The sequence below is a fragment of the Nonomuraea sp. NPDC026600 genome (assembly GCF_040638335.1).
In the GTDB taxonomy this organism is placed as follows: Bacteria; Actinomycetota; Actinomycetes; order Streptosporangiales; family Streptosporangiaceae; genus Nonomuraea.
The window spans coordinates 228,340-343,682 of the sequence record NZ_JBEZYD010000008.1 but is presented as its reverse complement, the minus strand read 5'-3'; the positions used below and the strand labels follow the sequence as shown (position 1 = coordinate 343,682).

General features: G+C 72.0%; 80 protein-coding genes and 1 pseudogene (2 of these 81 only partly in view). 33 read left to right on the top strand and 48 right to left on the bottom strand.

Features of this window, described 5'->3' with window-relative positions; all coding sequences use genetic code 11:
* The 4 genes in view from AB0F17_RS21630 to AB0F17_RS21615 are tightly spaced (at most 31 nt apart) and all read left to right on the top strand, a layout consistent with a single transcriptional unit that may run on beyond the window.
* Positions 1-329: the end of an alpha/beta hydrolase gene (locus AB0F17_RS21630; protein WP_358025504.1), read on the top strand. The gene continues 775 nt to the left of window position 1, outside the view; only the last 329 of its 1,104 coding nucleotides appear in the window; its start codon lies beyond the left edge, outside the window; it ends in the stop codon at positions 327-329.
* Between the two features lie 26 nt (positions 330-355).
* Positions 356-799 carry a MarR family transcriptional regulator gene (locus tag AB0F17_RS21625; RefSeq protein ID WP_358025502.1) on the top strand — a complete coding sequence of 148 codons (444 nt, stop codon included), beginning with the start codon at positions 356-358 and terminating at the stop codon, positions 797-799.
* Positions 800-812: 13 nt separating this feature from the next.
* Positions 813-1,610, top strand: coding sequence for an aminotransferase class IV (locus AB0F17_RS21620; RefSeq protein WP_358025500.1), 798 nt, complete (start codon positions 813-815; stop codon positions 1,608-1,610).
* A 31-nt stretch (positions 1,611-1,641) separates the two neighbouring features.
* Positions 1,642-2,451, top strand: a complete 810-nt coding sequence (locus tag AB0F17_RS21615; protein ID WP_358025498.1) for an alpha/beta hydrolase — start codon at positions 1,642-1,644, stop codon at positions 2,449-2,451.
* Positions 2,452-2,491: 40 nt separating this feature from the next.
* On the opposite strand, the gene AB0F17_RS21610 is transcribed toward AB0F17_RS21615, so the two are convergent.
* A complete protein-coding gene (locus tag AB0F17_RS21610) occupies positions 2,492-3,643 on the bottom strand; it encodes a hypothetical protein (RefSeq protein ID WP_358025496.1) in 1,152 nt (383 codons plus the stop codon).
* On the bottom strand, positions 3,644-3,925 hold the full coding sequence (locus tag AB0F17_RS21605) for a hypothetical protein (protein WP_358025494.1): 282 nt from the start codon (positions 3,923-3,925) through the stop codon (positions 3,644-3,646). It lies immediately after the preceding gene.
* Positions 3,926-4,059: 134 nt separating this feature from the next.
* Between AB0F17_RS21605 and AB0F17_RS21600 the strand changes: the two genes are divergently transcribed.
* The 4 genes from AB0F17_RS21600 (at position 4,060) to AB0F17_RS21585 (ending at position 10,098) form a co-directional block, all read left to right on the top strand.
* On the top strand, positions 4,060-4,482 hold the full coding sequence (locus AB0F17_RS21600) for a YbaB/EbfC family nucleoid-associated protein (RefSeq protein WP_358025492.1): 423 nt from the start codon (positions 4,060-4,062) through the stop codon (positions 4,480-4,482).
* Positions 4,483-4,619: 137 nt separating this feature from the next.
* Positions 4,620-6,761 carry a hypothetical protein gene (locus AB0F17_RS21595; protein WP_358025490.1) on the top strand — a complete coding sequence of 714 codons (2,142 nt, stop codon included), beginning with the start codon at positions 4,620-4,622 and terminating at the stop codon, positions 6,759-6,761.
* A complete protein-coding gene (locus AB0F17_RS21590; RefSeq protein WP_358025488.1) occupies positions 6,758-7,879 on the top strand; it encodes a DUF58 domain-containing protein in 1,122 nt (373 codons plus the stop codon). The genes AB0F17_RS21595 and AB0F17_RS21590 overlap by 4 nt, the downstream gene beginning before the upstream one ends.
* Positions 7,867-10,098, top strand: coding sequence for a transglutaminaseTgpA domain-containing protein (locus AB0F17_RS21585; protein ID WP_358025486.1), 2,232 nt, complete (start codon positions 7,867-7,869; stop codon positions 10,096-10,098). The genes AB0F17_RS21590 and AB0F17_RS21585 overlap by 13 nt, the downstream gene beginning before the upstream one ends.
* A gap of 151 nt (positions 10,099-10,249) precedes the next feature.
* On the opposite strand, the gene AB0F17_RS21580 is transcribed toward AB0F17_RS21585, so the two are convergent.
* The 4 genes and pseudogenes from AB0F17_RS21580 to AB0F17_RS21565 all read right to left on the bottom strand — a co-directional run bounded on the left by AB0F17_RS21580 (position 10,250) and on the right by AB0F17_RS21565 (position 13,268).
* Entirely contained in the window at positions 10,250-10,774 is a 525-nt protein-coding gene (locus AB0F17_RS21580; RefSeq protein ID WP_358025632.1) for an N-acetyltransferase, read from the bottom strand.
* 204 nt (positions 10,775-10,978) lie between these two features.
* Positions 10,979-11,638, bottom strand: a pseudogene (locus AB0F17_RS21575) (class I SAM-dependent methyltransferase); the annotation flags it as partial.
* Between the two features lie 8 nt (positions 11,639-11,646).
* Positions 11,647-12,606, bottom strand: coding sequence for a ribosome small subunit-dependent GTPase A (gene rsgA / locus AB0F17_RS21570; protein ID WP_358025484.1), 960 nt, complete (start codon positions 12,604-12,606; stop codon positions 11,647-11,649).
* Positions 12,607-12,977: 371 nt separating this feature from the next.
* Complete coding sequence (locus AB0F17_RS21565; protein WP_358025482.1) at positions 12,978-13,268, bottom strand: hypothetical protein; 291 nt, start codon at positions 13,266-13,268, stop codon at positions 12,978-12,980.
* Between the two features lie 33 nt (positions 13,269-13,301).
* Between AB0F17_RS21565 and AB0F17_RS21560 the strand changes: the two genes are divergently transcribed.
* On the top strand, positions 13,302-14,039 hold the full coding sequence (locus AB0F17_RS21560) for a hypothetical protein (protein WP_358025481.1): 738 nt from the start codon (positions 13,302-13,304) through the stop codon (positions 14,037-14,039).
* Positions 14,040-14,370: 331 nt separating this feature from the next.
* Complete coding sequence (ilvA, locus tag AB0F17_RS21555) at positions 14,371-15,621, top strand: threonine ammonia-lyase IlvA (protein WP_358025479.1); 1,251 nt, start codon at positions 14,371-14,373, stop codon at positions 15,619-15,621.
* Positions 15,622-15,782: 161 nt separating this feature from the next.
* Here the strand turns inward: ilvA and AB0F17_RS21550 are convergent, their stop codons facing one another.
* Positions 15,783-16,187 carry a hypothetical protein gene (locus tag AB0F17_RS21550; RefSeq protein WP_358025477.1) on the bottom strand — a complete coding sequence of 135 codons (405 nt, stop codon included), beginning with the start codon at positions 16,185-16,187 and terminating at the stop codon, positions 15,783-15,785.
* 294 nt (positions 16,188-16,481) lie between these two features.
* Between AB0F17_RS21550 and AB0F17_RS21545 the strand changes: the two genes are divergently transcribed.
* Positions 16,482-17,423 (top strand): DUF5996 family protein, encoded by a 942-nt coding sequence (locus AB0F17_RS21545; RefSeq protein ID WP_358025475.1) that lies wholly within the window; start codon positions 16,482-16,484, stop codon positions 17,421-17,423.
* 48 nt (positions 17,424-17,471) lie between these two features.
* Here AB0F17_RS21545 and AB0F17_RS21540 read toward each other — a convergent pair whose 3' ends face one another.
* Together AB0F17_RS21540 and AB0F17_RS21535 are read right to left on the bottom strand one after the other, a co-directional pair.
* The gene (locus AB0F17_RS21540) at positions 17,472-18,056 is read right to left on the bottom strand and encodes a hypothetical protein (RefSeq protein ID WP_358025473.1); all 585 of its coding nucleotides are present in this window, start codon (positions 18,054-18,056) and stop codon (positions 17,472-17,474) included.
* Entirely contained in the window at positions 18,053-18,604 is a 552-nt protein-coding gene (locus AB0F17_RS21535; RefSeq protein WP_358025471.1) for a sigma-70 family RNA polymerase sigma factor, read from the bottom strand. Before AB0F17_RS21535 ends, AB0F17_RS21540 begins: the two co-directional genes overlap by 4 nt.
* 544 nt (positions 18,605-19,148) lie before the next feature.
* Between AB0F17_RS21535 and AB0F17_RS21530 the strand changes: the two genes are divergently transcribed.
* On the top strand, positions 19,149-20,468 hold the full coding sequence (locus AB0F17_RS21530) for a hypothetical protein (RefSeq protein ID WP_358025469.1): 1,320 nt from the start codon (positions 19,149-19,151) through the stop codon (positions 20,466-20,468).
* 79 nt (positions 20,469-20,547) lie between these two features.
* On the opposite strand, the gene AB0F17_RS21525 is transcribed toward AB0F17_RS21530, so the two are convergent.
* The 3 genes from AB0F17_RS21525 to AB0F17_RS21515 are packed head-to-tail and all read right to left on the bottom strand — an operon-like array spanning position 20,548 to position 24,433.
* Positions 20,548-22,569: a protein kinase gene (locus tag AB0F17_RS21525; protein WP_358025467.1), complete on the bottom strand. Its 2,022-nt coding sequence runs from the start codon at positions 22,567-22,569 to the stop codon at positions 20,548-20,550.
* A complete protein-coding gene (locus AB0F17_RS21520; protein ID WP_358025465.1) occupies positions 22,566-23,813 on the bottom strand; it encodes a hypothetical protein in 1,248 nt (415 codons plus the stop codon). Before AB0F17_RS21520 ends, AB0F17_RS21525 begins: the two co-directional genes overlap by 4 nt.
* Positions 23,810-24,433 carry a hypothetical protein gene (locus AB0F17_RS21515; protein ID WP_358025463.1) on the bottom strand — a complete coding sequence of 208 codons (624 nt, stop codon included), beginning with the start codon at positions 24,431-24,433 and terminating at the stop codon, positions 23,810-23,812. Before AB0F17_RS21515 ends, AB0F17_RS21520 begins: the two co-directional genes overlap by 4 nt.
* A gap of 128 nt (positions 24,434-24,561) precedes the next feature.
* Between AB0F17_RS21515 and mycP the strand changes: the two genes are divergently transcribed.
* The 8 genes from mycP (at position 24,562) to AB0F17_RS21475 (ending at position 29,685) form a co-directional block, all read left to right on the top strand.
* Positions 24,562-25,698: a type VII secretion-associated serine protease mycosin gene (mycP, locus tag AB0F17_RS21510; protein ID WP_358025461.1), complete on the top strand. Its 1,137-nt coding sequence runs from the start codon at positions 24,562-24,564 to the stop codon at positions 25,696-25,698.
* A 97-nt stretch (positions 25,699-25,795) separates the two neighbouring features.
* Positions 25,796-26,119, top strand: coding sequence for a WXG100 family type VII secretion target (locus AB0F17_RS21505; protein WP_358025459.1), 324 nt, complete (start codon positions 25,796-25,798; stop codon positions 26,117-26,119).
* A 16-nt stretch (positions 26,120-26,135) separates the two neighbouring features.
* The gene (locus AB0F17_RS21500; protein ID WP_219527046.1) at positions 26,136-26,435 is read left to right on the top strand and encodes a WXG100 family type VII secretion target; all 300 of its coding nucleotides are present in this window, start codon (positions 26,136-26,138) and stop codon (positions 26,433-26,435) included.
* 8 nt (positions 26,436-26,443) lie between these two features.
* Positions 26,444-26,809 carry a hypothetical protein gene (locus tag AB0F17_RS21495; RefSeq protein WP_358025457.1) on the top strand — a complete coding sequence of 122 codons (366 nt, stop codon included), beginning with the start codon at positions 26,444-26,446 and terminating at the stop codon, positions 26,807-26,809.
* Between the two features lie 7 nt (positions 26,810-26,816).
* Positions 26,817-28,133: a hypothetical protein gene (locus AB0F17_RS21490; protein ID WP_358025455.1), complete on the top strand. Its 1,317-nt coding sequence runs from the start codon at positions 26,817-26,819 to the stop codon at positions 28,131-28,133.
* A 2-nt stretch (positions 28,134-28,135) separates the two neighbouring features.
* The gene (locus tag AB0F17_RS21485; protein WP_358025453.1) at positions 28,136-28,474 is read left to right on the top strand and encodes a hypothetical protein; all 339 of its coding nucleotides are present in this window, start codon (positions 28,136-28,138) and stop codon (positions 28,472-28,474) included.
* A 45-nt stretch (positions 28,475-28,519) separates the two neighbouring features.
* Positions 28,520-29,254: a hypothetical protein gene (locus tag AB0F17_RS21480; protein ID WP_358025451.1), complete on the top strand. Its 735-nt coding sequence runs from the start codon at positions 28,520-28,522 to the stop codon at positions 29,252-29,254.
* Positions 29,254-29,685, top strand: coding sequence for a hypothetical protein (locus AB0F17_RS21475; protein ID WP_358025449.1), 432 nt, complete (start codon positions 29,254-29,256; stop codon positions 29,683-29,685). The genes AB0F17_RS21480 and AB0F17_RS21475 overlap by 1 nt, the downstream gene beginning before the upstream one ends.
* Here the strand turns inward: AB0F17_RS21475 and eccCa are convergent.
* Positions 29,682-33,806 carry a type VII secretion protein EccCa gene (eccCa, locus tag AB0F17_RS21470; RefSeq protein ID WP_358025447.1) on the bottom strand — a complete coding sequence of 1,375 codons (4,125 nt, stop codon included), beginning with the start codon at positions 33,804-33,806 and terminating at the stop codon, positions 29,682-29,684. The two genes, AB0F17_RS21475 and eccCa, sit on opposite strands and share 4 nt — an antisense overlap.
* 130 nt (positions 33,807-33,936) lie before the next feature.
* Between eccCa and eccD the strand changes: the two genes are divergently transcribed.
* Positions 33,937-35,328 carry a type VII secretion integral membrane protein EccD gene (eccD, locus tag AB0F17_RS21465; RefSeq protein ID WP_358025445.1) on the top strand — a complete coding sequence of 464 codons (1,392 nt, stop codon included), beginning with the start codon at positions 33,937-33,939 and terminating at the stop codon, positions 35,326-35,328.
* Here the strand turns inward: eccD and AB0F17_RS21460 are convergent.
* Entirely contained in the window at positions 35,325-36,167 is an 843-nt protein-coding gene (locus AB0F17_RS21460; protein WP_358025443.1) for a hypothetical protein, read from the bottom strand. The two genes, eccD and AB0F17_RS21460, sit on opposite strands and share 4 nt — an antisense overlap.
* Positions 36,164-36,478 carry a hypothetical protein gene (locus AB0F17_RS21455; RefSeq protein ID WP_358025441.1) on the bottom strand — a complete coding sequence of 105 codons (315 nt, stop codon included), beginning with the start codon at positions 36,476-36,478 and terminating at the stop codon, positions 36,164-36,166. The genes AB0F17_RS21460 and AB0F17_RS21455 overlap by 4 nt, the downstream gene beginning before the upstream one ends.
* Positions 36,479-36,748: 270 nt before the next feature.
* Here AB0F17_RS21455 and AB0F17_RS21450 point away from each other — a divergent pair, with 270 nt between their 5' ends.
* Positions 36,749-37,165 (top strand): hypothetical protein, encoded by a 417-nt coding sequence (locus AB0F17_RS21450; RefSeq protein ID WP_358025439.1) that lies wholly within the window; start codon positions 36,749-36,751, stop codon positions 37,163-37,165.
* Positions 37,162-37,539 carry a helix-turn-helix domain-containing protein gene (locus tag AB0F17_RS21445; RefSeq protein WP_358025438.1) on the top strand — a complete coding sequence of 126 codons (378 nt, stop codon included), beginning with the start codon at positions 37,162-37,164 and terminating at the stop codon, positions 37,537-37,539. The genes AB0F17_RS21450 and AB0F17_RS21445 overlap by 4 nt, the downstream gene beginning before the upstream one ends.
* A 218-nt stretch (positions 37,540-37,757) precedes the next feature.
* Here AB0F17_RS21445 and AB0F17_RS21440 read toward each other — a convergent pair whose 3' ends face one another.
* The gene (locus AB0F17_RS21440; RefSeq protein ID WP_358025437.1) at positions 37,758-38,153 is read right to left on the bottom strand and encodes a hypothetical protein; all 396 of its coding nucleotides are present in this window, start codon (positions 38,151-38,153) and stop codon (positions 37,758-37,760) included.
* 79 nt (positions 38,154-38,232) lie between these two features.
* Between AB0F17_RS21440 and eccB the strand changes: the two genes are divergently transcribed.
* Complete coding sequence (gene eccB, locus AB0F17_RS21435; RefSeq protein ID WP_358025435.1) at positions 38,233-39,630, top strand: type VII secretion protein EccB; 1,398 nt, start codon at positions 38,233-38,235, stop codon at positions 39,628-39,630.
* On the opposite strand, the gene AB0F17_RS21430 is transcribed toward eccB, so the two are convergent.
* The 6 genes from AB0F17_RS21430 to AB0F17_RS21405 all read right to left on the bottom strand — a co-directional run bounded on the left by AB0F17_RS21430 (position 39,624) and on the right by AB0F17_RS21405 (position 45,034).
* A complete protein-coding gene (locus AB0F17_RS21430) occupies positions 39,624-40,691 on the bottom strand; it encodes a transglycosylase SLT domain-containing protein (RefSeq protein WP_358025433.1) in 1,068 nt (355 codons plus the stop codon). The two genes, eccB and AB0F17_RS21430, sit on opposite strands and share 7 nt — an antisense overlap.
* Positions 40,688-40,972 carry a hypothetical protein gene (locus AB0F17_RS21425; protein WP_358025431.1) on the bottom strand — a complete coding sequence of 95 codons (285 nt, stop codon included), beginning with the start codon at positions 40,970-40,972 and terminating at the stop codon, positions 40,688-40,690. Before AB0F17_RS21425 ends, AB0F17_RS21430 begins: the two co-directional genes overlap by 4 nt.
* A 13-nt stretch (positions 40,973-40,985) precedes the next feature.
* Positions 40,986-41,984: a winged helix-turn-helix domain-containing protein gene (locus AB0F17_RS21420; protein ID WP_214639229.1), complete on the bottom strand. Its 999-nt coding sequence runs from the start codon at positions 41,982-41,984 to the stop codon at positions 40,986-40,988.
* Between the two features lie 311 nt (positions 41,985-42,295).
* The gene (locus AB0F17_RS21415; RefSeq protein ID WP_358025429.1) at positions 42,296-43,738 is read right to left on the bottom strand and encodes a lanthionine synthetase LanC family protein; all 1,443 of its coding nucleotides are present in this window, start codon (positions 43,736-43,738) and stop codon (positions 42,296-42,298) included.
* Positions 43,739-43,796: 58 nt separating this feature from the next.
* A complete protein-coding gene (locus AB0F17_RS21410) occupies positions 43,797-44,273 on the bottom strand; it encodes a DUF1707 domain-containing protein (RefSeq protein ID WP_358025427.1) in 477 nt (158 codons plus the stop codon).
* A gap of 74 nt (positions 44,274-44,347) precedes the next feature.
* Complete coding sequence (locus AB0F17_RS21405; RefSeq protein WP_358025425.1) at positions 44,348-45,034, bottom strand: phosphotransferase; 687 nt, start codon at positions 45,032-45,034, stop codon at positions 44,348-44,350.
* 198 nt (positions 45,035-45,232) lie between these two features.
* On the opposite strand from AB0F17_RS21405, the gene AB0F17_RS21400 reads away from it, so the two are divergent.
* The 5 genes from AB0F17_RS21400 to AB0F17_RS21380 all read left to right on the top strand — a co-directional run bounded on the left by AB0F17_RS21400 (position 45,233) and on the right by AB0F17_RS21380 (position 56,751).
* On the top strand, positions 45,233-46,069 hold the full coding sequence (locus AB0F17_RS21400; RefSeq protein WP_358025423.1) for an ABC transporter ATP-binding protein: 837 nt from the start codon (positions 45,233-45,235) through the stop codon (positions 46,067-46,069).
* A complete protein-coding gene (locus AB0F17_RS21395) occupies positions 46,059-46,880 on the top strand; it encodes an ABC transporter permease (RefSeq protein WP_358025421.1) in 822 nt (273 codons plus the stop codon). Before AB0F17_RS21400 ends, AB0F17_RS21395 begins: the two co-directional genes overlap by 11 nt.
* Positions 46,881-46,964: 84 nt before the next feature.
* Positions 46,965-51,674, top strand: a complete 4,710-nt coding sequence (locus AB0F17_RS21390; protein ID WP_358025419.1) for an SDR family NAD(P)-dependent oxidoreductase — start codon at positions 46,965-46,967, stop codon at positions 51,672-51,674.
* The gene (locus AB0F17_RS21385; RefSeq protein WP_358025417.1) at positions 51,671-55,594 is read left to right on the top strand and encodes an SDR family NAD(P)-dependent oxidoreductase; all 3,924 of its coding nucleotides are present in this window, start codon (positions 51,671-51,673) and stop codon (positions 55,592-55,594) included. Before AB0F17_RS21390 ends, AB0F17_RS21385 begins: the two co-directional genes overlap by 4 nt.
* A complete protein-coding gene (locus AB0F17_RS21380) occupies positions 55,591-56,751 on the top strand; it encodes an acyl-CoA dehydrogenase family protein (protein WP_358025415.1) in 1,161 nt (386 codons plus the stop codon). The genes AB0F17_RS21385 and AB0F17_RS21380 overlap by 4 nt, the downstream gene beginning before the upstream one ends.
* Here AB0F17_RS21380 and AB0F17_RS21375 read toward each other — a convergent pair.
* From AB0F17_RS21375 to AB0F17_RS21325, 11 genes are all read right to left on the bottom strand, one after another.
* Positions 56,746-57,402 (bottom strand): 4'-phosphopantetheinyl transferase superfamily protein, encoded by a 657-nt coding sequence (locus AB0F17_RS21375; protein ID WP_358025413.1) that lies wholly within the window; start codon positions 57,400-57,402, stop codon positions 56,746-56,748. The genes AB0F17_RS21380 and AB0F17_RS21375 overlap by 6 nt on opposite strands.
* On the bottom strand, positions 57,399-58,184 hold the full coding sequence (locus AB0F17_RS21370; RefSeq protein ID WP_358025411.1) for a thioesterase domain-containing protein: 786 nt from the start codon (positions 58,182-58,184) through the stop codon (positions 57,399-57,401). The genes AB0F17_RS21375 and AB0F17_RS21370 overlap by 4 nt, the downstream gene beginning before the upstream one ends.
* Positions 58,185-58,190: 6 nt before the next feature.
* On the bottom strand, positions 58,191-59,249 hold the full coding sequence (locus AB0F17_RS21365) for an HAD-IIIC family phosphatase (RefSeq protein WP_358025409.1): 1,059 nt from the start codon (positions 59,247-59,249) through the stop codon (positions 58,191-58,193).
* A complete protein-coding gene (locus AB0F17_RS21360) occupies positions 59,246-60,415 on the bottom strand; it encodes an acyl-CoA dehydrogenase family protein (protein WP_358025407.1) in 1,170 nt (389 codons plus the stop codon). The genes AB0F17_RS21365 and AB0F17_RS21360 overlap by 4 nt, the downstream gene beginning before the upstream one ends.
* Positions 60,412-60,663 (bottom strand): acyl carrier protein, encoded by a 252-nt coding sequence (locus tag AB0F17_RS21355; RefSeq protein WP_357942095.1) that lies wholly within the window; start codon positions 60,661-60,663, stop codon positions 60,412-60,414. Before AB0F17_RS21355 ends, AB0F17_RS21360 begins: the two co-directional genes overlap by 4 nt.
* A gap of 22 nt (positions 60,664-60,685) precedes the next feature.
* Positions 60,686-61,531, bottom strand: a complete 846-nt coding sequence (locus AB0F17_RS21350) for a 3-hydroxyacyl-CoA dehydrogenase NAD-binding domain-containing protein (RefSeq protein ID WP_358025405.1) — start codon at positions 61,529-61,531, stop codon at positions 60,686-60,688.
* A 37-nt stretch (positions 61,532-61,568) separates the two neighbouring features.
* A complete protein-coding gene (locus tag AB0F17_RS21345; RefSeq protein ID WP_358025403.1) occupies positions 61,569-71,234 on the bottom strand; it encodes an SDR family NAD(P)-dependent oxidoreductase in 9,666 nt (3,221 codons plus the stop codon).
* A 118-nt stretch (positions 71,235-71,352) separates the two neighbouring features.
* Positions 71,353-76,119, bottom strand: coding sequence for an SDR family NAD(P)-dependent oxidoreductase (locus tag AB0F17_RS21340; protein ID WP_358025401.1), 4,767 nt, complete (start codon positions 76,117-76,119; stop codon positions 71,353-71,355).
* A 32-nt stretch (positions 76,120-76,151) separates the two neighbouring features.
* On the bottom strand, positions 76,152-81,602 hold the full coding sequence (locus AB0F17_RS21335; RefSeq protein WP_358025399.1) for an SDR family NAD(P)-dependent oxidoreductase: 5,451 nt from the start codon (positions 81,600-81,602) through the stop codon (positions 76,152-76,154).
* A 27-nt stretch (positions 81,603-81,629) separates the two neighbouring features.
* Positions 81,630-87,146: a type I polyketide synthase gene (locus tag AB0F17_RS21330; protein WP_358025397.1), complete on the bottom strand. Its 5,517-nt coding sequence runs from the start codon at positions 87,144-87,146 to the stop codon at positions 81,630-81,632.
* Positions 87,136-95,751, bottom strand: coding sequence for an SDR family NAD(P)-dependent oxidoreductase (locus tag AB0F17_RS21325; RefSeq protein WP_358025395.1), 8,616 nt, complete (start codon positions 95,749-95,751; stop codon positions 87,136-87,138). Before AB0F17_RS21325 ends, AB0F17_RS21330 begins: the two co-directional genes overlap by 11 nt.
* 438 nt (positions 95,752-96,189) lie before the next feature.
* Between AB0F17_RS21325 and AB0F17_RS21320 the strand changes: the two genes are divergently transcribed.
* Positions 96,190-97,563 carry a condensation domain-containing protein gene (locus tag AB0F17_RS21320; RefSeq protein WP_358025393.1) on the top strand — a complete coding sequence of 458 codons (1,374 nt, stop codon included), beginning with the start codon at positions 96,190-96,192 and terminating at the stop codon, positions 97,561-97,563.
* Positions 97,564-97,624: 61 nt separating this feature from the next.
* On the opposite strand, the gene AB0F17_RS21315 is transcribed toward AB0F17_RS21320, so the two are convergent.
* Genes AB0F17_RS21315 through AB0F17_RS21305 form a run of 3 tightly spaced genes read right to left on the bottom strand, consistent with a single transcriptional unit; the run spans position 97,625 to position 100,689 of the window.
* Positions 97,625-98,848, bottom strand: coding sequence for a pyridoxal-dependent decarboxylase, exosortase A system-associated (locus AB0F17_RS21315; RefSeq protein ID WP_358025391.1), 1,224 nt, complete (start codon positions 98,846-98,848; stop codon positions 97,625-97,627).
* On the bottom strand, positions 98,845-100,395 hold the full coding sequence (locus tag AB0F17_RS21310) for an acyl-CoA ligase (AMP-forming), exosortase A system-associated (RefSeq protein WP_358025389.1): 1,551 nt from the start codon (positions 100,393-100,395) through the stop codon (positions 98,845-98,847). The genes AB0F17_RS21315 and AB0F17_RS21310 overlap by 4 nt, the downstream gene beginning before the upstream one ends.
* 9 nt (positions 100,396-100,404) lie before the next feature.
* Entirely contained in the window at positions 100,405-100,689 is a 285-nt protein-coding gene (locus AB0F17_RS21305; protein ID WP_358025387.1) for a phosphopantetheine-binding protein, read from the bottom strand.
* A 240-nt stretch (positions 100,690-100,929) separates the two neighbouring features.
* On the opposite strand from AB0F17_RS21305, the gene AB0F17_RS21300 reads away from it, so the two are divergent.
* From AB0F17_RS21300 to AB0F17_RS21290, 3 genes are read left to right on the top strand one after another with little or no spacing between them, the layout of a single operon-like run.
* A complete protein-coding gene (locus tag AB0F17_RS21300) occupies positions 100,930-102,639 on the top strand; it encodes a condensation domain-containing protein (RefSeq protein ID WP_358025385.1) in 1,710 nt (569 codons plus the stop codon).
* A gap of 23 nt (positions 102,640-102,662) precedes the next feature.
* Positions 102,663-103,547 (top strand): hypothetical protein, encoded by an 885-nt coding sequence (locus AB0F17_RS21295; RefSeq protein WP_358025383.1) that lies wholly within the window; start codon positions 102,663-102,665, stop codon positions 103,545-103,547.
* 40 nt (positions 103,548-103,587) lie between these two features.
* The gene (locus tag AB0F17_RS21290) at positions 103,588-104,742 is read left to right on the top strand and encodes a cysteine desulfurase family protein (RefSeq protein ID WP_358025381.1); all 1,155 of its coding nucleotides are present in this window, start codon (positions 103,588-103,590) and stop codon (positions 104,740-104,742) included.
* Between the two features lie 44 nt (positions 104,743-104,786).
* On the opposite strand, the gene AB0F17_RS21285 is transcribed toward AB0F17_RS21290, so the two are convergent.
* The 12 genes in view from AB0F17_RS21285 to AB0F17_RS21230 are tightly spaced (at most 31 nt apart) and all read right to left on the bottom strand, a layout consistent with a single transcriptional unit that may run on beyond the window.
* Positions 104,787-105,788 (bottom strand): hypothetical protein, encoded by a 1,002-nt coding sequence (locus AB0F17_RS21285; RefSeq protein ID WP_358025379.1) that lies wholly within the window; start codon positions 105,786-105,788, stop codon positions 104,787-104,789.
* A 31-nt stretch (positions 105,789-105,819) separates the two neighbouring features.
* Positions 105,820-106,968 (bottom strand): ABC transporter permease, encoded by a 1,149-nt coding sequence (locus AB0F17_RS21280; RefSeq protein ID WP_358025377.1) that lies wholly within the window; start codon positions 106,966-106,968, stop codon positions 105,820-105,822.
* The gene (locus AB0F17_RS21275; RefSeq protein WP_358025375.1) at positions 106,965-108,143 is read right to left on the bottom strand and encodes an ABC transporter permease; all 1,179 of its coding nucleotides are present in this window, start codon (positions 108,141-108,143) and stop codon (positions 106,965-106,967) included. The genes AB0F17_RS21280 and AB0F17_RS21275 overlap by 4 nt, the downstream gene beginning before the upstream one ends.
* Positions 108,144-108,145: 2 nt before the next feature.
* Positions 108,146-109,084, bottom strand: a complete 939-nt coding sequence (locus AB0F17_RS21270) for an ABC transporter ATP-binding protein (protein WP_358025373.1) — start codon at positions 109,082-109,084, stop codon at positions 108,146-108,148.
* A complete protein-coding gene (locus AB0F17_RS21265; protein WP_358025371.1) occupies positions 109,081-110,076 on the bottom strand; it encodes a right-handed parallel beta-helix repeat-containing protein in 996 nt (331 codons plus the stop codon). The genes AB0F17_RS21270 and AB0F17_RS21265 overlap by 4 nt, the downstream gene beginning before the upstream one ends.
* On the bottom strand, positions 110,064-110,561 hold the full coding sequence (locus AB0F17_RS21260; protein ID WP_358025369.1) for a hypothetical protein: 498 nt from the start codon (positions 110,559-110,561) through the stop codon (positions 110,064-110,066). The genes AB0F17_RS21265 and AB0F17_RS21260 overlap by 13 nt, the downstream gene beginning before the upstream one ends.
* On the bottom strand, positions 110,558-111,340 hold the full coding sequence (locus AB0F17_RS21255; protein ID WP_358025367.1) for an alpha/beta hydrolase: 783 nt from the start codon (positions 111,338-111,340) through the stop codon (positions 110,558-110,560). The genes AB0F17_RS21260 and AB0F17_RS21255 overlap by 4 nt, the downstream gene beginning before the upstream one ends.
* An 11-nt stretch (positions 111,341-111,351) precedes the next feature.
* Complete coding sequence (locus AB0F17_RS21250) at positions 111,352-112,206, bottom strand: nuclear transport factor 2 family protein (RefSeq protein WP_358025365.1); 855 nt, start codon at positions 112,204-112,206, stop codon at positions 111,352-111,354.
* The gene (locus AB0F17_RS21245; protein WP_358025363.1) at positions 112,203-112,628 is read right to left on the bottom strand and encodes a phosphopantetheinyl transferase; all 426 of its coding nucleotides are present in this window, start codon (positions 112,626-112,628) and stop codon (positions 112,203-112,205) included. The genes AB0F17_RS21250 and AB0F17_RS21245 overlap by 4 nt, the downstream gene beginning before the upstream one ends.
* Complete coding sequence (locus AB0F17_RS21240) at positions 112,625-113,530, bottom strand: ACP S-malonyltransferase (RefSeq protein ID WP_358025361.1); 906 nt, start codon at positions 113,528-113,530, stop codon at positions 112,625-112,627. The genes AB0F17_RS21245 and AB0F17_RS21240 overlap by 4 nt, the downstream gene beginning before the upstream one ends.
* Before the next feature lie 29 nt (positions 113,531-113,559).
* Positions 113,560-114,426, bottom strand: coding sequence for an alpha/beta fold hydrolase (locus AB0F17_RS21235; RefSeq protein WP_358025359.1), 867 nt, complete (start codon positions 114,424-114,426; stop codon positions 113,560-113,562).
* Positions 114,423-115,343, bottom strand: partial view of an FAD-dependent oxidoreductase gene (locus AB0F17_RS21230; protein WP_358025357.1) — the 3' portion only. Its footprint extends 321 nt past the window's final position; the window shows 921 of its 1,242 coding nt (coding positions 322-1,242); its start codon lies off the right edge, out of view — the gene reads right to left on this strand; its stop codon occupies positions 114,423-114,425. Before AB0F17_RS21230 ends, AB0F17_RS21235 begins: the two co-directional genes overlap by 4 nt.

The window sequence follows — 115,343 nt, the reverse complement described above, 5'->3', positions numbered from 1 at the left end:
CACAGGCGATACGCGGACCGCTCCTCATGATGGGCACCGAGCAGACCCACACACCGGCCGGTGACCAGTCGTGGACCGGCTGGTGGCCGAAGGTTCGGGGCTGGAAGCGCTGGCTGTCGGTCGCGGGCACGGACCACGGCTCGTTCACCGACTACGCGGTGCTCAGGCCGCAGGTGGGCCTGCCCGCACCGGCGCTCGACGGCGAGCGCTCGGTGTCGATCACCCGGGCGTACGTCGGCGCCTTCCTCGACCGGCACCTGCGCCAGGAGCGGGAACCGCTGCTGGACAAGCCGTCGAAGGACTTGCCCGAAGTGAAGTTCTGGCCCTAGATCGGTTCGGCGGTATCGTGCCTGAGGTGAACGGGGTCGAGTTGTTCCTGCTCGGGCGGACGCTGATGAAGATCGGCGAGGAGGCCATGCCCACCGAGGGCATCGGCGAGCATTCCACCAGCATCCGGACCGTCCTCATCGTGGTGAGCGACATCCGGGAGCATCCCGACACCTCGGTGGGCGAGGTCGCGGCCCGTACCGGCCTGCCGCAGAGCGCCGTCTCCGCCGCCGTCGCCCGGCTGAAGACCGCAGGAGCCCTGGAGACCATGACCGACCCCCGAGACCGGCGGCGCTCCCTGATCAGGGAGTCGCCGCAGGTTTCGGAACGGGTCTCGGAGGTACGTGCCGCGCCGGTGGACGACGCCGTGGCCGCGGCCCTCGACACCGACGACCGGCAGGACATCGCCGAGACCGTCGCCCTGCTCGAGGAGCTCGCCCGGCGCCTCATCCCCAGGACGCTCAGCCGCTAGCCGCAACAGGGAGTTGATCGACATCGAACGCACCGTGATCGACGGCAGGCTCGCCGAGGCGCCGGAGGTGACGCTGGCCGTCTCGGCGAGATACGGGCACTTCACCGCGATGCAGGTCAGGCAGGGCCGGGTACGCGGCCTCGACCGCCACCTCGACCGGCTCGACCGGGCCACCGAGGAGCTGTTCGGCCGCCCGCTCGACCGCGGGCTCGTCGTCGACTCCATCAGGTCCGTTCTGGGCCTGGACAGCGGGCCGGGGGCCGGGCCTGACGCGTCCGTGCGGGTGTACGTGTGCGAGGTGGCCCGGCTGCACGTGCTGGTGACCGCCACGGCGCCCGTCGAGGTGGCCACCGACCCGCAGAACGTCAGATCGGTCCGCTACCAGCGATTCCTGCCGCACATCAAGCACACGGGCGGCTTCCCGCAGGGCTACCTCGGGCGGCGGGTGGCGGCCGAGGGCTTCGACGAGGCCCTGCTCACCACGGACGACGGGGTGATCTCCGAGGGTTCGATCACCAATCTGGGGTGTTTCGACGGCAGCCGGGTGATCTGGCCGGACGCGCCCATGCTGCACGGCATCACGATGCAACTCCTGGAGGCGGGGCTGACGCGGGCGGGTGTGCAGTACGAGAGCCAGGTGTTGCGGGTGGAGGACCTGCGGGACTTCCCGGCGGTGTTCCTGACGAACTCACGCGGCGTCGTGCCCGTGGGACGGGTCGACGACGTGACGCTGAAGGTGGACGAGCGGGCGGTGGGCCGCCTGATCGGCTACTTCGAGGGGATGCCCTGGAGTGAGATACATCATTCTTGATACATCAAAATTGATGCATTAGGCTGATGTCATGAAAACAGGCATGTTGCGGGTGGACGGCGCGAACCTCTACTTCGAGGTGCGGGGCACCGGTCCCGTCCTGCTGATCTCCCAGAGCGGCGAGGGCGACGCCGGACGCAGCGTCGACCTCGTGGACCAGCTCGTCGCCGACCACACGGTGATCACGTACGACCGGCGCGGGCTCTCGCGCAGCATCCCGGACGACCCGTCCGGGGGCGCGACCGTCGAGGAGCACGTCGACGACGTCCGCCGCCTGCTCGACCACCTGACCGGCGAGCCGGTGACGATGCTGGGCCTGAGCTTCGGCGCCACCATCGGGCTCCACCTGGTCGCGAGCGGCCGGTTGAGCAGGCTGATCGCGCACGAGCCCGTCGCGCCGTGGCTGCTGCCTCCCGACGAGTGCCTCGGCCACCGGCGGGAGCTGGCCGACGGCCAGGAGATCTACCGGCGCGACGGCCTGCCCGCCCTGCTCAAGGAGATCGGCAGGGCGCTCGGCATCGACCTCGCCGGCCGGGACGTCGAGCCGGACCTGACCCCGCAGCCGATGACCGAGCGGCGGACCGCCAACTTCCACTATTTCGTGGAGCACGACTGGACGGCGGCCATCGCCGACCGGCTGGACCCGGCCACGCTGAAGGGCGCCCCGATCGTGCCCGTCGCCGGTCGCACCACCCCGCACACGGTCTTCGACTACCGGTGCGCGGAGGAGCTGGCGCGGCTGCTCGGCACCGGCCTCGCGCACTTTCCGGGCGGGCACAACGGCAACACCTCGCACCCCAGGGCGTACGCGGCCCGGCTACGCGAGGTCCTCGCGCAGTGAGGTCCCCGCGCAGTGAGATCGCCGCGCAGTGAGGTCGCCGTTACTTCCCGCCGGGCAGGTCCGGTGGGTCAGGGGTGCGGAGTGGCGGGGCCGAGGGGGCGAAGGGGACCGCGAGCCTGAGGCCCACGCTGGGCGCGAAGCCCAGCAGCGAGCTCTGCGCCATCGGCGGCAGATTCCCGAACCACTGGGGTGACGGCACGCCCCGCTGCCCCGCCGCCGGGTTGAACGCCCGCCCCACGGCCCCGTTGAAGCCGCCCGCGATGCCGGAGAACAGCGCCACGTCGCCGAACGTCTGTCCCCAGGACTTGCCCTCGATCCTGGCGTTCCAGAAGGCGGGCACGCCGCCCGCGATCGCGCCCATCGTCACGTTGTTGAGCAGCGGCCGCCTGGCGGCGAGGCCGGTGAAGTAGCTCGTCGCGCCGAGGGGTCCGGTGAGGCCGGCGACCGTCGAGGCGTTGGCGGTCTGGGCGAGGGAGAGGATGGAGATGTCCAGCGGGTTCTGGCCGAAGACGCCCCTGGCCACGCCGCCGGCCAGCAGGTTGCCGCCGAGGGACCAGCCGTAGATCTGCCCGTACTTCCCGAGTGTCTTCAGCGCGACCGCCTTGGCGCCGCCGCCGCCGTACATGCTGAGACCGCGTACCAGCCCCGACCTCCCGACGGCCTCGAGCGTGCGCATGATCGCGGTGGCGGCGTTGCGCAGCGAGAAGAACCTGCTCAGGATGCCCGTCGCCACGGTGGCGCCGCGGGCCGCGATCCCCGCGGAGGCCGCCCACGCGGCGTAGCCGCTGAGGGCCGCGGCGGCGACCGAGACGGCGGCGCCCGCGGCCATCGAGATCACCAGGGACTCGATGAGGTCGGTGAGCGCCTTCCGGGTCTTGCGGGTCGCCTCGACCGACTGTTTCAGCACCTCGGCCGCAGTGCCGAGATGGTCGATGGCCGCCGTCCTGAACCGCTGGTCCAGGTGATGGTCCCATTTGTCGTGGAAAGTGGCGGCGTCGTCGCCCATCCAGCCGTCGACCGACTTGGGGATGGGGGCGAGTTTCGGGTCGATCTCCTTGAGCGCCGTCTGGAATCCCAGGCAGGCGTCGGCCATGAGCAGCAGGCGTTGTTCCTGCTCGTCACCGCCCAGGGAGGCGATCGCGTTACGCAGGGTCCGGACGAGGTCGATGATCGGGTCGAACGGTCCTGCCATTCAGCCACTTCCCAGTCGTGTCGCGCTCTCGCGCAGGCCGACGGCGGTCTCCCCCAGCTTGGCGGTGAGGTCGTCGGCGAAGCCGAGCAGTTCGTCGTAGAACGCCTGGTAGGACTTGGCCAGCTCTTCCGAGCCCCGCTCGATCAGGCCGAAGCAGTCGGGGGTCGGCGCCGCCGAGGTGCGGAACGTGTCGACGGCCGGTCGCAGCAGGGCCGCGGCCTCGTCGCACGCCTGGCCGCCCGCGATCAGCACGGCGGGCTCGATCCTGATCTCGTGGCCCATCGGGAAGCGCCCCTTCCTTTTAACCTGACGGCAACCTTGCCGTAAGAAACCGCCCGAATCAACGAATCCATTTACACTTCGACTTTTCCCGAAATATCGCCGCATTGGGTGGGCTGTCGGCGATTATCCCTGGCATGGATGCTGCGGAATTCCGCCCCGAAGACCTGGAACGGATCACCGCTCAGGCGGAGGAGCTGCTGCTCCGCGTGGAAGAGAGCCGTAAGGAGATCGACGCGGTCGTCGGCCGGGGCACCGGCGCGGACGGGCAGGTTCAGGTGGCGGCCGGCGCCACCGGACGGCTCACCGAGCTGGTCATCGCCCCCCGCGCGATGCGCCTGGACAGCGGGCGGCTCGCCGAGGAGCTGCTGCGGGCCGTCCAGCAGGCTCAGGACGAGGCCGACCGGATGGTCAGGGAGGTCATGGCCGGCACGCTCGGCGAGTCGATGCCGTCGCAGGATGCGCTCGACGACCGGTTCAGCCAGGTCCTGGAGTCCTTCGAGTCGTCGATGGACGAACAGTTCCAGGCCATCGACGAGCTGCGCCGGGGCACGACCTGAACGACACTTCGAGGTTGTTTGAAGAATGCCCCCGGCGGACCCGGCCGTTCTAAGGTGTCCGCGGGTATGCATGTGCACGAATGTCGCGGGATGTGAATTTGGTGGCCATTCGGTGGCAAAAGGCAGCACGACGGCGGATGGCGGGCCTCGTCGCGCTCGCGCTCGTCGCCGTGCTCACGGGCATCGGATTCTTCCTGGGCACGGGGGTGTCCAGCGCCCGGCCCAAGCTCGCCGACATCGGCGCCTGGCTCGCGAGCGCGCTCAACGGTGAGGTCGTCCACGCCAACGGCATGTCCGGCCAGGTCGACGGCCGGGTGGACCTGGCCGCCGCGAAGGGCGACGAGCTCAAGGTGGTTCAGGACGGCAACAGCGTGCTCGTCGTCGACGAGTCGACCGGCCAGGTCAGCCGCATCGACCCGACCCAGCTCGAGGTCGCCCAGAGCAAGAGCCTGGGCGCCGGGGGCATGCAGCTCGTGATGGGCGCGGGCAAGGCGTACGCGATCGACCCGCGGGCGGGCACCGTCCAGCAGGTGAACCCGCTGACCGTGGACACGATCGGCGCCGCGATCACGCTCAAGGCCCCGCTCGGCCAGGCGGGCATCGACAAGAACGGGACCCTCTGGGTGCCCGTTCCGGAAGAAGGCACGCTCGCCCAGATCAACGGCGCGCAGCAGGGCAAGGCCGTGACCGTGGGCGAGCCCGGCGACCCGCTCACGCTGACCATCGCCGACGGCGTGCCGCTGGTCACCAACTCCGCCGCCGCCTCGGCGATGGTCATCGGCTCGACGGGCACCCGGCTCACGGTGAGTCTGCCCAGCACGGTGACCGAGGCCGGGCGCGGCGGCATGCTGATGCCCGCCGTCGCGGAGGCCACGATCGTCCCGATGCTCGCGCCCAAGCAGGGCGCGCTGGTGCTCGTGGACACCGCGAGCGGCGCGCTCAGCACCGTCTCGGTGAAGGGCGGCAAGCTCGGGCCGCCGCAGGCGCTCGGCCGCCGCGTGTACATCGCCGACGAGAGCACCGGACGGCTGATCGTGTACGACACGGTGGCCAAGAGGTTCGACCCCGAGAAGGTGGTCACCGGTAAGGCGGGGCCGCTGGAGGTGTTCGTCAAGGACGGGCTGCTCTGGGTGAACGACCAGTTCAGCGAGACGGCGCTGGTCATCGAGCAGGACGGCAGAGCGCACCGGGTCGGCAAGTACGACGAGGCGCTCGGGCAGAAGGACACCCCGACCCCCCTGCCCGTACCCACCGGCACGCCTGCCGTGGTGCCCCCGACGTCCGTCCCGACCCGGCAGAGCAACCAGCCCACGTCGAGGCCCACGGTGACGGTCACCCGTACACCGAAGCCCACCGCGACGAAGCGCTCGGAGACCCCCAGCCCGCCTCCCACCGCCACCCCAACGCCGACCCCAACTCCCACGCCAACTCCCACGCCGACCCCAACCCCGACGCAGACCCCCGGCCCGCCGGGCACGGTCACGGCCAACTCGGGGCCCGGCTGGATGGAGATCGTCTTCACCCCGTCGAGCCAGGGCAAGGCCACGGGCTACACGCTCAAGGGCGCCCCGTCCGGTGCGAACGTCACCCCGGACCGGGTCAGGTCCGACGGTCCCTTCCAGTTCCGGGTGACCGGGGGCCGGTGCGACCAGGAGTACACCTTCCGGGTCGCGGCCCAGTACGACGGCGGCGAGTCCGCCTCCGAACCCACCATCCCGGTACGGCCCTGCGTCGCACCCGGCAGACCGGCGAGCTTCGAGGCCAAGGGCAAGAACCACGGCGCCGACCTCACCTGGTCGGCCCCCGACAACGCCAAGGACGGCGGCGTCAGCTATGTCCTCGAAGGCCCCGGCCAGCACCCCGGCACGCTCGACGGCACCGGCGCCGAGGTGACCGGGCTGAAGAACGGCCAGGACTACACCTGGACGCTGCGCGCCAAGAACGGCGCCGGCGAGGGCCAGGAGCGCGCCGAGGCCAAGGCCGGGCTGCAGCCGCCGTCGGCGCAGTTCCGCAACGCGCACAACGACAACCGGGACACCCTGATCCGGTCCGGACCCTCCGCGGGGGCGGAGTCCGGCCGGATCCCTCAGGGCGAGTACATCAGCATGACCGTGATCTGCCAGACCAAGGGCGCCGGCTACACCGATACCGACACGGGCATGAGCAGCGACGTCTGGAACAAGGTGGAGTCCAGCCGAGGCAGCGGCTGGCTCAATGACGTGCTGATGGACACCCCGAAGGGGGGATTCCCCGCCGCCCCCCTCTGGGAGTGCGAATGATCACCAGAGCGGGGTGGGGCACCCTGGCCGCCTCCGTGCTGCTGTACGCCGTGGCGGCGCCGCTCGGCTACCAGCAGGCGGGCGCGCTGTCGGCCGGCGGGATCGCCGCCGTCGGCGCCGGCCTGCTGTGGACGCTGCGACGGCCACGGCTGGAGGTACGCCGTGAGGTCACACCCGTCAAGGTCGCCAGGGGCGAGGCCGCCATCGCCATGCTGCGCGTCACGAACAGGGGCCGCTGGCGGCGCAACGGCCTGGAGGCCCACGACACCTGCCGGGGCACCGCGATCGTGGTCGACGTACCGCCGCTGGCCAGGAACGCGACCGGAACGGTGTCGTACCGGCTGCCCACCCGCAGGCGCGGCGAGACGCCCGTGGGCCCGCTGCGGCTCGACCGGGCCGACCCGTTCGGCCTGGCCCGGCGCACGACCTCGTACGGCCAGGCCGACCTGCTGCTGGTCCGGCCGCGCACGGTGCCGCTGGAGCCGCTGAACTCCGGCCGGCAACGCCACCTCGACGGCTCCGCCTCCCGCTCGCCGAGCGGCACGATCACCTTCAACGGGGTCCGCGACTACGTGATCGGCGACGACCTGCGGCACATCCACTGGCGGTCCACGGCGCGCACCGGGACCCTCATGGTCAAGGAACTCGAGGACGTCAGCCTGCCGTACACGACCACGATCCTCGACACGCGCGCCGGGTCGTACGGGGGTGACGACGAGTTCGAGCTGGCGGTGGACGCGGCCGCGTCGGTCGCCTGGTCGGCGACCCGCCGCCGCTTCCCCGTACGCCTGCTGACCGGCGCCGGCGAGCTCCTGTCCGCCAAGGGCGGCGCCGAGGAGGCCGAGACGGTGCTCGACCGGCTGGCCCTGGTCGAGCGCGCCGCCGACGCGGAGGCGCCGGTGGACGCGGTGCGCCGCGCGGGCTCCGGCGGGGCGCTGGTCCTGGTCACGGGGGCGCGGACGGCGCTGACGGGGGTCGCGTCGGTGCGCCGCCGCTTCGACCAGGTGGTCTGCGTGTGGGTCGGCGGCTCCTCCGACGACGGCCCGCCCGTGGTGCCCGGCGTGACGGTCATCGAGATCGGCGACCTGGCCGAACTGGCGGCGGCATGGCCGCACTGACCACCCCACCGGGCATGCGGACTACGGCGGCCGAGGCCGCGCCGCTGCCGCGGGTGCCTGAGTGGCGGCGGGTGGTGTCGGTCGTCATCGTGGTCCTGCTGGCGGGTACGGCCGGGTTGGCGTTCGACGGCGTGTTCACCCTGGGCGCGTTGATCCCCGTGGTGGCCGTGGCGGCGGCGGTGCCGGGCGTGGTGGCGTACGCGCTGGTCAGGGTCCTGCCGTTGTGGGCGTCCCTGGCCGTGAACCTGCTGGCCTGGCTGACGGCGGTGTCGGCGACCCTGTTCAGAGCGCAGGCCCTGGCCGGGTTCCTGCCGAGCCCGGCCAGCGCGCGGGCCGCGCTGCTCGGCGTGCGCGACTCGTGGAAGGCGCTGCTCACGACCATTCTGCCGGCCGAGGGGGACGGCAGGACGATCGTGCTGGCGCACTTCCTGGTGTGGGCGGCGGCGGTGGCCGGGGCCGAGTTGGCCCTGCGGACCAGGGCGGTGGTGCTGCCGGTCGCACCGGCCGTACCTGTGCTGGCCGCCGCCGTCGTCCTGGGCGTGGCCGGTCCCGGCTCGCGGCTGCCGTCGGCGGCGATCCTCGTCGGGCTGGCGCTCGTGCTGGCACTGGTCCGGGCGGCCCGGTCGGTCAGGACGATCGTGGCGGGGGTGCCGTTGCTGGCCGCCCTCGTGCTGGTCGCCGTCGCGGCCGGGTCGGTGCTGCCGTTCGCCGCCAAGCCGTACGACGTGCGGCAGTTGGTGGCCCAGCCACCGCCGCGCCCGCTCGCCGGGGTGAGCCCGCTCGACCAGGTGTCGGCCTGGCTCCAGAACCCCTACCGCCAGCTCTTCACCGTCCGATCCGCAGCCGAGGCGAACTGGCGGCTGGCCGTACTTGACCAATTCGACGGCGTCACGTGGACCTCCAGCGCCGGATACCTGCCGACCAGCGGCCGGGTCCCCGCCGACGGCGACGACGTCACGGGCGCCCGCGACGTCGTCGAGCAGCAGTTCACGCTGCAGAAGCTGGCCGGGCCCTGGCTGCCGGCGGCGGACCGCCCACAGCAGGTGAGTTTCACCGCGCCGATCACGACTGGCCTGATGGCCGACCCCGCGACCGGGATGCTGGCGAGCACGGCCACCGCTCGCGAGGGCGCCACGTATCGGGTGACATCGGGCATCCGCCGCTACTCCGCCGCGGAGTTGCGCGAGGCGGTCCCCGCCCCTGACCAGGCCGCCCTGGCGCTGCCGAACGGCCCCGACGGCCGTACGGCACCGCAGCGGGCCCGGCTCGCCACCATCGCGCGCAAGGCCACGGCCGGTGCCACCAGCCCCATGCAGCAGGCCGTACGACTGGCCGCCTACCTACGCAAGCATGCCGACTACGACGTCAACTCCCCGCCGGGGCACAGCTATCGCAGCATCCAGTTCTTCCTCACCGAGGCGAAGAAGGGCACGACCGAACAGTTCGCGGCGTCGTACGCGCTGCTCGCCCGCTCGCTCGGCCTGCCCAGCCGGGTGGTCGTCGGTTTCGGGCCGGGCAAGTCGCAGGGCGGCGGCGTACGGCAGGTGCTGGCGGGCGACGTGCTCGCCTGGGCTGAGGTGGAGTTCAAGGAGATCGGCTGGGTGCCCTTCTACCCGACCCCGGCGCGCAGCCACGCGGGCGAGAGCGGTGACGTCGCCGAGGGCGTGTCCAAGCAGCGGCAGGAGGTCGAGCAGGAGATCAGCAGCGAGAACGCGGAACCCGCTCCCACACCGACGCCCCACCGACCGACGCTGAAGCCGTCGCCCCGCAAGGAGGCGGCGAGGATCGCCTGGCTGCCGGTCGCGGGCGCGGTGCTGGGGGGCCTGCTGGGCGGCTACCTGCTGGCGGTGACCGTGCTGCCACCCCTGCGCCGCCGCCGACGCCGCCGGGCGGGCGATCCGCGGGCGCGGGTGGCGGGCGCGTGGCGGCAGACGGTGGTACGGCTGCGCGCCGCCGGGGTTCCGGCTTCGTCGGGCGTCCTGACGGCTCGGGAGGTGGCAACGCTGGGGGTGACGGCATTGGGCGCCCCTGCGTACGAGCCGCTGACGGGCCTGGCGGACCTGGCGAACCTCACCCGATTCGGCGACCTCCCCGCGGATCCCGCGGCGGCGGAGGCTGCGTGGCGGCACTACGCGGACGTCGACGTGCTGGTCAGACAGAAGGTCGCGATACCGCGCCGACTGGCCCACCGCCTGGCCCCCGGCTCGCTGCTCCGCTGACCGGGTCAGCCAGTGGCGCGTCACTGCCCCACTGCCCGTCGGAGAAGGCCGTCGCCAGGTATGCGGATGTCACCGCGGGCCAGATCGTCCCTACTGGCTCGGATAACGGTCCGTGCGGGGCTGTGTTCTTCCCGCACGGACCGTTTCGGTGCTAGACGCCGAATGCCGTCGCGTAGCGGATGGTGCCTGCGGGGACCGGGCGCGCGGGATCGAAGGCGAGCGCCATCATGTACTCATCGGCAACGTCGAACGGTGGCCGGATGGCATAGCCCGAGGCCGGGGTGAAGCCGAAGCGGGGATAGTACTCGGCGTGGCCGAGGACGAGCACGAGGTTCTCGCCCTGTTCGCGCGCGGCTCGCAGGGCGGCGTGGATGGCGGCCGAACCGGCGCCCTGCCTTTGGTATTCGGGCCGGACGGCGCACGGGCCCAGGGCGAGGGCAGGGACGTCGCCGACATGGCAGCGGGTGAGTAGCGCGAATCCGGCGATGGCCCCGTCGGGGGCCTGGGAGACCCAGGACAGGCCGGGAAGCCATGCCGCCGGGTCGGCACGCAGAGCCTCGACCAGGTCGGCCTCTTCGGAGGTGGGAAAGGCGGCGAGGTTGACCGCGCGGATCGCGGTGAGGTCGGCGTCGGTCTCGGCGCGGGTGATCCAGCCGGTGCTCGTGACGGTGGTCATAGCGGTGTGCGGGTCCGTTTCCGTGCTGGTCGAGGCGTGGCTCTGCGGTCGCAGGACGTAGCCGGTGTATTGGTAGTCCGTGCCGTGCTCACGGCGCATGGCGATCTCTTGCCGGGTGGCCGCGATCGCTTCGCGCATACCAGCCACGGCCGTGTCGGCCGAGTCGACGCGTTCGGACAGCGGCGTGTAGTACTCGTCGAACCAGTCGCTGTCTGGGAGCGAGTGGATCGCGGCGACGGCGTACCCGGCGTCCCGCGCCGCGGTGACGTTGCCGTCCCCGGTGCGCAGCTGGTAATGCCGGTCCCAGAACGCCCGCGCCTGGTCGGACGGGGAGTCCGTGGCCCATTCGCACTCGGTGAGGACCAGAGTGCCGCCGGGGGCCAGCAGCCGCCGCCAAGAGCGCAGCGCGGTGTCGAAGCCGATGTTGTAGGCGGATCCTTCGGCCCAGATCAGGTCGAAGTTTTCATCGGCGAAGGGCAGGTCGGCCATCGACTGCCGGATGGTGCGGATGGCGTGGCCGAGGCCGCGTTCGGCGGCGGCCTGGGTCAGTTCGTCGAGGAACGGCTGGTGCAGGTCGATCGCAGTGACCTCGGCGGCGGCCTCCTGGGCCAGCAGCAATGAGGCGCGGCCGGGCCCGCAGCCGATGTCCAGTACGCGGGGGCGCGCTGGCAGCGGGCCGGCCAGTGCCAGTAGACGGCGCGTGGTCGCGTCCGAACCGGGGCCTTGGCGGGGCAGGCCGTGGTGCAAGGCGAAGAACGCCTCAGTGATCGCGTTGCGCGGAGTGTCGGTCACGATGGTGGCTGGTTCCTCGATGGAGTCGCGGGGATGGGAGGTCGGCACGGTGTCGCCGGTGATCGACGGCATGCGGTCGTTCACGATTGCCGGTCCCGGAACTTGTAGGTCGCGCGCAGATGCCCGGTGATGGCCTTCTGCCGGTTGGTGCGCTCACCGCGTAGTCGAGCATCGTTGCGCGAGGCCGCCCAGGTGTTCTCGCGTTGCAGTTTGCGATAGCTGCTCAGGCGGCGCTCGGTCAACTCCCCCGTCTGGATGGCGTCCTGGACCGCGCAGCCGGGCTCGGTCTCGTGGCCGCAGTCGCCGAAGCGGCAGTCCTGGGCGAGGCGTTCGATCTCGGAGAAGACCTGTTGCAGGCCGTCGGCGGCGTCGTAGAGGCCGATCCCGCGCAGGCCAGGGGTGTCGATGAGCACACCACCGCCGGGAAGGGGGATCAGCTCGCGATGGACGGTGGTGTGGCGGCCCTTACCGTCTTGTGCCCGTACTGCGCCGGTGGCGAGAACATCGTCGCCGAGCAGGACGTTGCCCAAGGTGGACTTGCCGGCCCCGGAGGGCCCGAGCAGGACCGTGGTCCCGCTCAGCAGCGCGGTCAGGACATCCATGTCCTGACCGGTGGCCGCGCTGGTGGTCACGATGTCCACGCCCGGGGCCAGCGCGCGGACATCGGTGTGAACGGCGACGGCATCGGCTGCCAGGTCCGCCTTGGTCAGGGCGATCACCGGACGGGCGCCGCTGTCCCATGCCAGGGCCAGGAGCCGTTCCACCCGAGCGGCGTCCAGTGGGGCGGCCAGAGAGACGGCGACGACGACGGTGTCGATGTTGGCGGCGAGCACCTGCCCATGGGAGGAGCGCGAGGCGGAGGACCGCACGATCGCGCTGCGACGCGGCAGCAGGGCCACCAGTTCCGGATGCGGCGCCGGGCGCAGAGCGGCCCAGTCGCCGGTGCAGGGCGCGAGGAGCGGGTCGGTGGAGTACAGCGCCGACAGGCCGGCCCGCGCCGGGCCGTGCTGGGTGACCGCGTCGCACAGACCGCGATCCACACGCACGATCCGAGCCGGCGTCAAGCCGACCCTACGGTGTTCGGCGAAGGCGCTGTCGAGCGCCTCGGTCCATCCGTACCGGGACAGGTCGATATCGGTTGAGAAGGAAGAATCCGTAAGAGGAGATGGCAACGTGAGACACCTTGCGGGAAGGGGCCCCGACGAGACGCAGATACCACCCCGCCTCGCGAGCTCGGCGGCTCACGGCGGAGGGAAGAAGTGGGTCAGACCGGGGCCCGGGACGTGAGGATTGTCCGGGCGCTGCTGCATACAGCAGCGGTCTTCACCGCGGTCATTAACCTCACCTCCCTCTCATCCGGTAATCCAACGCCAACGATCGAGAGCGTAGCACCCCCAAAGGATTACCGATCTCATCGCCAACCACCGGTGCCCCGAGCGGCTGTCCAAGCCGCCATCACCGACACTGGAAAATGAGCACGGGAACCGGCCAGGTGCCCGCCGCCCTGCACGAGAGCTTCGCCGAGATCGACACCGTCGAACCTCGCCTCCTGTGCCGCGATCGCGCGCTCGGCATGGTCTCGGGCCCGCTCATAGTCGCCGAGCCAGATGTAGGACGAGGCGGTGTAGGTCGTCATCGCATAGGTGGCCGGCGGGCCGGTGTCGATCACCGAACGTGACGCGAACGCCTGCTGCCAGCTCACAGGCTGGTGGTCTCGGTGGGGGACCATGGGATCATGACCGATGCACGATTCGCGGCCCTGCGTGCGGCGGCCGCCACAGGTGACCTGGACGCCGCTCGCGAACACGCGCGACTGGCCGCCCTGCTCCGCGAGGAGGAGGAGGTCGCCGAGGAGCGCCTCCGCGCCCTGGTGGAGCGGCTACCGCACGATCCCGCGGCCACGCATTTGCTGATCGCTGATCTGCTCCGTACCGTCGTGGCGATCCTGGAGGATTTCTCCTACCGGCCAACCCAGCCGCAGCCGGAGCTCGACCGGGTGAGCGAGGAAATCGCGGGGCTGTGCCAGGCGCTGCGGCGCCGCGACCCGGCCGACGGTGTCGCCCAGGCGTGCCTGGCGGCACTGCAGGAGTTGCTGGATGAGGATGGCCGCCCGCACGTCGCGCCGGCGTACGAGCACTCCTGGTACGTGGTGGAACGGAAAACGGCGGGAGGATCCGTCGAGTTCCTGCAACGGCTCGTGGTGACGGACGCCGACGAACTGCGCTGGGCCTGTGACCTGTGGGCGGCGCACGAGGAGGGGTATTGGGACCAGGGGTATCTGACCCTAACGGTCTACCGGTCGGGCGTCGCGGCCGAGCGGATCGACTTGGGCGACCACTTGGGCGAGTACGACACGGACTGGGACGCGGTGGAGATCCCACCCCTTTCCGGCACTCCGCTGCCTCCGGGGCAACCGGTACGGATCGAAGACGGTGAGCTGGCCCACCACGGCTTCATCGAACACGTCTCCTAGTACGGCAGCGCTTTTCATTAGCTGAGCTGGGTGTATGCGGTAGGCAGGCGGGCACGGCGGTGGAACCAGCGGGCGCGTGCTTGGTGTCGGCGGTTTGGCGCGATCAGGCGCGACACGCATGCCTGCAAGATCTTGGAGTCTCTGGTCGATCGCCGTCTGGCTGGGGGAGACGGGCGCTGCGGGAATCGCCCGGCCTGTTGGGATCGTTGTGACCTATGTGCTCGCCTGGCGACGGGCACCGTTCCCAGGGATCCACTGTCCGGCTGCCGTCGTCACTACAATGCGACGCCTTGCTAACATCCCTTGATCAACCGCTGTGCCTGGAGTGTGCATGACCGACCGTCTCACCACCGCGATGATCAGCCAGGCGGCCGAACGGTTGCGGCCGGTGGTACGTCGCACCGCGCTGGAGCCGAACCAGCGGCTGTCCGACCTGCTCGGCGGTCAGGTGCTGCTCAAGCGCGAGGACGCGCAGGTCTGCCGCTCCTACAAGGTGCGCGGGGCGTTCAACCTGATCGCCTCGCTCACGGAGGAGCAGCGGCGGCGTGGTGTGGTCTGCGCGAGCGCGGGCAACCACGGGCAGGGCGTCGCGTTCGCCTGCGCGCGTCTCGGGATCAGCGGGCGGGTGTACGTCCCGTCCACCACGCCACGGCAGAAGCGCGAGCGCATCGCGGCGCTCGGCGGCGACCGGGTGGAGGTCGTGGTCGGCGGCGGCACCTACGACGAGGCGAGCACCGCCGCGCACGCCGACAGCGAGCACACCGGCGCGATCTACGTGCATCCGTTCGACGACGTCAGGACGATGGCCGGGCAGGGCACGGTCGGCCTGGAGATCCTGGCGCAGTCCGGGGAGGCGCCGCACACCGTGATCGTCCCGGTCGGTGGAGGCGGTCTGATCAGCGGAATCGCCGTCTGGTTCCGCGAGCACTCCCCCGGCACCCGCATCATCGGCGCCGAACCCGCCGGAGCGGCCAGCATGCGCGCCGCCCTCGACCACGGCGGGCCCCTCGCCCTGCCCGAGCTGGACACCTTCGTGGACGGCGCCGCCGTCGGAAGGGTGGGAAACGCAACGTTCCCCCTGGTCAAGGACTTGGTCGATGAGGTCGTCGCGGTCGATGAGGGTGCAGTGTGCACCGAGATGCTGGATCTCTACCAGACCGATGGCATCATCGCCGAGCCCGCCGGAGCTCTCGCGGGAGCGGCAGCCCGTGAGCTGGTGCCGTACTCCTCCGAAGGGCCGCTGGTGTGCGTGGTGTCGGGCGGCAACAACGACGTCAGCCGGTACGGCGAGGTGCTGGAGCGCTCTCTTGTGCACATCGGGCTGCGGCACTACTTCCTGGTGACCTTCCCGCAGCGCCCCGGCGCCCTGCGGCACTTCCTGGACGAGGTGTTGGGTGAGGGCGAGGACATCATCGCCTTCGAGTACGTCAAGAAGAACAACCGCGAAACCGGCCCGGCGCTCGTCGGCATCGAGCTCGAGCGGGCCAGTGATCTCGACAGCCTCCTGTTCCGCATGAAGGCCAGCCCGCTCACGGTGGAGCGCGTCCCACCTGGCTCGCCGCTGTTCACCTTCCTTCTCTGACCTCCCGCCACGGCGTGTCGGCGGCCACCCCGAGGGCGGCCGCCAGCGCCGCGACCCCCACTCGCCACAAGACCTGGCCAAGGGTGACCGAGCGCCGGGGATGGGCCGGGGTCCGGACAGGACCCCGGCGAGCGGCTGTAGCTGCGCAGGTCGGCATGCTATCAAGCGGCGTCGAGGGCTTCGGTGATCTTGCGGGCCATCTCCGTCAGGGTGGGGCTGGGCTCGCCCTGGTGGCTGCGGGCGGCTGCATCGATGGCGACGGTGACGGTGCTGTGGAAGTTGTCGGCCTCCGCCGGATCCTGCTGCTTGAGCAGGATCATGGCCGCCGTCAGGGCCGGCAGCACCTGGTCGGCGAGTTCGGCCACGGACTTGCCGTACTTCACGCCCTTGGGCGCCTTGGTGAGCACGTGCCCGACCAGACCGGTCGCGGAGGTCAAGGCGATGGAGCCGTGAGTGGCGACCTTGTGGGCCGAGCCGGCGGCACCAGCGGCGGACATCAGCGAGACGGCGCCCCACGCGGCGATCCGCAGGGTGAGCTTGTCCTGGTCGATAAGGGTGATGGACATGGTGGTGTACTCCTTTAGATTGGTGCGAAATTCAAGGGAACGGGTCGGTGCGGGTGGCTCTCACTCAGCCTTGGGGCCGCGGCCGCTGAACCGTTCATGGCTTAACCATCACCGACCGCTCTGATACCGGGCCGTCGCCGTCCTGACACGGCCGCTGACACCACACCGCCCAGCGAGCGCGAGCGGCAGGCTATGTCACCGCCTGCGACGCGCAGTCCGACCACGCCTCTGCCTCCAAGCCGAACTCGTGCCATCACGTGGGTAGCGCCGCGAACGTGTGGGAACGATGGCGTCATGGAGTTGTTCACTGCCGTACCGTCCGCCGAGTGGCGGGACACCAAGGCGACGCTGCACCGGTTCTGCCAGGTCGTGGGCAAGATCCGGCTCGCCTCGGCGTTCCGGCGCAACCACTGGTGGAACGCGCCGTTCCATGTCACCGGGCGGGGGATCACCACCCGTCCGATGGGGCAGGCCGACGGCAACCAGATCTTCACGATCGACTTCGACTTCGTCGGCCACCAGTTGCTGCTCACCACGGTTGACGGCCGGGCGGTGTCGTTCGCGCTCCCGGGCCAGTCGGTGGCGTCCTTCTACCAGCACACGATGCGGGCGCTGGCGGCCCTGGACGTGCGGGTGGACATCCCCGTACCGCGGCCGTTCGACCTGCCCGACGCCGACCGGCCGTTCGCCGACGACACCGAGCACGCGCACTACGACCCGGCCGAGGTCACCCGCTACTGGCAGGTCCTCAGCCAGGTGAACCTCCTGCTGGAGGAGTTCGCCGCGGGCTTCTCGGGCAAGATCAGCCCGGTGCACCACTTCTGGCACACCTTCGACATCGCCTGCAGCCGCTTCTCCGACCGCGTGATCGACCAGCCCCCCGGGGCCGACCCGGTGACGCGGGAAGCGTACTCGCGGGAGGTGATCAGCTCCGGCTTCTGGTTCGGCGACGACGCCTTCCCGGACCCGGCCTTCTACTCCTACACCGCTCCCGAGCCCGAAGGGCTGGACAGCGAACCTCTGAAGCCCGCGGCCGCGCGGTGGATCGAGCAGCGCGGCGGCCATCTGGCCGTGTTGCGCCACGCCGATGCCCGGTCCGAGGCTGATCCGCGCGCCGCCGTCCTCGCCTTCTACGACAGCGCTTACCAGGCCGGAGCCCGGCGTGCCGGGTGGGACGTCGCCCGGCTCGCCTGTCCCGGCGGGGTCACCGATCCAGAGCTGATCGCTGGAACGTGACGGACCGCGCACTGGGCGGGCAGCGCCGGCGTCGCCGTATCGGAGGTGCTAGCTTCCCGCTGGAGGCTGGCCCTGCGGGCCGCCGGCGTCGTCCCGGTCCTGCCTGTCGACGACAACGCACGGGCCGACCTTGCCGGGGATCATCAGCGTCGCGAGTATCCCCAGCATCTTCGGCGGCTCCGCTCCGGGGACCTCCTCCTCGTTCTTGGAGAACTCCAGGACCAGCGTCTTGTCCTTATCGATGAGCCGGGGATCAATGTCCAGCCCGCCCTCCCGCATGTGGACGGTCCCTTCCGCCGGAAGACTGCTCATTCCTCTGTTCTTCTCGCACTCCTTGCCGGACTCGAGGTAGGTGACGTCCGCTTTGACGCCCGCCGCCTTCAGGTCTCGCTCCAACTGATCGGCGTCTTTGAACTCACGGATCTCGACCCCGACCGTGCCGTCCGCCTTCTTGCTCACGGCGTACGCGGGCGACTCCGTCCCCGTCAGCAGCGGCACCGCGAACGCCGCCGCAGCGGCCAAGGCGGCCACCGCGCCCCCGGCGTACACCCTGCGGGTGACCCGGCGGCGGCGTTCGCCGCGGTGCGTGATCTCAGCCTGGAGTTCCATCAGCAACTGCTCCTCGTATGTCATCGTGGTGCTCCATCCGTGACGAAGGGCAGATTCCGCAGTGTCTGGCGGGCGCGGTGCAGGCGTACCTTGGCGGTCCCCTGCCGGATACCGAGGGCGAGCGCCGCTTCCGCGACCGTGAGCTGGTCGATGACGACCAGCTCCAGCACGGCGCGCTCTCCCTCCGGCAGCTCCGTCAGGGCCTCGAAGGCCAGCCTGGCGTGCCGCTCGGCGTCGATGCGCTCCTCAAGCCTGGCGACATCGTCGGTGTCCAGCGTGCGTCGCCCGCTCACCCGGTCTGTCAGCTGGAGCTGCTTGTACGCTCGCCGTCGCTCGGCCGAAACCGTCTTACGCGCCACGCCGTAGAGCCATGCGATCTCAGTGCCCAGCTCGGCCCGGTAGGTGTGGGCCGAGTCGAGCACCGCCACGAACACCTCAGCCACCAGGTCGGCGACGGTATGCGGATCATCGACGCGACGGGCGAGAAAACGGGTGACCGCATCGACATGCTCCCGGTAGAAGGCCGCGAAGGCCACAGGATCTGTGGCGATCCCCGCCTGCTTTCGACGCACCGGCCGTGCTCCCTTCGTCGATTGACGTCCCTACTTGGCGAGAACCGGCCGAAAAGGTTACAACCGCAGCTCACACGCGCCTGCCTCCCGCCGAGCAACCCCTACTCGATGCCGCTCGGCTGCCTCTGATGTGCCTGCGCTACAGCGGCTCGGCGGACTACTGCTGGGGCCTGCGGCCTCTACGTGACCCCCTCACGCCAACCCCGAGAGACACTTCCAGGCGAGACCACTTAGTTGAGGGCTGTGGTGGCCTCGACCTGCCGTCGTCGAGTGGAATCCATTCGGCGCGCGAATACGGCTCTTATGAGCAGGCTCCGGGGACGTTTTTGTGTCACCCTATTTGGACTTTCTGGCCCGTACGGCGCCGGTTGGATCTCACTACTATTCGGCCATGATCTTCGACCCTTCGATACTCCTGAGAATCGGCCTGGCCATGGCCATTCCCGCGGTGTTCGCATGCACATCTGTGACGGTCGCGGCGCTGTCTGCCCCACGGAACCGCCACGTGCGCATACGCCGGCGTAATGTGGTCGGGGGATTGTTCGTGTCGTTCATCGGTGTCGGGATGATGGCATTCGGTGCGTGGTCGGCGCGTGAAGATTCGCGCTACGACGCCGTCGTCTTGATCGGGCTCACACTGATGGCCCTCATCGGCGGAGGCCTGCTCCTTCTCGGTTTCGGCCCGTTCGCCTCGTGGCTGCTGGAAATCCTCGGCCGGTGCGCGGAACGACTGCCGCTGCCCGTTCGCCTGGCGGTCCGCGACCTGGCCGGTCGTCGCGCGACTACGGCTCCCGCGATCACGATGACCGCGATGGCGACGAGCTTCGGCATCGCGCTGACGATCATCGCGGTCGGCATGACGACGCAGGACAGTGCCGCCTATTCCCCCAGCGCCCGGCCCGGCACCCTCTCGGTGCGGTCTTTCTCGGCGGAGCAGGCCGGTGCCGTACGTGCGGCGATCCAGCGGGAGTTACCCGGAGTGCCCATCGCCCAGCGTGAGATTCCAAGTCACCCTCCGCGTGAATTCCGATTCTTCGGCGCGGATGCCGAGAACGTCGACCTGCCGGAAGAGCGGGTCTACGCGAACGAAGTCATCGGCGACGAGGCACTGCTGCGGTATCTCACGGGCGACCAGTCGACGCCGTACGACGAGGGCAAGGCCGTGGTGGTCACGACCGCCGACGTGCAGGTCGACTCGGTCCAGATCAACTACGACGTCACCGGGAAAGACGACCCGCTGACGAGTAAGACCATTCCGGCGATCGTCGCCAAAACCGTCGACCCCCACATGCAGACGGTCTTCGTCCCGGCGAAGGTCGTCCGGGACCTCGGCTATCAGCTGGAGCCGGACGAACTGATCGTCGATCCCTCCCTCCATCGAATCTCGGCGGGCGAACAGGAACGGCTCGACAGCCGACTGGGCGACATCGCGGACACCTACGTCGAGCGGGGATTCCAGGCTTCGACCACCTGGCTGGTCGTCGCCGCGGCGACGCTCCTCATCGCCCTGTTCGGTGCATTGACCGCCGGAGACGGCAAAGCCACCAGTTCGCGACCGGGCCGGGTGCTGAGGCGGGCCGGTGACGGATCGGCCGCGACTTTCCGGTGGTTCGGCGCCTCCCGAGCGGGGCTGAGCACGCTGTGCGGAACGGTGTTGGGCGCGGTCGCCGGGTGCCCCATCGGGATGTTGCTGATATGGCCCTTGACCGCTTCAAGCTCGTGGGATTCGCCGCCACGGGTGTCCTTCGAAACCCCGTGGCCGACGATCGCGGCCGTGGTCGTGGGACTGCCCGTCCTCGCCGCCGCCCTCGGCGGACTCCTCGCGCGTGAGCGAGCCGGCGGCGAGCCGACCGCTACTTCGTGATCAGCTACAGGTCCCGGCCCGTCGAGTTCGAGTTCGCGGCGGACCTGACCAGCCCTACGACATAGCTGAAGCCGATCGTTCAGGTGGGTGGGGTGGCGAGCGGGAGGACGATGGGTGGTTGGACCTGCTCGTCCTGGCTGCCTGGGTCGGTTTCGACCGCGCCGCGGATGCACAGGGACGGTGACCAGGCGACAGATGACGGCTGGCCGAGTCTGACCACCGTGCCGACCTTGAAGCAGTAGCCCGTGGCCGCGTCCAGGCCGGCGACCGTGAACGTGCTGCTGCCGCTCCGCATCGACATCATGCGCTCGCCGGGAGACTGCTGGATCACCATGGGGAAGTCGCTCTTGCGCTGCTGCTTCCACGACAGCGTCACGGTCGAGCCGTTGTCGGTCACCAGCTTGAGGTCCTTGGGCCGCTGCGCGCTCAGCGCCGCCGCGTCCAGGGTCTTGGCGGGGCGGGCGATGGAGGGTCCGGTAGAAGGCAGGGCGGACGGCAGGGCGCTGGGTGGCGGTGTCGCGGCGGTCGAGTCGGGTGGCTTGGCGGTCGTCGTGGAGTCGGTGCCTCCAGTCGTGGGGTCGGTGCCTCCGGTCCCGGAGTCGGTGCCTCCGGTCGTGGCGGACTGGGGCTCCAGGGTGATGCGTGGCGAGCTCGCCGGGCGGCCGTTCATGGCGGCGGCGATGCTGGCTGCGCCGATCAGTACGGCCAGGCCGGAGGTGCCGGCGATGAACAGGGGGACCTTCTTGCTCCTGCGCCGTGGCTCCGCCGGTGCCTGCGGCTCCGCCGTACCCGGCTGGGGCTGGTAGGAGGACGGGTAGAGCGGGCGGGGCGGAGCGGGGAGCGACGCGGAACGGTCGGGGTCGACGGTCCACACGAGAGCACGCGGCACCGACGCCTCAGCGGCCACCGGCATCGACGGCATCGGCATCGACGTCGACGGCGGCAGCGGCGGCGGCGGCGGCGGCCCAGCCTGCGAGGCGCCCGGTAGGGGTTCCGGTCCGGCTGACAGAGCACCCGCCCCGCTTTGAGCGGCGCCCGGCAAGGGGCCGGGCCCGGTCTGCGACAGGCCCGGTGCGAGCGGCGGTCCGCCATACGAAGGGCCCGGTCCGGTCAGTGAAGGCGACAGGCCAGGCACGGCCTGCACGGGTGGCAAGCCCGATCCGGCCTGCGATGGGAGCATGCCCAGTCCGGGTCGCACGGGTGGCAGACCCGGCTCGGGCTGGGAGGGTGGCAGACCCGGTCCGGGTTGGGAGGGTGGCAGGAGGGACGGCGGCGCGACCAGTTTGAGGGCGGGTAGAGCTGTCTGGGCGAAGCGGGCGGCGAGGTCGGCGGCTGTGGGGCGGGCGTCGGGGGGTTTGGACATTGCCTGGTGGACGGCCGTCACGAGGTCGAGTGGCAGGCTGCGGTGTGCCAAAGGCGGCGGTTCCTCGCTCAGGACGCCGAAGACGAACCGGGCCGAGGTGTCCGGCCCGTCCATGGCGAACGCGGCCCGCCCGGCCAGCAGTTCGTACAGCATCGACCCGAACGAGTACACGTCCGACGCGGGGCTGGCCGAGCGGCCTTCGAGCAGTTCGGGCGGGGTGTGGACAGACACGGACGTACCGTCGGGCAGTTCGGCCAGCGACATCAGGCCGCTCATGCCGTACCCGGTCAGGGCGGGTTCGCGGTGCTCGGGCAGGACCACGTTCTCCGGCCGTATGTCGCCGTGCACGCCGCCCGCAGCATGGGTGGCGGCGAGCGCGCTCGCCACTGCGCGGGCGATGCGCAGTGCCTCGGCGGGGGGCGCGGGCAGGCTCCGGCCGGGCCGTTCGGCCAGTGTGCAGCCTCCGGGCAGGTGGGTCACCAGGTACGGGCGGCCGTCGGCGGTGGTGCCCAGGTCGAGTACGGGGATCACGTTCGGGTGGGCGGCGAGCGCATCGGGGAAGCGGAAGCCGCGCAGCAGTGGCTTGAGCCTGCGCTTGTCCACCCGGCGGCAGGCCAGCGTCCGCAGCAGCACCGAGGCGCCGTCGCGGTCGGCCGTCGCGAGGTACGCGCTCCACGGCCCGTCCTGCCCGGCCCGCTCCTGGAGCCGGTAGCCGCGGACCTTCTCCGTCATCGTCATGCGATCACTGCGGGACCGCCCAGGTCATCGGTCTCGAACGCCTCGTCCTCGATCATCGGGAACCGGGTCCGCTCGCGATCCTGCTCCTGGCCGTTGGCGCCGCCCATGCCCGGCGGGTACATGCCCATCCCCATGCCGCCGGCCCCGGCCCGCACGCCCGCGCCGCCGCCCGTCAGCACGCCCGCGCCCTGTGCCGCCGTCGTGGCGGTGCCGATCCCTGACGGGGTCAGCGGGCCGGTCGAGGGTGTGCCGGTGTTCACCCGGTTGGCCAGGTCGGGGGTCATGGTGTCCGGGAAGCCGGCCAGGTTCGCCTTGGTGTCGGGCAGGGCCGGGGTCTTGAGGTCGCCGGGATTCTTCAGGTCCGGAGTCTGGGGTGTCTGGAGGTCGGGGGTCTTGGTGCTGGGCTGGTCCAGGCCGGGGACGGTCGGGACGTTCGGGTTCTGGGCGCCGCTGGGGTCGGGAAGGCTCGGGTTCTGGGCGCCGCTGGGGTCGGGAAGGCTCGGGTTCTGGGCGCCGTTCGGGTCGGTCGGCCCTGGCTGGTCGCCGACGCCGGACAGGCTGGGATCGTTCATGCCGGGCAGGCTGGAGTACGGGCTGCCGAGGCCCGAGTACGGGTCGGAGACGCCGCCGAGCCGGCCGTTGCCGCCCAGGCCGTCGAGGCCGGGCAGGTGCCCGGGAGTGACACCGGCACCGGGTGGCGGTGCCGCGCGCTGCTCCAGCTCGGGGGCGATCCGGTCGTAGACCACGCCCATGAACCTGTTGAGCTGCCGCAGATGGTGGCGGGCAAGGGCGTGCGCGTTGCCGTCGGTGCCGAACACGCTGTCACGGAGATCGTCGTCCCAGCCCACGCCCCCGACCTGGGGGACGTTGTCGCGGAAGAAGGGCAGCACATCACGGCCGTACCAGATGAGGGGCTTGGCGACGGTCTGGGCGCTGTAGTTCACCGCGGCCAGGTCCTTCTGGAGCTCGCCGATCTTCTTGAAGACGCCCTCCAGAGGTTCCCCGCCCAGGGAGTCGGCGATGCGCCCCGCCTCCGTCTGCAAGGTCTTCATCGCTTCCTCGCAGCTCGCGGCCAGGGTGTCGTAGTTGTGGCCGGCGTCCTCGATCTTGCGCGGGTTGGTGTGGTTGCGGATGAGGTCGACGATGCCCTGGCTGTTCTCGCTGTCGCCCTTGGTCGTGGCGGTGTCGTCAGGCAAGGGACGGGTGCCGTCCCTGAGCTGGTAGAGGGTGTAGCTGCCGGTCATGTCGCCGCCCCCCGCAGGCCGTCGGCCACGGCCTGGTCGGCGTCCATGGCCGCCTTCACGGTCTGGTCGAGCGTTTCCAGGATGGCCTCGTAAATCGAGCAGAGCTGGGTGACGGCGCTGTTGAGGCTGTTCTGCGCCTTGTCGGTGGTCAGCTTCAGGTCGGTGGCGGCCTGCCAGGTGCCCAGGTCGCGCTCGCTCAGTGTGGAGCGGGTGACGAGCACCTCCAGGCTCGGTGTGCCGCCCATTCCCCTGAGCCGGTCCAGGTCGGCGCGGAGCTTCTCGACGGGCGAGTCAGGACGCGCTTTGCCGGTCGCCGGGTCCACGAAGTCGGCGATCTTGATGAACATCTCCTTCTTCGCCGTGCCCGGGTCGACGCGGTATCGGGTCAGCAACTCATCGCGCGTCGTCTCGGAGACCCGTGGCCGGGCGGTCGGCGGGTATGTTCCGGTCCCGTAATCCTGTAGGAAGTCGGTGTACTCTTCCTCGGTGTTGATGGGGTCCAGCTGTTTCTCGTAGACCCTCCCGTCCTCGCCCGACTCGACGCCAATGCGCTGGTCTCTCGGGAGGCCGAGGCCATCCCTGGTGTCATCCCGCTCGCTGCCGTCGTCAGGTGTCGGCATGAATCTCTCCCCGGCTATCGGTCCGCGCCCCTCCCTTCTGTATCCCGCGCCGGCCGTGCCGGGGCTTCACTTCAAAGAATTTGGAACGGAATCCGGCTTGCCGCCCAAGACAGGCAAAATCCCATTACATGGCCATTTCCTGGGCCGGTACCACCGCCCTCGCCCTGATGCTCGCCGTCACGCCCGTCAGCGCTGCGACGGCCGGCGCCGCCGTCCCGCCGTGTAATCCCGAGGCCGGGGTCCAGGACGTCAGCGGCAAGCCCTGGCCACAGGATCGGCTGCGCTTCCAGCGGGTGTGGCGGCTGACCCGGGGCGAGGGCGTCACCGTCGCGGTCGTCGACAGCGGCGTGGACACGCGGCACCCGCAGCTCGCCGGGGTGGTCACCGTCTCCGAGGACCTGACCGGCACGGACCAGCGGGACTGCGTGGGCCACGGTACGGCCGTGGCGGGCATCATCGCCGGCCGCGACCTCACCTCGCGTGGCGTGCCGTTCCTCGGCGTCGCACCGGGTGCGCGGATCCTGTCGATCAAGCAGACCGCGACGAACGACGGCGCGGTTTCGCTGCTGGCCCGGGGCATCAGAAGGGCCGCCGAACTGGGCGCGAAGGTCATCAACGTATCCGTGGAGGCGCACGACCAGCCGGAGCTCAAGTCGGCTGTCGGCTACGCGCAGAGCAGGGACGCGGTGATCGTCGCGGCGGCGGGCAACGTGAAGCGGGAGGACGGCGAGGTGACGCCCTCCTACCCGGCGAACTACCCCGGCGTGATCGCGGTCGGCGCGGCCTCCCCCGACGGTACGAAATCGGCGTTCTCCAACGGCACCACCAGGGTCTCCGTCACCGCACCCGGATCGGCGATCACCAGCACGTGGACGGGCGGCGGCTACCGGACCGATCTCGACGGCACCAGCTTCGCCGCCCCGTACGTCTCGGGGGTGGTGGCCCTGGTCAGAGCCAGGCATCCGGAGCTCGATCTCTGGCAGGTCAAGCGGCGCGTGGAGGTGACGGCCGAGGGCGGCGGCGCCACCGGGACCGGCGCGGGCATGGTCAACCCGCTGCTCGCGGTGACCGCCGTACTACCGGGCACCGAGGAGAAGGCGGGCGGCGCCGCGCCGGTCGTCGTGGCCAAGGCCGCCGTCCCCGACCCGCGTACGCGCGGGCTGGCCGTCGGCATCGCGGCAGGCACGGTGGCGGTGACCGGGCTGCTGGTCTTCGTGGCGATCATGCTGCCCCGGGGGAGGCGCCGGGGGTGGCGTGCCGGGTGATCCAACATTTCGAGGAATGTTGAAGTCACGGCCGTTCATCCGGTGCGACCGCTTATGGTGCTCGCGTTGTCCCATGTTCGATTCCGGGAGGTGAACCGTGGCGCAGCCGACCACTTACCAGCAGGGCAGTCAGCACGACGCGGCCGCGCGCGCGCTCATCGCGCACGAGCACATCACGCAGATCCACAACAGGCTGCTCCAGATCCCCGACCAGCTCGGCGGTGCGTGGAAGGGCGAGTCGGCGTCCGTCTACGCGCAGGTTCTCAACGAGTGGAACCCGCAGTTCAAGAAGGTCATCGACGCCCTCCACCTGATCGCCGAGAACCTCAAGGGCTCGGGGATCGAGTACGAGGAGGCCGGCACCTCCGCGCAGGCCGTCACCCAGAACCTCATGGCCGCGCTCAACGGCGGCAAGCTCTGACCTAAGGAGGGTCTCCATGACAGGTGGCGGCGACATCATCCTCGCCAATTTCGACGAGATGGAGGAGATCGCGGCCGAGCTCGGCCGCGCGTACGCCAACCTCGTCGGCGAGCTGACCGACCTGGAGAACGACCTGAAGATCCTGGAGACCTGGGACGGCTCCGCGAAGGGCGTCTACCTGGAGGCCAAGCGCGAGTGGAACGACGCCGTCGTGTCCATGGGTGACACCATGCAGCGCTTCGGGCCCGCTCTGCACGACGCGACCGAGATCATGCGCGACGCCGAGCAGGCCAATGTCCGGCGCTGGGGCACCTGAGCGGAACGATGGCTGAAAACGGAGTACCCCCCGAGCTGGTCATCGACCCGGCGGCGGCCGGTGACCAGGCGATGTGCCGGCCGGACGCGCTGCTCGACATCGCGGGGGCCATGTCGAGGGACCTGCTGCCCCGGCTCGAATCGGCCGGGCACACGGTGCCCGACCTGTCGTTCACGGCCGTGGGCGACTGGGATGTGGCACGGGGGTACGCCGAGACCATGCAACGGGCGCGCATGGCCACGGTGGACACGATGGAGCTCGTGACCGAACTGGTCAGAAGGGTCGTCGACGATCTGGTCGCCACCGCGAACACCGCCAGGGACGGCGACCAGCGGGCGGGCGAGGCTGCTCGCCGTACCAGATCTTCCGGATAGAGGGCGCGTGGGAGAACCGAGGCCGATCAAGGAGGGCGCGCTGCCGGCGGGCGCGCCCGAGAGCTACGGCGGGCGCGACTCGATCCGGCGGCTGATCATGAGCACCAGGCCGGAGGAGTTCGGCGGCGTCGCCGACGCCTACCGGTCCGCGGGCACGCTGCTGGACCAGACGATCAAGGAATTGACCACCTATGCCTCACGTCTCGTCGCCGATGGAAACTGGGGCGGCGAGTCGGCGCGGGCCATGCTCGGACGGATGGCGCGGGTGCAGTCGTATCTCGGCACGCTGCGGAGCCAGATCGGCGACATCCCGCCATCCGTTCAGCGGGCCGCTCGCGAGCTGGCCACGGCGAAGGAGACGTTCGAGCAGGCCACCCAGGAGCAGTACTACACGGTGGACACCGGGTCGTACATCTCCAGGGAGCTGGGGAACGATCCAGACGCCGACGCCCAGCGCTTCCTCGCGGAACTGAACGACCGCTTGGCGGACGCGCACGGGACGCTTCCCGCGCGGCTACCGTGGGACGCCGACCTGGCCTCCAGCGCGCCGTATCTGCCGGTACCGGTCGTGCGTGACAGCACGCCGGGCGGAGTCGAGTTCCCCGATCAGGAGTCCACGCGCCCGGTCGCCCGGCTGGCCAGTGTGGACCGGGCGGCGTCACCGATCTCGGTGACGCCGCCCGCTACCGCGTCCACCCCGGCGATCGCACCGACGTCCACTTCGGCGGCACTGCTCGCCGCGTCGGTCCCCGGCACCGCCACTCCCCCGACCCTGGGGACGACGCCGGGCCAGGTCCCCGGGCTGATCACGTCCACCGGCGGGACGCCGTCCGTGGCCACGCCCACCGGCTACCCGCCGGCAACCGGCCCCACGCCGACCGGACTCACGGCCCAGCCGAGACGATCCCCGACCGGCACCGGCATCCGCCAGTCCGACGGCACGCCGTCCGACCAGACACCGTCCGATCACACACGGCCCGACCGCACATCGTCCGACCCCACACGCTCCGTCCTGGATGAGGGTCCACCGGGCACCGACCAGGCCCGCACCCCGCTCGGCGGGGTGCCCCACGAGACGGGCCCGTCCGTACGGCCCGGTGTCGTGCCGGTCGTCGACGGGACCTGGCCTGTCACCAGGACGGCATCGTCCGGCGGCCCCACAGGGGCGGCCGCCGGCACCGGTGGCATGCCGTTCATGCCGATGGGCGGCGGCCCGACCGGATACGAGGGTGCGCCGGCCGCGCACCGGACGGTCGCGCCGCCCCCGGACGACTCGGGCCTGTTCCGTCCCGCGTACGACCCCGGCCAGCCGGTGGTGGACTGACCATGGCCTCCGAGAACGACCTCAAGCGCATGCAGCTCGACGCCGACTCCGTCCGCGAGGTGGGCCGCAACCTCGGCAAGAAGCCCATGGAGCACCTCAACGACATGACCCGCGTGGTCGCGGGACTCAACGTGCACGCCCGCCACTACGGCCTGTTCGGCTTCTTCGGCTCGTCGCTGGAGGACGCGCTCGACCAGGTCAAGCTGGCCGCCTACCAGTACGTGTCGGCGACCAGGCATGAGCTGGCCCAGATGGAGTCGAAGGCGTTCGACACGGCCAACACCGCCGTTCAGGGCGACGGCGCGGCCGCCAGAGCGGCCTCCGGCGTCACGGCCGGCTGAGCGAGGACACATGCCGGCCTCACGACCGGCTGAGAGCGAGGACACATGCCGACACAACCGGAATCCGTGATCGCGGGCGCGGGCATGGCCCAGCTGGGTGCGGCGCTCCTGGGCGGCGGCCGCGCGAAGTACGCCGGACTGATCATCGCTCTCACCGTCGCCGACACCCCGGAGCTGCGGCGGGCCGCGCAGCAGTGGGAGGAACTGTCGGCGGGACTACGCGAGCATCCCCAGCAGGTTCAGGAGTCCGTCAAGGACGTGCGCTGGACGGAGACGAGCGCCGAGCTGTTCCACCAGACGGTCGACACGCACGCCAACGAGGTGGCCGACAAGGCCGCTCTGCCGCAGTCCACGGCGGACTCCATGCGGACGTCCGCCGATGTTCTCGACTTCGCCGGCGACCTGATGTTCGACGTGGGCGCCGCCATCCTCCTGGCGGGGACGATCTACCAGCTCGGGCGGGTCAATGCCTATCTCCGGCCGGCGGCGGAGGTGGCGGCGACGATGTTCGGCCGCCGGGCCGATCAGCAGGCCGGGCAGGGCGCCATCAAGCTGCAGACGTTCCTCAGGGGTACGGAGGGCGTGGTCGGCAAGATCGCCGGCCGATTCGCCAAGGTGTCACCGGCCAAGCAGTTGCTCTTCGGCGGCGCGACCGCCATTGGCGGCGGGATGCTCGCCAATTCAGCCGTGGCCGACGACCTGACGGAGAGGGCCCTCCCGCAGGGCAACCAGCCAAATCAGACGCAGGGCAACCGGCCTAATCCGACGAAGGAAGTGTGATGCCGGCTTTCGACGAAGCGGCCATCGACCGCATGATCGCCGACACCCAGCGTCCCCTGGACGGGTTCGCGGAGCTGTACGAGCAGGTCCTGGCCGTGCAGGGATTCGCCCAGGACGCGGAGAAGCTAGTGACGGTGGAGTGCTCCACCCAGGGTGTCACCGCGCTGGACATCAACCCGCGCGCGCTCCGCTGGGGCTCGGACAAGCTCGCCACCACCATCCTGGAGCTGATCGCCACGTCGCTGGCCGACCTACAGGAGAAGTCGAACGCGATCATGGCCGAGAAGTGGGGTGCGGCTCCGCCGGACCTCACCAAGGAGGGCAACCCGGCCGAGCTGCGTCTGCGGAACGCGCAGGACACCTACGACAGGGCCATGGAGAACGCGATGGCCGAACTCGCCCGCATCCAGCGCCGCGTCGACGGCTCCTAGCCCGCGTCCGGCGGACTCGGAACTTCCGGCGCGGTCGGCGCTTCCGGCGCGGTCGGCGCTTCCGGCGCGGTCGGCGCTTCCGGCGCGGTCGGAGCTTCCGGCGCGGTCGGAGCTTCCGGCGGGATCGGAGCTTCTGGCGGGGCCAGGTAGGCCGTCTGGATGAGCCGCGCGCCCGAGCGCCGGTCCACATAGACCCCCCGCCCGGGCGGCAACTGCTGCGGCCGCACGTTCCCGAACAGTGCCCCTTCGTCCCGCGGCCCCGACAGCAGCACGGCCGGGGTGTTCATCTCCTTCAGCCGCCGTACGACCGGGTCGAGCAGGCTGCGCCCCGCGCCGCCCATCGCCCGCCCCAGGATCAGGTGCAGCCCGATGTCGCGGGCCTGTGGCAGCAGGTCCCCGAGTACGGCCAGCGGATTGGCGGACGTGGCCACCAGGTCGTAGTCGTCCACGATCACGTACAGGTCCTGGCCGGTCCACCAGCTCCTGGTACGCAGTTGCTCGGAGGTGAGGTCGGGCGGCGGCAGCCGGGTCTGCATGACCTCATGAATGCCCTTGAGCACGGTGGCCGCGGCGGTGCTGGAGGCGGCGTAGCCGATGCGGTGCTCGTTGTCGGCCGTGTCGAGCAGTGAGCGCCGGTAGTCGATGATGACGATCCGCGCCTCCAGCGGCGTGAACCGGTCGACGATGCCCTCGGCGACGACGCGCAGCAGGTTCGTCTTGCCGCTCTCGGTGTCGCCGAAGACGACGAAGTGCGCGTCGGCGTCGAAGTCGAGCGACACGGGCGCCAGGGCGGCCTCGTCGATGCCGATCGGGATGCGCGGCCCGCTCTGGTCCGGCCCGGGCAGCGTGTGCACGGGGAACAGGTCCGGCAGCAGCCGTACGGGCGGCGCCGGAGGCTGCCGCCAGGCGTTCGCCGCGTCCGCCACCAGCGCGGCGACGCCTTCGGCCAGGTCGTCCACCGTTGCCTTGCCGTCCACGCGGGGCAGCGCGGCGAGGAAGTGCAGCGCCTCGCGGGTGAGGCCGCGGCCGGGCGCGCCCTCGGGCACGTTGACGGCGGCCTTCCTGTCGATCTCCGACTCGAAGGAGTCGCCCAGCCTGAGCTCCAGCCTGGTGGAGAACATGTCGCGCACGTTGGACCGGAACTCCGACCACTTGTTGGCCGTGCCGACGACGTGGATGCCGAAGCCGAGCCCCCGGGAGACCAGCTCGCTCAGCGGCGCCTCCAGCGACTCGAACTCCTGGCGCATCGTGGCCCAGCCGTCCACGACGACGAAGACGTCACCCCAGCCGTCGCCCTCGTACGCGCCGGAGGCCACGAGACGGCGGTAGGTGGCGACCGAGTCGATGCCCCGCTCCACGAACAGCCGCTCCCTGCGCGCCAGCAGGGCCGTCACCTCGGCCACCGTCCGCCGCACCCGGTTGGCGTCCAGCCTGGTCGCCACGCCGCCGACGTGCGGCAGCCCGGCCAGCGCCGACAGCGTGCCGCCGCCGAAGTCCAGGCAGTAGAACTGCACCTCCTTGGGCGTGTGGGTGACCGCCAGCGAGGCGATCAGCGTGCGCAGCAGCGTGCTCTTGCCCGTCTGCGGCGACCCGATGATCGCGGCGTTGCCCGCCGCGCCCGACAGATCCAGCCAGTACGGGTCGCGCCGCTGGTCGAAAGGGCTGTCCACGATGCCCACCACGGCGTGCAATCGGCCGGGGCGGTCCTGGTCGGTGCCGGCGGCGGTGAGCCCGTGCGACGGGGTCGCCAGGACGGGCGGCAGCAGCCGGTCGAGCGAGGCCGGCTCCTTGAGCGGAGGCAGCCAGATCCGGTGGGCGGCGGGTCCCTGCCCGTTCAGGCGGTCCACCACGATGTTGAGCAGGCTGTCCTGCTGCTCCCGGTCCTCGGCGACGGGCTCGGGCTCGACCTCGGGCGGCGGCGGCAGCGGCACCCGCTCGGTGCCGTACCAGACGATCTTGCCCTGGTGGCCGGGACGGGCGGCGACCGCCCGGTTCTCCCGCTGCGCCGCCTGGTAGGGGCCGGACACGTAGGCCGCCTTGAACCTGGTCATCCCGGTCGTCTCGAACATCAGGTAGGCGTTGCCGGGTTCGGGCGGCAGCGAGTAGGCGTCGGCGACGCCCAGCACCGCCCGGCTCTCGGCCGCCGAGAACGTCCGCAGCCCGATCCGGTACGACAGATGCGTGTCCAGCCCGCGCAGCCGTCCCGACTCCAGCCTCTGGGACGCCAGCAGCAGGTGCACGCCGAGCGAACGCCCGAGCCGCCCGATCATCACGAACAGCTCGATGAACTCCGGCTTGGCCGACAGCAGCTCGCTGAACTCGTCCAGCACGATGAACAGCGTCGGCATCGGCGCCAGCGCGGCGCCCTGCTCGCGGGCCTGCTCGTAGTCGCGCAGCGAGCCGTAGTTGCCGGCCGAGCGCAGCAGCTCCTGGCGGCGGACCATCTCGCCGTGCAGGGCGTCGTGCATGCGGTCGACCAGCGGCAGCTCGTCCTCCAGGTTGGTGATGACCGCCGACACGTGCGGAAGCGTGTCGAGGCCCAGGAACGTCGCGCCGCCCTTGAAGTCGACCAGGACGAAGTTCAGCACCTCGGAGGAGTGGGTGATCGCCAGCGCGAGGACGAGCGTGCGCAGCAGCTCGCTCTTGCCCGAGCCGGTGGCGCCGACCACGAGCCCGTGCGGGCCCATGCCGCCCTGCGCCGCCTCCTTGATGTCGAGCTCTACCGGACGGCCGTCGGCGCCCAGGCCGAGCGGCACCCGCAGCCGGTTCCTGACCGGCCGCGGCTGCCAGGTCACGGCGGGCAGGATCCGGCGGGCGTCACCGATGCGGAGCAGGTCGGTGAGCGTGGTGTTGGTGGAGAGCGCGTCGCGCTCCTCCTCCGCCCCGCCCGCCACGCCGGCCCGCAGCGGCGCGAGCTGCCTGGCCAGCGAGGCGAACGCGGGCAGCCCGAAGACGTCGGGCCGGCCGAGCGCGGTCCTGACCTGCTTGCCCATGTCGTCCTCGGCGACCCGGACCACCTCGTCGGCGGTGACGTCGAGGAACAGCGAGAGCTGCGCGGGCGCCTGTCCCGCCGACCCGCTGAGGTCGATCACGGTCACGCCCTCGATGGCGTCGGTCCCGAGCTGGCTGCCCGGCGGAACCCGGCCGCCGTCCAGGACCACCACGTGGTACGGCAGCGCGTCCTGCGAGAGCCCCCGGCTGAACCGGGGCCGGTCCTTCAGCTCGAACCCGAGCAGGTCGTCGAGCTCCGCGAGGTCCCTGGTGACCAGCCGGACCGGGCCCGCCCCGTCCTCCTCCTGGGGGTGGAAGGCGTGCGGCAGCCACTTGACCCACTCCCACTCGGCCGCCCGCTCGGCCCCGGTGCACACGGAGACCCGCAGGTCCTCGGGCGAGTGCAGGGCCACCGCCTGGGCCAGCGCGGCGCGGACCAGGCCGCGGGCGGCCTCGGGGTCGCCCGCGAGCGTGATCCGGGCGAAGGAGTGCAGCGCCAGCGCGACCGGCAGGCCGGGGACCGTGGCATGGGTACGCACGAAACGGCGCAGCGCGCCGGCGGACATCGGGTCGAGGTCCTCGATCGGCCTGCTCTCCGGCGGGATCAGCGGCAGCGCGAGGCGCTGCGCGGAGGTGGCGATCCGCAGTTGGCCGAAGTCGTCGTCGCGGGGCCGCCGCTCCCACAGTCGCGAGGTCATGACCAGCGACCACAGCGTGACGGGGTCGGGATGGTTCCAGGTCATCGCCTTGCGCTGCTGTTCGGCGGCCCGGCGGACGCGCCGGCGCACCTGCTCCAGGTAGCGGTAGTAGTCGCGGCGCTGGCCGTTGACGCGGCTCTTGCGCTCGCCGGTGGTCCTGAGCATCTGGCCCATCGTCATGCCCACCATCGAGACGGCGAACAGGCCGCTGGACACCATCATGATCGGGTTGCCCGTGCCGCCGCCGGTGAACATGAGCGCCATGGCGCCCGCCCCGGCGATCATCGGCAGGTAGGTCAGCACCTGGGTCAGGCCGCCGCCCGTGACCGTCTCGGGAATCTCGGGTGGCGCTTCCAGCAGGACCTCGCCGCTCGGCTGCTCCGGCGGCCTGCGCCGCTCGGGCCGACGCACCACCCATGTGTTGCCGCTCACCGCACCTCACCGAACAAGCCACCAAACAACCCTCATGAAAGCCCGTCAGACCCCGCAATCAGCGACATTTCAAATTTTCTCGACATATTTACGGCGGCGCGTCGGGAGCCGAGTCCATAAACTCCTCCAAGTGAGCGCCACCGGAACCGACCTGTGCCGGGTCACGATCGTCACCCCTCGGGGATCCCTCGATCTCGGCCTGCCCTCGGACATGCCGCTGGCGAGCATGCTGCCGACGCTGCTGCGCATCGCGGGCGAAGGGCTGGCGGAAGCCGGGCTGGCCCACGGCGGCTGGGTGCTCCAGCGCGTGGGCGGGCAGCCGTTCGACCTGAACGTGACGCTGTCGGACCTGGCCGTGCACGACGGGGAGCTGCTGCACCTGCGGCCCCGGGGGCACGAGCTGCCCGAGACCGTCTTCGACGACGTGGCCGACGCCGTCGCGACCGGCGTGCTCGAACGCACCAGCCGCTGGCAGCCCGCCGTCACCCGGTCCTACGGCCTGCGGACCGCCTCGGTGGCACTGGGCGCGGGCGCCGCCGCCCTGCTGCTGACCGGACCGCCGTGGACGCCCGCCGCCATCGTCGCGGCGGGCATCGCGCTGGTGCTGCTGCTGGCCGCGGTGGCGTTGTCGCGGGCCCTGGGCGACGCGGGCGCGGGGGCGGCGATCGGGTACGCGGCGCTGCCGTACGGGTTCGTCGCGGGACTGCTCGGACCCGATTCGCCGACCGGTCTGGCCGGGCTGGGCGCGCCGCATCTGCTGGCGGCGTTCGGGGTCACGCTGATGCTGGCCACGGCCACCGGGTTCGCAGTCGCCCAGGGGCGGGCGACGTTCCTCGGCGTGGCCTTCGCCGCGTTCTGCGGCCTGATCGGCGCGGTGGCGGTCATGGTCTTCGCCGTGCCGGCGGCCGGTCTGGCCGCGCTGCTGGCCACGCTGGCCGTGGGCCTGACGACCGTGGTGCCGTCGATCTCGTTCCGGCTGGCCGGGATGCCGCTGCCCGCCCTGCCGACGACCGCCGACGAGCTGCGCCGCGAGGGCGGTGACCTCGACGGCCAGATGGTGATCGACCGGACGGTCGTCGCGGACGGCTTCTGCACGGGCCTGCTCGGCGGGGTGTCGCTCGTCGCGCTCGGCGCCCAGGTGCTGCTGGCGGCGGCGGGCACCTGGACGGCGATCGCGATGAGCCTGTCCCTCTCGGCGGCGCTGCTGCTGCGCGCCCGCGTCTTCGAGGGCCGCGGCCAGCGGATGTGGCTACTGACCTCGGCCCTGCTCGGCGCCGGCCTCCTGGCCCTGGCCGTGGGGGTGGGGGGCGCTCGCGAGGCGGTGTTGTTCGGCCTGGTGCCCGCGCTGGTGGTGCTCGCGCTGCTGGTGGCCGGGGTGTCGCTCTGGCTCGCGTCGGCGCGGCCCACCCCGTTCTGGGGGCGGCTGGCCGACATCCTCGACATCATCCTGATGATCGCCCTGCTGCCGCTGGCGCTGGCCGTACTGGATGTGTACGAGACGATCCGCGGGCTGGTCGGTTAGGGCGTGAGCCGGTCCTTGGCCACCTCGTCCAGGGTCCGGCCGCCGTCCGGGGTCTTCACCCGCCAGTCGAAGTACTGCGCGCCGTCGGGCAGCGGGCTGCCCGGCGGCGGCGGCCGGAACGTGGCGGCGCGCGCCGGGTCCGAGGTGTCGATCCCGGCCTGCGCGAAGTCCACCCGCGAGGTGGCGGTGGTCCGCATGAAGCCGAGCTGCCAGATGGCCGGTCCGCCCATCGCGGCGGCGACGCCGCCCACGCCCGCCTTGAGGAAGAGCGACAGCCGCTCGGTGGAGCGGGCCAGGGCCGCGCTGGACTGCGCGCCCGCCGCCCGCATCGCGAGGCGGGCCGCCACGGAGGACTGCGGGGCCAGCGCCATGACCTGCAGCGCGGTCAGCCTCAGGTAGGTCTCCTGCGCGATCTTCGCCGCGGTGATCCAGTACGCGGCGATGGCGTCGCCGATGCTGTCGACGTGCCCCGCCACCCACTGCACGTTGTAGCGGTAGGTCTCCAGATCGGCCTTGAAGCGCTCCGCCGCCGAGACGAACGCCTCCTGGTCCCTGGCGATCCAGTCCTTGCCCGAGTCGGCGATCATCCGGCTGATCGCGCCGCTGGCCGGCTTGTCGAGCTTGCCGCCCGCGCCCGCCTGCAGGTTGGCCGCCGCCTCCCAGATGCCGGGCACGTTCGCGACCGCGGGCAGGGTGGCCAGCAGCCCGATCAGGACGGAGGGTTCCAGCTTCGCGGCCTGCCTGAGGCTCTGTCGCACCGCGGCGGGATTGGGCGGGATCTTGTACGCCCCGGAGCCCGCCTTGCCCGCGCCCGCGATCTTCCGGATCCCGGCCTTCACGGCTTGACCCGCTGGACTGCGGCGTCCTCGGCGGCGATCCAGTTCTGCTGCGCGTACTTCAGCGCCCCGTCCTCCCAGCCGGCAAGCACGCTCCTGGCCGCGTCGGCGTCCCGCTGGAGCGTGTCGAGCAGCGAGGAGTAGAGCGCGCCGATCGTCCACTCGCCGAGCAGTCCCCAGCCGGGGAAGTCGATGGACTCGTTCTCGCCGAGGATCTGGCGCACCTCGTCGAAGATCGGGATGAGGTCGTCCCTGAGCACCTGCCGGACCTCTCCGATCGCGGCGGGCGTGATGTAACGCGTATCCGGCTTCACGCGGGTAACTATGCGACACCACCCGACGCTCCCGGCGAAACCGGGCACGCATTTAACGATCACGCCATCCGCCGGTAACCGGGGGTTGGCGACGAGTACCACCATTACAGAACTGTTGAAGTATCGCGCGTGGGCTCGTGAACAGGGATTGCAGGTCGCTGACCGGGGCAGGCTCCGCTCGGAGATCTGGCCGGCCTGGCATGCTGCCGCACAGCGAGGCGGCACCTCCAGATCAATATGACTTGAAAGGCATATGACTCTGATGGCATAGTGAAGTATGCGGACATTGACTGGCCAGCCGAATTCGGCACGTGGCTTGACCGGCTCGAAGCAGAAGCCCGCGCTGGGGACCAGCGATCGCGGCTGCTCCTGGTGTTCACAGCACGCGCCCTGGATCAGCTTCGGAATCTGACCGAACCGCCCGCTCCGGATGCGGAAACGGCCACACTACGGTGGGTTCGCCAGTCGCGCCGTCATCAGCTGTGGCGTGTGTCGCACGCCTACCATCCGGAGGTGGCGGTGCGATTGATCTGCTGGTTCCCGCCGGATACCGGGAAGGTCGTCGTGGCCTTGTTCGCCGGAGACAAGGCCAAGCTGGGCGATCTGTTCTACGACAGCGTGGCCGCACGCGCGGATGGGCTGATCGACCAGTGGAAACGGGAGACCGCATTTGAGGAGAAGCCATGACCGAGCCCGACAAGACCTTCGTCCGCGGCAATGAGCACTTGGACCGCCTGCTCGCCGATCCCGAGCTCGCCACCGACGTCGCCCTGGCACACGAGGCGGCCGAGGAGATGGACCGCGCCTACGCCATGAACCTGGCAATGATCCGCAAAGCCGGACAAATGACCCAGGTCGAGGTGGCCAAGAAACTCGGCGTGGGACAGGCCGTGGTGTCACGGCTGGAAAATCGCAGCGACATGCTCCTGTCCACCCTGTTCGACTACCTAACGGCGACAGGGGCCGAAAGCGCCAGCATCGTCGTGACCGTCCACGGCCGCCGCATCGAACTCGACCTAGCGCAACTACGCAACGCCCCCTCTGAACAACGATCAGCCTGATCCACCCGCTCCCCCTCCACGATGGACAGCGAGCACGGATCGGCACCATGGTCCGTCGGGGAGGTGCCGGTCTCCTGGCAAGAGAAGGCTCGGCGGAAGAACAAGGCCGAACGCGCGGCGGTCTCGGAAGAAGTCGATGACCTCGTCGTAGGAGCGGAAGGTCCGCGGGGCGTGGCATTTGCGCTGCTCGTCCCGGAACCGGGTCAACGCCCGCCTCGTCAATCGTCATCGTGGTCATGGGCAGAAGTCTTCCAGGCGCCCCGCTCGGCCAGCTCCTTGTTGATGGCATCCCGGTCGAACGGCACCGGGTCCTCGGGGTAGTCGGGGCAGTAGTCCTCGATCGGGTTGTCGCCGCGTCCGTCCACGCAGACCGGCGGCCCGATCTCCTCATCCGGCACCTTCTCCAGGACGATCTCGTGCCGCCAGCAGTCGCCGAGGTCGTAGGTGTACAACAGCTTCGACTGCGCGGCGGACAGGACCCGGTTCACCCGGCCCAAATCCTCGTCCCCGCACTCCTCCGGCGGGTAGCACGGGTCGGTGTAGCGCCGCTTGCCCGCCTCGAGACATGCAGGTGTGGGAAGGAGATGTAACGCATATCCGGCTTCCCACTCCATTACATAACTGTTGAAGTGTCGGGCTCTGGTCGTTGATATCCGGATAAATTGGGGCGGGCGAATTCCGGGGGAGGTAAGCGTGCACAGCCAGCGCGACCTCTACCAGGCGTACCGGCTCACGGTCCAGCGGATCGGCCTGGCCCTGATGCGCGCCCAGCCGAACCAGCCCGAGTGGCCCCTACGACGGCAGAACATCGGCTTCCTGGCCGGCGCGATGGTCGCCGTGCTGCTGGGCGTCGGCTTCGCGGTCTTGGGGCTGATCCGTCCCACCGGCACGAAAGCGCTCCAGGACCCGGGGACGCTGATCATCGAACGCGAGACCGGCGCCCGCTACGTCTACAGCCAGCCGCAGCGCCGGCTGATCCCGGTGGCCAACTACGCCTCGGCCCGGCTCGTCCTCGACTCGCCGCAGATCACCGAGCGGGTGGTCGCCAGGCAGGCGCTGAGCTCGTACGAGCGCGGCACGCCGGTCGGCATCCCGGGGGCGCCCGACTCGCTGCCGTCCGCCCAGCAGCTCGCGGGCGGACCCTGGTCGGTCTGCGTCCAGGAGCGAGAGAGTGACACGGGGCGCAAGCCGTACGTGACGCTGATCGCCGGGCGGCAGGCGGGCGATCGGCCGCTCGCCGAGGACAGCGCGATGCTCGTGGACGTCGGCGGGCAGACCTGGGCGATCTGGCACGGCGCGCGGATGCGCGTGCCCGCCGGGATCGCGCGCGGCCTGAGCGGCACCGACCCGGCGGCCGTCCCGGTGGCCTGGCTCAACGCGCTGCCGGAAGGGCCGGACCTGGCCGCGCCCGCGATCGAGGGGCGCGGCCGGCCGGTCACCGGGCCCGGCGGCGAGAAGGCCGCCGTGGGCCAGGTCTTCCGGGCCACGGCCGTCGCCGGCGGCGAGCCGCGCTGGTACGTGCAGGCGGCCGACGGCCTGGCCCCCATCACCCGCACGCAGGCGACGCTGCTGCTGAGCGACCCGGCGGCGTACGACAGCGGCACGACCGCCGAGATCAGGATCGACGCGGCGACGGCCAACGCCGCCCCGCGCTCCCGCACCAGGATCCCGGCCGACGGCCTGCCCGCGTCGATGCCGAAGATCACCGTCTACGACCCGGCGAGCCCGCTCTGCGCGGTCTACGCCGACGCGGACAAGGGCTCGGTCCGCGCCCGGCTGATGTCCGGCGGCACGCTACCCGCGCCGCACGGCGACGCCACGGATCTCGTACGGCTGCCGCCGGGGCGGGCGATCGTGGCCGGTGTCCTGCCCGGCGACGGCCAGCTCGACGCGGTGCAGTCCTACTACCTGGTGACGGACGAGGGACGCCGCTACGCCGTGCCGAACGCGGATGTGCTGGGCAAGCTGGGTTACGACGCCAAGCGCGCCACCCCGGTGCCCGCCAACGTGCTGCAGCTCATCCCCGAGGGGCCGGTGCTGGACCCGGCGCGCGCCGCCAAGCCGGTGACCACCGACGCGCCGGCTCAGTAGCCCCGGTAGGCTCCGCCGGTCTTCATGCCGACGACGCCGGGCACGTTGGAGACCGAGCCGTAGCGGTCGATGGCGTAGCGGATCCCGGCGATGATGTTGTCGACGGGGTCGTAGATGTTCTCGTGGCCCGGCAGCTTCCACTGGTCGAAGGTGGGGTCGATCGTCTGCATGAGCCCCTTGGACGGTGTGCCCTTGGCGGCGTTGGAGTCCCAGTTGTTGATCGCGTTCGGGTTGCCGTTCGACTCGTTCCGGATGATGGTCCAGATGTCGTTCGCGTTCATCTTCTCGACCGGGTAGCCCTGGGCCTTGAGGATGTTGACGGCCTGCGAGATCCAGTCGGCCACCTGGCCCTGCGGGGCTGGTCCGCCGCCTGCCGGGGGTGGTCCGCTCGGCCCGTACCCACCGAAACCGGGTCCTTGGGCGAGAGAGGTGCCGTTCCCGGCTTGTTGTCGCGACGGGGTCCAGTCCAGGGACTTCCCGGAGCCGGGGGCGAAGGGTTCCGTGTCCGGCTCCGGCCAGTTCTCGATGGCTTTGCCCAGGCCGCCCAGCAGGCCCTGGATGCCGGTGGCGGCCGTGCCCAGGGCGTTGTTCGCGTTCGTCCGCTGCTCCTCCAGTTGCCTGCGGGCGTCACCGGCCAGCGACTGCACGCCCCGCAGGATCTGGTCCTGCGTGGCCTGCGGGTTTCCGGCCTGGAAGTCGCGTACGGCGGCGGCGTAGTTCTGGCAGATCCCGTTCGCCTGGGACTCGGCCGTCCGCAGGGCCTCGGCGGCGGTGGCGAGGTGCGTGGCGCACTGCGACAGCACGCCCTGCAGGGTGTCGCCGATCTGGCCGGCCCGGCCCATGTACGTGATGAACGCGTCGGCGCTGGCCCCCTGCCAGGCGGCGTCCAGGTCGCCGACGGCCGCCCTGACCGCGGCGGTCTGCCCTCGGCTGGTGTCGGCCGCCGTCCGCCACACGTCGGCGACGCGGCCGGCCGCGCCCGGGTCGCCCACCAGCGTCGCGGCCAGCGTGGCCAGCTCGGCGCCGCCGGGGACGCCCCGCGCGTCGTCGATGCCGCTCATCGCCGCACTGCGGCCTCGTCGGCGCCGGTGAACGTCCGTTCCACGGCGTCCAGGGCCCGTTCCACGGCCAGGAGGTGGTCGCCGAGCGTTCGCGAGGTGGTGCCTGCGGCCTCCTTCAGCGCGCCCACCGCCGCGGCCAGTGCTCCGGAGTTCGCGAGCCCGCCGAAGGCGGCCTGGTCGATCGCCGCGCCGGACACGGACCCGGCGACCTCGGCGAAGGCACCGGACGCGTCCTTCGCCGCCGTCCCGCACCCGTCGAGCGCTTCACGGTGATATTTCATGACCTCAGCTCTCTCAGCGCCGGAACAGCGACAGCAGTTCCTCGGCCCGGTCGGTGCGGGCGATCCAGACCTCGCGGCCACGGCGCTCCCTGCTGATCAGCCGCGCGGCGTGCAGCCGGTCGCAGTGATAGGTGATCCCGCTGGGCGCGATCTTGACGTTGGAGGACAGCATGCTCATCGTCATGGGCTGGTCCAACTGGCAGAGCAACTCGGCGCGCACCGGGCCGACCAGGGCGGAGAGCTCGTCCACGTCGGGCGCGACCGGACGGCGCCACAGCGACTCGGCGCCGGGCACGGGGTAGGCGATCCACACCGCGTCGGGGTGGTCCAGGCTGACGATCACGGCGTCCTTGCCCGCCAGCATCGGCACCAGGATGATCCGCCGGTTGCCCAGCTCGTACGTGCTGGCTTCGATGTCGGCGATCAGCAGGCCGCGCTCGCCGTACTGGATGCGGTCGTTCAGTGAGCCCAGCAGCAGTTCGGGGCCGCCGCGGACGGAGGCGATGCCGACGCGCTCGATCTCGCGGTCGAGCAGTGGCCGGGCCCGCTGCCAGAGTGGCTCGGTGGTGTGCCAGACGTCGTTGAGCGCGGTGGCGTACCCGCGCAGCCAGCGGCCGGGCCGCTCGGCGGCGGCCCTCCAGTGCGTCGGCAGCACGCCGTCGCCGAACGCCTGCTCCAGGTCCTTGATCAGTGATTCGGGCGGAATGTCGCTCAGCGCGCTCACCTGGGCCGACACGGACATGTCGTCCATCGGGGTGATCGGCGCGACGCTGTCGGGCACGACGGAGTAGCCGGGAGCGGCGAGCGGAAGTACCGCCTCGCGTCCCAGCGGGCTCACCCTCGCCTGGACCGCGCGCCGCCACAGCTCGGGCAGGCCGCGCCGGCGACCGGCCAGCGCGTCGGCGATCATGGCGAGAGCGGTCAGGTTCGGAGAGATCGACACGGACAGTTGAGGAGCGGAGGTCACTCGTAGCTCGCTCCACACGTTCGTTCTGGTTACCGGAGCCCCCACGGGTCGTACTGTATGCAGACGTGACATATCTGGATGGATGCTTCAAATAAGCTGGAAAGATCCGTCAACGCAGGTCTCACGGGCGCATGAGGTGGAGACCGGAACTGCGCCTTCCGGCCCCCACCGGCTATGTGGTCACCTCACGCTCAGGTGATGCGGACGCTCCTGGTCCTCAGCCGCATGCTGCGCTCCGTTCAGAATGGTCCGCCTGTCTGCTGCGAAACGAACGTATGCCTCAACACTCACATCTGACTTACAAGTCACTTACAGCACAGACAGCAACCAGGCGGACCTCTCGCGGAGGTCGCCGCCTATGCCGGGTCGTTGCCCTTGCCCAGACGGTGCGAGGGGACGGGGATGGCCGGGAACGGGTTGTCGGGGAGCAGGATCACGCGGCGTGCCTGGTCGCCCTGCTGGGCCGCGTCCAGGTGCAGGAGCGCCGCGCCGATGCCCGCCGCGCCGACCATGTAGCCCGTGTCCGCCGACACCTCGCCGGGGCGCAGCCGCCGATACGCCTGGTACCACCGCAGTCCGCGCCCGTCGTGGTCGACCGCGCGGCCGATCAGGTGCTCGGCCAGCACACTGGCGAAGTCCAGGTAGGACTTGCGCCCCGTCGCCGCCCACAGCCCGACGAACAGCTCCACCAGCCCGGCCGTGCCGCAGCACTGGCAGGAGACGTTCCAGAACCCGGGGGTGCGCCGGTGCGGGACGCCGCTCTCCACGATGCCGTGCGCCAGCCGCTCGCACCAGGCCAGGTCGTCGGCCTCGCCCGTGACCCGGTAGAGCTCGTAGAACAGCCGGGCCACCCCGGCCGAGCCCGAGCAGAAGCCCAGGTAGTGCAGCCCCCGGCCCTGCGGCACGTGGTGCGGCACGGCGGCGCACCGCCCGGCCACGACGCTGACCATCCGGACGAAGCCGGCCCCTCGGCGTGCCGCGTCGATGAAGAGCGGGTCTCCGGTGATGCCGTACAGGCGGGCGAGCAGGAACGCCGTGCCCGCCGTGCCGGACAGGAAACCCGGCGTGACGGCGTCGACCGGCAGATCGGCGCGACCACCGGCCGCGTCGCCGGGCTTTCCCGGCAGATCGGCGGAGTCACCGGACCAGATCCGCTCGAACGATGAGTCCGGCGAGCACCCGTCGTCGAGCGGGCCGAACCGGTGGCCGGGGACGGCCAGGCGGGCGATGCGGGCGCCCGCCTCGACGGCGAGGTCCAGGTAGGCGGGTACGCCGAGCATCGAGGACGCGTGCAGCAGGCCGAGCACCACACCGCCGTCGCCGCTCTGCGCGGGGTCCCGCGACCAACCGGGGCCGCCGTCGAGGGGGCGGGCGGAGCGGACGATTCGGTCGGCGGCGGCCACGGCGGCCGCCTCGAACCGGCCGTCCCCGAACACCCAGCCGGCCTCGGCGAGCGCGACCACGGTGCCGGACAGCCCGTGATAGAGCGACAGGCTGGTCTGGCTCCCCCACGTCCCGGCGAGGTAATCGGCGCCCGCGCGGGCGTCGTCCAGGTACGCCTCGTGGCCCGTCGCGGCGGCGAGCTCCAGGAAGAACAGCACGATGCCGGCCGCCCCCGCGTAGAGCGAGGCCGGTTCGGGAGCCAGAGCCGACCTGCCCCGGGGATCGGGGTTGGCCCTCCAGTGCCGGCCGCGCTCGTCGTCGACCGCCGCCGACCGAATCCAGCGGCCGGCCATGATGGCGGCGGTCAGCGGTGTCTCAGCACGCTCGCTCGATGAGCGCGTCCGATCCAAGCTCATGCGAGCCATTATCCCACACATTTGGTAGGAAATTAAGGGCTCTCCGAGGAGGTGGGCGTCAACCGTCGAGAGCCGACGGCGTCGCGGGAGCTCCGATCGGGGCGCGGGCCCGGCGCAGCAGGGTGGTCGCGGCCGTCAAGCCGAACAGCGCGGCACCCGGAGGACCGATGATCCACATGGGCCAGAAGTACACCAGGGACGCGCCGGAGACGCTGAGCATGACCCAGACCACGACGTTGATCGACACCTTCACGGCCCAGATCGCCCAGAGGATCCTGAGCCATCTCGGCAGCGTGGCGAGCAGCCCGGCCGGGACCGCCGCCCCACGGGGCGCGGGCTGCGGTTTCGCCTTCGCGCGGGGCAGGTCGCCCAGCAGATCCGCCAGTTCGCCGTACGTCACCGCCTGGAAGGCCCGGCCCAGCCGGTCGTCGTACTCCTGCATGCTGAGCCGGCCCTCGGTCAGCGCGGCGCTGAGCCGCTCGACGACCACCTCGCGATCGCTGTCCGAGGCCCGGATCTTTCGCCGCTCGTTCATCGCACCTCCTTGGATGTCAACCGTCTGCCTCCTCCCGCCGCCGCCCGGTCGAGACGGGTGACCGGACTGCCTGTTCACCGCGCGACCTCCGCGCCGAGCGTTGCCTCGCGGGCGAGCAGGCGGTCGATGGCGGCCCGTTCGGCGTCGTGCGTGTTGTCGTCGTCGCGGCGGCGCGTGGCCATCGCGCTCAGGTACGGCAGGACGGCCGCGCGGTCGACGGCATCGGCGAACGCCTTGGCCATGAGGGTGCGCCCGGCCCGCCGGACCAGCCCGTCGACGGGGGCGGCGGCGAGGATGAGCCAGGTGCACGCCGCGTCGGCGCCCGGCGCGCCCCGGCCGGCGTTCGCCCAGTCGATGACCCGGGGGCCGTCGCCGGTGACGAGCACGTTGCCGGGGTGCAGGTCCAGGTGGAGCAGGTTGTTGCCGGGCGCTCCCCCGGCGGCGGGCAGCCAGCCGGGCGCCCGTACAGTGGCCAGCCGCTGAAGCAGCTCCACCAGGAGGCGCCCGTACGCGGGCGCGCGCCACGGCCGCCAGGTGGCCTCGCGCGCCAGGCTGACGCCGTCGACCCGCTCCATGAGGATGTCGGCGCCGTCGGCGTCGAAGACCTCGGGTGCCGGGAAGCCCTGCCGGCGCGCGTGCCGCATGACCGACGCCTCACGTTCGAGGCTGCGGCCGTCGCGGGCCCGCCGGATCACCTTGCCGGTCCCGGCCTCGAACACGTCACAGTCCTGCCCTGCCGCGAGCAACGTTCCCACACGCATGGTGGTCAGATTAGGCGGTAAAGGAGAGTCATTCTAGTTGTGCGGGATCCGGTGCACTGGCAGCTAATTACCGGCATTTCCTGCCACCGGCTACATAGGTCATCTGCCGCTATCGTGGCGGCAACACCAGTTAATCGTATTCAACCGATTAATTCAGTTGACGGCGCATTCGGGATTAATACTCGAGGAGGTGACACATTGCTGGAGGCAATCGATCTTGTCAAGTGTTATGGCCCGGTCCGAGCCCTCGACGAATTCAGTCTGCACGTGGACGCAGGCGAGATCGTCGGGCTCGTGGGGCACAACGGCGCGGGCAAGACGACCTTCGTGGAGATCGTGTCGTACCTGACCCGCCCGGACGGCGGCCACGTCACCATCGACGGCAGGCCACCGTCCGCGGCCAAGGGCCGGGTCGGCGTCGCACCGCAGCACATCGCGCTCTACCCGTCCGCCAGCGTCAGGGAGCACCTGGAGCTGTTCGGCAAGCTGGCCGGGCTGCGCGGCCAGGCGCTGACCACCGCCATCGACGACATCGTGGCCGCCCTGCGGCTGGGCGACTTCGTCGACCGGCACGCGGCGGTCCTGTCGGGCGGTCAGCAGCGCAGGACCCAGGCGGCCACCGCGCTCATCCACCGGCCCGCGCTGCTGCTGCTCGACGAGCCGACGGCCGGCGCGGACCTGGAGACCCGGCAGGCGATGCTCGACGTGGTGAAGCAGCGCGCGGGCGAGGGCGCCGCCATCGTCTACACCACCCACTACCTGCCCGAGCTCACCGAGCTCAAGGCCACGATCGCGGTCGTCAGGAACGGCCGGGTCATCGCCAGGGGCACCCACGAGGAGCTGGTCGACGGCCTGCCCGGCGAGGTGCAGCTCACCTTCGACAACGAGGAGGAGATCACGGTCTCGACGACGCACCCGGCGAACACCCTGGTCGATCTGCTCAGCCGTGAGGACCGCCCGATCAGCACCGTCGACGTGCGCAACCCCTCCCTCGACGACCTCTACCGATCCCTGGCGGTCAGCAATGCTCCTTGACACCCCGCACACCCAGCACCGGGTCGAACCCCCACCCTCCACGGGCGTGCTCGACTCCCTGCGCGGCGCCGCGTACCGTATCGGCGCGCTGGCCAAGCACAACACGCTCATCCGGCTGCGCGACCCGGGCCAGATGATCAGCTACGTCGCCATGCCGATGGTGCTCATGCTGGTGCTCAAGCCGCTGTACGTCCGGGCCGTCGAGGGCGGTGCCACGCAGGTGGCGACCGGCCTGATGGTGATGTTCTCGGTGTTCGCGATCTCCATCGCGGGCAACGCGATCCTCGTCGAGCGGACCTGGCGCACCTGGGACCGCCTGCGCGCGAGCCGCGCTCCGGCCACCGAGCTGCTGCTCGGCAAGACCCTCCCGATCTTCGTGGTGATGGTCGTGCAGCAGTCGATCCTGCTGGTGTACGGCTGCCTCGTCATCGGGCTGCCGGTGCCGAGGGCCCCGCAATACGTGGTCTTCGCCATCATGATCTGGGCCTTCGCCCTGCTCTCGATCGGCGCGGCACTCGCCACGATCGTCCGCAGCCACGGGGAGCTCAGCGTGATCTCCGACGTCGGCGCCCTGACGCTCAGCTCGCTGGGCGGGGCCCTGGTGCCGTTGAGCATCATGCCCGACTGGGCGCAGGTGGCCGCGCACATCTCGCCCGGCTACTGGGCCCTGACGATGATGCAGGCCGCGGTCCGCGGTGACGCGGCGGGCACCCTGGCACCGGCCGGGGTCCTGCTGGCGATCGGCCTCGTCGCCGGGACGTTCGCCGTCCGCAGGCTCACCCGCGGCTGGGGCCGCGGACATCTGCTGTGAAGTGCCGGCCCGCGGTCAGGGGGCCGCGGGCCGCTCGCCTTTCTGTCGGTAATTCAATGACATGTAGTGAATAGAGGCATGTTGATGGATCAGCAGCATTCACCCGGCGACTCGAAACACTCGGCGGACGAGTCGAATATCGCGATCATCGGCATGGCCGGTCGATTCCCCGGGGCGGACAACGTCGAGACGTTCTGGCGCAACATCAGTGGCGGCGTGGAATCGTTCACCCGGTTCTCCGACGAGGAGCTGATCGACGCGGGGGTCAGTCCGGCGACCTTCCAGCAGCCGAACTATGTCAGGAGCCGGCCGATACTCGAGAACGTCCGGGGATTCGACGCCGGATTCTTTGGTTACAACCCGCGTGAGGCGACCTTGGCCGATCCGCAGCAGCGGATCTTCCTTGAGGTCGCCTGGGAGGTCCTCGAAGCCGCCGGGTACGGCTCGCCCGACGCGCGGGGCAGCGTGGGCGTGTTCGCGGGCACCAACATCAGCGGGTACCTGCTCACCCGGCTCAGGGCGTTCGAGATGGGCATCGACCCGTCCGCCCTGATGATCGGCAACGACAAGGACGCGCTCACCACGAACGTGTCGTTCCGGCTCAACCTCTCGGGCCCGAGCGTGGCCGTACAGACGTTCTGCTCGACCTCCCTGGTCGCGGTGCACCTGGCGAGCGATGCGCTGCGCCGGGGCGACTGCGAGATCGCGCTGGCCGGCGGCGTGTCGGTGCGTATCCCCGACCGGGTCGGGTACCTGTGGGAGGAGGGCGGCCAGGAGTCGCCCGACGGCCACGTGCGCACGTTCGACGCCGAGGGCAAGGGCAGCATGTTCGGCGACGGGGCCGCCGTGGTCGCGCTCAAGCGCCTGGACCGCGCGATCGCCGACCGCGACACCGTGCACGCCGTCATCCGCGCCTCCGCGATCAACAACGACGGCGCGCTCAAGTTCAGCTACCTGGCGCCCAGCATCGACGGGCAGCGCCGGTGCGTCAGCAGGGCGATCGAGCGGGCCGGGGTCGACCCGTCCGAGATCTCGTACGTCGAGGCGCACGGCACCGCGACCGAGGTGGGCGACCCGATGGAGGTCGCCGCGCTGACCAGCGCCTTCGGCCCCACCAAGGACAAGCAGTACTGCCTGCTCGGCTCGATCAAGCCGAACGTCGGCCACCTCGACCGCGCGTCGGGCGTCACCGGGCTCATCAAGGTCGTCCAGTCCCTGCGCAACGAGCTCATCCCGGGCACCCTGCACTACCGGTCCCCGAACCGGGAGATCGACTTCGACAGCAGCCCGTTCCGCGTCACCTCCGAGGTCACGCCTTGGCCGCGCGAGGAGGACCGGCCGCGCATCGCCGGCATCAGCTCCCTGGGCATGGGCGGCACGAACGCGCACGCGATCGTCACCGAGGCCCCGGTGCCCGAGCCGCGCCCCGAGCGCCCCCGCCGCTGGCAGGTGCTGCCGGTCTCGGCCCGCTCCGAGTCGGCCGCCGAGCAGGCCTGCGCCAGGCTCGCCGACCGGCTGGAGATCGACTCCGACCTCGAACTGGGCGACGTCGCCTACACGCTGCAGGTCGGCCGCAAGGTCTTCGGCCACCGCAGGGTCGTCGTGGCCGACTCGACCGGCCGGGCCGCCACCCTGCTCGCCGACCCGGCCGGGCGGCTGGGCCGGAACGACGCGACCGTGGGCCGCCGGGTCGGCTTCCTGATCGCCGGGGTCGGCGAGCAGTATCCCGGCATGGTGGCCGCGCTCTACGCGGACGAGCCCGCCTTCCGCGCCGACGTCGACGAGTGCCTGACCGTCCTCGGCCTCACCGAGGCGGCGCAGTTGTCCGACGTCTTCGTACCCGCCGAGCGAAAGGACACAGGCGGCGACCTCGCCCGGCTCCTGGGCCGGACCGGCGACCCGGCGACCGGCTCCACGGCGGAGGCGCACCTGATCCAGCCCGCCGTCTTCGTGGCCGAGTACGCCCTGGCCCGCCAGTTCATGCGCTGGGGCATCACCCCCGAGATCATGGTCGGCTACAGCCTCGGCGAGTACGTGGCCGCCTGCCTGTCCGGCGTCCTCTCACTCCCCGACGCGCTCCGGCTGGTCGCCTACCGGGCCAAGTTGATCACCTCGCAGCCCGAGGGCGCCATGCTCGCGGTGGCCGCCGACGAGCGGCGGCTGCGCGCGGTGCTCGGCGAACTGTCCGCCCGCGACCTGGACGTGGCGGTGCGCACCGGCTCGCAGCTCGTCCTGGCCGGGCCCGTCGCGGCGGTCGACGCGGCCGGCGCGCTGCTGCTGGAGGCGAAGATCGGCTGCCGCCGCCTGGACACCACGCACGCCTTCCACTCCCGGACGCTGGAGCCGGTGGCCGCCGAGCTGACCGCCTGGATCAGCGACAACGTCACCCTGCGCCCCCCGGTCATCCCGTACGTCAGCAACGTCACCGGCCGCCTGGCCACCGCGGACGTCGTCACCGACCCCGGCTACTGGGCCCGGCACATGTGCGAGACCGTGGAGTTCGGCTCCGGGCTCGCGCACGTGCTCGGCGGCGGCGACCTCTCCCTGGTGGAGATCGGCCCCGGCCAGTCGCTCGGCGCGCTCACCCGCGGCCATCCGGAGTGCGACCGCGCGCAGTGGCCGCTGATCGTCACCACACTGCCCGCCGCGAACGACCGCCTCGACACCCACGCCGCCACCGCCACGGCCGTCGGCAAGCTCTGGCTGGCCGGCGTCTCCGTCGACTGGGCGGCCATGCACGACGGCTGGGCGCCCGGCCGGATCCCGCTGCCGACGTACCCGTTCGAGCACCAGGACTACTGGCTGGACATCGACCAGACCGCGGCGAGCACCGGCGCGCCCGCGATCGACGACAGCGACCCGACCAGCATCCTGAACGCCCTCCCCCGGCTGCCCGACGAGCGCTGGATCAACGTGCCGACCTGGCGCCAGACCGCGCCGCGCCCGGCGCGCGCGGAGGAGGCGGGCCGCTGGCTGGTCTACACCGACGCGGGCCGCGCCGACACGTTCGCCGCCACGCTGCGCGAGCATCTGGAGGCGGCGGGGCACCGGGTGGTGCTGGTCCGTCCCGGCGAGCGGTTCGCCGCCGGGCCCGGCGGCCTGGTGGTCCGGCCCGGCTCGCCGGAAGACGCCGTCAGCGCGCTGCGTGCGCTGGCCGAGCAGGACTTCCAGCCCGAGCGCGTGGTGCACCTGTGGACCGCGGAGGAGAACCCGGACACGACCGACGAGTGCCTGCGGCGCGGCCTGCACACCCTGGTCTCGCTCGCGCGGGCCTCGGGCGACATGGGGATCACACAGTGGTCGCTCGACATCGTCACCATCGGCGGCCAGCGGGTGCTCCCCGGTGACCGGGTCATCCCGGAACGCGGCACCCTGCTCGGCCCGACCCGCCTGATCCCGGTCGAGTACCCGCGCGTCCGCACCCGCCTGATCGACATCGACACGGCGTCCTCGCCGCGCGACCTCCTCACCGAGCTGCGCGCCGAACCCGCCGACCAGGTCGTGGGGCTGCGCGGCGGCCGACGCTGGGTCCCGGAGTACGAGGTGCTCGACGCGTCCTGCATCGACCAGAACGCCCCCAAGACCCAGGTACGCCGGGGCGGCACCTACCTCGTGACCGGCGGCCTCGGCGGCATCGGCCTGGCCATGGCGGAACGGCTCGCCGAGCACTACCAGGCCCGCCTCGTCCTGATGGGCCGCACCCCCGTGCCGCCGAAGGACCAGTGGGGCCCCATCCTGGCCTCGGAGCGGACCGCCGACGAGGTACGCCGGCGGATCGAGGGCCTGCGCCGGCTGGAGGCCGCGGGCATCGAGGCCGTCACGGTCGCCGGCGACGTCTCCCAGCCCGACGACGTACGGCGCGCGGTCGGCGCGGCGATCGACACGTTCGGCGAGCTCAACGGCGTGCTGCACTGCGCCGGAGTGCCGGCCGTCGGCCTGATGCAGTTCAAGACGGCCGCCGACATCCAGCGGACGCTGGCGCCGAAGGTGGCGGGCACGCTGGCCATCGCCGAGGCGCTGCGGGATGTGCCGGTCGACTTCGTCGCGCTGTTCTCCTCCACCACGTCGGCGACCGGCGGCGGCGCGGGCCAGGTCGACTACTGCGCGGCCAACGCCTACCTCGACGCGTTCGCGCTCAGCGACCCGCTGCCCGGCGTGACCGTGACGGCCATCGACTGGTGCGAGTGGACCTGGAACGGCTGGACCGACGGCCTGGAGAACTACGACGAAGGCTCCAAGCACTACTTCACGTGGTACCGGGAGAACTTCGGCATCACCTTCGACCAGGGCTACGAGACGCTGCTGCGGGTGCTGGCCAGCGGCGAGGCGCACGTGATCACCTCGACCCAGGACTTCGCCCCGCTGGTCGCGATGAGCCGCCGCTCGTCGATCGAGAGCCACCAGGCCACGGTGAAGAAGATCCGCGACGCGTTCGGCCGCCACCCGCGGCCCGAGCTGTCGACCGCGTACGTCGAGCCGCAGTCACCGGCCGAGGAGGCCATCACCGCAGTCTGGGCCGAGGCGCTCGGCCTGGAGCAGGTCGGCATCCACGACAACTTCTTCGAGCTCGGCGGCAACTCGCTGCTCGGCATGGAGATCATCGCCGAGGTCCGCAAGGCCCTCGAACTGTCCTACCTGCCACCGCACATCCTCTACCAGTCGCCCACGGTCGCCTCGCTCGCCGAAGCCGCGACCTCGGGGGACCAGCAGGATCAGCAGACCCTCGGGGCCCTTGACCAGCGACGGTCCCGCATCGAACAGCGACGCAACATGCTCCGTGGGAGGGCTTCATGACGGAATCCGATTACGACTCGGCGGTCGCACTGATCGGCATGTCCGGTCGCTTTCCAGGGGCGAGCAGCGTCGACGAGCTGTGGCGCAACGTCCTGGCCGGGATCAAGGGACTGCGCGAGATCACCGACGAGGAACTGGCCGAGTCCGGCGTCGAGCCGGGCAAGGTGGCCGACCCGCGCTACGTGCGCGTCGGCGGCCCGATCGACGGCCTCGACCGGTTCGACGCCACGGTCTTCGGGATCAACCCCCGCGAGGCCGAGATGATGGACCCCCAGCACAAGTTCTTCCTCGAATGCTCGTGGGAGGCGCTGGAGAGCGCCGGATACTGCCCCACCGACACGCCCGGACAGGTCGCCGTCTTCGCGGGCTGCGGCTTCCCCGACTACATCGTCCAGAACATCCAGCACCTCGCCGGCCAGCCCGGCGGCGCGCTGCTCATGGCCGTCGGCAACGAGCGCGACTCGCTGGCCTCGCTCGTCTCCTACAAGCTCGGGCTGCGCGGCCCGGCCGTCACCGTGCAGACCTTCTGCTCCACCTCGCTGGTCTCGGTGCACCTGGCCTGCCAGAGCCTGCTGACGTACGAGTGCGACCTCGCGCTGGCGGGCGGCGCGTTCACCCCGCTCCCCCAGCCCGCCGGCTACCTGTACGAGCAGGGCGGGATCATGTCGCCCGACGGCCGGGTACGCAGCTTCGACGCCGAGGCGAGCGGCACGGTCATGGGCAGCGGCGTCGGCACGGTCGCGCTCAAGCGCATGTCCGACGCGATCAAGGACGGCGACGTCATCCACGCGGTCATCCTCGGCTCGGCGGCCAACAACGACGGCCGGATGCGCGCCGGCTACACCGCGCCCGGCGTCGACGGGCAGGCCGAGGTCATCGAGTCCGCGCTGGGCGTGGCCGGGGTCAAGTCCGACACCATCGGCTACGTCGAGTGCCACGCGACCGGCACCATGCTGGGCGACTCGATCGAGCTGGCCGCGATGAACCGGGTGTTCGCCCAGCCCCGCGAGACGCCGTGCGTGCTGGGCTCGCTCAAGCCGAGCATCGGCCACCTCGACCGTGCCTCCGGGGTCACCGGGCTGATGCGGGCGGCGCTCAACCTCAAGAACGAGCTGCTGCCCGGCACTCCGCACTACGAGACGCCCAACCCGGCGCTGGCCACGGCGCAGGACCGGTTCACGGTGCTCACCGAGCACCGGGCCTGGCCCGCGGGGCCGCACCCGCGGCGGGCCGGGGTCAGCTCGTTCGGGCTCGGCGGGACCAACGCGCACGTGGTGCTGGAGCAGGCTCCGGTACGGCCTTCGCGGCCGGCCCGGCCCGGACCGCACCTGCTGACGTTCTCGGCCGCCGACGGCCAGGCGCTGTCGGACCTCACCGGTCTGCTGCGGGAGCACCTCGCCGGTGACCTCGCCGACGACCTGGCCGATGTGGCGTACACGCTCCAGGTGTCGCGCGGCGGCTTCGCGACGCGGCGCGCGGTCGTGGTCCGGGACCGGGACGACGCGGTCGCGGCGCTGGCCGACCCGGCGCGCTGGATCGACGCCAAGACGCAGCGCCGCAACCCCAAGGTCCGCCTGGTCACGCCGACCGGCGACGTCCCGGCCACCTGGTGGGCGGACCTGCGCACGACAGCCGACCGCCTGACCCGCCCCGGCACCGCCACCGCCTTCCCCGGCACCGCCAGCGCCGCTGCCACCCCCGGCGCCGCCAGCGCCGCCGTATCCCCTGAGGACGCGGTCGCGGCGCTGGCCGAGGCGCTCACCGCGCTCGGCGTGCGCCTGCTTCACGACGGGACCGACACGTCCGGCGTCGAGGAGATCGTGGTGGCCCCCGCCGACGGCGAGAGCGCCGCGGAGTGGCTGCTATCCACCGTGGCCCGGCTGTGGCAGGCCGGTAGCGCCATCGACTGGGCGGTTCTGCACCAGGGCGCGGGCCTGCGGGTCGAGCTGCCCACCTACCCGTGGCAGAAGCGCCGGTTCTGGGTCAAGGCCAATCCGAACATGATGGCCGCGCCGCCGAGCACCGGTAAGACGTTCGACCGCTCGAAGTGGACGCACCTGCCGACCTGGCGGCAGCGGCCGCTTCCGCTCGGCGGTCTCGACGAGCAGCTCCGGCTGGCCGGGCCCTGGCTGGTCTTCACCGACGACGCCCGGGGCGAGGCCCTGGTCGAGCGGCTGACCGAGGCGGGCGCCGAGGTGACGGCGGTGCGCCGGGGTGACCGGTTCACCGAGGACGACACCGGACATTTCACGATTCGCCCTGACAAGGCGGACGACATGGCCGAGGTGCTCTACTCGCTCGTGGTCGTCCCGCGCTCGATCGTCCACGCCTTCAGCCTGGCCGCCGCCGAGGCGGGGCCCGGGCAGGACCCCATCGCCCACTTCGACGCCGAGCAGAACCGCGGCTTCTACTCCGCCCTCGCGCTGGCCCGCGAGCTCGTCGACAACACCGGCTCCGCGCCGCGCGCCGAGCTGGTCCTGCTGACGTCGGGCGCGGTGGGCGTGGTCGGCTCGGACCTGCGCCATCCCGAGCACGCGACGCTCGCGGCACTGGCCCCGAGCCTGCAGCAGGAGAACCCGCGCCTGCGCTGCCGCCACATCGATGTCACGCCGGACTCGGGCGCGATCAAACAGGGGCCGGACACCGTTGGACAGGCGCCGGACGCCGTTGGGCCTCTCCGGGAGCTCGCCACGCAGGTCCTGGCCGCTTCCGTCGCTCCGCACGAGGGGCCGGTCGCGGTGCGCTCCGGCGAGACGTGGCTGCGGCAGTACGAGCAGTACCCCATCGACGAGCCAAGCCCGGAGCAGCGGCCGTTCCGCGACGGCGACACCGTGCTGATCACCGGCGGTCTCGGCGACGTCGGCCTCGTGCTCTCCCGCCACCTGGCCAGCCGGTACGGCTGCCGCCTGGTGCTCACCGCCCGCGCCCCGCTGCCGCCCCGCGCGGAGTGGGACGCCTACCTGGCCTCGGTGCCGCAGGGCGGGGAGCGTACGGCGCGGCACATCCGCAACATCCGCGACCTGGAGGAGCGCGGCGCCACCGTGCTCGCCCTGTCGGCCGACGTGGCCGACGAGGCCGGGATGCGGGCGGTCGTCGAGGCGGCGGTCGAGCGGTTCGGCGGCATCGACGTGGCCGTGCACGGCGCGGGCGTCCAGGACGGCGGCTACTTCAACTTCGCCCACCTCATGGACCGCGACCAGTGCGACGCCCACCTGGCCGCCAAGGTCAACGGCTTCCATGTGCTGGAGGCCGTATTGGGAGAGCAGGCCCCCGACCGGCGCATCACGCTGTCGTCGATCGCGGCGGTGCTCGGCGGGATGACGCTGGCGCCGTACGCGGCGGCGAACGCGGCGCTCGACGCCTACATCCGCGTGGCCCGGCTGGCGGGCGGCCGGTGGGTCACCGTCGACTGGGACACCTGGAACATCGACCCCGACCGGCTCGAAGGCCACAGCGGTGCGGTGATCGACTACGCGATGGCGCCCGCGGAGGGCGTGGACGTGTTCGAGCGGGCCCTCTCGGCCGCCGACCGCGTCGGGCACCTGGTCATCTCGACGGGTTCGCTGGACGCGCGCATCGCGCAGTGGGTCACCGGTGACATCCACGAGGCCGGCGACGACGATCTCGACGACGACCGTGAGCGCCACCCGCGCCCCGACCTGAGCACCCCGTACGTCGAGCCGGCCGAGGGCACCGAGGCGACGCTGTCCGGCATCTGGTCGAGAGTGCTGGGCATCGATCCGATCGGCGCCACGGACAACTTCTTCGAGCTCGGCGGCCACTCGCTGCTCGCGATCGAGCTGACCACCCGGATCCGCAAGGCCCTGAACGCCTCGGTGCCGGTCACCGGGCTGCTGGAGTGCCCGACGGTCCGCCAGTTGGCCGCCCTGCTGGACTCCCGGGATGAGGTGGCGGCGTGAAGCAGCCCGAGTATCTCCGCAAGATCCAGAGCTTCGCCCGGCGCGAGCTGCTCGACAAGGACGCCTACCTGGACTCGCTGGCCGAGGCGCCGATGCCGCTGTACAAGCGCTTCGCCGACACCGGCCTGGCGAACTGGTGGCTGCCCAAGGAGTCGGGCGGGCTCGGGCTGGGCCTGGAGGAGAGCGTCCGCATCGTCTCCGAGCTGGCCTACGCCGACGCGGGCGTGGCGTTCACGCTGTTCATCCCGGTGCTGACGACGAGCATGGTCCAGTGGTACGGCTCCGCGGAGCTCCAGGAGCGCCATCTGGGCCGGCTGGCGGCCGAGAACGGGTTCTGCGCCACGCTCGGCAGCGAGCACGCCGCGGGCAGCGAGCTGGCCCGGATCTCCACCAGGGCGACCCGCGACGGCGACGAGATCGTGCTCGACGGGCAGAAGGCGTTCTCCACCAACACCGACTTCGCGCAGTTCATCGTGGTGATCGCGCGGGCCCAGGACGACCCGGCGGGCTACCTCGCGGTCCTGGTGCCGCGTGACACGCCCGGCATCCGCGTGGACAAGCGGTGGGACGTGATCGGCCTGCGCTCGTCGGCGACCTACCAGGTCACGTTCACCGGCTGCCGGGTGCCCGCGGCCAACGTGCTGCGCGGCAACGGCCTGCGGCTGCTGGAGGTCGGGCTGAACGCCAGCCGCATCCTCATCGCCACGACCGCGCTCGGCATCGCCCGCCGGATCCGCGACGTGTGCATGGAGTACGGCAAGGCCAAGTCGGTGAAGGGCTCGCCGCTGGCCAACAACGCGGTCTTCGCCGCTCGCCTGGGCCAGTTCGAGATGCAGATCGACGTGATGGTGAACCAGTGCCTGGCCGCGGCCCGCGCGTACGACGCGGTCGCGGCCCGGCCGGACGCCGGCGAGGAGTTCCTGCGCATCGGGACGCTCAAGTCGGCGCTCACCGCGAAGATGTTCTGCGGCCAGACCGGGTGGCAGATCGCGTCCACGGCCTCGGAGATGTTCGGCGGGCTCGGGTACACGCACGACTCGGTCATCGGCAAGCTGCTGCGGGACGTGCGCTACGTGTCGATCGTCGAGGGCGGCGACGACGTACTGCGTGACCTGGTGTTCAGCCGTTACGTGGTGCCGGTGTCGAAGCGGTCATGAGGCGCCCGCGGCGGTGACGACCGCCGCGGCGTAGCCCGGCGCGACGTCGAGCCAGCGGACAGGCAGGGCGGCGCCGGGCGGCGAGGAAGAGGAGAGCACGGTCCCGTGGGCCGTGCTCTCTTCGTGTACCAAGACGTTGCGGAGCCCGGCCAAGCCCACCCCGACGGTCTTGACGTACGCCTCCTTCGCCGTCCAAAGGCGGAAATATCCGGTACGGCATCCGGCGGGGTCGGCCGCCCGCAGCCGGTCGACCTCCTCCGGCTGGTACATGCTGCCGGCCATCGCCAGGCAGTCGAGGTCCTCGCGGATCCGCTCGACGTCCACGCCGACCCTGGATCCCGGCGGCGCCACCGCCACCAGCGCCCACTCCTCGGAGTGCGACAGGTTGAAGTCGGGGGCGGCCCGGCCCTGGGGCAGGGCCAGGTACGGCCGGCCGCCGTCCTCCGCGCCGAAGGCCAGACGCGCGGCGCGCACGCCGCACACCTCGCCGAGTATGGCGCGGAGCGCTGCGTGCGCGACCGTGAACCGATGCCGCTCCCGGACCGAGCCGAGCCGCCGGGCCCGCTCGCGCTCGGTGTCGGAGAGCGAGCGCCACCATCCCGGCCCGGACGGCCGGTCGAGGTGGATCTTCCACACTCTGAGCCGCGTCATGCCCACGCGCGCAGCGCCTCCGAGATGTGCTTGTGCGTCAGCTTCGCCTGCTCGAACACGGCGAAGTGCCCGCCGACGAACGTGTGCAGGTCGAACCGTCCCATGGTCTGGTCCCGCCAGCCGGCCACCAGTCCCCGGCCGGCCCTCGGGTCGTCGGTGCTCGGCAGCGCGGTGATCGGAACGTTCAGGGCGGGCTCGGCGTAGTACTCGTAGGTCTCCTTGACGCTGAAGTCGGCCTGGATGGCGGGCAGGATCATCTCCAGCACGGACGGGTCGTTCAGCAGCCAGTCGGGCGTCCCGCCGAGCTTGCGCAGCATCTCCACCAGCTCGGGGCGGCTCATGTCACGCACCGGCGGCCCGTCGTCGAACGGCCGGTGCGGGGCGACACAGCCGGAGACGAACAGGTGCACCGGCTCGGGCCCGCCCCGGCGGCGGATCTCCCGCAACAGCTCGAACGAGACCAGCGCGCCCAGGCTGTGCCCATAGACGGCGTACCGGCGGCCTCCGCCCACCTCGGCCAGGATGACGTCGGCCAGGTCGGAGACCAGCGGCGCCATCCGCTCGTACGGGGGTTCGCGCAGCCGGTTCTCCCTCCCGGCCGGCTGGACCGGCAGCACCGCCACGCCCGGCAACCTGTTCTGCCACGCCCGGTAGGCCGAGGCCCCGCCCCCGGCGTGCGGCAGGCAGAACAGCGCGAGAGCGTCGGCCGCCGCGCCGGTCTGCGCCCGGTACGGCAGCCACCGCTGCATCACATCCGCGCTTGTCACATCATTGACGGTCATCGTGCCTCAATCCGCGATTTCTAGCTGCACGTACGGCGGAGGCGGCTGCACGCTCGTCAGATCGGCCTCCAGCACCACGTGGGCGCCGTTCCGCTCCACCTCCCTGAACCCCGCGAACGCGTAGGTGACCTGCATCATCCGGTTGCGTCCCGTCTCCACGAAGTCGGCCCGCACCGAGACCCCGGCCTCCTTGGCCAGCCGCATGATGTGGTTGAGCATCACCATCCCGACACCGCGCGACATGACCCGGCACGACATCAGCATCATGTTGAGCCGCCAGGAGGTGTCCTCCTTCTCGACCAGGGCGAGCCCGATCTTGCCGTAGCTGCCGAACCGGTCGGTGAGCGAGGCCACCAGCAGCAGGTGGTCCGGCGACTCGCGCAGCTCGTCGAGCTCCTCGTAGGAGTAGGTGCGGCCGGTCGAGTTGAGCTGGTTGGTGCGTACCGTCAGCTCCTCGGCCCGCTGGAGGTCCTCGCGGCGGGCCGAGGCGATGGTGAAGGCCATCTTCAGCCCGGCCAGGAACTCCTCGTTGGTGCCGACGAAGTCGCTCTCCAGCTCGTCCCTGGCGATCTGCCCCTGGTACATGCCGCGCCGCTGCGCCGACTCGTCGGTGACGAACCGGGGCGTGAACTCGGGCCGTACCAGCGCCTCGTCCACGTCGACGACGTCGACGCAGGTCACCTCCGGCACCTCGTGCGCCACCTCTGCGCGCTCGAACTCCTGGTCGTCCACGAACGCGAACGCGTCGAGCCCGAGGTTGAGCGCCTTGGAGATCTGCCGGATCGAGTCGGACTTGGCGTTCCAGTTGATCCGCGGGTAGAGGAACAGGTCGTCCAGGCCGAGCTCGCGCAGCTTGCCGAACGCCGCCTCGTGGTCGTTCTTGCTGGCCACCGAGTGCAGCACGCCCATGCGGTCCAGCCGTCTGATGTGCTCGACGACCGCCGGGCGTACCGTGACGTTCTCGTCCTCCAGCAGCACGCCGTCCCACAGCGTGTTGTCGAGGTCCCACACGACGCACTTGATGCGGCCCTGCTTGGGCTTCTCGTGAATGACGGCCACACTCACAACGCCACCTCCCGTGCCGCCATGCCGGCGATCGTGATGCGCTGGATCTCGTTGCTGCCTTCGATGATCTCCATGACCTTGGCGTCCCGGTAGAAGCGGGCCACGGGGTAGTCGGGGCTGCAGCCGTTGGCGCCGTGGATCTGGACCGCCTCCGACGCGTGCCTGGCGGCCGCGGTGGACGCGAAGTACTTCGCCACCCATGTCGCCATGATCGTGGACGCCTCGCCGGCGTCCTTGAGCCGCCCCGCCTCGGCCAGCAGCAGCCGGGCCGCCCGCGCGTCGGTGACCATGTCGGACAGCTTGGCCTGGATCAACGGCAGGTCCCGCAGCACCGACCCGCCGACCTCGCGGGCCGCGGTGTACGTCGCCGACGCCTCCAGGCACGCCTGGATGATGCCGACCGACCCGGCCGCCACGCTGTAGCGGCCGAGGTCGAGCGTGCCGGTGAGCACCATGCCCGCGGTGAACCCGCTGGGCCCGAGCAGCGCGTCGGCGTCGAGGGCGACGTCGTCGAACGTCACCTCCGCGAGCATCGACGCGCGGGTGCCCAGCATGTCGTCGATCGGGCGCACCTCGACCCCGGGACTCTCCCTGGGCACCAGGAACGCGCCGATGCTCGACGCCGTACGGGCGAACACCAGGTACAGGTCAGCCCGCTGGCCGCCGGTGATCCACTTCTTGCCGCCGTTGAGCGTCCAGCCCGTGCCGGACTGGACGGCGGTCGTGCTGATGCCCGAGGTGTCGCTGCCCGCGCCGGGCTCCGACAGGCAGAACGCGCCCAGGACCGCGCCCTTGGCCAGGGCCGGGGTCCACTTCTCCCGCTGCGCCACGCTGCCCCACCGCTGCACCGCCCACGACACCATGGTGTGGACCGTGAGCAGGCTGCGGACGGACGAGCAGCCGCGGCCCACCTCCTCGTGGACCTCGCCCAGGGTGACCAGGTCCATTCCGGACCCGCCCACCTCCTCGGGCAGGAAGGGGGCCCACAGGCCCGCCTCGGCCATCCGGTCCAGCAGTTCCTCGGGGATGTAGCCGGCCTGGTCGTACGCCTCGGCGTACGGAACGATGTACGTGTCCACGAACGCGCGCGCACCGGCCCGGTCGGTGACCGGGACCGAGACTGGTGCGGCGTCGAGCGCGCTCGGTGCCGGGACGGCGATCGTCACGCGGCCAGCTCCTCCGACAGCCGGCCCACCAGCTCGGCCATCGAGCCGGCGGTCCGGAAGTTGTCGATCCGCAGCTCCTCGTTCGGGATGGTGACCTCGAAGGTCTTCTCCACGAACATCACCAGCTCCATCGCGAACAGCGAGTTGACGAAGCCCAGGGAGAAGATGTCCTGGTCTCCGGTGATCTCGGCCTGCGGGTAGCGGCTGCGGACGAAAGCGAGGATCTGCGCCTCCGCGGTGTTCGACATTGCTCTGCTCCTTTTGTTGGTGTTAGTTGGCGTAGGTGAAGAAGCCGCGGCCGGACTTGCGTCCGTGCAGGCCGGCGTCGGTCATCTGCTTGAGCAGCGGGCACGGCCGGTACTTGCTGTCGGCGTAGTGCTCGTACAGCACCTCGACGCTGTAGAGGATGGTGTCGACGCCGATCAGGTCGGCGGTCTCCAGCGGCCCCATGGGATGGCCGAAGCAGCTACGGAACACCTCGTCGACCGACTCGGCCGTGGCCACGCCCTCGTGGACGAGATAGGCGGCCTCGTTGACGGTGAGCATGAGCACCCGGTTGGAGATGAAGCCGCACGAGTCCTTGACGTCGACGGCCCGCTTGCCCATCGCGGTCAGCAGGTTCCTGGTCCGCTCGATGGTGTCGGGGGTGGTGTGGAAGCCGGGGATCAGCTCGACGGCCGGCTTGGCGGGCACCGGGTTCATGAAGTGCACGCCGATGACCTTGCCGGGACGGCCCGTCACGGCGCCGACCTTGGTGATCGGGATGGCGGAGGTGTTGACGACGAACACGGTGTCGGGCCCGCAGGCCGCGTCGAGCGCCTCATAGACCTCGCGCTTGACGTCCCAGTTCTCCGTCACGTTCTCGATGACGATCTCCGCCTTGGCCAGGGCGCCGGCGCCGACGGCCGTGGTGATCCTGGCGAGGATCGCGTCCGCGTCCAGGGCCGGGCCGCCCATCAGGCGGCTCATCCGGCTGTTGCGCTCGATGATCGCCCGCGCCTGCTGGAGGATCTGCTCGTCCTTGTCGACCAGGACCACGTCGTGGCCGGTCTGGGCCAGGTTCTGGGCCACTCCGACGCCCATCACGCCGGCGCCCACTACGCCGATCACTGTCATGACTGCTCCGTTCCTTGTGCTGGTCTCTTCGGTGGTCTCACCGGCCGCGTCTGCGGGCGGCGGAGGCTTCGAGTCCCGATCGGCGTAGCTGCGCACGTACGTGGCTGCCGCCGTCGGCGCCGTTCCCGAACGCGTGACCCGCGCCCGAGGACAGGGCCTCGATGGTCTGGCCGAGTGCCGACACGGTCGGCGCCTCGTAGAGGATGTGCGGCGGCAGTTCGTCCAGCTCGAACGCCCGGCGCATCGCGGCCACGATGCTGACGCCGAGCAGCGAGTTGCCGCCGAGCTCGAAGAAGTTGTCCAGGACGCCGACCCGGTCGAGCTTGAGCGAGTCGCACCAGATGCCGGCGATCTGCTCCTCGGCCGACCCCGACGGCTCCTGGTAGGGGGTGACCAGCTCCGGGCGGGGGTGCCGCTCGCCGGTCGCTGAGGAGATGGCGGGCGAGGTGACCGCCTCCAGGTTGAACCGCGAGCTGCCGAGCACCACCGTCGGGAAGTCCTGCGTGGACACCACGACCCTGGGCTCGCCGCTGGCCAGCGCGCGCAGCAGCGCCCGCCAGCCGTCCTCGAAGTCGATGCCGACACGGGCCCGGTTGTCGCGGAAGAACTGCTGCAACGCGCCGTCGTACCCGGCCAGGCCCTCCTCCCAGGCGTTCCAGGTCCACTCGCCCCAGTCGATGGCCAGGACGCGCCTGCCGGTGCCGGCCAGCCGGTGGGCGTAGCCGTCGAGGAAGGCGTTGGCGGCGCAGTAGTCCACCTGACCCGGACCGCCGCCGGTCGCCGAGGTGATGGAGGCGAACAGCACCAGGAAGTCCAGCTCGACCTCGTCGGGCTCGCCGATGCGCAGCGCCTCGGCGATGGCCAGGGTGCCCGCGATCTTCGGGGCGAGCACCTGGTCCAGCTCGTCGGACCGCTTGAACTGCATCAGCCCCATGCCGGGGACGCCCGCGGCGTGGAGCACGCCGTGGAGGGCGCCGAAGCGCTCGACCGCCGTGTCCACGGCTCGGCGGACGTCCTCGGGCTTGCTGACGTCACCGGTGACGATCTCGACACGGGCGCCGAGCTTCTCGATCTCGGTCACCTGAGCGATCCGCCGCCTGGTCACCTCATCGACCGCACCCGCGCCTTCCCCTGCGGCGCCCGCCAGGATGCGGGACCACTCCGCGCGGGGTGGCAGGCCGCGGCGGGCGAGGAGGACGAGGTTGGCGTGGCAGTCGCGGGCCAGGCGTTCGGCCAGGCCGAGCGCGATGCCGCCGAGCCCGCCCGTGATCAGGTAGACGCCGCCTTCGCGGAGCGTCTCCAGGTCCGGATCGACCGCCATGGTCTCGTACCCGGGCACCCAGCGACGACCGTGGCGCAGCGCCACGATCCGATCAGCCTGCGGCCTGCGCAACTCGGCCACCAACCCACCAACCACCGAACCACCCCGACCGCGCCGACCGGCGGGCGCGGGGGCACCCGAACCGGCGATGGTCTCCAGGTCGATGAGGCGGGTGGCGACCTTCGGGTATTCCAGGGGGATCACCAGGCAGGGCCCGATCAGCGTCGCGCCGTCCGGGTTCGACACGTCGTCGCCCAGTACCTGCTGCGTGCCGGTGACGGCGACGTCCAGGGACCAGTCGTCGGTGCCGGACTCGGCCGCCGCCCGGGCCAGCGCGACCAGCGTGTGCAGGCCGTACCGGATGGTGGTGTCGGCGGGCGCGGCGTCGAGCGTCCAGAGGTGGACCACCCGCTCCAGCGGCCGACCGGCGGCACGCAGGTCGCGCAGCAGCGAGAGCGTGTCGCTCACGCTGCCGGGCCGCACCGTGTATCCGTCGGCGGTGGCGGCGTACGCGTCGCCGGGGCGTACCAGCGTGACAGCGGCACCCGCCGTCCGCCGAAGCTCGGCGGCCACCTGGTCGGCGACCCCATCGCGGGTGTAGACCAGCCACGAACCCGGCTGCGCGCCCGGCGCCGGCGGGGCCGTCTGCCGCCACACAGGCAGGTACATCCACTGGTCTTCCGGCAGCCTCGGCAGGTTGGTGATCGCCTCGAACAGGTTGTCCGGGTCGAGCGCGGGAAGCGCACCGACCGGCTGCCGCCGCGCACCACCCGCGGGCGGGTCGATCCAGTAACGCTGACGTTGGAACGGGTACGTAGGCAGCGGAATCCGCCCCGGCAACCCGGCGGTGGGCGCGGCGTTCTGCTGTCTGCCGTGGTGGGCGGCCCAGTCGAGGTCGGCGCCGAGCAGCCACAGCCGGGCCAGGCAACCGGCGAGCACCGCGTCGTCCGGACGGCTGTCGCTGCCGCCGGGCAGCGCGTTGAGGATGAGCGGCCACCGCTGCGGCGGGCACCCGGCGGCGCGTACCAGGGCGCCGAGCGACTGCCCCGGACCGATCTCGACCACGGCCAGCTCGGGGTCGGCGAGCAGCACGTCGACCCCGTCCGCGAACCGTACGGTCCCGCACATGTGCCGCGCCCAGTAGCCCGGGTCGCACACCAGGTCCGCGTCGGCGATCTCGCCGGTGACGTTCGAGATGTACGGCAGGACGGGCGGGTTGAGCTCGACGTTCGCCTCGACCCAGGCGGTGAGCTCGTCGCTCAGACGGGCCAGCATCCGGGAGTGGAAGGCGTGGGTGGTCTGCAGCGGACGGCACGGGATCTCGGCCCGCCGCAGGTCGGCGAGGAGCCCGTCCATCACCTCGACGGGACCGGCGACGACCGTCACCTGCGGGCCGTTGACGGCGGCGAGGTCCAGCCCCCGCTCGTCGAGCTTGAACCGGCGGCGCACCTCGCCGGCGGGCAGCGACACGGCGGCCATCGAACCGGCCGGCACACCGTCGATCAGCTTCGCCCGGTACGTCACCAGCGCGATGGCGTCCGGCAGCGACAGCACCCCCGCCAGGCAGGCGGCGACGTACTCGCCGAGGCTGTAGCCCAGCATGATCCGCGGCTGCAGGCCCCAGGTCATCAGCGTGCGGGCCAGGGCGTACTCGACGGCGAACAGCGCGGGCTGGACAACCTCCGTACGCTCCAGTACACCGACCCGCTCGTCACCACCCGCGGAGCTCGTACGCCCCAGCAGGGCGGCGAGGTCGGGGGCGGTGCCGCGCCCGCCCGCCAGCAGGCCGGCGAGGTCCACGTCGCCCAGCCGCCCGCGCAGGAGCTCCAGGCACTCGTCGAGCGCCGCACGGAACACCGGCTCGCGCCGGTACAGCTCGGTGACCAGACCGGGGTACTGCTCCCCCGCCCCGGCCAGCAGGAACGCCACCGGACGCCCCTGCACCGTGTCGACCCGGCTCAGCACGCCGGGCTCCGGCGACTCCCCGCTCAGCACGGCGGCGGCCGACTCGACGCTGTCGACGACGGCGACGCGCCGGTGCTCGAACGTCTTCCGCCCCACCTGGAGCGAGAACGCCACGTCCGCCAGCCGGATACCGGGCGCGGCGGCCAGGTGCCGCCCGAGGCGCTCGCCCGCCTGGTCGGCCGCAGTGGCGTTGCGCGCGGACACGGGCAACACCTGGTACCTGCGGGAGGACTCGGACGAAACGGGCGGAGCCGGGGGTCTGACGGGAGCCTCCTCGACGACCATGTGCACGTTGGTGCCGCCCATGCCGAGCGAGTTGATGCCCGCGATGCGCGGCCGTCCGTCGCGGGTCCGCCACGGGGAGAGCTGGGCGTTGACGTAGAAGGGGCTGTTCTCGAAGTCGATCTCCGGGTTGGGGCTGGTGTAGTGCAGGCTGGCCGGGATCACCTGCTCGCGCAGCGCGAGCGAGGTCTTGATCAGTCCGCTGGCGCCCGCGGCGCGGTCCAGGTGCCCGATGTTGGTCTTCACCGAGCCGATGGGGCAGTACTGCGTCTCCTCGGTGTCGCCGAACGCCCGGGTCAGCGCGGCCAGTTCGATCGGGTCGCCGAGTTCGGTGGCGGTGCCGTGCGCCTCGATGTAGCTGATGTCCTCGCCGGTCACCCCGGCGTCCGCCATCGCGTCGGCGATCACCCGGGCCTGGCCGACCACGCTCGGCGCGGTGAAGCCGACCTTGAGGGCGCCGTCGTTGTTCATGGCCGAGCCGCGGATCACGGCCCAGATGTTGTCGCCGTCGCGTACCGCGTCCGGCAGTCGCTTGAGCAGCACCACCGCGGCCCCGTCGCCGAACATGCTGCCCCGCGCCCGCGCGTCGAACGTCCGCACGTGACCGTCGGGCGACTCCTGCCCGCCGGGCCCGAACTTGTGCCCGATCCGGTCGGGGACCCGGATCGACACGCCTCCGGCCAGCGCCAGCTCGCACTCACCGTTCCGCAGGCTCTGCACCGCCAGGTGCGCCGCGACCAGCGAGGTCGAGCAGAACGTCTGCACCGCGACACTCGGCCCGTACAGGTCGAACAGGTAGGACACCGTCGTGGTGAGCGCGTCCTTGTCGTTGCCCATGATGATCTCGTAGTGGCTGACCTCCTCCTCGTCGTTCAGGAGGTGCTCGCCCATGCGGAGCAGGTACGTGCTGATGTTGCTGCCGCCGAACACGCCCACCCGCCCTCGGCTCTCGGGCACCGCGTACCCGGCCTGCTCCAGCGCCTCCCAGCAGACCTCGATGAACGCCCGCTGCTGCGGGTCGGTGATCGCGGCCATCCGGGGGCTGAGGCCGAAGAAGGCCGCGTCGAAGCCGCTGACGTCGTCGAGGACCGGGCGGGCGGGGACGTACGACGGGTCGTGGATGAGGTCGGGGGCCACGCCGGCGGCCAGCAGCTCCTCCTCGGAGAAGAAGCTGATGGACTCGACGCCTTCGCGCAGGTTGTTCCAGAACGTACCCACGTCGGAGGCGCCCGGGAAGTGACCGGCCATGCCGACGATCGCGATCCGCCGGTCGTCGTCCGCGTAGGTGCCGACGGTGTCGCTGACGAAGCCGTCCGCGGCTTTCTGGGTGACCCGCTTGGCCACCGTCGTGGCGCGGGCGCTGGTCGTGGCGCGGGCGGCCATCGGCGCGGTACGTCCGGCGCCGGCGCCTGGCGTGGTACGGCCGGCGCCCTTGTCGTCAAGGATCCCGGCGAGTGTGTGCACCGTCGGCGCCTCGAACAGCATCACCGTCGGTACCGCGATCCCGAACCGCTTCTTCACCAAGGCCAGCATCTGCAACGCGACGAGCGAGTTGCCGCCGAGGTCGAAGAAGTTGTCCCTGGTCCCGACCGGCTCGATGCCGAGCACCTCGGACCACAGCTCGGCGAGCGCCCGCTCGGTCGCGGTCAACGGCGGGCTGTACGGCTGAGGCAGCTCGGGACGCGGGAACCTGGTGCCGCCCGCTCCCGGCTCCGGCCCGGTCACCGCCCTGGGCAGCCGGTCGTCGAGACCGCCCGCCGCCACCACGAGGCTCGGCCGGGAGTCGGCCACCAGCCGATCGAACGCCGCCAGCCCTTCCTCGGTGCTCATGGCATGCGCGGCCATCGCCGCACCGATGCCGCCTTCCATCCCTTCGAGCGTCCGCGACCAGGTGTCCCAGCTCGCGGCCACCCACCGGGTCGGCGAGGCGACGGTGTCATGGGCGACCGCCGTCAGCGCGGCGTTCGCCGCCGCGTAGCTGCCGAACGTGATGCCACCCAGCAGCGACGACGTCGAGGAGAACAGCAGGCAGAACCTGGGCGCCCGCTCAACGGGCAACTCGGCGAGCACCTGCCGCAGAACCAGCGCACCGGTCACCTTGGCGCCGAAGTGCCTCCCGACGGCTTCCGGGCCGAGGTCACGCATCGACAGGAACGTGTCCCTGCCGGTCTCGGCGGCGGCATGAATCACCCCATCAAGCCGTCCGCCGTCCTGCGACGCCTCATCCAGTGCGCCAGACGCCCCGCCCGGCTCGCCTGGCTCGCCCGACGCGTCGGCCAGCGCCTCGGCCATCACGGCGCGCATCGCGTCCACGTCGGTTACGTCCACCTGCGGCGTCAGCACCTCGGCCCCGAGCGCCCGCAATCGCTGGACGGCCTCGTAGCGCGGGTCACCGGCCGTGGCGGGCACGCCACCGCGGCTGGTGAGGATCAGCCGACCGGCTCCGGCCCGCACCAGATGCTCGGCCACCAGCAGCCCGACGTCCCCGAGACCACCGGTCATCAGGTACGTCCCACCAGGCCGTACCCCCTGACCGGAAGCTGGATTTCCATCCCTCGAACCGACCGCCGGAGTCCCATCCGGCCCCACTCCCAAGCCCGCCGACGGTGCGGTGGTGGCCGGGCCGGCGGGGACGTGGTCGCGGGTGTGGCGGCGCCCGGCGCGGTAGGCCGCCAGGGTGCCGGTCGCCGGGTTGCGGAGCTCGGCCACCAGGTCCCTGGCCGTCGCGGCGACGTCTGTCCCGGTGTCGAGGTCCACGCAGCGGCAGTCGAGGTTGAGGTACTCCTGGTTGGCGACCAGCGGCAGTGTGGCGGCGGCGGCCTGGCCCGGGTCCTGGACCTCGCCGCCGGTGACCGTCTGGCCGCCCCGGGTGGCCACGATGATCCTGGTGCTGTCGCCGCCCTCGCTGCCCCAGGCGTCCAGCATCCGGGAGAGCGGGAGCACCACCTGGCGCCCGTCGCCACCGGAGCCGGCCTGGTCGAGCAGCCGCAGGTCGACGAGGGTCGTCGGGCTCTCGCCCGCGAGCCCCCGAGCCAGGGCGATGTGGTCGGCCGCCGACTCCGGGTCGACCGTGTAGCCACCCGCCACTTCGGCGAACGCGCCGCCCGGCCGTACCAGCACGATGTCGGTGCCATCCGACCTCAGCGCCTCGACGACCGCGTCGGCGACACCACCCACGTCGGCGAGCACCACACAGCGCCCGATCGCATCACCTGCGGACGGGCCTGTCGCGGCGGGTCCGTCGGTTGCGGTCCAGCGCGGGATCATGAGCTGGACGTGCGGGGCCGCCTCCTCCAGAGCGGGCGCGGCGACCAAGGCAGCGGGTGCGGTCTGGTGGCGGGGTGGGTCGATCCAGTAGCGCTCCCGCTGGAACGGGTAGCTGGGCAGCCCCACCTTGCGTACGGGCCGATCCTGCTGGTAGCCCGCCCAATCGACCGGCACCCCCGCCAGCCACAACCGCCCCGCACCCTCGGCCAGCACCACACTGGCCGGGCGGGGGTCGGCGGCGGCGGGGAGGGAGGAGACCACCAGCGGCCAGCGGTCCCGGGGGCAGTCGCGGTGGCCGCGGGCCATCGCCCCCAGCGACTGGCCGGGGCCGATCTCCAGCAGCGCGAGCTCACCCTGTTCGAGCAGCGTGCCGAGTACGGCGTCGAACAGCACGGGCCCGCACATGTGCCGCGCCCAATAGGCGGGGTCGGTCGCTTCCTCGGCGGTGATGAGGGCACCGGTGACGTTCGAGACGTACGGGATGCGTGGCTCTTCGAGCGTGATGTGGGTGGCGATCCAGCGGGTCAGCTCGTCGCGTACCGGCTCCATCATGCGGGAGTGGAACGCGTGGCCGGTCGCCAGCGGCCGGCACGGGACCGACTCGCCCGCCAGGAACTCCCTGGCCGCCTCCATCGCGGCGGGCGGCCCGGCGAGCACGGTCAGTTCGGGGCCGTTGACCGCGGCCACGTCCACGTCGGCGATGCCCGCCCGGTCGAGGCGGTTCCGCAGGTCGTCGGCGGCCAGCGGCACGGCGCTCATCGCGCCGGCCGGCAGGGCGTCGATCAGCCGCGCGCGGTGGGCGACCAGCGCCAGGGCCGAGTCCAGCGGGAGTACGCCTGCCAGGCAGGCGGCCACGTACTCGCCGAGGCTGTAGCCGGCCAGCAGCGCGGGTTCGATGCCCCAGGAGCGTACGAGCTGGGCCAGCGCGTACTCCACGGCGAACAGGGCGGGCTGCAGCACAGCGGTAGGCATGGTGTCAGTCGGCGCCGGCCCCCGCCCGAGCAGCGAGTCGAGCCCGGCGGCCTGGCCCGGCTGCCTGGGGAGCAGCATCTCGGCGAGCGGGTCCACCCCGTCGAGGTGGTCGCGGAGCACGGTCCGGCACTCGTCGAGCGTCCGCCGGAACACCGGCTCGGTCTCGTACAGGTCGGCGGCCAGGCCCGGGTACTGCTCGCCGGTGCCCGCGATGAGGAACGCTACGGGCCGGTCGGCGCGGCTGTCCGCGCGGGACAGTACCCCGGCGTCGCGCAGTCCGGCGACGGCCCCGTCCACGGTGGTGGCGACCAGCATCCGGCGGTGCCCGAAGACCTGCCGCCCGGCCTGCAGCGTGTAGGCGACATCGGGCAGGTGGCGGGTGTCGAGGTGGTCGGGGAGGTCGTGGGTGTCGGTGTCGCTCGCGAGGTGGTCGGCGAGCCGCGCGGTCATCGCGTCGGCTGCGGCGGCGGAGCGCGCGGACCACACCAGCAGTTCCGGACGCGGACGCGAATCAACTCGCGCCGGGACCAAGTGCGAACCGGTCCCGGCCGGGACCACATCGGCCGAAGCCGAGGTCGGGCGCGAGACGGGGGGCGCTTCTTCGAGCACTACGTGGGCGTTCGTCCCGCCGATGCCGAACGCGCTCACCCCGGCCCGCCGGGTCCGTCCCGGTCTGCGCGGCCAGGCGATGAGCCGGGTGACGACCTCCAGCTCGGCCTCGCCCGCGCTGAGCTGGGGGTTTGGCGCGGTGAGGTTGCGGGTGGGCGGGATCTCGTCGTGGCGCAGGGCGAGCGCCGTCTTGATGAGGCTGGTGACGCCGGCCGCCCGGTCGAGGTGGCCGAGGTTCGTCTTGACGGAGCCGATCAGGCACGACTCGTCGCGGAACACCTGCTGCAGCGCGGCCAGTTCGGCCGCGTCGCCGAGCACGGTGCCGGTGCCGTGCGCCTCGACGTAGTCGATGTCGGCGGGCATCAGTCCCGCGCTGGCCAGCGCCTCGGCCATGACGGCCGCCTGACCCTGTACGCCGGGCGCGGTGAACCCGACCTTCTTGCCCGCGTCGTTGTTGACGGCCCAGCCGCGGATGACGGCGTAGATCTGGTCCCCGGCGGCCAGCGCGTCCTCGAGCCTGCGCAACGCCACCACGCCGACGCCGCTGCCGAGCGGGCTGCCCAGGCCGGCCGCGTCGAACGCGCGGCACTCGCCGTCCGGCGGCGCGATGCCGCCCTGCTGGTACAGGTAGCCGACCCGGTGCGGCACGTTGACCGCGACGCCGCCCGCCAGCGCCAGATCGCACTCGAACCCGGCCAGGCTGGAGGCCGCCGCGCAGACCGCGACGAGCGACGTGGAGCAGTAGCTCTGCACCGCGTAGCTGGGGCCCGACAGGCCCAGCGTGTGGGCCACGCGGAGGGTCAGCGAGTCCTTGTCGTTGGCCAGGCCGAGGGCGAGCTCGCCCATGGTGGCGCCGAGGTCGTTCGGCATCAGGTTGTGCTGCAGGTACGAGCTCCAGCCGGACCCGCCGAAGACGCCGATCGCGCCGTCGAAGCGGGTGGGGTCGCAGCCGGCGTCCTCCAGGGCCTCCCAGCTGTGTTCCAGGAACAGCCGGTGCTGCGGGTCAAGGATCTGGGCCTCCTTCGGGCCGAACCCGAAGAACCCCGCGTCGAACAGCTCGACGCCCTCGATCACCGCACCGGCCTTCACATAGCCGGGATCCGCCAACAGGTCCTCGGACACCCCGGCGGCCCGCAACTCGTCATCGGTGAACCGGGTGATGCCGGAACGGCCGTCACGGATGTTCGCCCACAATCCGGCCACGTCGGAGGCTCCGGGGAACCGCCCCGACATCCCGACGATCGCTATGTCGTTGCCGGAAACCTCACCGGCCGGCTCGTCAGTCACGTCCACAGTCCTCAACTCCGGTCTCATCTCCGGCTCCATCTCGGCCTCGTCGCGGCCGTCAACTCCGACTTCAACTCCGACTTCAACTGCGGTCCCGTCCGTGACCTCATCCGTGGCCTCATTTCCGCGGGCCGGAACGGGCGCGGCGGCGGCGCTGCCCCCGAGCCGAGCTGGTGGTGAGCGCCTGCCGGGTGCCGCCGTCGTCGTCCCCCGAGCGCTCCAGAGCCGCCGCGAACTCCGCGACCGTGGGGTGTTCGAACAGCACCGCGGGCGCGATGGGCACGCCGAGCTCCTTCTCGATGGCGAGCACCATGGCCATGCCGACCAGGGAGTTCCCTCCGAGGTCGAAGAACGGGTCGTGCACGCCGACCTGCTCGATGCCCAGGTAGGCGCCCCACAGATCGGCGATCTTGGTCTCGGTCTCGGTCCTGGGCACCACGAACTCGGTCCGCAACAGCGGCCTCGGGAACCGCTCCCCACGAGGCGCCGCCGCCGCACCGACCAGCGCGTCGAGGTCGAACATGGCCGACCAGTCCCGCAGGACGTCCCGCAGCGGCTGGCGCGCGGCCAGGACGCTGCCGTGGCCGCCGGTCACGAGCCGGTCGAGGAACGCGCACCCCGCCTCCTCGGCGAAGCCGTACCTCTTCCGGTAGGCGGTCACGCGCTGGGTCAGGCTGGAAGCGCCCTTCAGGGACTCGACCTGCCAGTCGTCGTGCTGCCACGTCCCCCAGGCGACCGACACCACCCTGGTGGACGGCGCGCTCGCCGCCAGTGCCTCGCCGTACGCGTCGAGCACGGTGTTGGCGGCGCAGTAGTCGCCCTCGCCGATGCCGCCGAACGCGGTCACCGCGGAGGAGTACAGGACCAGCAGTTCGGGCCGCTCTCCGGCGGGCGTACCCGGGCCGACCAGCTCGGCGAGCGGCCCCATCGCCAGGACCTTGGGCGCGAGCACCGCACCCGCCTCGGCCACGGTCCGGCGCTGCACCATCCCACCCGCCGGTACGCCGGCCGCGTGGACCACACCGGTCAACACGCCGAAGTGCTCCCGGCACCGCCGCAACGCCCCCCGCAACTCATCGGGAACACCGACGTCGGCGGTCAGCAACAACACCTCGGCCCCAGCCGCCTCCAACTCGGCGACGTCTTTCAGACTCCGCGCCACCTTGCCGCCCGGCTCGGCGGTGCCTTTCAGGGCGGTACGCCCCACCAGGGCGAGCCGTCGTACTCCGGCGCGTACCAGGTGCTTGGCCAGGCCCATGCCGAGTCCTCTGGCGCCACCGGTGATCAGGTAGACGCCGTCGGCCCGCCACGGGCTGCCGACCGGCTCGCCCTGGGCCGGGACCTCGCCCCAGCTCTTCACCCAGCGACGACCCCGCCGCCACCCGGCCAGCCGGTCGTGCGTCTCGTCCGGCTCCCTGAGCAGCTCGTGGACGAGCTGCCCGGCCACCTGCCCGCCGTCCTCCGGGTCGAGGTCGACGCCGTTCCAGGTCAGTCCGGCGTACTCGTGGTGCGCCGCCCGTCCAAGCCCGTGCGTCACCGCCCGGTACGGCGCGAGCGCGTCGCCACCGAGGATCTCGGCGGCCCCTCGGGTGACCGTCAGCAGCCGCACCCCCTGGCGCGCGGGCAGCTCACCCAGCGCCTGTACGGCCAGCAGCAGGCTGTCGAACCCGTGCCCGATGGCGCCCCGCAGTTCCTCATCGGTGGCGTACACCGGGGTGACAGCCGTCGCGAGCTGGCTCCACAGGTGGACCACGTGCACCGGCCCCGGCTCCGTGACAGCGGCGAACACCTGGGCGTAGTGCCCGGGCACGGCGGGGTCGATGACGATGCGGCGCCCGTCCCGCCGCAGCCCCGTCCCGGCCACCACCTCGACCACCTGGCTCCCGGCCGCGGCGACCAGCTCGGCGAGCGCCTCACCGACCCCCTCCGAATCGGCGAAGACCACCAACGGCCCACCCAGCCGTACGGCATCCACCCGACGGTGCGCCGGAACGGGGCGGGTGGTGTCCTGTTGCCAGATCGGGGCGAAGGCGAAGTCGGCCGGCTTGGTGGGGCGGTCGGGGCGCGGGACGTCCCGGCCCTGGTCCGGCCAGAAGCGGGTGCGCTGGAAGGGGTACGCGGGCAGGTCCACGAGGCGGGCCTCGGCGGGGCGGGTGAGCTCCCAGTTCAGCGTGACGCCCAGCTCCCACAGCCGCCCGCACGCCTCCAGCAGCTCGGCGCGGGCGTCCCGGCGCTCCCCCGCCGTCCACAGCGGCGGCAGAGTCCCGAGTACGGTGGCCGGCCGGTCGGACAGGTTCTGCCGGACCAGCCCGCCGAGGGTCTGGCCGGGGCCGATCTCGACGAAGGCGTCCACTTCCTGCGCGACGCAGTGCCGTACGGCGTCGGCGAACCGCACCGGACTGACCAGCTGATCGGCCCAGTACTGGGAACTGGTGGCCTGCTCGGCGGTCAGCGCGACGCCGGTGAGGTTGGACACGATCGTGGTGGCCGGGACCTGACGCGGCACCGAGTCGAGCAGCGCGGCCAGCTTCTCCCGGGCGGGCTGGAGCAGCGACGAGTGGAACGCGTGCGCGGACCGCAGCGGCCGGCAGGCGACGCCCTCGGCGGTGAGGCGGCGGGTCACGGTCTCGATGTCGCCGGGGAGCCCGCTGAGCACGGTCATCGAGGGCCCGTTGAGCGCCGCGACGTCGACCTCGGTCTCGGTGCCGGTGAGCAGTTCCCGGACGCGGTCCTCGCCCGCGGCGACGGCGACCATGCGGCCCGCCGGCGCGGCGGCGATCAGGCGGGCTCGTTCGGCCACCACGTACAGGGCGTCTTCCAGGGTGAACACGCCGCCCAGACAGGCCGCGACGTATTCGCCGAGGCTGTAGCCGATGAGCATGTCCGGGGTGACGCCCCAGTGGGACAGGAGCCGGGCCAGGGCGTACTCGATGGTGAAGAGGTACGGGTGCGCGATCTCGGCGTGGCTGAGCGGGTCGTCGGCCCGGTCGGGTCTTGGGCCGTCGCGGCCGAGCAGGCCCGCGAGGCCGGTGGGGGCCGCGGGCTCGTCCTGCCCGTCGGTGGAGAAGAGCGGTCGCAGGTCCACGCCGCAGCGCTCGGCGGCCAGCTCAACGCATCGGTCGACCGCCTCGGCGTAGACGGGCTCGGTACGGTACAGCTCCCGGCCGAGGCCCGCGTATTGGTCGCCGACGCCGGGCAGCAGGAACGCGACCCGGGGACGGCCCTTCACCCGGTGCACGCCGCCCTCGGTGGCGACGCGGCCCAGCAGGCGGGCGGCGTCCTGGAGGTCGGCGCAGACCAGCGCGCGCCGGTGGTCGTGCTCGGCACGACCGGCCTGCAGCGTACGGGCCACATCGGCCAGGGCCGACTCCGGCCGGGCCACCAGCGTGGCGGCCAGCCGTCCGGCGTGCTCGCGCAGAGCGGCGTCACTGGCCGCCGACACGGGCAGCACCAGCGCCTGAGTACCCCCTTCGGTGACGGAAGAAGCGGTGCTGGGGTCGGGGGCGGATTCCAGGATGACGTGGGCGTTCGTGCCCGACCAGCCGAACGAGCTCACCCCCGCCAGCCGCGGCCCCGCCCCCGCGAACACCTGCGGCGCCCCCGCCACCGGCACGACCGTCCCGTCCTCCGGGATCGCCGCGGCCGGCTCGGACAGGTGCAGGTTCGGCGGGATCAGTTCGTTCTCCAGCACCAGGACCGTCTTGATCAGCCCGGCCACCCCGGCGGCCGCCTGGGTGTGCCCGATGTTGGTCTTCACCGCGCCGACCCTCAGCGGTCGCTCGGCGGGGCGGGCGCCGAAGACGTCGTGCAGCGCCGACAGCTCGATGGCGTCGCCCAGGTGGGTGCCCGAGCCGTGCGCCTCCACGTACGAGATGTCCTCGGGGGTGACCCGCGCGGCGGCCAGGGCGCGGCCGATCACGTCGACCTGGGCGCTCCGGCTGGGTGCGGTGAGGCCGTTGCTGCGTCCGTCCTGGTTGACGGCCGAGCCGCGGATCACCGCGCGGATGCGCCGGCCGTTCTGGAGGGCCTTGGACAGCGGCTCCAGCACCACCACGCCGCCGCCCTCGCCCATGACGTAGCCGTCGGCGCTCGCGTCGAACGTCTTGCACTTCCCGTCCGCGCACAACATCGACGCCGCGCACGCCTGGATGAAGGTGCTCGGGTGGAAGGTCATCGACGCCCCGGCGGCGATCGCGAGGTCGCATTCGCCGCGCCGCAGCGCCTCCGCCGCGAGGTGGACCGCGATCAGTGAGGAGGAGCACGCCGTGTCGACGGCCAGCGTGGGGCCGCACAGGTTCAGCAGGTACGCGATGCGCCCGGCGGCGACGCTCATGGACGAGCCCTGGCCGAGGTACGGGTCCGCGAGCGCCTCCGCGCCGTGCCGTTCGAGCTGGAGCCGGCCGTACTGGAGGCTGTCCATGTAGCCGACCATCACGCCGGTGCGGCTACCCGACAGGCGCGACGGCGGTGCGCCCGCGTCCTCCAGGCCCTCCCAGGCCAGTTCGAGCAGGAGGCGCTGCTGCGGGTCCATCCGCAGGGCCTCGCGCGGCGAAAGGCCGAAGAACTCGGCGTCCCATCCGGCGATGTCCGGCAGGAAGGAGCCGTACCTGGTGTACATGCCGCCGGCGGCATGCGGGTCGGGGTCGTAGTAGTCGTCGATGTCCCACCGTGAGGATGGCACTTCGGTGACCGCGCTGCCGCCGTCGCGCAGCAGGTTCCAGAAGCCCTCGACCGTGTCGCCGCCGCCGGGGTAGCGGCAGGCCATGCCGATGATCGCGATGGGCTCGTGCTGACGATCTTCGGCCTCGGCGAGGCGGCGGCGCGTCTGGGTCAGTTCGACGGTCACGCGCTTGAGGTAGTCGCGCAGTTTGTCCTCGGTCGCCATCGGACGAGCCTTTCCGGTAACGAGAGTCATGGTCAGAGTTCGTTGTCGATGAGCGCGAAGATCTCTTCATCGGTCGCGGAGTCGATCTTCTCCGCCGCGCCGTTCATGCCGGTGGGGTCGGCTCCGAGCCTGGTCAGGGCACTCTGCAGGATCGGGATGAGCGTGCCGCGGATGCGCTCGGCGTCGCCGTTGGCGCGGGCGAGCGTCGACTCGACCCGTTCCAGCGCCTCGCGCAGCGTGTCCTCCGCCGAAGGGGCCGCCGGCGCGAGCCTCCTGAACAGGTAGTCGGCCAGCGTGGTCACGGTCGGGTGGTCGAAGACCAGGGTCGCGGGCAGTCGCAGCCCGGTGTCGGCGTTGAGCCGGTTGCGCAGCTCGACGGCGGTCAGCGAGTCGAAGCCGAGCGTGTTGAACGCGCTGCCGACGTCGACCGCGTCCACGGTGTCGTGCGCGAGCACGGAGGCGACGTGCGCGCGGATGATGTCGGTGATCAGCCTGCGGGCGTCGCTCTCGGACAGGCCGGGCAGCCGGGCCGCGAGCCCGGCCGTTCCCGCGTTCTGCCCGGATCCGGTACGGCGCGGCGCGCGGACCAGGCCGCGCAGCAGGGGTGGCAGGTCACCCGCCGCGGCCCTGGCCCGCAGCCCGGGACCGTCCCAGCCGGAGGCGACAACGAGGGGTTCGTCCCCGCCGAGCGCCGCGTCGAACAGCTCCAGCCCCTGCTCCACGGTCAGCGGCGCGGCTCCCGCGCGGGCCAGGCGGGCGGTGTCGGCCGCCGTCAGCGCGCCGGTCATACCGGAGCCGGTGGCCCATAGCCCCCAGGCCACCGACACCGCGGGCAGGCCGAGCCCACGCCGGTGCGCGGCCAGCACGTCGAGGAACGCGTTCGCGGCGGCGTAGTTGCCCTGCCCGGCATTGCCCAGCACACCCGCCAGCGACGAGAACACCACGAACGAGGTGAGCGGAAGACCGCGGGTCAGCTCGTGCAGGTGCCACGCGGCGTCCGCCTTCGGGGCGAACACCGTCTCCAGCTTCCGCTCCGACAGTCCCTCCAGGGTGGCGTCGTCCAGGACGCCGGCGGTGTGGACCACGCCGGTCAGCGGCCGGTCCTCGGGGACCGAGGCCAGCAGTACGGCCAGGGCGTCGCGGTCCGACACGTCGCAGGCCGTCACCGTGACCCTCGCGCCGAGGCCTTCCAGGCTCGACACCAGCGCGCCCGCCCCCGGCGCGCCGGACCCGCGCCGCGACACCAGCACCAGATCCCGCACCCCGTGCCGCTCCACCAACCGCCGCGCCACCAGAGCACCCAGACCGCCGGTCCCACCGGTCACCAGCACGGTCCCGGCGCCCCGGGGAGAACCGGCCGTCAGCACCGTGCCGGCCGGGCGGCGGGTCAGGCGGGGTGCCAGTGCCACTCCGTCGCGGATCGCCACCTGCGGCTCCCCGGCCTCGATCGCCGCCGCCACCAGGTCCCAGTCAGTGGCGCCCGCTTCCGCGTCCACCAGCGCGAACCGCCCAGGCTGTTCGGCCTGCGCCGACCGGACGAGGCCCCAGACGGCCCCGGCCGCCACGCCCGCGGCGTCGACGCCGTCCGCGGCGAAGACCCCCTGGGTCACGAACACGAGCCGGGCCCGCGCGTCGGCCGGCCAGCTCCGCAGCAGCCCCAGCACCCGGCCGAACAACTCCCGCGCCCCCGCGGTGACGCTCGCGGCAGTGGCCACGCACCGCACCGCGACGAAGTCCGCCGCGAAGCCCGCTCCCAACGCCGCCGGAGCTCCTGGCCCGTCCGAATCCGCCGAAGCGCCCGCCGCCTCTGCCACCACCGACAGGCCGTCGTCATCCAGCCAGACCCAACGCGGCGCACCGGCCTCCGGCCGTGCCGCGCCGAGCTCCACGGGCACCTTCACCCAGTCCAGCCCCTGCGCGACCACGGCCGCCGACGGCGACGCCTCGGCCGGTACGGCCCTGGCCCGCAGCGACTCGATCGACAGCACCGCCCGGCCGGAGACGTCGGCCGCCTCCACCACGGCGTCGTCGCCCACCCATGCCAGCCGCACCCGCAAGACCGAAACCCCTGGCACACCCAGCCGCACCCCCCGGAACACGAACGGCAGCCGCACGTCCCCCGAGCCCGCGCCCCCGAGCAGCAGCGGATGGAACGCCGCGTCGAGCACCGCCGGATGCATCCCGTACCCGTCGAGCTCCAGCCCGTCCGGCGCCACGACTTCCGCGAACAGCTCCTCGTCCCGCCGCCACACCGCACGCACGCCCTGGAACGCCGGACCGTACTCATAACCGGAGTCCGCCAGCCGCTCATAGCCGCCCTCGACGTTCACCGGCGACGCATCCGCAGGAGGCCAGGCGGTGGCCCAGGCGCACTCCCCGCCGGACTCCGCCGCCTCGACGAGCGTGCCCGACGCATGCCGTACCCACTCGGAATCGGACCCGGCGGAAAAAACGGTCAGCGCCCGCCGGCCCGCGGCGTCCGGCGGGCTCACCGTGATCTGCAGCCCGACCTCACCCGTACCGGACAGGACGAGCGGCGCCTCCAGCGTGAGCTCCTCCAGTAGGTCGCAGCCCGCGACCGCCGCCCCCTCCAACGCCAGCTCGACGAACGCGGCCCCCGGCAGCAGCACGCCCCCGGAGACGGAGTGGTCGGCGAGCCATGGCAGCGCGGCCGTCGACAGCCGCCCGGTGAGCAGGAACCCTTCGTCGGCCACGGGAACCACGGCGGTCAGCAGCGGATGCCGCGAGCCGCCGGCGTGCGCGCGCCGCTCCGTGCTCTTGAGCCAGTACGTACGCCGGTCGAAGGCATAGGTCGGCAGATCCACCTGCCGATACGGCACATCCGCCAGCACCGCCCGCCACTCGACCTCGGCCCCGAGCACGTACGCCTGAGCCAGCGCGGCCAGGAACCGGCGCCGGTCACCCGCGCCGCGACGCAGCGACCCGCAGACCCCGGCGGTGATGCCCGCCTCGTCGCAACTGTCCTCGATGTCGCCGCCGAGCACGGGATGCGGGCTGACCTCGACGAACAGCGGCGTCCCGAACGACGCGAACGCCCCGATGGACTCGCGGAACAGGACGGGATTGCGCAGGTTGTCGTACCAGTAGTCGGCATCCAGCCCGGCCGGCTCGACGAACGTCCCGGCCATGGACGAGCAGAAGGCCACGTCCGTCGCCTGCGGCGCGATGCCGGCCAGGGTGGCGAGCAGTTCCTCCCGCAGCGCCGCCATGTGCGGGGTGTGCGAGGCGTAGTCGACGGCGATCCGGCGTACCCGGACCGTCTCGCCCCAGGCCGCGGCGGCCTCGTCGAGCGCGTCCACGTCTCCCGCCACGACCGTGCCGGCGGGGCCGCTGTGCACGGCCACCCACAACCGGTCCGCCCACGGCTCCAGCCGGACCTCCTCCGCCGGGAGCGCGACGGCGAGCATGCCACCCGTGCCACCCAGCCTGACCAGCGCCTTGCTGCGGAGCACGACCACCTTCGCCGCGTCGTCGAGCGTCAACGCCCCCGCCACGCAGGCCGCCGCGATCTCCCCCTGCGAGTGGCCCACCACCGCCGCCGGCTCCACCCCCAGCGACCGCCAGAGCTCCGCCAGCGACACCATCACCGCGAACAACACCGGCTGAATGACGTCCGAACCCGCCAACTCGCCCGCCCGCAGGGCCGCCACGACCGACCAGCCCGTGTACGGCATCAGCGCCTCGTCACACCGGCCCATCCACTCGCGGAACACCTCGCTGGAGTCCAGCAGCTCAACGGCCATCCCCGCCCACTGCGACCCCTGCCCCGGAAAGACGAACACCGGCCGCGCCTCCGGCAGCGCCGTACCGCTGATCACCGCTGCGTGCGGCTCACCCAAGGCCAGCGCCGACAGGCCCGCCACCAGCTCGTCCCGGTCCGCGGCCACCACCACCGCGCGGTGCGCGAACCGCGCCCGCCGAGCGAGTACGGCTCCCGCGACGGCCAGATCCTCATCAGCCGCGGTGGCCGCGTACGTGCCCAAACGGCCCGCCTGCGCATGTAACGACATTTCCGTTTTGGCGGACAACGCCCACACCAGCGGGCCATCCACCGCCACAGGTTCGGGCACCACCTCCGGCGCCTGCTCCAAGATGACATGGGCGTTCGTCCCACTGATGCCGAACCCCGAGACCGCGGCCCGCATCGGCCGGTCCGAGACCGGCCAGGCCACAGCCTCCGTCAGGAGTTCCACGGCCCCGGCCGACCAGTCGGCGTGCGGGGTCGGCTCGTCCACGTGCAAGGTGGCCGGCAGGGTCCGGTGTTCCAGCGCCTTCACCATCTTGATCACCCCGGCGACCCCGGCGGCGGCCTGGGTGTGGCCGATGTTCGACTTCACCGAGCCGAGCCGCAGGGGGCGGTCCGCCGGCCGGTCCTGCCCGTAGGCGGCGATGATCGACTCGGCCTCGATCGGGTCGCCGAGCCGGGTGCCGGTGCCGTGGGCTTCCACGGCGTCGACGTCGCGGGGTTCGAGCCGGGCGTCGGCCAGCGCCTGCCGGTACACCTCCCGCTGGGCCTGGCCGCTCGGCGCCGTCAGGCCGTTGCTGGCGCCGTCCTGGTTGACGGCCGAGCCGCGGACCACCGCGAGGATCCTGCGGCCGTTGCGTTCCGCGTCCGACAGCCGTTCCAGCAGGATCACGCCGGCGCCCTCCGCCCAGGCGGCGCCGTCGGCGGCGGCCGAGAACGCCTTGCACCGGCCGTCGGGCGACAGAGCCTGCTGCCGCGAGAACTCCACGAACGGGTCCGGCGCCGCCATCACCGTCACGCCGCCGGCCAGCGCCAGCGAGCACTCACCGCGCCGCAGCGCCTGAACCGCCAGGTGCACGGTGACCAGCGACGACGAGCAGGCGGTGTCCAGCGTGACGGCCGGACCCTCCAGCCCGAAGGTGTACGACACCCGCCCCGACAGGATGCTCGGCGTGCTGGAGGTGAGCAGCGTGCCCTCGACGAACTCGGGGATGGCGCCGAGATAGCGGTCGGCGTAGTACTCGTACATGGTTCCCGCGTAGACACCGGTCCTGCTGCCGCGCAGCGCGTCCGGATCGAGTCCGGCCCGCTCGAACGCCTCCCAGCTCACCTCCAGGAACAGCCGGTGCTGCGGGTCGGTGGCCAGCGCGCCGCGCGGGCTCATCCCGAAGAAGGGCGCGTCGAAGTCGCCCGCGTCGTACAAGAAACCGCCATGCCGCGTGTACGACTTGCCGAACGCGTCGGGAGCCGGGTCGTACAGGGCATCGACGTCCCAGCCTCGATCGGCGGGGAACTCACCGATCGCGTCCACTCCGGAGGACACCACCTCCCACAGATCCTCAGGCGCGGCCACGCCACCCGGATAGCGGCAGGCCATCCCGATGATCGCGATGGGCTCGTGGCGACGGTCTTCGATCTCGGCGAGGCGGCGGCGTGTCTGGGTCAGTTCGACGGTCACGCGCTTGAGGTAGTCGCGCAGTTTGTCCTCGGTCGACATCTGTCGCCTTTCGCAGGTATCGGGGGTCTACAGTGCGTTGTCGATAAGTGCGAAGATCTCTTCGTCGGAGGCGGAGCCGATCTTCTCCACCACGCCGTCGCCCTCGTTCTGACCGGCGCCGAACCTGGTCAGGGCGCTCTGCAAAATGGCGACGAGCTTGCCGCGGACGGCCTCGGCGTCGCCGTTGGCGCTGGTGAGCATGGTCTCGACCCGTTCGAGCGCGCCGCGCAGCGTGTCCTCGGGCGACGGCGCCGCAGGAGCGAGGGTCTTGTAGAGGTGGTCGGCCAGCGACGTGACCGTGGGGTGGTCGAAGACCAGGGTCGCGGGCAGCCGCAGCCCGGTGTCGGCGTTGAGCCGGTTGCGCAGTTCCACGGCGGTCAGCGAGTCGAAGCCGAGCTCGTTGAACGCCCGGTCCACGTCGACGGCGGCCGCGCTGCCGTGTGCCAGTACGGCGGCCACATGCCCGCGCACCAGATCGGCGACCAGCCGCCGGGCGTTGGCCTCGGTCATGCCGGCCAGCCGCTCCGTCAGCGCGCCCGCTCCCCCAGCCGCGCCCGCCGTCGCGCCGGCCGTCCGGCGCGACGCGCGGACCAGGCCGCGCAGCATCGGCGGCAGGTTTCCCGCCTCGGCCCTGGCGCGCAGCCCGGCCGTCTCCCACTTCGTCGCGACGACCAGCGGCTCGGGCGCTTCGAGCGCGGCGTCGAACAGGGTCAGTCCCTGCTCCACGGTCAACGGCGCGATGCCGGAGCGGGCCAGCCTGGCCGTGTCGGCCGCCGAGAGCGTGCCGCCCATGCCCGAGCCGGTGTCCCACAGCCCCCAGGCCACGGACACCGCGGGCAGGCCGAGCCCGCGCCGGTGCGCCGCCAGGGCGTCCAGGAACACGTTCGCCGACGCGTAGTTGCCCTGCCCGGCGTTGCCCAGCACACCCGCCAGCGACGAGAACAGGACGAACGAGGTCAGCGAGACGTCCCTGGTCAGTTCGTGCAGGTGCCACGCCGCGTCGGCCTTCGGCGCGAACACCGCGTCGAGCCGCTCCACCGACAGCCCCTCGACCGTGGCGTCGTCCAGCACGCCCGCCGTGTGCACCACGGCCGTCAGCGCCGGAACCGATCCCAGCAGTACGGCCAAGGCGTCGCGGTCCGACACGTCGCAGGCGGCCGCCGTGACCCTCGCGCCGAGGTCTTCCAGGCTCGACACCAGCGTGGTGGCTCCGGGCGCGTCAAGCCCGCGCCGCGACACCAGCACCAGATCCCGCACCCCGTGCCGCTCCACCAGCCGCCGGGCGACCAGAGCACCCAGACCACCGGTCCCACCGGTCACCAGCACCGTGCCGTGGGAAGAACCGGCCGGTGAGCCGTTCGCCCCGCTCGCACCGGCTGAGGAGCCGTTCGCGCCGCCCGCACCGGCCGGGACGCCGATCTCCCTGCGCGCCAGTCGCGGGACGAGCACCTTCCCCTCGCGTACGACCAACTGCGACTCACCCGCCGCGACGGCCGCGGCCACCAGCTTCCAGGCGGAGAAGCCCGCCTCCACGTCCACCAGCACGAACCGATCGGGGTGCTCGGCCTGCGCCGATCGCACCAGCCCCCAAGCCGCCGCGGCCACCACGCTCCCGGCCCCGCCACCGGCGGGGTCGAAGACGCCCTGGGTCGCGAACACCAGCCGGCTCCCGGCGAACCGCTCCTCGGTCACCCACCGCCGCACCAGCCCGAGCACCCGCCCGGTCAGCTCGCGCACCGCCACGGGCACCGCTCCCGGAGCCGCCGCCAGCGGGACGACCACGACGTCCGGCACCGGCTCCCCGTCACCGACCCCGTCGAGATCCAGGTACGCGTCCAGCCCCGGCACCGACTCCCCGGCCGAGACCCACCGGGTGCCGTCGTCGGCCGGTTCGACGGTGACCTCGGTCCAGTCGACGCCGTACGGCACGGGGTCCGTACGGCGGCCGGCCGTACCGGACAGCGAGGCCGCCGGGACGGTGCGGACCCGCAGCGACTCCATCGAGAAGACCGGACGGCCCGCGGCGTCGGCGGCCTCAATGGCCGCTCCGGCCTGCGACAGGCGGACCCGCAGCGCCCTGGCCCCGGCGGCGGCCAGCCGCACACCGCGAAACTCGAACGGCAGCCGCAGCTCGTCACTCGGGTCGGCGATCAGCATCGGGTGGAACATCGCGTCGAAGAGCGCGGGATGCAGCCCGAACCCGGCCACGTCCACGTCGTCGGCCAGCGCGACCTCGGCGAACAGCTCCTCGCCCTGACGCCACACCGCGCGCACGCCCTGGAACGCGGGCCCGTAGTCGTAGCCCGCGTCGGCCAGCCGCTCGTAGGCCCCCTCGACGTCGACCGGCGACGCACCGACGGGCGGCCAGGACACCGCCCAGGCGAGCACGCCCTTGCCGGGGTTCGGGCCCACACCGAGCACGCCCGACGCGTGGCGGGTCCACGCGGCCTCGGGCTCGCCCGCCGGACGCGAGTAGATCCGCACTGGCCGGGAGTCGCCGTCCTCCGGCCGCCCGACGACGACCTGTACGTCCATGGCGCCCTGCTCGGCCAGCACCAGCGGCGCCTCGAACATCAGCTCCTCGACGAGATCACACCCGAGCTGCCCGCCCGCCTCCAGGACGAGATCCACGAGCGCGGCGCCGGGCAGCACGGCCGCCCCGAGCATCACGTGATCGGCCAGCCAAGGCGCGTCACCCTGCGACAGCCGCCCGGTCAGCACCATCGTCCCGTCGTCGGCCACGTCCACGGCCGCCCCCAGGAGCGGGTGGCCGACCTGGCGCAGCCCGGCCGCCGAGACGTCGGTGGCGCGGGCGGGCGGGGCGAGCCAGTACCGCTCCCCCTCGAACGCGTACGTCGGGAGGTCCACGGTCGCCCCGCCGCCGAACAGCGCCGCCCAGCCGACGGCCACTCCCGCCACGCACGCCCGCGCGAGACAGCCGATCAGCGCGTCAGGCTCGGCGAGCTGCTTCCTGTGCAGGGCGAGGATCGGGGTGTCCGGCGCGGTGACGCACTCGTGCGCCATGCCGGAGAGCACCGCGGCCGGGCCCACCTCCAGGTACGTGTCCACGCCGTCGGCTTCGAGCCGGCCGATCGTGGCGTGGAACATGACGGCCCGGCGGATCTGCTCCAGCCAGTAGCCGGGCTCGGCCCAGGAGCCGTCGGGGAGGTTGGGTGCGTACGGGATGCGCGGCTCGTGGAACTCCACGCCCGCCAGCTCGGTGGCGAACTCCGCCAGCATGGGCTCCATCAGCGGCGAGTGGAAGGCGTGGCTGACCGCCAGCCGCCTGGTCCGCCGGCCGAGCTCGCGCCAGTGCTCGGCGACCGCCAGGCACGGCTCCTCCGCGCCGGAGACGACCACACTCGCCGGCCCGTTGACGGCGGCGACGGACACCAGGTGTTCCTGTCCGGCCAGCGTCGGCACCACCTCTTCGGCGGTCGCCTCGATCGCGACCATCGCGCCCGGCGTGTCGAGCTCCTGCATCAGGCGGGCGCGCGCGGTGATGAGCCGGGCGGCGTCCGTCAGCGACCACACCCCGGCGAGGTGCGCGGCCGCGAACTCGCCCACCGAGTGCCCGGCCACGTGGTCGGGCGTCACGCCGAGCGCCGCGAGCAGCCGGACGGCGGCCACCTCGAAGGCGAACAGCGCCGGCTGGGTGTAGCGGGTCTCGTTCAGCAGGTCCGCCTCGGGCGTGCCGGGCTCGGCCCATACGATCTCGCGCAGCGGCCGGTCGAGGTGCTCGTCGAGCGCCGCCCAGACCTCGTCGAGCGCTTCGGCGAAGACCGGGGACGCGGCGGCCAGCTCACGGCCCATGCCGAGCCGCTGCCCGCCCTGGCCGGTGAACAGGTAGGCGAGCTTGGGCTTCTCCCGGGCGGCGCCCTCGATCACCTCGGCCACCGGGCGGCCGGCCAGGAAGTCGCCGAGCCGGGCGGCCAGGGCGTTTCGGTCGTCGCCGAGGATGACCGCGCGGTGCTCGAACAGCGACCTGCCGGTGACCAGGGAGCGGGCCACGTCCGCCGGTTCGGGGGCGTCGGCCGCGGTGACGAGTTCGTGCAGGCGGGCGGCCTGCGCACGTAACGACCGGCCGCTGCGGGCGCTGATCACCCAGGCTGGCGGGCCTTGCACGGCCGGCGGCACCTGGTCCGTACGCGGGCTCTCCTCGGCCTCCTCGATGACCAGGTGCGCGTTCGTACCGCTGATGCCGAAGGACGAGACGCCGAACCGGCGCGGCTGTTCGCCGCGCGCCCACTCCCTGGCCTCGGTCAGCAGCCGCACGCCGCCGGCCGACCAGTCGACGTGCGGGGTCGGCTCGTCCACGTGCAGGGTGGGCGGCAGCACGCCGTGCCGCATCGCCATCACCATCTTGATCACACCGGCGACGCCGGCGGCGGCCTGGGTGTGGCCGATGTTCGACTTGACCGAGCCGAGCCAGAGCGGGCGGTCGGCGGCGCGGTTGCGTCCGTACGTGGCCAGCAGCGCCTGGGCCTCGATGGGGTCGCCCAGCTTGGTGCCGGTGCCGTGCGCCTCCACGGCGTCGACGTCCCGCGTGTCGAGCCGGGCGTCGGCCAGTGCCTGCTGGACCACGCGCTCCTGGGAGGGGCCGTTCGGGGCGGTGAGCCCGTTGCTGGCGCCGTCCTGGTTGACGGCCGAGCCGCGGATCACCGCGTGGATCCGCCGGCCGTTGCGCCGCGCGTCCGACAGCCGCTCCAGCACCAGTACGCCGACGCCCTCCGACCAGGCGGCGCCGTCGGCCGAGGAGGAGAACGACCTGCACCGGCCGTCCGGCGACAGCGCCCGCTGCCGCGAGAACTCGATGAACGGGTCCGCCGTGGCCATCACGGTCACGCCGCCCGCCAGCGCCAGCGAGCACTCGCCGCGCCGCAGCGCCTGAACCGCCAGGTGCATCGCCACCAGCGACGACGAGCAGGCCGTGTCGACGGAGATCGCCGGGCCCTCCAGGCCGAACGTGTACGAGACCCGCCCGGACAGCACGCTGGAGGCGCTGGAGACCATCAGGACGCCCTCGACCGACTCCGGCACGGCGCCGCCGGTGTAGCGCAGCGAGTAGTCGTTGTACATGTTGCCCGCGTACACACCGGTCTGGGTGCCCCGCAGCGTGACCGGGTCGATCCCGGCCCGCTCGAACGCCTCCCAGCTGGTCTGCAGGAACAACCGGTGCTGCGGGTCGGTGGCCAGCGCGCCACGCGGGCTCAAACCGAAGAAGGGCGCGTCGAAGTCGCCGGCGTCGGGGAGAAAACCGCCCTGCCGGGTGTACGACCGGCCGAGCGCCTCCGGATCCGGGTCATAAAGGTTCTCGTCCCAGCCCCGGTCGGTGGGGAAATCACTGATCGCGTCCACACCGGAGGCCACCAGGTCCCACAGGTCCTCGGGCCCCGCGACCCCGCCCGGGAACCGGCACCCCATCCCGACGATCGCTATGGGCTCGTGGCGACGGTCTTCGACCCCGGTCAGGCGCTGCCGAGTCTCGGTGAGCTCGACGGTCACCCGCTTCAGGTAATTACGCAGCTGTTCCTCAGTCGCCATGGTCGGGCCTTTCCAGAGAGGACCTCAGAGGAGACGTCATTGTTTGGTCGTCGATCAACGCGAAGATCTCCTCGTCCGAGGCGGAATCGATCTTCTCCGCGGCGCCGTTGGACCCGGCTCCGAACCTGGTCATCAGGCCGGCGCCGAACCTGGTGACGGCGCTCTGCGCGATGGCGACGAGCTTGCCGCGGATGGCCTCGGCGTCGCCGTGCGCGCCGGTCAGCATCGACTCGACCCGTTCGACCGCCCCACGCAGCGTGTCCTCGGGCGACGGGGCGGCGGGGGCGAGGGTACGGAACAGGTACTCGGCCAGTGCCGTGACCGTGGGATGGTCGAACACCAGGGTCGCGGGCAGCCGGAGCCCGGTGTCGCTGTTCAGCCGGTTGCGCAGCTCCACCGCGGTCAGCGAGTCGAAGCCGAGCTCGTTGAAGGCCCGGTCCATCTCCACGTTGCCGACGCTGCCGTGCGCCAGGACCGCCGCGACGTGCGAGCGGACCAGGTCCGCCAGGTGAACGCGCGCCTCGGCCTCCGCCATCTTGGCCAGCCGCTCGGCCATGCCCGCCCGGCCCGCCGCCGTGGGGGTGCTCGCGGTGTTCGCCGCGCTCGCCGTACGTTTCGCCGTACGGACCAGGCCGCGCAGCACGGACGGCAGCTCGCCCGCCTCGGCCCTGGCGCGCAGCCCGGCGGTGTCCCACCTGGCGGCGACGACCAGCTCCGCCGGAGCGGTGATCGCGCTGTCGAAGAGCTCCAGCCCCTGCTCGGCGGTCAGCGGCGCGATGCCCGACCGGGCCAGCCTGGCCGTGTCGGCCGCCGACAGGGCCCCGGTCATGGTGCTGTCCGCGGTCTCCCACAGACCCCAGGCCACCGACACGGAGGGCAGGCCCAGGCCGCGCCGGTGGGCCGCCAGGACGTCCAGGAACACGTTGGCGGCGGCGTAGTTCGCCTGGCCCGCGTTGCCGATCACGCCCGCCACGGAGGAGAACGTCACCAGCGGCACATCCGGCACCAGCTCGTGCAGGTACCAGGCGGCATCGGACTTCGGGGCGAACACCGAGTCGAGCCGCTGCGCCGACAACCCCTCCACCGTGGCGTCGTCGAGCACGCCCGCCGTGTGCACCACGGCCGTCAGCGCCGGAATCGACCCCAGCAGTACGGCCAGGGCGTCGCGGTCCGACACGTCGCACGCCACCACGGTGACCCGCGCGCCGAGCGCCTCCAGCCGGGCCACCAGGTCGCCGCTCGCCTCCGGGCCGCGCCGGGAGGCCAGCAGAAGGTCCTTTGCGCCGTGCCGGTCCACCAGGCGGTGCGCGATCAGCGCGCCGAGGCTGCCGGTGCCGCCGGTCACCAGGACGGTCCCCGAACCGGCGTCGAACAGCTCGGGGGCGTCGGCCGTACGACGGATCAGCCGCGGGACCAGGACCTTCCCCTCGCGCGCCAGCAACTGCGACTCGCCGGCCGCGACCGCCGCCGCCACCAGTCCCCAGTCGGCGCTCGCCGCGTCCACGTCCACCAGCACGAACCGCCCGGGATGCTCGGCCTGCGCCGACCGCACCAGCCCCCACACCGGCCCGGCCACCACGCCCGCGAGGTCGGTTCCGCCGGCCCTGAACACGCCCTTGGTCACGAACACCATCCGGCACCCGGCGAACCGCTCGTCCCCCACCCAGCCCTGCACCAGGTCGAGCGCCTGGTAGATGCCGTCGCGCACGCCGTAGGGCACGTCGTCGGCGTCGGCCTCGGGCAGGTACGGCACCAGGACGGTGCTCGGCATGTCCCCGACGGTCATCTCGGTCAGGGACGCGAGGTCGTAGTACCGCGCCGCGTCCACCGCCGCGCCGATCTCGTCGGCGAACTCGTCGTACCCCACCACGGCCCAGCGCTGCTCGGCCGGGTCCATGGCGGACACCGCGAGGTCGATCCAGTCGAGCGTGTACGAGGTTGCGTCGGACGGCGCGCGCGTGGCGGCGCCGTGCCTCGGCACCGGGCGCAGGGTCAGCGCGTTCACCCCGGCGATGCGGTCGCCCGCTCCGTCGTGGATGTCCAGCGACACCCGGTCGCCTTCCCCGGCCACGATCCGCACCCGCAGCGTCTCGGCGCCGAGCGCGGACACCCGCACGCCGCTCCACGCGAACGGCAGCAGCAGCGCCCCCGTGTCCTCGGCCGACTCCAGCACCAGCAGGTGCAGCGCCGCGTCCAGCAATGCCGGGTGCAGCGTGAACAGACCCGCGTCCGTCCGGACCGGCTCCGGCAGCGCCACCTCGACGTAGGCGTCACCGCCCACCCGCCAGGCCGCGCGCAGCCCCTGGAAGGCGGGGCCGTACTCGTAACCCCGCTCCGCGAGCCGCTCGTAGGCGTCGTCCAGGTCGATCGCCACGCCGTCCACGGGCGGCCAGGCGGTCAGGCGCTCGCCGTCTGCGGTCAGGCGCTCGCCGGCCGTGGGCGGGGCGACGGCCAGCGTGCCGGTGGCGTGGCGCGTCCACCTGGCCTCGTCGTCGTCCGCCGTTCTGCCGTACACGGTGAGGCCACGGCGGCCCTCGGCGCCGGCGCCGCCGACCGCGAGCTGCACCTGGACCGCGCCCGTCTCGGGCAGCGGCAGGGGCGCCTCCAGTGTCAGCTCCTCGATCTCGTCACACCCGGCCGTGGCGGCGGCCTCCAGGGCCAGCTCGACGAACGCGGTGCCCGGCAGCAGTACGCCGCCGTCCACGGCGTGGTCGGCCAGCCACGGCAGCGCGCCGCGCGACAACCGCCCGGTGAGCAGGAACCCGTCGTCCCCCGCGACGGGCACGACCGCGTCGAGCATCGGGTGCCGCGGGCCGCGGACCTGGCGGGTCTCGCTGATCCAGTACCTGGTGTGCTCGAACGGATAGGTCGGCAGGTCCACATGATGGCGAGGGACCGGACCGACAGCCGCCCAGTCCACGTCGGCGCCCGACACGTACGCCTGGGCCGCCGCGACCAGCAGGCGCCGCCAGTCGCCGTCGTCCCGCCGGAGCGTCCCGGTGGCGCCGCCGGGGGTGCCCGCGGCCGCCAGGGTGTCCTGGATGTGACCGGTCAGCACGGGATGCGGGCTGACCTCGATGAACAGCGGTGCGCCGTCCCCGGCGAACGCCCTGATCGCCTGCTCGAAACGTACGGGACTGCGAAGGCTGCGGAACCAGTAGCCGGCGTCCAGCCCGGCCGGCTCGACGAACGTCCCGGCCATGGACGAGCAGAAGGCCACGTCCGTCGGCCGCGGCGCGACCTCGGCCAGGGTGGCGAGCAGCTCGTCGCGGAGCACCTCGACGTGGGGGGTGTGCGAGGCGTAGTCGATCTCGATCTTCCGCACGCGTACGGTCTCGCCGCACGCCGCCGCGAACTCGTCGATCGCGTCCAGATCCCCGGCGACCACCGTACTGGCGGGCCCGCTGTGCACGGCCACCCACAGCCGGTCCGCCCACGGCTCCAGCCTGATCTCCTCGGCGGGCAGCGCGACGGCGAGCATGCCGCCGGTGCCGCCCAGCTTGGCGATCGCCTGGCTGCGGAGCACGACCACCTTCGCCGCGTCGTCGAGCGTCAACGCCCCGGCGACACAGGCCGCCGCGATCTCCCCCTGGGAGTGCCCCACCACCGCCGCCGGGTCCACGCCCAGCGACCGCCAGACCTGCGCCAGCGACACCATGACCGCGAACAGCGCGGGCTGGACAGCGTCCGAGCCCGTCAGCTCACCTGTCCGCAGGGCCGCCACGACGGACCAGCCGGTGTACGGGATGAGCGCCTCGTCGCAGCGGTTCATCCACTCGCGGAACACCTCGCTGGAGTCCAGCAGATCAACCGCCATCCCCGCCCACTGCGACCCCTGCCCCGGGAAGACCAACACCGGGCGGACATCCGGCAGCACCGTGCCGCTGGTCACGGCCGCGTGCGTTTCGCCCTCCGCAAGGGCCGTCAGGCCCGCCACCAGCTCGTCCCGATCCGTGGCGACCACGACCGCCCGGTGCGCGAACCCCGCCCGCCGGGCCAGCTGGTGTCCTGCGGCGGCCAGGTCGTCATGGGAGGCTTTGGCGGCGTACTCGCGCAGGCGGGTGGCATGCGCTTTCAGCGCGGCGGCCGACTTCGCGGACAACGCCCAGACCAGCGACATCCCGGACCGCCCCGCAACCGGCCGACCATCGGCCGCGCCCACCGCGTCTTCAGCGGCCTCCTCGCCTTTTACGCCCTTCGCAGCCGCCGTGAGGTCCGCCGCCTCCAGGGTCGCAGTCCCGGTTCCCGCGTACGCCGTCTCGAGGGCCTGTTCCAGGATCAGGTGGGCGTTCGTGCCGCTGATGCCGAAGCTGGAGACCGCAGCCCGTGTCAGCCGGTCATCACGCAGCTCGACCGGCTCGGTGAGCAGTCGTACCGCGCCACCGCTCCAGTCCACCTGCGAGGTGGACTCGTCGGCGTGCAACGTGCGCGGCAGCGTCCCGTGCCGCATCGCCATCACCATCTTGATGACGCCACCGACCCCGGCCGCGGCCTGGGTGTGGCCGACGTTCGACTTGAGGGAACCCAGCCAGAGCGGCCGTTCGGGATCGCGGCCCGCGCCGTACGCGGCGATGATCGACTCAGCCTCGATCGGGTCACCGAGCCGGGTGCCCGTGCCGTGCGCCTCCACCGCGTCCACCTCGGCGGCGGCGAGCCCGGCGTCGGCCAGCGCCTGCCGGATCACCTCCTGCTGGGCCTGGCCGTTCGGGGCGGTGAGGCCGTTGCTGGCACCGTCCTGGTTCACCGCGCCGCCACGGATCACGGCGAGCACCGGATGCCCCAGGCGGCGCGCATCGGACAGCCGCTCCAACAGCAGCATCCCGGCGCCCTCACCCCAGCCCGTGCCGTCCGCGCCCGCCGCGAACGCCTTGCACCGTCCATCGGGAGCCAGCCCCGACTGCCGGCTGAACTCGACGAAGATCCCCGGATTGGACATCACGGTCGCCCCACCGGCCAGTGCCAGCGAACACTCGCCGCGCCGCAACGCCTGCATCGCCAGGAAGATCGCCACCAGCGACGAGGAGCAGGCCGTGTCGGCGGTGATGGCGGGCCCACGCAGGCCCAGCGTGTACGCGATCCGCCCGGACGCGACGCTGAGCGCGGTCCCCGTCAGCAGGTGCCCGTCGACCGTCCCCGTGGACTGGTGCAACCGGGGCCCGTAGTCCGAGGCCATGGCACCCACGAACACGCCGGTAGCCGAGCCGCGCAGCCCGGCCGGGTCGAGCCCGGCCCGCTCGACGGCCTCCCAGCTGACCTCCATCAGCAACCGCTGCTGGGGGTCCATGGCGGTGGCCTCGCGCGGGCTGATGCCGAAGAACGCGGCGTCGAACCGGTCGGCGTCGTGCAGGAACCCGCCGTACCTGGTGTCGCTGGTGCCCGACCGGTCCGCCCCGGACGCGAACAACGTGTCCAGGTCCCAACCCCGGTTGACGGGGAACTCGGTGATCGCGTCGGTGCCGGTACGAACGAGCCGCCACAACTCCTCAGGCGAGTCCACCCCACCGGGATACCGGCACCCCATGGCCACGATGGCGACGGCGCCGGTGTCGTCGCCACCGCAGCCAGGCGCGTCGCCGACGTACGCGAGCGCGGTGAGGTCATCCTCCGGCGCGGCCGGGTCACCGTGGCGGCCGGCGGTCGACGGTACGGATCCCCCGTCGGCGAGGAGCGTCCGAAGGTGGGCGATCAGCAGATCGGGGGTCGGATGGTCGAACAGCAGGCTCGTCGGCAGCCGCAGCCCGGTCGCGCTCCGCAGCCGGTGCCTGAGGTCCTCCGCAGTGGCCGATTCGAGCCCGAGGTCCTTGAACGTCCGACTCGACTCCACACTCCCCGCGTCCTGGTGCCCGAGCAGCCCGGCCAGGACGGTCAGCACCAGCTCCCGCACCTCACGCCGCGAAAGCCCACTGCCCGCCGCCGTCCCCGCAGCAGCAGAACTGGACGCACCGGCGCCGTTGGAACCACTCGTCGCAGTGGCGCCGGAGCCGCCTGCCGGGGCGGTGCGTGCTGGCGAGCGGCGGGCGTCGCCCGGCAGTGACGGCCAGTGGCGTTCGCGCTGGAACGCGTACGTGGGCAGCTCAACCAGCTCCGCCCCCGCCACCTGGCCGGGCCCGGTCCAGTCGACGTCGGCCCCTCGCGTGTACGCCTCGGCGAGCGAGCGCCGGAACCGCTCCAGCCCGCCGTCACCCCGCCGCAGCGTCCCGATGACCGCGGCCTCCCGGTCCGCTTCCTCGGCCGTCTCCTCGATCCCGGCGCCCAGCACCGGATGCGGGCTGCATTCGACGAACAGGCCGCCCTGCTGGTCCAGCGCCCGCCGTGTCGCCTGCGCGAACCTGACCGGCTGCCGCAGGCTGCGATACCAGTAGCCGGCGTCGAGTTCGGCCGTGTCGATCGGCTCGCCGGTGAGCGTCGAGATGAACAGCGTCCCCGCGCTCACCGGCCGTACCGGGGCCAGCGCCGCCAGCACCTCGTCACGGATCTCCTCGACCTCGGCCGAGTGCGAGGCGTAGTCGACCGGGATGAGCCTGGTGCGGTACCCGTCGTCGGTGAGCCGCCGCCCCAGGTCGGCGAGCGCCTCGTGCCGCCCGGAGACGACCACGGACCGGGGCCCGTTGTAGGCGGCGATGGACACGTCCCCCGCCAGCGAGCGGATGGCCGACTCGACCACGTCCAGCGGGGCGGCGATCGACATCATCCCGCCGCGTCCGGTGATCCCGGCGATGGCGCGGCTGCGCAGGGCCACGACCCTGGCCGCGTCGGGCATGGACAGCGCGCCGACGACGGTGGCGGCCGCGATCTCGCCCTGCGAGTGGCCGATCACCATCTCGGGTTCGACGCCGTACGAGCGCCACAGCCCGGCCAGCGACACCATGACGGCCCACAGCGCGGGCTGCACCACGTCGACCCGGTCGAACCCGGGCCCACCCGGCGCCCCGCGCAGCACGTCGAGCAGCGCGTAGTCGACGAACGGTTCGAGCGCCCCCGCACACGCCTCGACATGCGCCGCGAACACCGGCGAACCGGCGAGCAGGTCACGGGCCATCTCCGGCCACTGCGACCCCTGCCCCGGAAAGACGAACGCCCGGCGACCACCGACCACGGACCCGGTGACCACAGACTCATCCAGCCGCCCGGCCGCCAGCGCGGCCAGCTCGGCGGGCCGATCGGGACCGAGCAGCACCGCCCGGTGCTCAAACACGGCCCGGCTACGCAAGAGCGCGAGCGCAACAGCACCAGGCTCGGATCCGGGGAGGTGGCCGACATGGGTGTCCAGGCGCTTGGCCTGAGCGCTGAGTGCCCCGGCCGTGCGGGCCGACAGCACCCAGGGCGTGTCCTCGCTCGCCGACCGCGGGGCGTACTCGCGTTGAGGAGCCTCGCCGAGCACCAGGTGGCAGTTGGTGCCGCCCATGCCGAACGAGCTGACGCCCGCGACGAGCGGCCGGTCGGCGCGTGGCCACGGGCGGGCGTCGCGCACGACCTCCAGCCCCAGCTCGTCGAGCGGGATGTCCGGGTTGGCCGTCTCGAAGTTCAGGCTCGGCGGCAGCTCGCGCCGCTCCAGGCTCAGCACGACCTTGACCAGCCCGGCGATCCCGGCGGCGCCTTCGAGATGCCCGATGTTGGTCTTCACCGACCCGACCAGCAACGGCGCTACACCATCCGCGCGATCGGGGCCGTAGGCGGCGCCGAGGGCGGTGGCCTCGATGGGGTCGCCGACTTTCGTGCCGGTGCCGTGCAGCTCGACGTACTGGACGTCGCCCGGCTCGACCCCGGCGCGCTCGCAGGCGAGCCGGATGACCTCCTCCTGCGCCCGTCCGCTCGGCACGGTGAGCCCGTCGCCGCCGCCGTCGTTGTTGACGGCGCCGCCGAGGATCACGCACCGGATCGCGTCGCCGTCGGCGAGCGCCGCCGACAGCGGCTTCAGGACGACGAGCGCCCCGCCCTCGCCGCGCACGTAGCCGTTGGCCCGGCCGTCGAAGACGTAGCAGCGCCCGTCCGGCGACAGCGCGCCGAAGTTGCCGATGGCGGCGGTGGTCTCGGCCAGCAGGTTGAGGTTCACGCCGCCGGCGAGCGCCAGCCCGGTCTCGCCGCGCCGCAGGCTCTCGCAGGCCATCTGTACGGCCAGCAGCGACGACGACTGCCCGGCGTCGAGCGTCAGGCTCGGCCCCCGCAACCCGAGGAAGTACGAGACACGGTTGGCGATGATCGCCCGGTTCGCCCCGGTATAGGCGTGCCGCCCGAGGCCATCGGCCCCCACCCGGTCCTGCAGCGCCGCGTAGTCGTTGGAGATCGCCCCCAGGAACACCCCCGCGCCGGTCCCGCTCAGCCGGGACGGCACCACCCGCGCGTTCTCCAGCGCCTCCCAGGCCAGCTCCAGTACGAGGCGCTGCTGGGGGTCCATCGCGGCGGCCTCGTTCGGCGAGATACCGAAGAAGGCGGCGTCGAAGCGGTCCACATCCGAGAGGAAGCCGCCACGGCGATACCCGGCGGCCGGACCGTCCGGCCACCGGCCCTCGGGCACGGCCGTCACGGCGTCCACGCCATCGCGCAGCAATTGCCAGAACCGTCCGGGATCGGCGGCCTGAGGGAGCCGGCAGGAAACGCCGACCACGGCGACGGGCTCGGCGGCAGATGAAACGCGACCGGTCCGCGGACGACCGGTCGCGCCGGCCGTCGTGCCGTTTAGCTGAATCGACTCACCAACCATCAATGCGCCACCTCAAGCTTCGGGCATCACCAACAAGACAGTGCCGGTTTCCATAAAGACGATCGCTTTGAATAGTTGCTGTGACCCTAATCGCAGCGCCGTTCCCGGGCCACGGCCGCGGGCTGGCACATTGTTTCCGGCAGAAGCTGTCAATGCGGGCGCGTTGACATAGGTATGCGCAGTTCGCATTCTGTGTGGGACAGCTGAGAGTTCTGCCGATCCGAAATGGATGAAGCCTTTTACCGGAGCGCGCTCCAGGGGCCCGTGCGATCCGCAGTACGTGCGCGTGTGAAGGGCCGCCAACGGGCCACTGACCCACCGATGAGCCCACGAGGAGACCACATGCACGTCGACGCACCCCTGAGCAATGGCCAGCTATGGAGCTGGCGAGAAGTGGAGCGCTACCCGAAGGACTGGATGCGGGACGCCAACCTCCCGACGGCCTGGGACCTGCGCGGCCTGCCCCTGGACCGGGTGACGACGGCGTTGCGGCGGCTCGTCGACCGGCACGAATGCCTGCGCACCACGTACCACGTGCGAGACGGGCAGCCCGTGCAGCGCGTCCACCAGACGGTGACGCCGCCGGTCGAGCACGTCGACCGCGTGATCACCGACCGCGGCGATCCGGAGCGTACGAAGGAAGAGCTGGCCACGATCCCGTTCCCGATGACCGACGCGCTGCCCTGGCGCGGCGTGCTCGTCACGACCGACGGGGCGCCGGTGTTCCTCGCGCTGTCGTTCTCCCACCTGATCGTGGACGTGTGGTCGATCCACCATCTGCAGGACCAGTTCCGCGCCCTAGTGGCCGACCCGGACGCCCACGCGGACATGGGTCCCACCCTGCGCGAGCTCGCCGGGCGGCAGCGTGACGAGTCGTGGCGCGGCCAGCAGGAGAGCTCCGAACGCTACTGGCGTCAGGTGCTCGCCGACGGCCTGATGGACGAGCTCCCCACGCTGCCCGCGGGCGCCGAGCGGAACCGGATCGAGGCCACGCTGCACTCGCGCCGCCTGGGCGGGCTCGCCGCCGAGGCCGCCAGGCGGCACGGCGTGACGCCGCCCGCGGTGCTGATGGCCTTCATCGCCGCCGGCCTCGCCCGGCACACGGACACCGACCGGGTGACGATGAGCCTGATGGCCTCCAACCGGTTCGCCGCGGAACACCAGCACGTCGTCGGCACCATGAACCAGCTCATCCCGGTCAGCGCCATCGTCGATCCGGGCGCCACGCTGGCCGAGCACGTCAAGCGCTGGCACTGGGCGAGCGCGCGCACGTACCGCTACTCCTGCTACGACTTCGACCGCGTCGCCGCGCTGGCCGCCGACGCGGCCACGCACAGCGGCCGGGAGCCGGGGCACGACTGCTGGTTCAACCACCTGTTCCGGAGCTGGTTCAACTACATGCAGATCGACCGCGCCCCGCTGAACGCCGCCGATCCGACGCCCGCCGAGCTGGTCTGGACGCCCTTGGCCCAGCAGTACGGCCAGGCGTTCCGGGTGCGGGTGGCGCTTCAGGGCGGTCTCACCAGCGTCATGCTGCTGGCGGATCCGGCGATCCTGCCGCCGGAGGCCGCGACCGACGTCCTGCGGGCGATGGCGCTCGGCGTGCAGCTCGCGGTGACCGATCCGAAGACGTGCCTGAAGGACCTGTGGAGCGCCAGGAGCGAGGGGCTGCCGCCGGCGCTGTTCCCCGCCGAGGTGCCGGCGCCGCCGCACTAGTCGTCCGCGGGCCGGCGCGGCAGCCCCCGCCGCGCCGGCCCGCGGATCCCGCCACAAAAAGTCAGACCAGCACCTCGGCCGGAGCCGGGTGGCTCAGGAACGCGGCGGGGCTCGCCGTCAGGCCGTACGCACCCGCCTGGAACAGCACGATCAGGTCCCCCACCCCGGCCTTGGGCAGCGAGACGTCGTCCCCCAGCAGGTCGAGCGGGGTGCACAGGCAGCCGACGACGGTCACCGTCTCCTCGGGCGGGTCGTCCATCCGGTTCCCCACCGCGATCGGGTAGTTGCGCCTGATCACCTGGCCGAAGTTGCCGGACGCCGCGAGCTGGTGGTGCAGCCCGCCGTCCACGACGACGAACACCTTGCCGCGCGACTCCTTGCGGTCCACCACGCGCGTGACGTAGACGCCGGCCTCGCCGACCAGGTAGCGCCCCAGCTCGACGACGATCCGCGCCTCGGGCAGCCGGGGCCGGACCAGGCCGTCGGCCAGCCGCGCCAGGTTGTCGCCGATCGGGCCGAGGTCGAGCGGCCGGTCGCGCAGCGCGTACGGGATGCCGAAGCCGCCGCCGATGTTGAGGTAGCGCACGGGCGCGGGCGCCGCGTCCGCGAAGCCGAGAATCAGCTCGACGGTACGGCGCTGCGCCTCGCAGATGCTGTCGACCCGCAGGTTCTGCGACCCGGCGAACACGTGGAAGCCCTGAAAGTCGAACTCGTCGCCGCCCAGCCCGGCCAGGACCGCGGGGATCCGCTCGGAGTCGATGCCGAACTGCTGCGGGCCGCCGCCCAGCCGCATGCCGGACCCGCGGACCACGAAGTCCGGATTGACGCGCAACGCGACCCGCGCGGGAATGCCCGCGGCGGCGCTCGCCGACCGGACCCGTTCCACCTCCAGCTCGGACTCCAGCTCGATGGTGACGCCGGCGGCGACCGCCTGCGCCAGCTCGGCCGCCGACTTGCCGGGCCCGGCGAAGCTGATGCGCGAGGCGGGCCCCGGGGTGTCGAGCGCGTGCCGCATCTCCTGCGCGGAGGCCACGTCGAAGCCGTCGACCAGGCCGCTCATGTGCTGGAGCAGGGCGGGCATCGGATTGGCCTTCACCGCGTAGCTCAGCTCGACGTCCCCGGGCAGGGCCGCGCGCACCGACGCGACCCGCCGGTTGACCAGCTCCCTGTCGTAGGCGAAGAACGGCGTGCTCCCCACGCGGGCGGCCAGCCGTTCGACCGGGACGCCGCCCACGGTGAGCTGGCTGTCGTGCCTGCCGTACCAGCCGCTCGGGATGGAGATCACCAGGTCACCACCCGGCGCAGCTCCGTACGGTCGAACTTGCCGTTGCCCGATCTCGGCAGCCGGTCGCGCACCACCACCCGGCGGGGGACCATGTAGCGCGGCAGGTCGCGTTCGAGCGCCTTCACCAGCGTCTCGGTGTCGCACGACTCGCCGCTCGGCCCGCTGACGACGAGCACCACCTGCTGGCCGAGCGTGTCGTCGGCGACGCCGAACGCCACCGCCTCGCCCACCAGCCCGGTGGCGTAGGCCGCCTCCTCGATCTCACTGGGGCTGACCCGGTAGCCGGAGGTCTTGATCATCTCGTCGGTACGTCCCACGAAGTAGAGGAATCCCTCCTCGTCTCGGTAGGCGAGGTCGCCCGACCAGACCGCGAGCTCGCTCCCCCACGGGCTGCCGCCCGGCGGGTAGGGGCGGAACCGTTCGGCGGTGCGTTCGGGGTCGTTCCAGTAGCCGAGCGCCACGAGCGCGCCACGGTGCACGATCTCCCCCTTCTCGCCGGGGTCGCAGACGCCGCCGTCCGGCCGTACGACGAGGATCTCCGCGTTGGGGATCGCCTTCCCGATCGAGTCGGGCCTGCGGTCGGCCTGCGCCGGGTCGAGGTAGGTGGAGCGGAACGCTTCCGTCAGCCCGTACATGAGGTATGGCCTGGCCTGCGGGAACGTCGCCCGCAGCGCGTCCAGGGCAGGCTTGGGCAGGCGCCCGCCGGTGTTGGCGAAGTAGCGCAGGCGGCGGGTGGCCGCCTCCGGCCAGGTCTGCCCCGTGAGCTGCAGCCACAGCGGCGGCACGCAGGTCAGCCCGGTGACACCGTGCCGGGCGCAGAGACGGACGACCGCGCCGGGCACCAGGTAGTTCATCAGGACGACGTGCGCGCCCGTGATGAACGACGTGGTGAGCTGGCTGAAGCCGGTGTCGAAGCTCAGCGGGAGTACGGCGAGCACCACGTCGTCGCGGGTGTGGCCGAGGTACTGGGCGACGCTGCGGGCGCCGGCGAGCAGGTTGCGGTGCGACAGGACGACGCCCTTCGGGCTTCCGGTGCTGCCCGAGGTGTAGAGGATCGCCGCGACGTCGGCGTCGATCACACCCTCTGCGGCGGGGGCCTCTTCGGAGGCGCACAGCTCTGACCAGGTGGTGACCGGGCGCGGCTCCGGGACCTGCGGCCGGTCGCCGATGAGGATCAGGTCGCGCAGCGACTCCACCTCCTGGAGCCGGGCGCCGATCAGGCGGTGCCGCTCGACCGTGGTGACCACCGCGACCGCGCCGCAGTCGGCGGCCACGTACCCCACCTGCTGCGGCTTGAACAGCGGATTGACCGGGACGAACACCCCGCCCGCCGCGGACACGGCGAGCATCGCGACCACGGTCTCGATCCGTTTCTCCAGGTAGACGACCACCCGCTCGCCCCGGCGCAGCCCGAGCCGGCGCAGTCCGCTCGCGGCGCGGCCGACGCGGCGGGCCAGCTCGCCGTAGCTGAGCGTCTCGTCCTGGTAGGTCACCGCGGGGCGCTCAGGGTCGCCGCACCGCACCACGTCGTCGACTCGCGTCAGCATCGGCGATCCTCAGACTCGTAAGGGGGTTCGCTCGTCACCGACGGTTCCTTCGAGGTCGAGCAGCGCGGACAGTGCCTGCCACAGCGAGCCGACGGTGTCGAACGTCTCCTCGTTGAGGATGTCGTCGGGCAGCTCGATGTCGTAGCGGTCCTCGATGTCGCCCAGCAACCGCACGACGCCCATCGAGTCGAGGCCGAGCCCGGCCAGTTCGTCCGACGCGGAGAAGTCGCCCGCGTCCGCGTACGGCAAATGCGAGCGCAGAATATTCTGGAACTCGGATGGTATTTCCAACATAGTCAACGCGCCACCTCAGGCCGAAAGCCGAGCCGCTCCATGCTGTCCGCTCCGAGCTTGGCGGAATGCGCGACGACGAGTCAAGGCGGCCATTCCGGAAAAGCACTGGCAGGTAATGGCCTTCCGGAGCCGGTCATCGGCGCCCGGTTGTCGCACCCCCTACGAACGCAGATTATGAATCACATTCAACGAATCTGCGAAGTGCTGCAACCCGCGAACGGCGCACATGGGGAGGCTGAGTTGTCCGCCGCGAAGAACGCGAATCTGTGCTGGGGCCAGCGTTACATGTGGCTGAAATACCACCGGCTGCCGCCGGGCGAACGGCATGACACCCACATCGTGCTGCGTCTCGCCATCCCGCACGACGTCACGGTGGCGAACTGCCGCGCGGCCATCAACTACCTGACGCGCCGCCACGAGTCGCTGCGGACCACCTACCACCTCGACCCCGGGCCGGAGCCGCGGCAGCAGGTACACCCGCCGGCCGCGCTGCCGGTCATCGTGGCGGCCACCGAGCGGGACGGCACCCCCGCCCCCGCCGAGGTCGTCGAGCGGCTCTGCACTGCCGAGTTCCGCCTCGACGCCGAGTGGCCGATCCGCGCCTGCGTCATCACCACGGGCGGGGTTCCGAAGCAGATCGTCCTGGTGCTCAACCACCTGGCCGTGGACGCGTGGACGGTCCGGGAGATCAAGCGCGAGCTCACCGTCCAGTGCGCCGGCTTCAGCTCCCGTCGGCCGGCCGCGCTGGAGCCCGTCCGCAACCAGCCATCGGACCTGGCCCGCCACGAGTCGTCGGCCGAGGCCGCCGCGGTGGCGGCACGCTCCCTGGCGTACTGGGACGAGGAGATCACCCGCCTCCCGGCCGACCCGTTCGCCGCGAGGCGCGCCCCTTCGGTGACACCTGACCGCGAGCCGGTGGCGCGGAGTGCGGCGCTGACCTCGCCGGCACTGCTCGACACCGTGCGGCGCATCGCCGCGGCGGACCAGGTGTGGCCGTCGCTGGTCCACGTGACCGCGTACACCGCCATGATGGCCGCCTACACCGGCCTCGGGACGGTCGCGCACCTGTCGTTCTCCGGCAACCGCGAGCCCGGCCCGTACGCGGGCGTGATGACGTGCATGTTCGCGCCGATGCTGGTGACCGTCGACTGCCACGACGACCCGCCGTTCTCGGAGCTGCTGCGCCGCGTGGCCGAGCGTTTCGAGCTCGCCCGTACGCACTCCTGCGCGCCATACGACCAGGTCGTGGAGCGGATGTCGCGTGAGGGCTCGCGGCGCGGCGAGCCGGTACGCCTCGGGTCGGAGGTCAACTTCATCAAGCAGCGCTCCAGCGAGGCGCGGGCCCGGCGCACCACGTTCACCTGGAAGCCGGTGCCGTCGGCGTGGGCGTACGAGGAGGCGGACACGTACTTCAGGATCGACGAGTGGCGTGACGCGGTCGTCGTCGGCTTCCACGCCCGCTCCTCGATCATGGGAGCCGACGACATGGAGCGCTTCCTGCGCGGCTACGAGGCCGTCCTGCTCGCCGACGACAACCCCCGGATCAGCGACGTCACGCGCCGCGCCGGCTTCAGCGCACCACCGACCCGGCGCCCGCCCGCCCACGGCGAGCCGTCCATAGCCGCTGCCGAAACCGCACAGGTGGCCACTCTCGAAGCCGGACACGCGCTCGCCGAGGTCGTCCGCCAAGTGAACGGGCTCGCCGACGTCGACCTGTCCGACAGCTACACGATCGCCGGCGGCCGGGCCCTGCGCATCCCCCGTGTCCTGGCCCTGCTGGCGGCCCACGGGTGGACGGGCGCCTCCGTCCACCACCTGACCGGCCCCCAGCCACTGCGGGCACTGGCCGACCGGCTGACTCCTGCCACCGCGGAGCACTTCGCAGAGCACCCCGAGATCACCCCGGAAGCAGTCATCGAGCCTCCGAGGCACGCACTCACCCAGCCCTGACGCACCCCTGGAGTGGTCACACCATGAAAGACGCGCTCGCCGCCCGAGTATCCAAGAGCCACCAGCTCGTCGGCTCCGAAGAGGAGCTGCGCCGGCTGATAGACCGTGAGCTGACCGCCTCCGGCGTGGACAACCTGGTCGTCATGGGCGGCCACTTCATGCTCTTCGAAGACGAGGGGCGGCTCGTCCCCGGTGTCATCAAGGAGCAGCGGTCCGAGCTGATGCGCCGCCGGATCGCCGGCCGGGTGGGCATCTTCCCGGAGTACAGCTGGCAGCTCTCCGTCGACCTCCTCACCTCGTACGCGGAGACCTGCGACGACGCGCGGCTGCTCCTGCTGATCAACGACTGGCAGTACGTGCCCACGTCGGGCCGCCCGGCGAGCGAGCTGCGGGCGGAGTTCCTCGAGCGCTTCACCGGGCTGCCCGAAGAGTACGAGCGGGTGCTGCGCGAGGCCGGGTTCGGGCCGGACCGCGTGCTGCCGAGCCGCAAGCACCCGCTGGCCTTCCCCGAGACGTGGCTGAAGTACCGCTTCCAGAAGGCCGCCGACCGGTTCGTCAAGCAGGGGCGGCTGGAGAAGCGGTTCCTCGACTCGGGCGAGAAGGACACCGAGGTGGCCTTCCTCGACGACGAGGGCAACTACCGCACGCTGATCAGCTGCGGCATCACCGGGTGCGCCGGCGAGATCACCGAGATGATCTCCGAGGTGCACAAGGCCGGCTACCGGGCGATCGTGATCTTCGCGCCTGGCGAGTGTCTCGCACCCGTCCAGACGGGCGTCGACATCGCCCTCGAGCTCTACCGGCTGCCGGACATGCTGGTGATCATCGCCGACCCCGGAGGGAGCGGGGAGATGTCCACCGACGAGATCTACTCGAAGCTCGTGACGGTCAGCACGTTCAGGAGCTGACCCGGCGCGAGACGGACCACCGAAAGTGACGGGCGGGACCATGGAGATCATTTATCTGGACAACTGCGCCACCACCCGCGTAGACGACGAGGTGGTCGACGCGATGCTGCCGTACCTGAGAGAGGACTTCGGCAACCCGTCGTCGCCGCACGTGCTCGGCAAGCGGGCCCGCCGGGCGGTGGACCTGGCCGCCGTGTCGGTGGCCGAGCTCCTGGGCGCCGACCCGCGCGGCATCGTCTTCACCTCCGGCGCGACCGAGAGCAACAACATCGCGCTGCTCGGCATGTTCGCCCACGCGGAGCGCGCGCCCGTCAACGCGTTGTTCTGCCCGACCGACCACAAGTCCGCGCTGGCGATCGGCCGGGCGCTGGCGGGGCAGGGCGTCGAGACCCGCACCATGGCGGTACGCCAGGACGGGCTGATCGACCTGGCCGACCTGGCGGAGCGGCTCGACGTCCACTCGCGCGTCGCCACCGCCGCCCTGGTCAACAGCGAGATCGGCTCGATACAGCCGGTGTCGGAGCTGGCCGCGCTCTGCCACGAGGTCGGCTGCCTGCTGCACGTGGACGCCGCCCAGGCCGCCGGCCGGATCCCCATCGACGTGGTCGAGACCGGGGTGGACACGCTGGCGATCTCCGGGCACAAGGTACGCGGCCCGAAGGGCATCGGCGCCCTGTACGTGCGGCCCGGCGTGCGCCTGCGGCCGATCACGTACGGCGGCGGCCAGTACGAGCTGCGCAGCGGCACCATCCCCACGCACCTCGTGGTGGGACTGGGCAAGGCGTGCGAGCTGGCGCTGCGGCGCCTCGACGACGACTGGATGCGGGCCGTACGGCTGCGCGAGACGGCCCTCGACCTGATCACCACCCGGCTCCCGGGCACGCGGATCAACGGCGACGCGCACGCCGGGGTGCCCCATGTGCTCAACCTGGTGCTGCCAGGGGTTCGCGGGGAGAGCCTCGTTTCCAGCCTGCGTTCCGTGGCCGTGTCCACGGGGTCCGCGTGCAACTCCGACTCCCAGGAGCCGTCACACGTCCTGACGGCGATCGGGGTGAGCGCCGAGGACGCGAACAGCTCCATCCGGATGTGCCTCGACCCGCGCATGCCGTTCGACGAGCTGGTGCGCGGCATCGAGCTGATCTGCGAGCGGGCCCTGGAGCTGGCCGAGGTGTCGATAGCGATGCAGGCCACATGACGTAAGCCGGACCCGCCAAGAGACGGGTCCGGCCAAAGACGGGGTCAGGCGCCGTTGGGCAGGAACTTCCTGGCCGCCTGCACCCCGGCCTGGAAGCGGCTGGTCGCGTCGAGGTCGCGCATCAGCGAGGCGATGTGCCGGCGGCAACTGCGTACCGACATGCCCAGCTTGCGGGCCACGACCTCGTCGGTGTAGCCCTTGGCCATCAGCGCGGCGATGGCCTGCTGGAGGTCGTCGGCCACGTTGGCGTAGCCGGACTCGATGCCCTCCAGCGGCGTGGCCGTCTCCCACAGGTGGTTGAACAGGTCCAGCAGGAACTGCGCGACCCCGTGGTTGTGCACCCGCGCCACGTTGGTCTCCCCGTCCGACAGCCCGAACAGCACCACCAGCGACCGGTCGAAGACCACGGCGGAGCGCGGGATGTGGCTGACGGTGCACACGGAGGCCCCCGCGTCGGTCAGCTTCTTCATCCGCATCCGGGTGGCGAGGTCGGCCCGGTTGCGGTGCTGGCAGATGATGCGCACGGTGATGCCCCGGCCGAGCAGCGGCGAGTACGCCTGCGACAGCTCGTCCGCGTCGCTCAGGCTCGACTGGAGCACCAGCACCTCGTCCCGGCACGAGTCACTGGCCATCTTGAGGAAACCCCGGACCTCCATCGACCCCACCAGGTACTCGATCGCGCTGGGCGCCGAGGGTCTGCCGGAACCGGTGTAGTCCTGCCGGAACACATTGATCCGCTCACGAATCTGGTCGATCAGCTCGCGACGCTGGTAGATCTCCCGCTCGACAGAGGAGACAAGCGAGGCCGCGGCCACCTCGGGATCCACGGGGACGAACCGGCGGCCCGCCCCGTCCTCCGTCATGAGCAGGCGGTTGTCCACCAGATGCGCCACCGCCGCGTGCATCTCATGCAGGCCGATGCCGAGATCGGCGGCGGCCACCTCCAGCGCCTCGATCGCGCCCTTCCTGGCCGCGTAGCGATAAACATCGGTGGCGTGGTCGCCGCCTACGGGGGCCATCCCCGGATACAACGGAATAGTCGTCATCACGAACTCCCATCAACTCAACTACGCGGACTCAGGTGAAGGTTCTTGTGCGCCGGTTGAACAGGAACAGGGAGAGGCCGAGCAGCCCGGCCGCCATCCCGGAGAGCACGGCGAGCTCGGGGAGCACCGTGCCGATGCCCGCGCCGGGCCTGGTCAGCGCCAGCAGCGCGTCCATGCCCCAGGCGTGCGGGAAGAGATGACCGAGCGAGTTGAGGAAGTCCCCCGCCGACTCCCTCGGCCACAGGCAGCCGCCCAGCATGCCGAGCACGATGCCGAGCGGCGGCCCGATGGCGGGCGCCTGCGACGGCGAGCGCACCAGGCTGCCGACCAGGATCGCGGCGCCGGTGGCCACCAACGAGAACGCGCCGACGACTGCGGCGACGCCCAGCGGGTCGCCCCACGACACCCCGAACACCAGCGAGCTCACCACCATGATCAACAGCGACTGCGCGACGGCCACGACGAACCTGCTCAGCGCCTCCCCCGCGAGCACCGACCGGCGCCTGACGGGGGCGGTGAGCGCGCGCTGGAGCATCCCGAGCCGCCTGCTCTCGGCGAGCGCGGCGGCGACGGCCATGGAGTTGATGAACGTGAACAGCAACAGGTTGCCCGGGGCCGTGTAGGCGAAGCCCCTGGGGGTGGCGCCGGACGTACCGGAGCCGACGACCGAGACGCGGCCCGACTCGGCCTGTGCCTCGCGTACGCGCGCGGCGGCCTGCGCGGGCGTGGCGCCCGCGGCCTCGACCGCCCTGGTGGCTTCGAGCACGGCGGCCACCCTGCCGACCGCGACATCGACGGCGCTGCGGGCCGCCATGCCGCTGCCGTTCACCTGGGTCATGACGAGTTCGAGCCGGGTCGAGCCGGCCGGGATCACCACCCCCGCGGCCAGGGACCCTTCGCGGACGCCCGACCGCAGGTCCTGCTTGGTCGCCACGGGTGTGATGGCGAGGTCGGGGTGCGCGCGCAACTCCTTGAGCACGGCCGCCGCCACCGGATCGGAGCTCGGGGCGACGACTCCGACGGGTAGCTTGGCGGCCCCCACGGCGCCCCCGCCGAGCGCCATGCCGACGAACGCGAGGTTGACGAACGGCATGATCACCATGAAGAACAGGCCGACCTTGTCGCGGGAGAGCCGGCGCAGGTTAGCCGCCACCAGCGCGAGGATGGGATGTGGCCTCATCCGAGCAGCCCCTTCCTGAAGCCGGCCGCGGCCAGGCCGCCCGCCGCCAGCGCGATCGCGCACAGCACGCCGATCGGGACGATCACCGTGGTCAAGCCGCCACCGGAGCCGGCGAGCTGGACGAGCCCGGTCGACGTCCACCCGTTCGGGGTGAGCAGCGCCACCTTCTGCAGGAAGCCGGGCAGGTTGTACAGCGGCACCAGGCTGCCGCCGAAGAAGGCCATCACGAACGAGACGACCATGGTGATCCCGTCGGCCTGGGCGTCGGTCTTCGCCCGGCTGGCCACCAGCATGGTGATCGCGGCGGCGGCGAGGACGTGCGCGACCAGCAGCGCGAAGACCGCCACCGGGTCGCCCCAGCTCGTGCCGAAGATGAGCGAGGAGGACACCCAGGTGGCGCAGACGCTGACCACGCCGAGCCCGAACCCGACGAGCGCCTTGCCGGCGATCGGCGCCCACCGAGGGATCGGCGCCGCCCGCATCCGGTCGAGCGTGCCCTGCCGCCGCTCGGTGAGCAGGCTCCTGAACGACGCACCCACCACGAAGAAGGCGAACAGGGCGGCCATGCCGGAGCCGTAGTACACCGACAGGTCGACCTTCCCGCCTTCCATGGGATCGTCGGCCAGGCTCAGTCCCGGCCCGGCGGCGCCGTTGCGCTCCACCAGCTCCTTCACCCGCTCGCCCGGCACGCCGTACGCGAGCGAGGCGCGGACCGCGAGCGTGCGGGCGTCCACCACCGAGGAGATGCGGTCGACGATGGCGTTGGCCACCACGCCCGCCAGCGGCGACTCGGCGGAGCTGAGCACGGCGACCTGGCCGCCGGCGCCCGCGCCGACGCTCTTGGTGAAGCCCTGGGGGAACACGATGGCCGAGCCGATGTCACCGGCGTCGAGCGACTGCTGCGCCTCCTGCCTGCTGGGCAGGTCGCGCAGCGTCAGCATGCCCTTGAGCTGCTCGCTGGACATGACCTCGCGCCGCACGCTGGCGGAGAACTCGCCGCGGTCGAGGTCGACGAAGCCGATCGTGGCGCGCAGCGGCGGGTCGTCGCCGCCAAGGGCGAAGCCGAACAGGGCGGCCAGCGCGATGGGCACGATCAGCGCGACCACCAGGGCCGTCCCGTCGCGCGTCCGGGTACGCAGCTCCAGCGCGGCCACGGACAGAAGGGGTCTCAGCATGGTCAGTCCCGCAGCTTGCTGCCGGTGAGGTGGAGGAAGGTGGCCTCCAGGTCGGGTTCGATGACCTCGACGGCGATCACGGTGGCGCGGCCGTCCACGGCGGTGATGATCGCGGGCAGCACGTAGCGGCCGCCTTCCGCGAGCAGCCGCACGGAGCCGGTGCCGGTCCTGACCGCCTCGATGACGCCTTCCAGCGCCTGGAGCTTGTCGAACGCGCCGTCCACGTCGCCGTCGAGCATCAGCTCGATCGTGTCGGCGCTGCCGACCATGGCGACGAGCTCGTGGCGGGTGCCCTCGGCGACGATCCGGCCGTGGTCGATGATCCCGACCCGGTCGCAGACCCGCTCGACCTCCTCCATGTAGTGCGAGGTGTAGAGCAGTGCCATGCCGTCGGCGACCAGCCGCTCCACGCCGTCGAGGATGGCCTTGCGGCTCTGCGGGTCGACGCCGACGGTCGGCTCGTCCAGGATGAGCACCTCGGGCCGGTGCAGCAGGGCCGCGCCGATGTTGATCCGCCGCTTCATGCCGCCCGAGTACGCGCCGAGCTTGCCGTCGGCCCGGTCGGACAGCCCGACCAGGTCGAGCACCTCGTCGATGCGCGCCGCCAGCGCCCGCCTCGGCAGGCCGAACAGCCGGCCGAAGAAGCGCAGGTTCTCCCGCCCGGTCAGCTCCGGGTAGAGCGCGATCTCCTGCGGCACGTAGCCGATCTTCGCCTTGGCCGCCATCGGCTCGGTGGCGAGGTCCGTGCCGCACACCAGCACGTTCCCGGTGGCGGGCTTGAGCAGGCCGACGAGCATGGAGATCGTGGTCGTCTTGCCCGCGCCGTTCGGCCCGAGCAGTCCGTACGCCTCGCCGGGGGCGATGGCGAACCCCACATCCTGTACGGCGAGCACGTCGCCGAACCTCTTGCTCAGGCCGGTACAGGCCAGGGTCGCGGTCACCGGCCCCACCCCTCCGGCTCGCCCTTGTCGGCCGTGTTGCCCGCGCAGACCTGGCGTTCCAGATCGACGCCGAGCTGGTGGTCGAGCGGGCTGTTGCCGGTCACCAGGTTCCACAGGATGTGGTTGTCCACGGCGTCGTCGCCTCCCCAGTCCTTGGACGAGCCCATGACGAACGCCGCGCCCATGACCGTCTCGCCGCCGGGATGGTTGTCGTGGATCCGGTTGTCCACGACGCTGACCCGGTGCGTCCCGATCAGCGCCAGGCCCACGCCGGAGATCGGCGGGCCCGCGGCCCCCAGCGCGTCGGGGGCGTCGCCGCCCGCGGCCAGGCCGTTGCCGTACAGGTCGTTGCCCGAGACGAGGCAGTCGCGGACGCCGCCGTCGGGCTCGCCCTCGTAGGTCTGGTTGAGCATCAGCAGCCCGGCGGCGTTGCCGTGGCAGGCGTTGCGCAGCACCCTGACGTGGGAGGAGTTGTCGATGAAGATCCCGAAGGCGTTGGCGAAGGCCTCGTTGTCCGCCACCAGACCATCGGCCTCGGGGCAGAAACTGAGCGCGATGCCGCCGTACTGGCTGCCCGACGCCGTGCAGCCGGTCACCTCGCAGCGGCTCGACTCGCGCACGTAGACGCCCCAGACCGCGTTGCCGGCCGCCTCGACGTCCCGCACGGTCAGGCCGGTCACGGTGTGGGCGTAGATCCCCGCGCCGGAGGAGCCGCGCACGGTCAGCCCGGCTATCGTGACGTCACAGGCACCGTGCACGGTGATGCCGCTGACGACGTCCGCCGCCGCGTCGTGCAGCGGCGGGATCCCTTCTGGGACGGAGTCTCCGGGGACCAGCACCGTGCGGCCCGCTCCGGTGCCGGTCAGCGTCACGCCGCCGTGCCTGATCCATACGTTCTCCGCGTACGTGCCCGCCGCCAGCTCGATCGTCGCGCCGGCGCCCGCCTCGTCGAGCGCCCGCTGGATCGACTCGCCGGGCCTCACCTGGGACATCCTGGGTCTCCCTCGTTGTCGACGTACACGATGGCCAGGGAGACGAGCAGTCCGGCGCCCATCCCCCATCGGGCCGCCCCGGCCACCCGGCCCTCGCGGGGCGCCAGCCGTACCAGGGCCGCCTGTTCGCACGCGCCCTGGACGGCGTAGGACGAGCCGCCGGTCAGCATGAGCCCGGTCGAGGCGGTCAGTTCCGCGGCCGCCTCGTCGAGCAGCCGCCGCGTCCAGGCGGCGGGCCGCCCGGCGCGGGCCTCGAAGTCGTGCCAGGTGAAGCCGGGCGGGCGCCCGCCGACCGCCTTGATGAAGCACTCCTTGACGGAGAAGGCCACCTCCTCCACGCCCAGCTCGCGCTCGGCGGGCGTGGTGAGGTGGTCGGTGAACACGGCCCCGCCGCGCCCGGCCGCCCTGGCGAGCCGGTCGGCGTCGACGATGTCCACACCCACCAGGACGGGAAGCCCCACGTCCAGAACGGCTGGCAGCCTCATGCCGAGACCTTGGCGCAGCGGGCCACGAACGGTTCGAGCACGGCGTTGTACTCGGCCGGCCGCTCGATCATCGGGATGTGCCCGCTGTCCTCGACCACCACCACGTCGTTCTCCGGGTAGCCGGCCAGCAGCTCCAGCCACGGGCCGACCGGCGTCATCCGGTCGTGCCTGCCCCAGACATACAGGGACGGGCAGCGGACCTTGTCCAGCGCCGGCTTGACCTGGTAGCGGCGGGTGGCCTTGAGGCTGCGGGCCATGCTGACCATGGCCTCCGGCTGCCGGAGCATGGTGCCGACCTCGTCCATCTGCTCCCGGGTGAAGAAGGGCTCGGTGCCGTGGAAGAGCGCGGACACCATGCGGGCGCCGAAGTCGTCGCCGAACGGCTGCACGCTGGCCCGCCGGTCGAAGCTCAGCCCCACGTCGGGGTCGGGAGTCAGGCCCGGGGCGCCGCTCACCACGATGCCCCTGATCCGGTCGGCGCGGCGCCCGGCCAGATCGATGGCGACCAGGCCGCCGAGTGAGTTGGCGCAGAGGATGAGGTCCTCGACACCGGCCTCGTCGCAGGCTTCCAGCAGGGCGTCGCCGAGCCGTTCGATCGACCCGGCCACCCGGCGGTCGAGCGCGCAGATCGCCTCGTGCGTACGCAGCACCGGCACGCCGGCCCGCGCCAGATGGCGGTAGGGGTGCTCCCAGATCCAGCCGCCGGCGAACAGCGCGGACATGAAGACCACAGCGGGGCCGCCGTCGCCGAGCCGGTGCTCGGTGGTGAAGTCGGACATGAAGGCTCCAGTCACAGTAGGGAGGCGTCGCCCGGGATCCACCCGCAGCCGCAGGCGGCGTCCGGTCCGACCCGGACGACGGTGTCGCAGGCGGGACAGCGGGCGTACTCGCGGATGTCGGAGGGGATCCAGACGCTGGTGAGCACCCGGGTGCACAGGCCGCCCTTGAAGAAGCGGCGCATGCTCCGCTGATGCGGCCTGGCGTGCACCGCGCGGACGGACTCGGGGCGATCGAAGGCGGTCACGGTGAACTTGCGGTCGCCGACGTCGAACGTCGCCAGGCCGAGGAAGCCCTTGGACGCCCGCAGCGACTTGACGACCTCCACGCTGAGCAGGTCCACGTCCGCCGCCTCCGCGTCGTCGCGGACCTCCAGCCAGGTCAGCGTCAGGACGCCCGGCGGCTCCGTACGCCCGGTGGGGACGCGCGCGCTGACGCCGAACTGCCTGACCTCGTCGGCTGCCGGCACGAACCGCGCCGAGTAGCCGAGCGTCTCCGCGACCGCCAGCCGGTCGAAGCAGCGCCGCACGTGCGGGCCGTCCGCGCCGAGGGTCACCAGGTCGCTCCCCTGGACGCTGACCGTCCCGCCGACCGCGGGCATGCCCAGATAGGGCGCGCGGTGGTCGGCCTGGAGCGTCCACCAGAGCGTGACGGCGTCGCCGTCGCCGACCACCCGGTCCACCAGGAACCGCGGCCGCTGGAAGCGGGCCAGTGTGCCGGCCGCGTGCGCGGCCAGTGCGGCGCCGCTCAGCTCGCCGCCGGAGTCGGGGTCGCTGTAGGAGGCGGCGGTGGCGGCCACGGCCTCGGGGTCACCGGCCTGCCACGCTTCCAGGTGCTGCTCGGCGGCCTTCCTGGCGTCCATGGTCATGCCTCGTTCTCGTCTTCGGGCAGCCGCGCCGAGGCGACGGCCACGGCGAGCACCTTGCCGTCGGTGTGGCTGAGCGAGAGCCGGATCTGCCGGTCTGGCCCCGCCGCCGCGCGCAACGCCCCGCCGAGCCGGACGGCCGGCGGGTGCCCGGTGTGGCAGACGGCGGTCTTCGCGCAGTTGGCGGTGGGCCGGGGCAGCACCTCCGCCTGGCCGAGGTGCTCGGCCGTGGGAGAGACGCCGAGGAGGCGGAGCACCGCGTACTTGCCCGCCAGACGCCCGGCCCAGTGCTGGAGCGTGCGGCCGTACCCGGACCTGAGGCGCTCGGCCGCCGTGTACACCTCTTCGAGGCGCATGTCGCCGACCAGCTCCTGCGGCCGGGAGAGCCCGGCGAAGCCGACCATCGCGCTGCCCCACCGGTTCATGCCGCGATCTCCCTGGACAGCCGCCGGAGGGTGGCGGGCTCGGCCAGGCTCAGGCAGCGCGCGCCCGCCCGGCGCGACAGGCCCGAGAGCACCTTGCTGTCGCCCACCTCGACGCCGGGGGCGAGCCCTTCCACCGCGGTCACCGTGTCCGTCCACCGGACCCGCCCGGTGAGCTGGGCGATCAGCGCGTCCCTGAGCGTGGCGAGGTCGGTGGTGGGCTCGCCGGTCACGTTCGGGACCACGGGCACTAAGGGCTCGGCCATCGGCGCGGCCCGCACCGCCTCGGCCCAGGCGGGGACGGCCGCCGCCATCAGCGGAGAGTGGAAGGCGTTGCCGACCCGCAGCGGCACGATCTTGCTGGCCCGGGTGGCGAGCTTGCCCAGCCGGTCCAGGGCCGGCAGCGCGCCGGAGACCACCACGTGGCCCGGCGCGTTCTCCAGGCCCACGACCAGCGGCTCGTCCTCGGTGCCCGCCTCCGCGGCCAGCTCCTCGACGTCCTCGACCGGCAGGCCCATCACCGCGTGCATCCCGCCCATGACGCCGACGCCGGCCATCAGCCGGGACCTGAGCTCGACCAGCCGTACGGTGTCGGCGAGGGTGAGCACGCCCGCCGCGTGCAGGGCGCTCAGCTCGCCGACGCTGTGCCCGGCGACCACGAGCGGCTCGAACCCCTCCTCCAGCATCACGGCCAGCGCCGCCAGGTTGCACGCCGTCACCGCGATCTGCGCGTGCTCGGTCGCCACCAGCCTCTCGAGCGGCCCGCGAGCGCACAGCGGGGTGATGGGCTGTGAGAGCAGCGCGTCAACCTCGTCGAGCCGCGCTCGCGCCACGGGTCGGCGACGCAGCCACGCACCCATACCGACACGGACCGTGCCTTGTCCTGGGAAGAGAAATCCAAGCATGACGCGTACTCCTTTTCGCCTACATCCGCCTAGAGCCGCCTGCGCGGTCGCCTCTCCTCGTGGGCGGCCTGCTCGGTGCCGAGGAAGCCGAGGAGCAGCTTGTTCACCTCGTCGGGGGCGTCGAGCGGGAGCCAGTGGCCCGCGTCCTCGACGCGCTCGTAGCGCCACGGCCCCTTGACGTACTTGCCGGACGCCGACATGCCCTCTTCCAGCAGCGCCTTGTCGCCCGCTCCCCAGACGCCGAGCGTGGGCGCCAGCACGGGCGGGAAGGGGCGGGCCGGCCGCAGCTCGGCCGCGGGTGAGCGGTTGGCGCGGTACCAGTTCAGCCCCGCCGTCAGGGCGCCGGGCCGGGCCAGGTCGCGCAGGTAACGGTCGTAGTCGCCGTCGCGGCCCATGATCTCCTTGAACAGCCGCCACCCGTTGCGCCGCAGCAGCTCCTCGCTCACGCCGGGGAACTGGTAGAAGAGCATGTACCAGGAGGCCGCCCGCTGCTCCAGCGAAGGAGTGGCGAAGACGCCCGGGTGCCCGACCGACAGCACGGCCAGGTGGTCGAGCCTGCGGGGCATCAGGAAGGCGTACATCCAGGCGATGGCCGCGCCCCAGTCGTGGCCGACGATGTGCGGCCGGCGAATACCGAGCCGCATGGTCAGCGCGACGACGTCGTTGACGATCGTCTGCATCCCGTACGCCTCGATCTCCTGCGGCTTGCCGGAGTCGCCGAACCCGCGCAGATCCGGCGCGATCACCCGGAAGCCGCCCTCGACCAGGGCCGGGATCTGGTGCCGCCACAGGTAGGAGGAGTCGGGGAAGCCGTGGAGCAGGACGACGGGGTCGCCTTCGCCCTCGTCGACGTAGGCGAGCTCGACGTCGTTGACCTGGATCCGCTTCTTGTTCATGCCGTCTCCCTGAACAACCGCTCGGCGAAGAACTCGCTGAAACCGAACTCGGGCACGTCCTCGGGGGCGACCATGTTGAGCAGCCCGGTCACCTGCGCGGCGAAGTTCTTGGCCATGAGCTTGCGGACCCGGCGGCGCCGGGCCACGGCCGCGGGCCCGAACTCCACGTGCAGCCTGCTGATGATCGAGGCGCCGAAGTCGAGGCGCTCCAGGCGGAAGTCCCGCTCCTCCAGGTAGGGCGCGAACGCTCCGGGCGACCAGTCGTCGCCGCCGAGCAGGATGTCGCAGACGGTCCGCGAGTCGCGCAGGGCGCAGGAGAGCCCGGTGCCGAGCACGGTGTCGGCGTTGCCGGCCTCGTCGCCGATCAGCACCACGCCCTCGGTCAGCGGCGGTCCCTCGGGGACGCTGGACACCGACGGCCACACCGACAGCGGGCCCGCCGGGACGGCCTCGGTCACCGCCTTGCCCCTGTCGGGCAGGCAGTCGAGCTCGAAGGCGGCCAGGAACCGCTCGACACCGCCGGGGCCGCGGTAGCGGAGCTTGTTGACCGTGGGGAAGTTCAGGTAGAGGCGGGCCCGGCCGTACCCCTGAGGGAAGACCATGAACATGACGTCGCCCTCGGTGCCCATGGCCTGGACGTCGGCGGGCCAGCCGGCCATGCCCTCGACCATCATGCCGCCGCCCCAGTGATGCATGGAGTTGCGCATCCTGACGCCGATCTGGCGGCCGACGGTGTTGCCCCGGCCCGTGGCGCCGAGCACCATCCTGGCCCGAACCTCCTGCGGGCCCTCGGCGGTCTGGTAGGTCACCACCGGCTCGCGACCCGGCGTGACGGAGACGCGCGCCGCGTCCAGCACCAGCCGGGCGCCGCTGTCCGCGGCCTGCGCCGCCATCAGCTCGCACACCTGGTGGTGCGG

What these genes read in the sequence shown, in the direction of transcription:
- AB0F17_RS21550 (WP_358025477.1), bottom strand. Translation starts at nt 16,187, where the DNA reads ATGTCCATCACCCTTATCGACCAGGACAAGCTCACCCTGCGGATCGCC.
- AB0F17_RS21520 (WP_358025465.1), bottom strand. Translation starts at nt 23,813, where the DNA reads ATGACCGGCAGCTACACCCTCTACCAGCTCAGGGACGGCACCCGTCCC.
- AB0F17_RS21245 (WP_358025363.1), bottom strand. Translation starts at nt 112,628, where the DNA reads ATGAACCGGTGGGGCAGCGCGATGGTCGGCTTCGCCGGGCTCTCCCGG.
- AB0F17_RS21410 (WP_358025427.1), bottom strand. Translation starts at nt 44,273, where the DNA reads ATGAACGAGCGGCGAAAGATCCGGGCCTCGGACAGCGATCGCGAGGTG.
- AB0F17_RS21615 (WP_358025498.1), top strand. Translation starts at nt 1,642, where the DNA reads ATGAAAACAGGCATGTTGCGGGTGGACGGCGCGAACCTCTACTTCGAG.
- AB0F17_RS21295 (WP_358025383.1), top strand. Translation starts at nt 102,663, where the DNA reads ATGAAAGACGCGCTCGCCGCCCGAGTATCCAAGAGCCACCAGCTCGTC.
- AB0F17_RS21440 (WP_358025437.1), bottom strand. Translation starts at nt 38,153, where the DNA reads ATGGAGTGGGAAGCCGGATATGCGTTACATCTCCTTCCCACACCTGCA.
- AB0F17_RS21390 (WP_358025419.1), top strand. Translation starts at nt 46,965, where the DNA reads ATGGATCAGCAGCATTCACCCGGCGACTCGAAACACTCGGCGGACGAG.
- AB0F17_RS21355 (WP_357942095.1), bottom strand. Translation starts at nt 60,663, where the DNA reads ATGTCGAACACCGCGGAGGCGCAGATCCTCGCTTTCGTCCGCAGCCGC.
- AB0F17_RS21405 (WP_358025425.1), bottom strand. Translation starts at nt 45,034, where the DNA reads ATGCGTGTGGGAACGTTGCTCGCGGCAGGGCAGGACTGTGACGTGTTC.
- AB0F17_RS21310 (WP_358025389.1), bottom strand. Translation starts at nt 100,395, where the DNA reads ATGCTGACGCGAGTCGACGACGTGGTGCGGTGCGGCGACCCTGAGCGC.
- AB0F17_RS21395 (WP_358025421.1), top strand. Translation starts at nt 46,059, where the DNA reads ATGCTCCTTGACACCCCGCACACCCAGCACCGGGTCGAACCCCCACCC.
- AB0F17_RS21330 (WP_358025397.1), bottom strand. Translation starts at nt 87,146, where the DNA reads ATGGCGACTGAGGAACAGCTGCGTAATTACCTGAAGCGGGTGACCGTC.
- AB0F17_RS21480 (WP_358025451.1), top strand. Translation starts at nt 28,520, where the DNA reads ATGCCGACACAACCGGAATCCGTGATCGCGGGCGCGGGCATGGCCCAG.
- AB0F17_RS21350 (WP_358025405.1), bottom strand. Translation starts at nt 61,531, where the DNA reads ATGACAGTGATCGGCGTAGTGGGCGCCGGCGTGATGGGCGTCGGAGTG.
- AB0F17_RS21430 (WP_358025433.1), bottom strand. Translation starts at nt 40,691, where the DNA reads ATGAGCGGCATCGACGACGCGCGGGGCGTCCCCGGCGGCGCCGAGCTG.
- AB0F17_RS21600 (WP_358025492.1), top strand. Translation starts at nt 4,060, where the DNA reads ATGGATGCTGCGGAATTCCGCCCCGAAGACCTGGAACGGATCACCGCT.
- AB0F17_RS21240 (WP_358025361.1), bottom strand. Translation starts at nt 113,530, where the DNA reads ATGCTTGGATTTCTCTTCCCAGGACAAGGCACGGTCCGTGTCGGTATG.
- AB0F17_RS21595 (WP_358025490.1), top strand. Translation starts at nt 4,620, where the DNA reads ATGGCGGGCCTCGTCGCGCTCGCGCTCGTCGCCGTGCTCACGGGCATC.
- AB0F17_RS21305 (WP_358025387.1), bottom strand. Translation starts at nt 100,689, where the DNA reads ATGTTGGAAATACCATCCGAGTTCCAGAATATTCTGCGCTCGCATTTG.
- AB0F17_RS21265 (WP_358025371.1), bottom strand. Translation starts at nt 110,076, where the DNA reads ATGTCCCAGGTGAGGCCCGGCGAGTCGATCCAGCGGGCGCTCGACGAG.
- AB0F17_RS21580 (WP_358025632.1), bottom strand. Translation starts at nt 10,774, where the DNA reads ATGACCACCGTCACGAGCACCGGCTGGATCACCCGCGCCGAGACCGAC.
- AB0F17_RS21250 (WP_358025365.1), bottom strand. Translation starts at nt 112,206, where the DNA reads ATGACCATGGACGCCAGGAAGGCCGCCGAGCAGCACCTGGAAGCGTGG.
- AB0F17_RS21370 (WP_358025411.1), bottom strand. Translation starts at nt 58,184, where the DNA reads ATGACCGTCAATGATGTGACAAGCGCGGATGTGATGCAGCGGTGGCTG.
- ilvA (WP_358025479.1), top strand. Translation starts at nt 14,371, where the DNA reads ATGACCGACCGTCTCACCACCGCGATGATCAGCCAGGCGGCCGAACGG.
- AB0F17_RS21540 (WP_358025473.1), bottom strand. Translation starts at nt 18,056, where the DNA reads ATGACATACGAGGAGCAGTTGCTGATGGAACTCCAGGCTGAGATCACG.
- AB0F17_RS21525 (WP_358025467.1), bottom strand. Translation starts at nt 22,569, where the DNA reads ATGACGATGACGGAGAAGGTCCGCGGCTACCGGCTCCAGGAGCGGGCC.
- AB0F17_RS21585 (WP_358025486.1), top strand. Translation starts at nt 7,867, where the DNA reads ATGGCCGCACTGACCACCCCACCGGGCATGCGGACTACGGCGGCCGAG.
- AB0F17_RS21495 (WP_358025457.1), top strand. Translation starts at nt 26,444, where the DNA reads ATGGCTGAAAACGGAGTACCCCCCGAGCTGGTCATCGACCCGGCGGCG.
- AB0F17_RS21275 (WP_358025375.1), bottom strand. Translation starts at nt 108,143, where the DNA reads ATGCTGAGACCCCTTCTGTCCGTGGCCGCGCTGGAGCTGCGTACCCGG.
- AB0F17_RS21285 (WP_358025379.1), bottom strand. Translation starts at nt 105,788, where the DNA reads ATGACGACTATTCCGTTGTATCCGGGGATGGCCCCCGTAGGCGGCGAC.
- AB0F17_RS21375 (WP_358025413.1), bottom strand. Translation starts at nt 57,402, where the DNA reads ATGACGCGGCTCAGAGTGTGGAAGATCCACCTCGACCGGCCGTCCGGG.
- AB0F17_RS21515 (WP_358025463.1), bottom strand. Translation starts at nt 24,433, where the DNA reads ATGCCGACACCTGACGACGGCAGCGAGCGGGATGACACCAGGGATGGC.
- AB0F17_RS21445 (WP_358025438.1), top strand. Translation starts at nt 37,162, where the DNA reads ATGACCGAGCCCGACAAGACCTTCGTCCGCGGCAATGAGCACTTGGAC.
- AB0F17_RS21290 (WP_358025381.1), top strand. Translation starts at nt 103,588, where the DNA reads ATGGAGATCATTTATCTGGACAACTGCGCCACCACCCGCGTAGACGAC.
- AB0F17_RS21475 (WP_358025449.1), top strand. Translation starts at nt 29,254, where the DNA reads ATGCCGGCTTTCGACGAAGCGGCCATCGACCGCATGATCGCCGACACC.
- AB0F17_RS21610 (WP_358025496.1), bottom strand. Translation starts at nt 3,643, where the DNA reads ATGGCAGGACCGTTCGACCCGATCATCGACCTCGTCCGGACCCTGCGT.
- AB0F17_RS21425 (WP_358025431.1), bottom strand. Translation starts at nt 40,972, where the DNA reads ATGAAATATCACCGTGAAGCGCTCGACGGGTGCGGGACGGCGGCGAAG.
- AB0F17_RS21605 (WP_358025494.1), bottom strand. Translation starts at nt 3,925, where the DNA reads ATGGGCCACGAGATCAGGATCGAGCCCGCCGTGCTGATCGCGGGCGGC.
- mycP (WP_358025461.1), top strand. Translation starts at nt 24,562, where the DNA reads ATGGCCATTTCCTGGGCCGGTACCACCGCCCTCGCCCTGATGCTCGCC.
- AB0F17_RS21320 (WP_358025393.1), top strand. Translation starts at nt 96,190, where the DNA reads ATGCACGTCGACGCACCCCTGAGCAATGGCCAGCTATGGAGCTGGCGA.
- AB0F17_RS21545 (WP_358025475.1), top strand. Translation starts at nt 16,482, where the DNA reads ATGGAGTTGTTCACTGCCGTACCGTCCGCCGAGTGGCGGGACACCAAG.
- AB0F17_RS21280 (WP_358025377.1), bottom strand. Translation starts at nt 106,968, where the DNA reads ATGAGGCCACATCCCATCCTCGCGCTGGTGGCGGCTAACCTGCGCCGG.
- AB0F17_RS21590 (WP_358025488.1), top strand. Translation starts at nt 6,758, where the DNA reads ATGATCACCAGAGCGGGGTGGGGCACCCTGGCCGCCTCCGTGCTGCTG.
- AB0F17_RS21340 (WP_358025401.1), bottom strand. Translation starts at nt 76,119, where the DNA reads ATGGCGACCGAGGACAAACTGCGCGACTACCTCAAGCGCGTGACCGTC.
- AB0F17_RS21385 (WP_358025417.1), top strand. Translation starts at nt 51,671, where the DNA reads ATGACGGAATCCGATTACGACTCGGCGGTCGCACTGATCGGCATGTCC.
- AB0F17_RS21260 (WP_358025369.1), bottom strand. Translation starts at nt 110,561, where the DNA reads ATGAGGCTGCCAGCCGTTCTGGACGTGGGGCTTCCCGTCCTGGTGGGT.
- AB0F17_RS21560 (WP_358025481.1), top strand. Translation starts at nt 13,302, where the DNA reads ATGACCGATGCACGATTCGCGGCCCTGCGTGCGGCGGCCGCCACAGGT.
- AB0F17_RS21485 (WP_358025453.1), top strand. Translation starts at nt 28,136, where the DNA reads ATGGCCTCCGAGAACGACCTCAAGCGCATGCAGCTCGACGCCGACTCC.
- AB0F17_RS21500 (WP_219527046.1), top strand. Translation starts at nt 26,136, where the DNA reads ATGACAGGTGGCGGCGACATCATCCTCGCCAATTTCGACGAGATGGAG.
- AB0F17_RS21235 (WP_358025359.1), bottom strand. Translation starts at nt 114,426, where the DNA reads ATGAACAAGAAGCGGATCCAGGTCAACGACGTCGAGCTCGCCTACGTC.
- AB0F17_RS21335 (WP_358025399.1), bottom strand. Translation starts at nt 81,602, where the DNA reads ATGTCGACCGAGGACAAACTGCGCGACTACCTCAAGCGCGTGACCGTC.
- AB0F17_RS21415 (WP_358025429.1), bottom strand. Translation starts at nt 43,738, where the DNA reads ATGAGCTTGGATCGGACGCGCTCATCGAGCGAGCGTGCTGAGACACCG.
- AB0F17_RS21255 (WP_358025367.1), bottom strand. Translation starts at nt 111,340, where the DNA reads ATGTCCGACTTCACCACCGAGCACCGGCTCGGCGACGGCGGCCCCGCT.